Consider the following 89,858-nt stretch of genomic DNA (forward strand, 5'->3'; position numbering starts at 1 on the left):
GCTCACAGCAGATAAAAGTCTTCCGCCAGTGGATGCTGCAGAAGCTGCAGGAAAGCAGAACCCTTGAGCATGATATGGCTCTCGCGATCGATAACCATGAATTCGTTGTTTATTACCAGCCTATTGTCGATTCATTCAGCAATGAAATTTACGGCTATGAAGCGCTTATTCGCTGGATACACCCGGTGAAGGGGATATTGTCACCTGATTACTTTATTTCTGTTGCTGAAAAAACCGGCATGATCAATGAGATCGGCAAAAATGTGCTTGAACTTGCCTGCCGGGAAGCGGTGTCCTGGGCGGTGCCGGCCAGAATCTCGGTGAACGTCTCACCCGTTCAGTTAGGCACAAAATCGTTTACGACGATGGTTCAGTCCATCCTGAAAGAGACAGGCCTGCCGGCCAGCCGACTTGAGTTAGAGGTAACAGAGTCTTCGCTCTTCAGTGACAGCAACATGCCGATCACTATTCTCAAAAAACTCCGAGCACTGGGTGTCAAAATTTCCATCGATGATTTCGGAACGGGATATTCATCGCTCTCGCGACTGAGTGAACTGAATTTTGATAAAATTAAGATAGATAAATCCTTTGTGAATCCGATATCCACGCAGGATGATGCCCTTAATATCGTTAAACTGATTACCAGCATGGCAAAGAGCCTGAATATGCGGGTTATTGCAGAAGGTGTGGAAACCGAAGCGCAGCTTGAACGCCTTCAGGCGCTGGGCTGCGATCTCGTGCAGGGCTATCTTTTCGGCAAGCCGCAGGCTGAAATCGACAGAAAAATAAAAAACGGTACCGTGTGATCCTACCGGGATCACACTTTTCAGCTCTGGGTATTCACATACAATAACCCGGTGTTACCATTCACCCCGTAAATACCTTTCTACTCAACCCGAGGCTTTGATGCTGGAGAATGTCATCATCCGATAATCAGTTTCCCCGACCTTTTCAGGCCGGACTGATTATCACTGCGCCGAAATCGAATGCGGACACCGCTGTGTGTTTGCACGTTTTGCACATGATGATGAAACAGGTTTTCCAGTATGAATTTATCCCGTCAGGAACAGCGTACCTTACACGTTCTCGCCAAAGGTGGCCGTATTGTGCACGTCCGCGATACGTCCGGCCGCGTCACCGCCGTTGAATGCTACAGCCGCGAAGGTCTGCTGCTCAGCGACTGCACGCTCGCCGTCTTCAAAAAACTCAAAACCAAAAAGCTGATCAAATCCGTTAACGGTCAGCCCTACCGCATCAATACCACCGGGCTGAATAACGTCCGTGCCCAGCCTGATAATCGTTAAGGAGAGGATGATGGATATCCCACGTATTTTTACCATTAGCGAAAGCGAACATCGCATTCATAACCCCTTCACGCCAGATAAGTACGCCACGCTGGGGCGCGTGTTACGCATGAAGCCAGGCGCACGCATTCTCGATCTCGGCAGCGGCTCAGGAGAGATGCTGTGCACCTGGGCACGTGATTACGGGATTACTGGTATCGGCATCGACATGAGCCCGCTCTTTACCGCGCAGGCAACGCGGCGCGCAGAGGTGCTAGGCGTCAGCGAACGCGTCCATTTTGTGCATAACGACGCGGCAGGCTACGTGGCTGATGAACAATGCGACGTGGCAGCCTGCGTTGGCGCCACGTGGATTGCTGGCGGCGTTGCCGGGACGATGGACCTGCTGGCACAAAGCCTTAAGCCTGGGGGAACCATGCTCATCGGCGAACCTTACTGGCGACAGGTTCCCGCAACGGAGGAGACGGCTCGGGCTTGCGGCGTCTCGTCCACCGCAGACTTTCTCACCCTGCCCGATCTCGTCGCGTCTTTCGATCAGCAGGGTTATGACCTGGTCGAAATGGTGCTGGCAGACCAGGAGGGCTGGGACAGATACGAAGCCGCGAAATGGATGACAATGTGCCGCTGGCTGGAGCAAAACCCCGACGATGATTTTGCACAGGAGGTGCGCGCGGAGCTGACGGTAGCGCCCAAGCGCCACGTGGCTTACACAAGGGAATATGTTGGCTGGGGCGTGTTTGCGTTAATTGCACGATAGGAGGGAACGAGTGGTATAGCCTTTTGGGGCTATACCGCCTTAGGCAGGAAGCGCTTAGCATTGTGAACGCTGCGCTACGTCCGAAGGGTAAAAACCTTTAATCATTGCCTTTCCGATGTCCGCAATCACAGACGCTTTCTTAACATCCCTTTTTTCTCTATTACTGGACGAATGGTATTCCAGACCATTTACTAATGAGAGAAAACGATGGAGATAATATATTGCACGTAAAACAACCAGACACATTTGTGAAGGTAGCATTATGGATATTTCGCTGCATGAGGCTATTCTGGTGCGGAGCCTTTCGGCGGTTCTACTTCTGCTTGTTCTCAGCCATCCTCAAGCAGATGTATGGAAACAATGGTCACAATGGAATATCAATGTACTGGTAAATTGAAAAAGTAATATTTGGGGGCAGAATGCCCCCCTTATTCTTTGGAATAAGAAAATTCAGCAGTGACTAAATGCGACTCTGATTTATCAGATTGGACTTCATACGCGAAGTTATACCTCTCTCCAGATGTAAATTTAAATCCGAACACAGGAAGACAATCACCCTTTGGGACATAAAGAGGCTTATCATCAAAAATCTTGTGGAGAGAGTCGCTATTATCGCTGTTTATTTGGACAGCAGTGATCCGTTCCTGTGGTTCCAGTGGTGACACCACACAAACTTGATTATCTTTGATAAATACCGTTGTAGATTCACGATCGACCATTCGATCACCAGGCCCAGGGCATCCCGTTAAGAGAAATACAGCACCCAGCAACATTTTGTTCTTCATGTTTAACGCCCCTTCCCTGTTACGATTTTCTGGTAAAGCGAAGGGATATCCTGCAACAAATCTACGCCCCTGTACATCCCCATGCGCCCCGGTCTCTGATAGTAAGACCACTTACTTATCCCATAAACCAGCAATAACCAGTAATCAGCTAAAATAGAGGCTTGCTGTTCAAGAGAGTAATCAGTGAGCTTTTCTTTATCCAGCCTGTAGGTATATTCAGCAGCCCAGCTAAAAGCTCCCCGCATTCTCACCCATTGCCCGTGCTGGTGTTGCCACACATGTCCAAGCTCATGGATGAAAACATATTTATCTTCGATGAAAACCGAGTTTGAGGAAAAATCTCCCTTGTACATTGGTTTTCTGTACCACAACTCCCCGTTGGGGGTCATCGCGTAGTTTTGTTTCTGTAGTCCGAACGGTAAATAGCTGTCGCAATGAATCCAGACACGGCTATAAACTATCGAATCACCGAACACCCTGCGAGCCATTGCAATCTCGCCTGGCGTCATCCGGCGTAATGTTCCTTCCTCTGCCTGTGCGCTCATAAATTGCCCTCCTTGTATGGATTATCACAGGTTATCCAGGGTGCATAAAATGCGCAACTAACAGATTTTGGAAAAGAAAAGCCATTTAGCGACTAGATCGGTAAGTTAAAAACATGTTGTTATCTGTCCGATAACGTCAAACAGCGCTATCACCAGTGTATGAACATCGAATGCTCGGCCACGTTCCACACGCTTGAATCCATCGAAGGGATTATTCGTTCACCGGCGACAGTGCCGCTCATCCCTGTACCCGCACCGGCGGCCACCGTTAACCGTGCCGGTGCGTGAGCACAGCCAGACATCAGGAGAGACATACGTGACCACACTGACGCTACAGAAAGCCTTTGAGGCCTGTCAGGTAAATAAATCCGCCTGGATGCAACGCCGGGATGAACTGAAGCAGGCCGAACAGGCGTACCGTGAACAGCTTGCCGGTAACGGCCACAGCGGCCGGAGCCTGCAAACCCTGCGCGAAATTATCGATGAGAAAAAGTGGGAAATAAATCAGGCTGCCGGGCGTTATATCCACTCGCATGAGGAGGTGCAGCGAATCAGCATCCGTAACCGTCTGAATGATTTTATGCAGGCGCACGGCGCGGAGCTGGCCGCCGCCCTTGCCCCGGAGCTGGTGAATTATTCCGGGCAGCATTCCGCCATTCAGCGCTGCGCCATGCAGCACTCACTCGACTATTTGCGTGAGGCGCTGCAGGTCTGGCTGGCCGCTGGTGAAAAAATTAATTATTCGGCGCAGGGTAATGACATTTTAACGGCCATCGGATTTAGGCCTGACACGGCTTCACGGGATGATAATCGTGAAAAATTCACGCCTGCACAGAACCTGAATTACACCCCCCGCCGTGCAGAACTGGCTGCGCAGTAGTACTTTCGAAAATCCCCGAAAATACCGCCATTTTTACGTAAAAAAGCCATGCATGCATAAGGTGCATGGTTTTGCATGCGTTTTACCGACACTGAATCCCCGCCAGCGCCAGCACTGCCGCGCTATGAGGCTGGTCATGCACCTGCATTAAATGCGTTCCCTTAAGCGGGCAGGCGGGGAGGGGAGAGCATTGCGCACAAGGGACTCAAACAGATACATTTTAGATGTCCCTATTAGTTATAGTAGAGAGGATCATACTTATTTGTATGGTAATAAAACATGAAGTTAACCATATTTAAATAATTAAAAACCTATCAATAGCTTAGTAATATTGATAGGTTCATGTTTAAAAGTTATTTAACAAGCTTCTAATGCTATTGAGAATGGTGCTTTTTTTAAGAGCATCATTTTCATTTAAATATCTACTCATAAGATCTGTTAGATCTGCCTCACTGACATATTCTTCATCTATATCAAACTCATGAAAAAACCTATTCAGCTTACATACATGGATCGTATAACTACCTTTCTTAGTACGATCAACATATATTTTATTGAATTTTTTAATATGCCTATCCCATTTATCATAATGAGGATGATATATTAAGAATCTATCGGACGAACTTGGATATTTAACTGCTTTCCCTTTAACAACTTTAGGTAAATCGCCTAGAATTTCCTGAGCCCTCTTTATTTCATTACAATCAGCACAAAGAACGCAAAGGTTTTTTGGCTCAAACATGAAGTTTTCATTTCCAGATTTATGAATTAAATGTTCGATATCACAATTCCTAGCTGATTGTAAGGAAAGAGGTTCCTTACAGAAGGCGCATATTCCCTTTTGCACCTTACGGTAGTGTTGCCTAATATTTTTACGCAAATTTAAAAGTTCATCACAAGACCAAATATTATGATCAAAATCAGGACGTTTTTTCAATTCACCTAGAAAAGCTAACTCTTCCTTTGAGAATTGATATGGCATAGTAATATCAGGAATAGAAGTCATACATCTCCTCCAATGAGGCTATCAACTCATACACCGGATCTTCTTTCACTACAAATTTCTTAAATTCTTTAAGTTTATGTATAGTATAAACATCATCATCATCAAACATTTTCTTTGATTTAACTTTCGCAAAAACATTTAAAGCAATTCGAGTCACATACTCATTCTTATACCCAGGACTATCAAACAATTCAGCAAGTAAAAAATCAGAGGATTTTTTTACAAAATGATCCGCATTAAATAACTTATTGAGGTGTAAGGACAATACATAACTGTGCTTTGATTTTAAACGAGAAATAATTTGAGGAGAATGAGACGCTATTATAAAATGACAACCTTTATAATGAGAAAAAACCTCAGAAACAATTTCTATATATTTTTCTTGCCATTCTGGATGTAGACTAATCTCAGGTTCATCAATTACCACTAAAGAGTGGTCTTTTATGCTTCCTGCAATTGAAAATAACGTTGAAAAAATGCATTGCTCACCAGAACTTGCCCTCTTTAAAGATACGCTGCCTATTTCTTTTTTTAATATATTAACATCAAAAACTGATATGATATTGAAGTTAATAAGCTTAAGAAGTTGCATTACAATGAACTCCTGCACTTCAACTCCATCTTTTATACATAGCTTCTTAGAATTTGAAAAATCTAATATCCATCTAATATCACTTTGCTTATCGTAGATTCTTTCAAATGAAAAATATCTAGCTACCTCCTCCAGAACAAGAATCATTTCTTTTGCTTCATTCTTTGACCAAGCAAGATCGGATACACTTCCAAATCTAATAGGATCATCATTATCATCATCATTTAATCTATCAATTATATGTTTAATCCGATGATGATGAATTCTGAATGCTAAGCTAAACTCATCTTTGAATTCTAGGAAATCAAATATTCTTGCTGTGTTTCCTCGGTCAATGTCGACACTGTTTAAGAAATTATTAATTAGCGCTCCCCCAACGTTATTAATAAGCCTCATCACACCACTACCGAATTGACTTCTCACACCATTATAGACATAGAAATAGTTTGGCACAGAACCTGATGAACGAGGTCTATTAAACAAAGGGAAACGGTCAAACACGCTAGTGGAAACTGCAATTATTTTTGTTGGGAAAACTAATTTAGTCTGTTTGTCATATTGAATTAAATAAGTATTGATAACATCGTTTAGCAATCTAGATTTACCAACACCATTCTTACCAACGATGATAGTAAACACATTATCATTAACTTTTTCATCACCCATTAAAAATTGGTATTCTTTATTCAAAGAATTCGAATAAAAACTTTTAATCATTTTTAACCTCAAAAATAACATTGCTGTAAAACTGCATCATTTCCCTACGACTATCAATATATGTTGCATGATTATACGTCCCACGGATACTGTTTTTATCAACATGCGCCAGTTGCATTTCTATCCATGAACTCTCATATCCCTGCTCATGTAGAATTGTTGATAACGTATGTCTAAAACCATGTCCAGTAGTTCGTCCGCTATAGCCAATACGTTTTATGACCTGATTTATGCTTGCCTCACTCATAGACTTATTCGGATCATTCCGCCCCGGAAAAACATCACGATAGTTCCCTGTCATGATTTTGAGTTCACGGAGTAAATCTAACGCTTGAGACGACAATGGCACAAGATGTGACCTGCGCATTTTCATCCTTTCAGCGGGAATTTCCCAAATAGCGTTATCCAGATCAAATTCTTGCCATAATGCCGCGCGTAATTCGATGGTTCTCACGCCCGTAATCATCAGTAAGTGGCTATCTGAACAAGCTTACTCCCGGTGTAACACTCTAAGGCGTGTAGAATATCAGGTATCTCATTACCTTTTAAGAACGGGAAATGATTGGATTGATGTACTTCGAGAGCGCTGGAAAGATCCGCCGCAGGATTATACTCCGCCCTGCCAGTTGCAATTGCGTAGCGAAACACTTCGGAGCAACGCTGTCGCACTTTCGCATTTTCTCCAACGCACCACCTTTCTCAATTTTACACAGAACGTTCAGCAGCTCTAGCGGTTTAATCTCCCCCACTGGCCTTGTTCCGACATAAGGGAAAATGTCGTTCTTAAACGCTTCCATGATGTCTGATGCATATCCCGCTGACCATTTAGCAGATTTAAGCTGATGCCACTCTCTGGCTATTTTTTCGAAGGCGTTCTCTGACTCTGTTTGCAGAGCTAGCTTTTGCTCTTTTCGAACCTCACTTGGGTTCTTTACTTCTGCCACAAGTTTTCAAGCTTCATCGCGATGGGAACGAGCATCGGCAGGGTGATCGTTGGGTAAACCCCAAGCGAGATCATTTTGGGTTTCCCGGCATAGCGATAGAGGAACCGCAAGCTCTTGCTTCCATTAGGTTCTATAAGCAATGACAAGCCTTGACCATCCCCAAGCGTATAGGGTTTAACTTCAGGCTTAGCGCGTCGAATTTGCATATCGTTTAAAGGCATGTGTATAGGAATCCAAGACCGAACAGGAACATATACACAATCCGATATACATTTAGTACCGGATTCTACTGGATGGTTATGGACGTTTGAGGAAGTTGGGGTGGTGCCGATAATAGGAGTCGAACCTACGACCTTCGCATTACGAATGCGCTGCTCTACCAACTGAGCTATATCGGCCCTGAGAGGCCGGTTACGAGTGTAACCACGGGGCAAAAGGTTAGATCTATCCGGGTGATGCGTCAATGCCCTTTTGAATCAAACGGCTATTTTTGCATCACCCGTGATTATTTACGCACGAATCGTATCGTCACCGAAGCCGATCCACTTGTAGGTGGTCAGCGCTTCCAGTCCCATCGGACCGCGCGCGTGCAGTTTCTGCGTGCTGACCGCCACTTCTGCGCCCAACCCAAACTGTCCACCGTCGGTGAAGCGGGTGGAGGCATTCACATACACAGCGGATGAGTCCACTTCGTTCACGAAGCGATCGGCATTGCGCAGCGTGCGCGTCAGAATGGCGTCCGAGTGCTGGGTGCCGTGTTCACGGATGTGCGCAATGGCGTCGTCGAGATCCGCCACCAACTTCACGTTCAGATCCAGTGACAGGAACTCGTCATCGTACTGCTCCGCTTTTACGGGAACCACGTTAGACGGGCCATTCTGAAGCAGTGCGAGCGCGTTGGCGTCAGCATGCAGCGTCACGCCGCTCTCCGCCATCTGCTTGCTCAGGGCCGGCAGGAAGGTGTTTGCGATATCCTGGTGCACCAGCAGCGTTTCCACCGTATTACAGGTGCTAGGACGCTGGGTTTTCGCGTTCACGATAATCTTCAGCGCCGGTTCAATTTCAGCGCTGTCGTCGACCACGATATGGCATACGCCGATGCCGCCGGTGATCACCGGAATGGTCGATTGCTCGCGGCACAGCTTGTGCAGGCCCGCGCCACCGCGTGGGATCAGCATGTCGATGTATTTGTCCATGCGCAGCATCTCGTTGACCAGCGCGCGGTCAGGACTTTCTATCGCCTGCACGGCACCCGCCGGCAAGCCGCACTCTTCCAGCGCCTGCTGGATGACCTTTACCGTCGCGGCATTGGTGCGCCAGGTCTCTTTCCCGCCGCGCAGAATGGCGGCGTTACCGGTTTTCAGGCACAGGGAAGCGACGTCAACCGTCACGTTTGGACGGGCTTCATAAATCACGCCGATGACGCCGAGCGGCACGCGGCGGCGTTCCAGACGTAAACCGCTGTCGAGCAGCCCACCGTCAATCACCTGCCCAACCGGGTCAGCCAGATTGCAGACCTGACGCACATCGTCGGCGATGCCCTTCAGGCGCGCCGGGGTCAGCGCCAGGCGGTCGAGCATCGCTTCGCTCAGACCGTTGCGACGCGCTTCCAGTAAATCCTGCTCGTTGGCGAGCAAAATTTCCTGGGACTGTGATTCCAGATAATCAGCGATTTTTTCCAGCACGCGGTTTTTCTCACGGCTGGAAAGGAGCGCCAGTTTGTAAGAGGCGGCCTTCGCGGCTGCGCCCATTTGTTCCAGCATGTTCTGGCTCCTTAACGAATAATCATGTCATCGCGATGCACGGCAACCGGACCATATTCATAGCCCAGAATGGCGTCGATCTGCTGCGAGTGGTGGCCCGCAATGCGGCGCAGGGCATCGCTGTTATAGCGGCTTACGCCGTGCGCAATGTCGCGACCTTCAAGGTTACGGATGCGGATCACTTCACCACGGGAGAAGTTGCCTGTCACGCTTTTAATTCCTTTAGGAAGCAATGAACTCCCTCGTTCCAGAATCGCGGCGGTTGCCCCTTCATCGACGACGAGCTCGCCAGCGGGAGGCGCACCAAATATCCAGCGCTTGCGGTTTTCCAGCGGGGATTCCTGGGCATGGAAGCGGGTGCCGACGGAAATGCCTTCCATCACATCGCCAATCACGCCAGGGCGGCTGCCCGCAGCAATAATAGTGTCGATACCGGCACGACAGGCCACGTCAGCGGCCTGCAGCTTAGTGCCCATGCCACCCGTACCCAGGCCTGAAACGCTGTCACCGGCAATGGCGCGCAGGGCATCGTCGATGCCGTGAACGTCGGCGATCAGTTCAGCATCCGGGTTGGAGCGCGGGTCGGCGGTAAATAGCCCCTGCTGATCGGTCAGCAGCAGCAATTTATCGGCACCGGCCAGAATGGCGGCCAGCGCAGAGAGGTTATCGTTATCGCCCACTTTAATTTCAGCGGTGGCAACGGCATCATTTTCGTTGATAACGGGAACAATGTTGTTGTCCAGCAGCGCGCGCAGCGTATCGCGTGCGTTAAGGAAACGCTCCCGGTCTTCCATATCCGCACGCGTCAGCAGCATCTGCCCGACGTGAATACCGTAGATAGAGAACAGCTGTTCCCAGAGTTGAATGAGTCGGCTTTGTCCCACGGCGGCCAGCAACTGCTTAGAGGCGATCGTCGCGGGGAGTTCGGGGTAACCCAGGTGTTCACGCCCGGCGGCAATCGCCCCGGAGGTCACAATCACAATACGGTGCCCTGCGGCATGCAGCTGAGCGCACTGACGTACAAGCTCAACAATGTGGGCGCGATTTAGGCGGCGCGATCCGCCTGTTAACACACTGGTACCGAGTTTTACCACCAGCGTCTGGCTGTCACTCATGATTCTCTGCCGTTCAACGATAAGGGAAAGTAATGTCGAACGAACGTTTTAACAGGAGTCAGCCCGGTTGCCAACTGCCTTAGTGCATCACCAGGCACTTTGTTGCGCGGGATCAGGAAGCGTAGCGGCAGAATTTGACAAATTTATTACCGTAATAATAAATCACAGTTTTTTAAAATTATTCTTAGTTTGTCATAAAAGTTTCATTCCAGAACGATAAAACCCTTCCTGTTTTTTCACGGGACTTAAGCATGAGCTTATCGTCCAGCGAATTTTCTAAGCGCGTTTATAAGACAGGATCGAAAATGAAAAAGAGCACTCTGGCATTAGTGGTTATGGGCGTGGTGGCTTCCGCATCTGTTCACGCAGCAGAAGTTTATAATAAAAACGGTAATAAACTGGACGTGTACGGCAAAGTGAAAGCTATGCACTATATCAGTGATGATGACACCAAAGATGGTGACCAGACGTACGTTCGTTTCGGTTTTAAAGGCGAAACCCAGATTAACGATCAACTGACGGGCTATGGCCGCTGGGAAGCAGAATTTGCCGGTAATAAAGCGGAAAGCGACTCCTCGCAGAAAACACGCCTGGCGTTTGCTGGTCTGAAAGTGAAAGACTTTGGCTCACTGGACTACGGTCGTAACCTGGGTGCCCTGTACGACGTCGAAGCGTGGACCGATATGTTCCCGGAGTTTGGCGGCGACTCTTCCGCGCAGACCGACAACTTTATGACCAAGCGTGCGTCCGGTCTTGCCACCTACCGTAACACGGATTTCTTCGGTGCGATTGACGGCCTGGACATGACGCTTCAGTACCAGGGTAAAAACGAAAACCGTGACGCCAAGAAACAGAACGGTGACGGTTTCGGTACGTCTCTGACCTATGACTTCGGCGGCAGCGATTTCGCGGTCAGCGGCGCGTACACCAACTCTGACCGCACCAACGCGCAGAACCTGCTGGCGCGTGGCCAGGGGCAGAAAGCAGAGGCCTGGGCTACCGGTCTGAAATACGACGCGAACGATATTTATCTGGCAGCGATGTATTCTGAAACCCGCAATATGACGCCAATTTCAGGCGGCTTTGCAAATAAAGCACAACACTTTGAAGTTGTTGCGCAATATCAGTTCGATTTTGGTCTGCGCCCGTCGCTGGGTTATGTCCAGTCTAAAGGCAAAGATATCGAAGGTATTGGTGATGAAGATCTGGTGAAATACATTGATGTTGGCGCGACCTATTACTTCAACAAGAATATGTCCGCGTTTGTTGATTATAAAATCAACCAGATTGACGACGATAATAAACTGGGCGTAAGCAGCGATGATATCGTTGCGCTGGGCGTGACGTACCAGTTCTAAGATTATCCAAATAAGATAATCCCGGCATATAAGCCGGGATTTTTTTGCCCGAGATAAATGCGGTCTGATGCCCTCACCCCGGCCCTCTTCCACAGGGAGAGGGAGAAAACCATTACGCGGTCAGCTTCACCGCTTCGCCGGAAAAGTCATCCGCTGGCTCGAACTTAAGGTCCAGGGTGGCCAGCAGTGCGCTCGCTTTGTCGTGGAACTCTTTCAGGGTATATTCCAGGCGATCGATCACTTCCTGATCTTTAATGGTGGTCGCCTGCCAGTTGCCGTCTTTATTAAACAGGCCAAACTGGTAGCTATACGTAAAACGTTTCTCCTCTGCTTCCATTTCCATCCACCAGCCCCAGAATTCACGTTTTTCGGGCGCAGGCTTCACGTTGACGCAAACAGCCAGGCAGTCGAAAAAAAAGCGATTCTCTTCACACTGCTCTTCTCGAATATACGGGCCGAGAGCCATAAATTTCTTAATCAGCCTACTTTTCGGGTGTCCACTCGGTAACGTCATTGCGATCTCCTTTTGTGAAGCCACTGTTTTACCAAACCAGCGAAATTTAGCAATCTATTAACACACTCTCTGGGCGATCCAGCGCGTGATCTCTTTCAAGGCTTTGTCAAAATTCTGATACACCGGGCTGAACGGCACCTCAAGCAATTTGCCATCCGCAGATGACGAAGTGATTAAGCGTGACTCTTCCTCAGGGCTGAACGGATCGTTTTTCCAGAAACCGGAAAGCATCGGCGTCGGGCAGCGGCGGCCCAGCAGCCCCTGCGTTTTTAACGAGTAACGATTAAGTTCGACACGCAGCGCTTCGTCTGATGCATCATGCATGCCAAGGCGACTGGCCAGCACGTCAAGGTACATCTCCGGCACGCTGCCCTGACGGGCAGGATCGCTGAGCAGGGCGTGAACCACCGGGCCCAGGCAGGCGACGGCCTTCAGCCGCGAAGATTCAAGATAAGCCAGACGCACCGCGACGTTGGCCCCAAAACGGAAGCCGAATGCCGCCACGCGGGTGTGGTCAACCCACGGAACATTTTCCAGCGCTTTAAGCGCATGCTGGTGCAGCAGGCTGGAATCCTGCGTTAACTTCCACTTCGACGAGAAGCCAATGGATGGCATATCGAGCGTCAGCATCGCGATCCCTTTTGGTGCGAAGTAGCGCTCATACAGGCTGTAATAGTCAATTTGCAGGGAGTCCAGACCGCCGCACATCAGCACGGTCGGGAACGGGCCATCGCCTTCAGGCATGTGCAGGAACCCGGTGACGGGCGCACCGCCCGGAACGGCGAACTCAAGCTCGCGCATCTGACCCGGCAGGCGTTGAGCCGCCTCCTCATAGGCACGATTCGCCAGCGCCTGAGCCTGCTCGGCCAGCTCATCCCCTTTCAAATGCGGATAGGCGGCGATGGCGTAGAGATTGGCTGCATGCAGCCAGTGCTTGCCGCTGCGCGTGGCATCTTCTTCCTGACTGGCTTTTTGCTGCCAGAGCATCGCCTGTTTAGACCATTCGTAGATCCAGTTTCCGCCCCGGTAGCCCACCACCGTATCGTAAAGCTTGCTGTCGGTACGCTCCGACTCGCTCATCACGATACGCGCCTGCACGTCGAGGATTTCACGGGGGTCTATACCGCGCCAGATCCACATCAGGCGGTTAATCATGCGGTACCAGTGGGGCACGTTTTTACCGTCTAACGCAGACTGGACGGCAGGCATGGTACCCGGATTAAACCGACGGACCAGCGTCGACGTTTCAGGGTGTTTGAAACGGGGTTTGAAAAGAGTCTCGGTGAGATTCGCCTGCGTCATTGCGTTGCCTCCATGGATACGTCATATAGTGCCCATTGTAACGCGTGGCGGGATAAAAAGAACAACGCCCGGCATAGCCGGGCGTGTAAAGTTACGTACTGAAATTAACGGCCTGAAATAGGCGGTACGAAGACCACGCCCATATCCCACGGCTGTTCAATCCAGGTATCCTGCGGGATATCAATTACGTAATCGTCAACCAGCGGACGGCCCGCCGGCTTAGCAAAGATCGTCACGAAGTGCGCTTTTGGATACATTTCGCGGATAGCCACCGCGGTACCGCCGGTGTCCACCAGATCGTCGATAACGATGAAGCCTTCACCGTCGCCTTCAGCGCGTTTCAGCACTTTCAGCTCACGCTGGTTATCATGGTCATAGCTGGAGATGCAGACGGTATCGACATGACGAATACCCAGCTCACGTGCCAGCAGCGCCCCCGGTACCAGACCGCCACGGCTGACGGCAATAATGCCTTTCCACTGTTCGGAAGGCATCAGACGCGCAGCCAGTTTGCGTGCGTGAATCTGCAACATGTCCCAGGTGACGACGTATTTTTCGCTCATGTGAAGTGTCCCAGCCTGTTTTTATACGGCTTAAAAAGTGTTCGAGGGGGAAATAGGTTGCGCGAGATTATAGAGATCTGACGCACTAAAAACCAGTGTTTAGCGCCCTCTGCCTGAGTTTTTACATGCTTTATGCTACCCGCCAGCAGAGAAAGTGGTATTCTCAGTTGCATCTCGCAAGCCTGTCTTGTGGTAACTATTAACCTGCTAACCCTGTGGCCTGCAACCCTGTTTGCAGTGCCTCGACAAGGAGACTTATCGTGTCTGAACTGTCTCAATTATCTCCGCAGCCACTGTGGGATATTTTTGCCAAAATTTGCTCCATTCCACACCCTTCCTACCATGAAGAACAGCTTGCCGAACATATTATGGGTTGGGCGAAGGAAAAAGGCCTGCACGCTGAGCGCGACCAGGTTGGCAACATTCTGATCCGCAAACCTGCCACCGCAGGTATGGAAAACCGTAAACCGGTTGTGCTGCAGGCGCATCTGGACATGGTGCCGCAGAAAAACAACGACACCGTTCACGACTTCACTAAAGACCCAATCCAGCCGTACATCGACGGCGACTGGGTGAAAGCGCGTGGCACCACGCTGGGCGCGGATAACGGTATCGGTATGGCCTCTGCGCTGGCGGTGCTGGCCGACGACCGCGTTGAGCATGGTCCGCTGGAAGTGCTGCTGACCATGACAGAAGAAGCGGGCATGGACGGCGCGTTCGGTCTGCAGGCGAACTGGCTGCAGGCAGACATCCTGATCAACACCGACTCCGAAGAAGAAGGTGAGATCTACATGGGCTGCGCGGGCGGGATTGATTTCATCTCTACTCTGCCTCTGTCTCGCGAAGCGATTCCTGCGGGCTTCCAAACCTTCAAGCTGACACTGAAAGGGCTGAAAGGCGGTCACTCGGGCGGTGATATTCACCTGGGACTGGGTAATGCCAACAAGCTGCTGGCGCGCTTCCTGGCAGGCCACGCGGCCGAGCTGGATCTTCGTCTGGTGGACTTCAACGGCGGTACCCTGCGCAACGCAATCCCACGCGAAGCCTTTGCCACCGTGGCGGTGCCAGCGGCGAAAGCGGACGAGCTGAAAAAACTCTCCAGCGTCTACCTGGATATCCTGAAAAACGAACTGTCGGCGAAAGAGAAGAACCTGACCGTGGTGCTGGAATCCGTTTCTACGGATAAAGCCGCGCTGACCGCGCAGTCTCGTGACACTTTCGTTCAGTTGCTGAATGCGACGCCAAACGGCGTTATTCGCAACTCTGACGTGGCGAAAGGCGTGGTGGAAACCTCCCTTAACGTGGGCGTGGTGACCATGAGCGATGACAGCGCGGAAATCATCTGCCTGATCCGCTCCCTGATCGATAGTGGTAAAGAGTACGTGGTGAGCATGCTGGAATCTCTGGGTACGCTGGCAGGCGCGAAAACGTCTGCAAAAGGCAGCTACCCGGGCTGGCAGCCGGATGCAAGTTCTCCGGTAATGGCGCTGGTGCGTGAAACCTATCAGCGTCTGTTCAACAGCACCCCGAACATCCAGGTGATCCACGCGGGTCTGGAGTGTGGCCTGTTTAAGAAACCGTATCCGGATATGGACATGGTTTCCATCGGGCCGACCATCACCGGTCCGCACTCTCCTGATGAGCAGGTTCATATCGAAAGCGTCGGCCATTACTGGACGCTGCTGACGGAACTGCTGAAGGCGATTCCTGCGAAGTAATCCCCTCACCCCAGCCCTCTCCCTCAAGGGAGAGGGTGAACAACCTCGTGCCACGGGGCTATTACAATCCCAAAACCAACTGACGTTCTAACTGCGGGTCCAGTAATGTGACATGCAGTCCCACCAGCCTCACCCCTCGTCCGCCTCGTCGTTCTTCCCACGCCTTTTTCGCCGTTGCGATAAGATCCTCCTTGTTCAGGCGCGGCCAGACGTGCTCCTGCGTTGTCTGTTGAAAGTCGTTAAATTTCAGTTTGATGCCCTGTCGGGCAATCAGTAAATCAGGCTTTACTTTGCTCAGGCGTCGTTCCAGCTCCGGATAGAGCTGTTCCGTAATAATGGTTTCGCATTCCGACCAGTCATGGATGTCTTCGCTCAGCGTGCGTTCAACCCCGACCGATTTACGTAACCGTTCGCTGCTTACGCTACGCTCATCGATGCCCTGACTGCGCTCCCACAGCACGCGACCAAACTTCCCAAAGCGCTTGAGCAGCATCGCCAGGTCGCTTCGCTGCACATCTTCGCAGGTGCGTAACCCCATACTTTCCAGCTTAGCGGCGGAGACTTTGCCTACGCCGGGGATTTTGCCAAGCGGCAGCGTTTTTAAAAACGCCGGGACCTCTTCAGGGGTGATGACGTACTGGCCGTTGGGTTTATTTAAATCGGAGGCGATTTTAGCGAGAAATTTTACCGGCGCGACGCCTGCCGATGCGGTGAGATTCAGCTCGTTGAAAATGGTCTGTCGGATCTCCTGCGCCATCAGGGTAGCGGAGCCGTGACAGTGCAGGCTATCGGTGACGTCCAGATAGGCTTCGTCCAGCGATAGCGGTTCAATCAGTGAGGTGTAGCGGGAGAAAATTTCCCGAATATGGTTTGAGGCTTCTTTATAGGCGTCAAAGCGACCGGGCAAAAGGGTGAGGTGCGGACACAGTTTCAGCGCCATCGCCGTCGGCATGGCGCTGCGCACGCCAAATTTGCGCGCAGGATAGTTGGCGGTGCTTATCACACCGCGCTGAACGCGGCTGCCGCCAATGGCGATGGGAATATCCCGCAGCGCCGGGTTGTCACGCATCTCCACTGCGGCAAAAAAGCAGTCCATATCAACATGGATTATTTTGCGCATCGGTCATACCACACATGTATTTATATACAGTATAACAAAAGGCAAAAAATGCGTCAGCAATTTTCCTTACTCACAGTTGTCATAAAAACGTGTTACAAATCCTCAGAACAAATCCTTTATTTACATACACTTATATAATTAATGAAGGGTAATCATTCATGAAGAAAATATTATCGGTTTCGCTACTGTTTCTGGCGAGTGCCGCATCAGCAAATCCAGAAATCGTCGCCCACCGGGGCGGTACCGCGGATGCACCTGAAAACACCCTGCCAGCCATAAAGCTCGCGCTCGAAAACAAAGCAGATATCGTCTGGATAACCGTGCAGTTAAGCCGGGATGACGTACCGGTTCTCTTTCGACCTGCCGACCTGAAGGCGTTAACCAATCTGCAGGGAAAGGTGTCACAGTATACCGCTGAAGAACTGGCAAAGGCGGATGCCAGCGTGAAGTGGAAAGATAAAGGCCTGCCGGAAAACCTGCTTAATACTCCGATACCGACGCTGAAGTCGGTACTGACCGCCTGGCCAGATACGCGATTTTTCATTGACATCAAATCGCCGGATGCAGATCCAGCGACCATGGGCAATACGCTGCTTAACGTATTGAAAGAGACCAACAGCCTGAACCGCGTTCGCGTCTATTCAACCGAAGATCGCTATATGGAAGCATTGCCTGCCGAAATCCCCCGCTTTGTCACACGCAGCGAGACTCGCACGCGTCTGGCCACGATTTCGTTGAGCCACGAATGTCTGCCTCCTTCACAAAAAATGGACGATTACTGGTATGGGCTTGAGTTAAACCGAAAAGTAGAGGTAGTCGAGAAATTCACCTTAGGCGAAGGTGTCTCTCCTGCAACATTAACGTGGGACAAAGAGGCCGTTGACTGCTTCCGCTCTCAGGGCAATGCCCATCTGATTTTTATCGGCGTGAACTCTGAAGAGGACTACCAGAAGGCGAAAACACTGGGTGCCGAAGGAGTTCTTGTGGACTCGCCAGCCAAAGCCAAAAGCTGGAAATAAATGAAAAAGGCCGCACGAAGCGGCCTTTTTCTAGATGATCCTCTGCTGGTCCCGAGCCATCCGTTTTTTACGCGCATCGCACGGTTCCGGGCAGTCGCACACCTTTTCCATCCCGATGGAAGAGATGCCTCCACAGCTGCCCTGAATACTTTTACGCTTGATGATCCAGCCCAACGACATCCCGAAGATCACCAGCACAAACACCGCGAAGGTTGCCAGAAAGGTCAACACGATCAGCCTCCAAAATCATCAAGGAGGATGTTCTCATCTTCCACGCCGAGATCTTTTAGCATCTTGATCACCGCGGCGTTCATCATTGGCGGGCCACACATATAGAACTCGCAGTCTTCCGGTGCCGGATGCTGTTTGAGGTAGTTTTCATACAGCACGTTGTGGATGAAGCCCGTATAGCCCGTCCAGTTATCTTCCGGCTGCGGATCGGAAAGCGCCACGTGGAAGGTAAAGTTAGGGTTCTCACGCGCCAACTGCTCGAACTCATCGTCGTAGAACATTTCGCGCAGCGAACGCGCACCGTACCAGAAGCTGATTTTACGCTTGCTGCTAAGACGTTTGAGCTGGTCGAAGATGTGCGAGCGCATCGGGGCCATACCGGCACCGCCGCCGATAAAGACCATTTCCGCGTCGGTATCTTTGGCAAAGAACTCGCCGAACGGACCGGAGATCGTCACCTTGTCACCCGGCTTGAGGGACCAGATATATGACGACATGACGCCCGGCGGCGCATCAGGCACATTCGGTGGCGGCGTGGCGATACGCACGTTGAGCATAATAATGCCCTTCTCTTCCGGGTAGTTAGCCATGGAATAGGCGCGAAGCGCGGGCTCTTTTACCTCGGAAACGAAGCGGAAGAGGTTAAATTTATCCCAGTCGGCGCGGTATTCATCGGGCACGTCGAAGTCAGCATACGCCACGGTGTGCGCCGGACAATCAATCTGAATATAGCCCCCCGCGCGGAACGGGACGCTCTCCCCTTCAGGGACACGCAGCTTAAGCTCTTTAATGAAAGTCGCTTTGTTATCGTTCGAGATAACCTCGCACTCCCATTTTTTCACGCCGAAGATCTCTTCCGGCAGCTCAATCTTCATGTTCTGGCGCACCGCAACCTGGCATGCCAGGCGGCAACCCTCTTTCGCTTCACGCTTCGTGATATGCGACAGTTCAGTTGGCAGAATATCCCCGCCTCCCTCTTTCACCGTCACACGGCACTGCCCACATGAACCACCGCCACCGCAGGCTGACGAGACAAAAATCCCGTTCCCCGAGAGCGTATTAAGCAGCTTATCCCCTGCCGGGGTGCGGATCTGGTTCTGCGGATCGTCATTGATATCAATGATCACATCCCCGGAATTGACCAGCTTTGCGCGCGCCGCCAGAATCAGCCCTGACAGCACCAGTACTATCAGCGTGAACATCACCACGCCAAGAATAATTTCCATCTGTTAGCCCTTATAGCTGCACACCGGAGAAGGACATAAAGCCCAACGCCATCAGGCCGGTGGTGATAAAGGTGATCCCTAAGCCGCGCAGCCCAGCGGGCACGTTGGCATATTTCATTTTTTCACGGATCCCCGCCATGGTGACAATCGCCAGCATCCAGCCGATACCGGAACCGAAGCCGTACACCACCGATTCACTGAAGTTGTAATCACGCTGCACCATAAACGAGACGCCGCCAAAGATGGCGCAGTTCACCGCGATCAGCGGCAGGAAGATCCCCAGCGCGTTGTACAACGACGGGAAATACTTATCGAGGATCATCTCCAGGATTTGCACCAGCGCCGCAATCACCCCAATAAAGGTGATGAAGTTCAGGAAGCTAAGATCAACCCCCTCCACCAGCGCGCTGTCCCGCAGCACGAAGTTGAACACCAGGTTGTTAATCGGAACCGAAAGCCCCAGCACAACGGTGACCGCCACGCCCAGGCCAAATGCCGTCGAAACCTTTTTAGAAACGGCAAGGAACGTACACATGCCCAGGAAGAAGGCGAGCGCCATGTTTTCAACAAACACCGCGCGCACAAATAAACTCAGGTAATGAGCCATTGTCGGTTACTCCTTTTCCTGCTGTTCAGGCTTCAACGTACGAATCAGCCAGATCAGCAAACCGATAATGAAAAATGCGCTTGGGGCCAGCAGGAACAGGCCGTTCGGCAGATACCAGCCGCCGTTCTGTACCGTATCCAGCACCTGAACGCCAAACAGCTTGCCGCTGCCAATAAGCTCGCGCAGGAAACCGACCGTCAGCAGGATTACGCCGTAACCCAGGCCGTTGCCAATACCGTCCATAAAGCTCGCCAGCGGCGGCATTTTCATGGCGTAGGCTTCAGCGCGCCCCATCACGATGCAGTTGGTGATAATCAGGCCGACAAACACCGAAAGCTGCTTCGAGGTTTCGTAGGCGAAAGCGCGCAGTAGCTGATCGACCACGATCACCAGCGAGGCGATGATCGCCATCTGCACGATGATCCTCACGCTGTTGGGGATGTGGTGGCGAATCATCGAGATAAACATGCTGGAGAACGCCGTAACCAGCGTTACCGCCAGCGTCATCACCACCGCCGTTTCCAGTTTGGTGGTCACCGCCAGGGCTGAACAGACGCCCAGCACCTGCAGAGTTATCGGGTTATTGGCTAAAAGTGGGCCAATCAGCACTTTTTTAACTTCTTTCAGTTCACCCGTATCAGCCATTGTTCAGCGCTCCTTCACGTACATTTTTCAGGAAGGGACCAAAGCCCAGTTCACCCATCCAGAAATCAAAACTGTGCTGTACCCCGTTAGAGGTGAGCGTGGCGCCGGAAAGGCCGTCAACGGCGAATTCATCACCGGGACGCGCGCCTCCTTTCACCACCTTCAGCGCAGGCTGGCCGCTGTCGTCGAGCACTTTTTTACCGACAAACTGCGCACGCCAGTTAGGGTTCTCAACTTCCCCCCCCAACCCCGGCGTTTCGCCCTGATCGTAATAGGTGATGCCTTTGACCGTGCGGCCATCGGTATCCAGTGCCACAAAGGCGTACATCATTGACCACAGCCCGTTACCGTAGATCGGCAAAACCACTTCCTGTATGCGTTTTTGCTCGTCACGCACCAGGTAAATCTCCGCGATGTTGCTGCGGCGCTTAATACCTGCCGGATCCTGCGAGGCGTCAAGCGCGGTGCTCATCTGCGGATCTTTCAGCGCCAGCGCCTGGTTGTATTTCGCCGGGTCTTTATCCATCAGCTCGCCGGTTTTTAAATCCACCAGCCGTGCGGTAATACGTTCAGCAAACACGGCCGCGACGTCGTCCTTCGTCATGCCTTCCTGCATCAGTCCGGCTACGGCCAGGATGTTGCGCTGTTTATCCAGCGCGCGTTGCTCCTGCTGCAGCGGTTTCAACCCTACGGCAGAACCGGCAACCACGATGGAACAAACCAGACACAGTACCAAAACCACCAGCAGCGTTTTGCTGATGCTGTCGTTATTTTTAACCTCAGCCACGCGCCTTCCTCCGCTTAATGTTGGCGCGCACGACCAGGTAGTCGAACAGCGGCGCAAACAGGTTGGCAAACAGAATGGCCAACATCATCCCTTCCGGATAGGCCGGGTTGACCACGCGAATCAGTACACACATCACGCCAATGAGCGCGCCGTAACACCATTTACCTCTGTCGGTAAAGGAGGCCGAGACGGGATCGGTGGCCATGAACATCATGCCAAACGCAAAGCCTCCCAGCACGAGGTGCCAGTACCACGGCATGGAGAACATTGGGTTCGTGTTTGAACCAATGAGATTGAACAGCGTGGCGGTAAGCACCATGCCGAGCATGACGCCCGCGACGATGCGCCAGGACGCCACGCGGCCAAAGAGGATGATGGCCCCGCCGATCAAAATCATCAGGGTAGACACTTCACCAATGGAGCCCGGAATGTTGCCAATAAACGCGTCGAACCAGGTCACAGGCTGGCCGGTAGCATTGTTGACCAGCGTTTCACCGCCGCCTGCCGCCCACTGAGAAAGCGGCGTCGCGCCGGAGAAACCGTCCGCCGCCGTCCATACCAGGTCGCCCGAAATCTGCGCCGGGTAAGCAAAGAACAAGAACGCACGCCCCGCCAGCGCCGGGTTGAGGAAGTTGCGTCCGGTGCCGCCGAAAATCTCTTTGGCAATCACCACGCCAAAGCTGATCCCCATCGCCGCCTGCCAGAGCGGCAGCGTAGGCGGAACAATCAGCGCAAACAGAATGGAGGTAACGAAGAAGCCCTCGTTGATCTCGTGTTTACGGATGATGGCGAACAGCACTTCCCAGAAGCCGCCCACGATAAAGACAGTCATGTAGATCGGCAGGAAGAAGACCGCGCCCAGCGTCATCATACTCAGCCAGCCCGCGTCTGCAGCAAAGCTTACCCCCAGCGACTGGGCCAGACGATAGTGCCAGTCGGACTGGATCACCTGCGCCAGCTGCTGGGCGTCGTACATATGGTGCAGCGCCGGAATGGTCTGCAGGCCGACGTTGTACATGCCCCAGAACATGGCCGGGAAGACCGCAAACCACACCAGGATCATCATGCGTTTCAGATCGATGGCATCGCGAACGTGCGCTGCCCCTTTCGTTACCAGACCCGGGGTGTAGAAAATGGTCGTCGTTGCTTCATACAGCGGGTAGTACTTTTTGAGCTTCCCTTCGGTAAAGTGCGGCTCAATTTTTTCGAAGAGGTGTTTTAATCCCATGGTTATCCTTCCTGCTCAATGCGGGTTAACACCTCGCGCAATACGGGTCCATATTCGTATTTACCTGGACACACATAGGTACAGAGCGCCAGATCTTCTTCATCCAGTTCAAGACAACCGAGCGCCTGCGCGCCGTCGGTGTCGCCGGCCAGGAGATCGCGCAGCAGCACGGTGGGCAGAATATCCAGCGGCATTACACGTTCGTAGTTGCCAATCGGGACCATCGCGCGCTCGCCGCCGTTCGTGCTGGTAGAGAAGTTAAACAGCTTGTGCCGCAGGAAGTGGCCCAGCGTGGTGCGGGTGACGGAGTATTTTTCTGCACCTGGCAGAACCCAGCCGAACAGCTCTTTCTCGCGCCCTTCCATAACTACGCTCACCTGAAGATGGAAACGTCCCAGGTACGCGTACGCATTTACAGCGCGGCGGCCGCTGAGTACCGAACCGGAGATCAGGCGGTTTTCACCCTCTTTCGTTTCCCCCGCAAGCAGTTCATTAATGTCTGCTCCCAGAAGCGTTTTAACCAGACGCGGGTTGGCGGCCTGAGGCCCGCCGATAGCGACGATCCGTTCAGCGCAGAGTTCACCCGTGGTAAAGAGCTTACCGATGGCAATGACGTCCTGATAATTAAGGTGCCAGACCTGTTTCTTCAGGCTCACCGGCTCAAGGAAGTGGATATGGGTCCCGACCAGCCCCGCCGGATGCGGACCGGAAAATTCATTAAACGTGACCTGCCCCTGAGGATGGCCGCCAAGCTTGCCGCCCCCGGCCTGGCAAACGTGCACTTTTCCGGGCGTCAGGCGAGTCAGAACGGTCAGCCCGGCATCAAAGGCTTTACGCTGCGCCAGAATAATGGGCAGCGGATCCGCGCTGAGCGGGTTGGTGTCGATGGCCGTAACGAAAATAGCGGCCGGGGCGGTATCAGGAACGGGCGATTTGCTGAAAGGACGCGTACGCAGCGCCGTCCACAGGCCGGACGCGAGCAGCTGAGCCTGCACATCTTCGCGGCTAAGCGTCGCGAGGTCTGCCGCATCATAACGAGCAAACTCACGCTGTTCATCGCCTTCGATGCGGATAACCACCGACTGCAACACGCGACGCTCGCCGCGGTTGATCGCCACAACGGTGCCGCTGGCGGGGGCCGTGAACATGACGCCGGGATTTTTTTTGTCCTCAAAGAGTGCCTGCCCTTTGAGCACGCGATCGCCCTCCTGCACCAGCATTGAAGGACGCATTCCCAGATAATCGTCACCTAAAATTGCGACATGACGGACGCTTGCGCCAGACGAGACGTGCTGCTCAGGCACGCCTGCAATCGGCAGATTAAGTCCTTTTTTTATTTTAAACATGTGGTTAGCAGGTTTCCATAAACAACAATCCAGTGGGCGCGAAGTGTAACATTTTCCCCTTCTGACGGGCAGGTAATCCGCCGTCGGGCGCGCCAAAATGCGAGCTATTACGCAAAGTTCCTGGAGCCAGCGGGTATTTGATGGTTTATAAAGTAAAACTAATTTGTAAACTCACCGCCCGGCTCTTGCGAAAATCTATAGCGGTGCTAATGTGAGCGCTCCTAACAGAATAATCTGATTTCGGGTCTCTTTTGCCGTCCTGGCAAGTTGGTCATGGTTTTATCAAGGAACTAGTAGTATGCGTAAAATCGCATTGTTCATTGCGATGCTTCTGATTCCGTGCATGTCGTTTGCCGGGCTGCTCAGCAGCAACAGCTCCACGACGCCGATCAGCAAAGAATATAAACAGCAGTTAATGGGATCCCCGGTTTATATTCAAATCTTCAAGGAAGAGCGCACGCTCGATCTGTTTGTAAAAATGGGCGAGACGTATCAGCTGCTTGATAGCTACAAGATTTGTAACTATTCCGGCGGGCTGGGCCCGAAACAGCGTCAGGGCGATTTCAAGAGTCCGGAAGGGTTTTACAACGTTCAGCGCAACCAGTTAAAGCCGGATAGCCGCTTCTATAAAGCGATCAACATCGGTTTCCCGAACGCCTATGACCGTGCTCACGGTTATGAAGGGAAATACCTGATGATCCACGGTGCCTGCGTGTCTGTCGGCTGCTACGCGATGACCGATTCCGGCATTGATGAGATTTTCCAGTTCGTGACCGGCGCACTGGTCTTTGGACAGCCTAACGTTCAGGTCAGCATCTACCCGTTCCGCATGACGGATGCCAACATGGCGCGCCATAAGTACTCTTACTATGCCGATTTCTGGAAACAGTTGAAGCCAGGTTATGACTACTTTGAGCAGACCCACAAACCACCAGTGGTCTCTATCGTCGATGGCCGTTACGTGGTCAGCAAACCGCTGAGCCACGAAGTTGTCCATCCACAGCTGGCGTCAAATTACACGGTCCCCGAGACAAAATAGCACCCACTCGCCTGGCATAATCTTTTGCCAGGTTTCGTTGCCCGTCAGCGGCTGCGTTGCAATGACTGTGACCACATCGTTGGGTGTGGTCTCTTTCTGAAAATCTATCTCCACATCCTGATCGAGCAGTGTAGCGACGCCAAACGGCGCGCGGCGCGTAATCCAGAAGAGATTCGTCGAGCAGAACGCCATCACGTAGCGCCCGTCAGACAGCAGCATGTTAAACACGCCTTTTTCTCGCAGTTCAGCGGCCAGCGTCGCGATGTATTTGAATACGGCGGCCATGTTGCCGGGCGTACGCGGATAACGTTCCGTCAGCTTATGCAGCAGCCAGCAGAAGGCCTTTTCACTGTCCGTTTCGCCAACCGGTCGGAAGTTCCCCGTCTCCAGCGACTTATAGCCCGTAAGCTGCCCGTTGTGCGCGTAGGTCCAGTTACGGCCCCACAGCTCACGGGTAAAGGGATGGGTATTTTCCAGTGCCACTTCGCCGCGGTTTGCCTGACGAATATGCGCGATCACCGAACAGGATTTAATGGGGTAATCTTGCACCAGTTTGGCAATCGGTGAGTTAAAGCTGGGCTGCGGATCTTTGAACGTGCGACACCCTTTGCCTTCGTAGAAGGTGATGCCCCAGCCGTCTTTGTGCGGCCCGGTTCCTCCACCGCGCTGCACCAGCCCGGTGAAACTAAAGCAGATATCGGTTGGCACATTGGCGCTCATCCCGAGCAGTTCGCACATACAGCACCTCCACAAAACGCCTTAACGCGGGAAGGCGTAATTGTTGCAGCCAGTTTGGATTCGGACAGCGCGCAGAAACCGGAGCGTACACGTAGTACGTGAGGATTTCGAGCACTGCCCGGATTCAAAATGGCAAATAAAATAGCCTTCTTACTTAACCATCTCTTTTTCGATCAGTTGAATCAGGATGTGGATCACTTTGATGTGAATCTCCTGAACGCGGTCTGCATAGCCGAAGTGCGGAACGCGAATTTCGATATCCGCCGTACCGTCCATCTTACCGCCATCTTTACCGGTAAGGGTGATGACCTTCATCCCTTTTTCACGCGCGGCGGCGATCGCTTTGATCACGTTCGCGGAGTTACCGGAGGTAGAGATACCCAGCAGCACGTCGCCTTCACGGCCTACTGCCTCAACGTAGCGGGAAAAGATGTGGTCGTAACCGAAGTCGTTGCCTACGCAGGAGATGTGGCTCACGTCAGAAATCGCAATCGCCGGGTAGCCCGGACGGTTTTCGCGATAGCGTCCGGTCAGCTCTTCGGCGAAGTGCATGGCGTCACAGTGGGAACCGCCGTTACCGCAGGAGAGTACTTTGCCACCGGCTTTGAAGCTGTCGGCCAGCAGGACCGCTGCGCGCTGAATAGCGTGAATATTGGCATCATCTTTCAGAAAGTTCGCCAGCGTTTCCGCCGCTTCGTTCAGTTCGTTACGAATAAGATCCTGGTACATGAGGATAATCCTTCAGTATTGATGAAATAACACAGTGGAGTGTACCGGATAGCGGGAAAAGCGAGAAGCTAAAGCCATGCGAATCGTCCGGCGTTTTGATTTTTTGTGCCGGCGAAAACACGAACAATGTGAACCAGGTTGTAATTATTTTGTAAACACATTGCTAAAGGAATTCACATCAACTACAACCATATCATCACAAGTGGTCAGACCTCCTACAAGCAAGGGAGCTTTTCTTTATGATGATTTTGAGCATTCTCGCAACCGTTGTACTGCTCGGTGTGTTGTTCTATCACCGCGTCAGTTTATTCCTGAGCAGCCTGATTCTTCTGGCCTGGACGGCTGCGCTTGGCGTCGCAGGCCTCTGGAATATCTGGATTTTAGTCCCTCTTGCCATCATTCTTCTGCCGTTTAACCTGGCCCCGATGCGCAAGTCGATGATCTCCGCGCCGGTGTTCAAGGGCTTCCGTAAAGTGATGCCGCCGATGTCGCGCACGGAGAAAGAAGCGATTGACGCCGGTACCACCTGGTGGGAAGGCGATCTGTTCCAGGGCAACCCGGACTGGAAAAAGCTGCACAACTATCCACAGCCGCGTCTGACCGCCGAAGAGCAGGCCTTTATCGACGGCCCGGTGGAAGAAGCGTGCCGCATGGCAAACGACTTCGCTATCACCCACGAGATGGCCGACCTGCCGCCGGAGCTGTGGGCGTACCTGAAAGAGCATCGCTTCTTCGCGATGATCATTAAGAAAGAGTACGGCGGTCTGGAATTCTCCGCTTACGCTCAAGCTCGCGTCCTGCAAAAGCTGGCGGGCGTCTCCGGGATCCTGGCGATTACCGTTGGCGTGCCGAACTCCTTAGGGCCGGGCGAGCTGCTGCAGCACTACGGTACGGAAGAGCAGAAAGATCACTACCTGCCGCGCCTGGCGCGCGGTCAGGAAATCCCTTGCTTCGCGCTGACCAGCCCGGAAGCGGGCTCCGATGCAGGCGCAATCCCGGATACCGGCGTAGTGTGCATGGGCGAATGGCAGGGCCAGCAGGTACTGGGCATGCGCCTGACCTGGAACAAACGTTATATCACCCTGGCGCCTATCGCCACGGTGCTCGGCCTGGCGTTTAAGCTCTCCGACCCGGAAAAACTGCTGGGCGGAGAAGAAGATCTGGGCATTACCTGTGCGCTGATCCCAACCTCTACTCCGGGCGTTGAAATTGGTCGTCGTCACTTCCCGCTGAACGTGCCGTTCCAGAACGGTCCGACCCGCGGTCAGGATATCTTCGTGCCGATTGACTACATCATCGGCGGCCCGAAAATGGCCGGTCAGGGCTGGCGCATGCTGGTTGAATGTCTGTCGGTGGGCCGCGGGATCACCCTGCCGTCGAATTCAACCGGCGGTCTGAAGTCGGTGGCAATGGGGATTGGCGCGTACGCCCATATCCGCCGTCAGTTCAAAATCTCCATCGGCAAGATGGAAGGTATCGAAGAGCCGCTGGCGCGTATCGCGGGCAACGCCTACGTGATGGACGCCGCAGCATCCCTGATTACCTACGGCATTATGCTGGGCGAAAAACCGGCCGTGCTGTCCGCGATTGTGAAGTACCACTGTACCCACCGCGCGCAGCAGTCGATCATTGACGCGATGGATATCGCGGGTGGTAAAGGCATTATGCTCGGCGAAGGCAACTTCCTGGCGCGCGGCTATCAGGGCGCACCGATTGCCATCACCGTGGAAGGGGCAAACATCCTGACCCGCAGCATGATGATCTTCGGCCAGGGGGCGATTCGCTGCCATCCATACGTGCTGGAAGAGATGGCCGCCGCGCAGAACAACGACGTGGATGCCTTCGACAAGCTGCTGTTCAAACATATCGGTCACGTGGGCAGCAACAAGGTGCGCAGCTTCTGGCTCGGCCTGACGCGCGGCCTGACCAGCGCAACGCCAACCGGCGATGCGACCAAACGTTACTACCAGCATCTGAACCGTCTGAGCGCCAACCTGGCTCTGCTGTCTGACGTCTCTATGGCGGTGCTGGGCGGTAGCCTGAAGCGTCGCGAACGTATCTCTGCCCGTCTGGGTGATGTGCTGAGCCAGATCTTCCTGGCCTCTGCGGTCCTGAAGCGCTACGACGACGAAGGCCGTCAGGAAGCGGATCTGCCGCTGGTGCATTGGGGCGTACAAGATGCAATGTATCAGGCGGAACAGGCGATTGACGACCTGCTGGCCAACTTCCCGAACCGCTTCGTGGCGGGCGCCCTGCGCGCGGTGATCTTCCCGACCGGTCGCCATCATCTGGCGCCGTCGGACAAACTGGACCACAAGGTGGCGAAGATCCTGCAGGTTCCGAGCGCAACCCGCTCCCGTATCGGCCGCGGTCAGTATCTGGCGCCAACGCCGCATAACCCGGTGGGCCTGCTGGAAGAGGCGCTGCTGGACGTGATGGCCGCCGATCCGATTCACCAGAAAATTTGTAAACAGCTGGGTAAAAACCTGCCGTTTACCCGTCTGGACGAACTGGCGAAACAGGCGCTGGCCGGTGGCATTATCAATAACGACGAAGCTGCGCTGCTGGTGAAAGCCGAAGAGAGCCGTCTGCGCAGTATTAACGTGGATGATTTCGAACCGGAAGAGCTGGCGACGCAGCCGGTAAAGCTGCCGGAGAAGCACCGCAAACCTGAAGCGGCATAACCCGCTTCGCTCTGACAAACCCCGCCCGGTGCGGGGTTTTTTATTGCCACATTTTCTCGTAATGACGTGCTACAGTGTCAAAAAGGGGTCGTTTGAGGAGTCTGTATCGTGCCTGGTTTGAAGATTTCGATTTTGCAGCAGCCTTTAGTGTGGATGGATGGCCCTGCCAACCTGCGCCACTTTGATCGTCAACTGGAAGAAATTACCGGGCGAGATGTGATTGTCCTGCCGGAGATGTTTACCACCGGCTTCGCGATGGAAGCGGCTAAACAGTCGATGCCCCAGGAAGAGGTGGTCGCCTGGATGCATGCCAAAGCGCAGCAGACCAACGCGCTGATCGCCGGTAGCGCCGCCCTGCAGACGGAGCGCGGACCGGTGAACCGCTTCCTGCTGGTGGAGCCGGAAGGAAAAGTGCATTTTTACGATAAACGCCACCTGTTCCGCATGGCCGATGAACATCATCACTATGAAGCCGGTAACGAACGCGTGGTGTTCGAGTGGCGCGGCTGGCGCATCCTGCCGCTGGTCTGCTACGACCTGCGCTTCCCGGTGTGGTCGCGCAACCGCAACGATTACGACCTGGCGCTGTACGTCGCCAACTGGCCCGCGCCGCGCTCGCTGCACTGGCAGGCGCTGCTGGTGGCCCGCGCGATTGAGAACCAGGCGTACGTGGTGGGCTGTAACCGCGTGGGAACGGACGGCAACGGGCATCACTACCGCGGCGACAGCCGGGTGGTGAATCCGCAGGGCGAGATTATTGCCACCGCCGAGCCGCATCAGGCGACGCGCATTGATGCCGAGCTGTCGTTAACGGCGCTGAAGGAGTATCGGGAGAAGTTTCCGGCGTGGCAGGATGCGGATCCGTTTAGCATTGGGTGAAATTTTCCCCTCACCCTGACCCTCTCCCCAAAGGGGAGAGGGGATTGTTCGCTGCTCGCATTAGGGGGATAAAACATTAACTCACTAACGCCTGCCCGTCTTTGCGGCTTTCCGTCGCGGCCACGTAGTGCCCTTCCGGCATGCGGTAAATCACCTGCGCTCCGCCGAAGTTGTAATCCTGGAGCGGATCTTCTACCACGATCTGATGCCCGCGCTCGCGCAGCGCCGCAATCGTATTGCGATCGAACGTCGATTCGACGATCACCTCCCTGCCCTGCACCACGCGCCAGCGCGGCGCGTCGATGGCCGCCTGCGGGTTTTGCCCGTGCAGCATAATGCGCAGCGCCATCTGCATGTGCCCCTGCGCCTGCATCGGGCCGCCCATCACGCCGAAGGACATCAGCGGCTTGCCGCTGCCGTCCATCGCAAAGCCCGGAATGATGGTGTGGAACGGACGCTTGCTGCCCGCCAGCGCGTTCGGATGATTCGGATCCAGCACAAATCCACAGCCCCGGTTTTGCAGGCTGATCCCGGTGTCCGGCACCACGATGCCTGATCCAAATCCCATAAAGTTGGACTGAATAAACGAGACCATCATCCCGCTGTCGTCGGCGGTGCTGATGTAGACCGTGCCGCTCTGCGTCGGGGAGCCGTAGACAAAATCAGAGGCTTTATCGTGGTCGATAAGCGCCGCGCGCGACTTCAGATAATGGTCGCTCAGCAGCTCTTTTGCGGCGAACTCCATGTGTTCTTCATCCGCCACGTAGCGGTCGAGATCCGCCAGCGCCAGCTTCATCGCCTCGATGGACAGGTGAAGGGACTGCACGGAGTCCGGATGATGCTTCTCAATTCCGCACTGCTCCAGAATACCGAGCGCAATCAGCGTGGCGATCCCCTGGCCGTTTGGCGGCAGCTCCTGCACCGAGCCGCCCGCGAAGTCGCGCGACAGCAGCTCTACCCAGTCCACGCGGTGGTTTGCCAGATCTTCAGCCGTCAGGTGCGCGCCGTGCTCCCGGGCGAAGTCGGCAATTTTCTGCGCCAGCTCGCCGCGGTAAAACGCGTCGCCGTTGGTTTCGGCAATCAGCTCCAGCGAATTAGCCTGCGCCGGGTTACGGAAGATCTCTCCCACGCGCGGAGCGCGGCCTTCCGGCGCAAAGCAGGCGCTAAAGCCCGGCTGATCTTTCAGCTTGTTATAGCCGCGCTGCCAGAGATGACCAATCAGCGGTGAGACCGGGAAACCGTTGCGCGCGTAGTCAATCGCAGGCTGCGCCAGCGTGGTCAGCGGCAGCGTGCCAAAACGTTCCGCCAGGGCAACCCAGCCGGACACAGCTCCGGGCACCGTCACCGCGTCCCAGCCGATTTCCGGTACCGCCGTTTTGCCGGCAAACAGATCCGCATGCCAGCTGGCCGGCGAGCGCCCGGATGCGTTCAGGCCGTGCAGCTTTTCACCATCCCAGACGATGGCAAAGGCGTCGCTGCCGATCCCGTTGCCGGTCGGCTCAACCACCGTCAGTGCCATCGCGGTAGCAATGGCCGCATCGACGGCGTTGCCACCCAGCTGCAGCATTTTCATTCCCGCCTGCGCCGCCAGCGGCTGCGACGTGGCAACGGCATTATGGCCCATCATCGGTGGGCGTCGTGAATCGTAACCGGACGTAAAATCAAGCGCTTTGGTCATCATGACTCCTTAGTCATGGCGCGGATCGAGCGCATCGCGCAGCCCGTCGCCAAGTAAATTAAAGCCCTGCACGGCAAGAAAAATCGCCACGCCGGGGAAAACGGACATCCACGGTGCCTGCTCAAGAAACCCTTTCGCGGTGTTGAGCATGGAGCCCCAGGACGGATTGGGCGGCTGCTGCCCTAGCCCTAAAAACGACAGGCTGGCTTCGGCGATAATCGCCGAGGCGATGGCCAGCGTGGCCTGCACCAGGATCGGCGACATCACGTTTGGCAAAACGTATTTAATGATGATCCAGCGATCCGGCAGGCCAATCGCCCGCGCGCCGTCGATGTACTCTTCGTTGCGGATGGCGATCACCTGCCCGCGCGTCAGGCGGGCAAAGATCGGCATTGCCGAAAGACCGATGGCGATCATGGCATTGGTGAGGCTCGGGCCTAAAAACGCCCCCAGCGCGATCGCCATGATCAGGAACGGACAGGCCAGCAGCGCCTCGATAAAGCGCGATATCACGCCGTCCCACATCTTCTGGAAGTAGCCCGCCACCAGCCCCAGCGGCACGCCGATGACCACGGCGATAACCACCGACATACAGCCCGCCATCAGCGAGGTGCGAGCCCCCCAGATAATGCGGGACAAAATGTCGCGTCCCAGCTCGTCGGTGCCGAACCAGTACATCGCCGACGGCGCTTTACGCACCGCCAGGAAGTTGGCTTTGACCGGATCGAACGGGGCAATCCACGGAGCCAGCAGCGCCACCAGCACAAAGAAGCCCACCACAAGCGCGCCAATCACCGCGCTTTTGTTGGCGAGGAATTTCTTCAGCACCCGGTTTTCCGCGCGCGGCAGCGCGGGCGCAACGGTTTGCGTCGTCAGTTCCGCCATCGTTAACCTCGCATTTTCGGGTTGATAAGGACGTAAAGCACGTCGGCCAGCAGGTTGAGCAGCAGAAAGCCGATCGCCACGATCAGCACCACGCCCTGCACCACCGCGTAGTCACGGTTGAACACCGAATCGACGATCATCTTGCCAAAGCCCGGAATGGTGAAGACCTGCTCGGTCAGTACCGCGCCGCCCAGCAGCTCGCCGAACAGCAGCGTGGTGAGGGTGATCACCGGTACCAGCGCGTTGCGAAACGCGTGCTTCAGGATCACCGCTTTCGGCAGCAGCCCCTTAGCCCGGGCGGTGCGGATATAGTCAGCCTTCAGCACCGCAATCATCGACGCGCGGGTGTGGCGCATCAGCGTCGCCGCGAGGCCGGTTCCGAGCACGGACGCGGGCAACAGCAGCGTGCGCAGGTTCTGGAGCGGATCTTCACTGAACGGCACGTAGCCGGACGCGGGCAGCCACTGCAGGTTCACCGAGAAGACCAGAATCAGCAGGATCCCCAGCCAGAAGTGGGGTATCGAGATCCCCGAGATCGCCACGAAGTTCGCCCCGTGATCGACCCAGCTGTTTTTATTCACCGCCGCGAGGATCCCCATGCTAATGCCAAACACCAGCGCGATAATCATCGCCAGCAGGGACAGCTCCAGCGTAACCGGCAGCTTGCTGGCGATAAGCTCAGTCACCGGTTCGTGCGTGCGTAAGGAGACGCCCAGATCGCCCTGCAGCGCCCGCGTCAGCCAGTGGAAATACTGCACAGGGATCGGCGCATCCAGGTTCAGCTCCGCGCGCAGCTGGGCGATCACCGCCGGATCGCGCTCTTCCCCGGCCATGGCGATCAGCGGATCGCCGGGCAGCAGCTTTTGCAGGCCGAACACCATCATGCTCACAAGCAACAGCGTCGGGACGGCCAGCAGCAGACGTTTGCAAATCAGTTCCAGCATGGGTTCTCCTCAGGACCTTTATTTCGCCAGCGTCAAACCGGCCAGACGCACGATGCCGTCCGGGTACGGCTTAAAACCCTGCACGCTTTTGTTCAGGCCAAAAATGCGCGGCTCGAAGTAGAGGTAGGCAATCGGCATGTCGGTTTGCAGCTGCTTCACCACCTTGTCATACAGCGGCTGGCGCGCGGCCTGGTCGGTGCTCTGGCGCGCCTGGGTCAGCCACTCGTCGACCTGAGCGTTGCTGTAGCGGCCGTCGTTCAGGGTACCTTTGCTGTGGATAAAGCCGTAGATGCTGCCGTCCGGGTCCGGGCGTCCCGACCAGCCGGAGAAGCTCAGCTGATAGTCACCGCTCTGCTGGCGATCCAGCAGCGTGGCGAATTCGGTCATCTGCAGGTTCAGCGTGAAGCCCGCCTCAGCAACCATCGCCTGCAGCACCTGTCCCACCTGCTGCGAGGTTGGGTTGTTCGGCACCAGCAGGTTGACGGTCAGCGGCGCGGTGACGCCTGCGGCTTTGAGCAGCGCTTTGGCCTTCTCGACGTCACGAGGTGGCACCGGCAGGTTGACGTGATACGGGCTCACCGTAGAAAACGCCTGGTTTGCCGGGGTGTAGAGGCCTTCAAAGACCACCTGATTTAACGCCTCACGGTCGATAGCCTGAGAAAACGCCTCGCGCACGCGGGCATCCCTGAACGGATCGTTCGCCGGGACCTTGCCATTGTTGATGTTGAAGGTGATGCCCTGATAGCCCAGACCGGTTATCTTCGCCAGCGCCAGCTTGCTGTCGGCTTCGACGGTTTTAACGTCGCTGGCGGCGATGCCTTCGGTCAGATCGAGATCGCCCGCGCGCAGGTTCGCGAGGCGCACTGAGGCGTCCGGGATCGGCAGATAGATAATTTTGTCGAAGTGGTAGGCGTCTTTATTCCAGTAATTGTCGAAGCGGGTCAGAACAATGCGGTCCTGCGACACGCGGCTGTCGAACTTATACGGGCCGGAACAGACCGGATGGGCGGCAAAGTCAGGCTTCTTCGCGGCTTCGGGTGCCATCATCGCGCCCGCACGGTCGGTAAGCTGCATCAGCAGCGCGGCATCAGGGGTTTTCAGGTGCAGTGCAATCTGCATCGGGCCGGTGACCTCTACCGACTCCACGGAAGAGATCTCGCTTTTACGCAGGGAGCCTTTGAGGGTCAGGGCGCGGTCGAGGTTGTATTTCGCGGCGGCGGCATCGAATTTTTCACCGTCGTGGAAGGTCACGCCTTCACGCAGATCCATGGTCAGGGTTTTTCCGTCTTCGCTCCAGGCCCAGGATTTCGCCAGACCCGGCACCACCTTCAGGTGCTCGTCGACGTCCACCAGCCTGTCGCACAGGGAGGCAAAGACGAAGCGGCCATAGTAGGTACGCGCCAGATGCGGGTCGAGCATGTCCGGGTCTGCCCCCAGACCGATCCGCAGCACGCTTTCAGAATGGGCGGGCAGCGCCGCGCCAAGCAACATAACACTTCCCAGTACGGTCAAAAGAGAATTACGCATTGTCATTATCATGAGTTCCTTGAAGGAAGGGAGGAGTGAGTAGCCGCGTGTTCAAACAGCGCGCGGCGGCGCAGAAAGGCTGCGGATGGCGGTGCGATCTGGATAACGCTGCGATCGCGATTAATGTCCTGCCAGCGGTGGCAGGCAACCTGACGCCCGCCGTCGAGCACCTGATTAATCGGCTCGACCTGCCGGCATTCATCGGTGACGTACGGGCAGCGGGTGTGGAAGCGACAGCCGGACGGCGGGTTAGCCGGGTTCGGCAGATCCCCCTGCAGCAGCGGCGCGTCGCGTTCCACGCCGGGCTGCATCTGGGGAGCCGAGGCGATCAGCGCCTGCGTGTAAGGGTGCAGCGGTGCGTCAAAGATCTCGTCGACGGTAGCAAGCTCAACGATTTGCCCAAGATACATGACCGCCACGCGGTCGCTCATGTGGCGGATCACCGCCAGACCGTGGGCGACAATCACCATCGTCAGCCCCAGCTGGTGCTTCAGGCTCTCCAGCAGGTTGACCACCTGCGCCTGCACCGACACATCCAGCGCGGAAACCGGCTCGTCGCCCAGCAGCAGCTTTGGCCCCGAGGCCAGCGCGCGCGCAATGCCGATACGCTGGCGCTGCCCGCCGGAAAACTCGTGCGGATAGCGCCCGGCCCAGGCGGCAGGCAGGCCAACGGTCTTGAGGAGCTCCGCGACGCGATACTGACGATCCGCTTTCTTCATGTTCTGGTGCAGCCACAGCGGCTCGCCGACGATCTGCTCCACCGTCATGCGCGGGTTCAGCGAGGCAAAAGGGTCCTGGAAGATAATCTGCAGCTCGCGCCGGAGCTGGTTCAGACGGGCGCCGGAGGCGTCGGTGATATCCTCCCCCTGATAAAACACGCGCCCTTCGCTGGCGGCCAGCAGGCGCAGCAGCAGACGACCGAGGGTGGATTTCCCGGAGCCGGACTCGCCGACAATCGCCAGCGTTTCGCCCGGCATCACGGCAAGCGAAACGCGATCGACCGCCGTGACAAACCGGGCCGGAGAAAAGAGTTTTTTCGGGCCGGGGAAAAGCTTGCTGAGGTCCCGGGCTTCAAGAATGGGCGTGATCATGCGGTCTCTCCCAGGGCAATGTGGTGTTCGAGCGGCACGCGGAAGCAGGCAACCTGATGGCCCGCGCCGAGCGTGGTGAGCTGCGGTTTTTCATCATGGCAGCGCGACTGCGCAAACGGGCAGCGTGTCGCGAAACGACAGCCTTTCGGCATGGACTCCGGGAGCGGAACCGATCCGGGAATGGTGGAGAGCTGGCCTTTGCGTGCCCCCAGGGAGGGGATCGAGCCCATCAGGCCGATGGTGTACGGGTGCTGCGGGTCGGCAAAGATGGCCTCCACGCTTCCCTGCTCCACCACCTGCCCGGCGTACATCACCGCCACCTGCTGCGCCACTTCTGCCACCACGCCCAAATCGTGGGTGATCATCAGCACCGCCGTGCCGGTTTCTTCTTTAAGGGTGTTCAGCAGGGTCAGGATTTGCGCCTGAATGGTGACGTCCAGCGCGGTGGTCGGTTCATCGGCAATCAGCAGTTTAGGATGGTTGATCAGCGCCATCGCAATCATCACGCGCTGGCGCATGCCGCCGGAAAGCTGGTGCGGATACGCCTTGAGGCGCATCTCCGCCGCCGGGATCTGTACCTTCTCGAGGATCTGCAGCGCGACCTTCATCGCCTCGGCGCGCGAAACGTTCTGGTGCCGCATCACCGCTTCGCTCAGCTGATCCCCCAGGGTAAACGCCGGATTGAGTGAGGTCATCGGCTCCTGGAATATCATCGCCAGCTCGCTGCCGCGCAGGTCGGCATACTCCCGCGGCGAGAGCTTGCGCAGGTCGTGGCGGCGAAACTGCATCTCGCCGCTGACGATCTGCGCGCTGGCGGGCAGTAGCCCCATCAGCGCCAGTGAGGTGATACTTTTTCCGCAGCCGGACTCGCCCACCAGCGCCAGCGTTTCGCCCGCTTTGACCGTCAGGGAAATGCCGTCCAGGACGCTGACCGGCGAGCCGGAAAATTTAACGTTGAGATTATTCAGCCGGAGTACAGGCGCGGAGTCCTTAAACGGGATCGTCGTCATAGCGTGAAGTCGTCCTCAAGATGGATCGCCTGAATCAGGGCGGTTTGCAGGCTGAGCAGGTGTTCGCGCATGGCGGCCGCTGCTTCATTAGGCTGGCGATGGATAATCGCGGACATGATCTTGTGATGGTGGTCGTTGTAGCTGTCGACACGTTCGGGCGTGCGGGCCAATTCACGCAGATGCTGCCAGCCGGGTTCGCGCCGCACGGCATCAATGGCATCAAACAGACCGAGCATCAGGCGATTACCCGCCGCCTCGGCAATGGCGCGGTGAAAGGCGCTATCCCACAGTTCGTTGAGATCGCGGTCATCCGGGCTGACCTTGTCGATGCGTTCCAGCATGCGCTGCATAAGCGCGAGGTTTTCCCTGGTGGCACGCAGTGCCGCAAGCCGGGCTAAGCCGGGTTCGATCTGTATACGAGCTTCCATCACTTCCAGCAGATTGGTCTGCTGAACCAATCCCTGAAGGGCCAGCGGTTCAACCGGGGCAGCCGGACCAATAAAGGTGCCTTTCCCCTGTTTACGCCAGATCCGCCCCTCTTCTTCCAGCACGTCCAGCGCGCGACGCACTTCGCGTCGTCCTACGCCGAGTGTTTCCGACAGCTCACGTTCCGTGGGCAGCGGAATGCCTGGTGTTGACTCATGCTGGTTGATTAGCCCGCGCAGCTGCTCAAGCGCGGTGCTGGAATTGGCCAGAAACCGTGACGGTTTTTCCATATTGGTTCGCTCACTATCATCATTATTTTCTTGTTATGAACGATAAGTTATTGATATGAGGTGCTACTTATCGTGCTAATGATTAAGCAATAAACGAACCAATTTTGTATTGGTTCAAAATGGATTTTGAAAAACGACAGTAAATGAAGGGGTTACAGCAACGTAGTGTTACAGATGCAGGCGGGTTCCGAAGACGGCAGAGACCAGAAAAGAACACAAAACGCACAAAAACAGTGCAATTATTGCACCAAAACAGCGCTTATGTTAATTTATTGCACTATAAATGATAACAATTAGTTAACAAAAAGTAATTGGTAAGTCGCGCTCACGCCTGAAAAAGGCCCCCTTGCGAGGGCCGCGAAAGATTAAGGTACAGGCTGCCAAAGCGTCGCAACCGCTGAAGGAGTCCAGTCGGACTGAGACGTATGACCCTGCACGCAGCGATACTGTGTGCCGTTATAGGTAACGATTTCTCCGGTCTTATAGCTCGTACCGACTTTCCACTCGCCTTCCGGCTCAGGCGTCACTGAACCCTCTTTCGTCGTGGCTTTAAGCGGCGCACTCGCAAGAGACTGATGACCTTTGGCATTTTCGGCGATTACCTGGTAGCTGTAAGTCGTTCCCGCGCGCAGGCCGCTGTCGGAAATCTGCGTTTCGCTCACGGTAAGCAACTCCGCACCATCGCGCAGTACGCGATATTTCACCGCCTTATCTACCGCATTCCATTTCACCGTCAGGCTGTTTTCCGTCGAAGAAACCAGGGTCAGACCGGTTGGCGCGCCCGGGCGTCCCTCTTCGACCTGGACGGTTTCAACCTCAACCACGTTGCTGCTTTCGGAAATATTGTTCGCTGCATCATGTGCTTTCACGCTGTAGCGGTACACCACACCACCGGTTTCAACCGCACTATCGGTCCACTGGGTGTCCGTTGAAGTTCCGACTTTTTTGTCATTACGGTAGATGTCATATCCCACCACGCCATGGTCATCGGTGGAGGGCTGCCAGGCAAGGGTGATCGTCAAGCCATTGTTCAGCACCTTCAGTCCTGTTGGTGCAGTTGGCGCGACGGTGTCTTGCGGGCGTTCGGGCGACATCAGGTCCGCGCGCTCTTTCATTTCATTGAAGTAGTCAACCTGCTGCGACATGGAAAGCTGCTGATCGTTTGAACCCAATGTCCAGATAAAGAAACCGCCATAGCCGTTCTGCGCCTGCCATCCCGCACGGTTTACGTTGTTCTGCCGGCTCTCAACAAAGCGGCCTTCTGGCCCCCACTGGGAGTTGATAGTCTGGCCGAGAACAATTTTACTCTTATCCCCCACCGCCCGGGCGTAGTTGGCCATCGCCACGTCATACTTAAAGCGCGGGCCAGCGTCATAGGCCATGACGTTGAAGAAATCGAAAACGTTTTTCCCCTGCGTCAGCAGCGGCAGAACTTCGCCGTGGTGTGAAGAGCGAGCCGCCTCAACGAAGGAACAATTCTCGGTTACCGCACTGTTTGCGCAGTTCTCCGGGTCAGCACCAACGTGATAGGTGGTCAGGCTCAGCAGCTTTTTGCTGCCGGACGCATTGAGCTTGCTACGAACCCGTTCAGCCAGATCCAGCAGGTTTGCGTTTTCCTCTGGCGTGACGCGCTCGGGTTTTTCAAAGTCAAAATCGATGCCGTCAAGCTGAACGGTACCCGCCTTCTGGTAGTTCGCCATATTACATTTGCCTTGCCAGTCGGCGCTCAGGCATTCGCCGACCATCTCTTCCGGCTTCAGGTTCTTTTTATACACCGGGAAGTTGGTATTCAGCAGATTCACCAGATTCTGCGCCAGCGTTTCTCGCGTTTGCGCGTTATTCAGATAAGACCACATGGAGGAATAAGTCTCACCGCCGAGCGCCAGCATCATTTTTTTCTCCGGATGCGCCAGCTTCAACTGACTCCACACGACATAGGCTGGCGCATTAATGTACCAGGGATCATATTGTGGTACTGCAACAATATTATCTGAACTGGACAGCTTACCGCTTGCATCCCAGCCACCAAATGAAAGCAGGAACGTATCCGCTTTCACCTCTTTCATATCCTCAACGGACTCAACCGGAACCCCCCAGGAGGTCAGATAGGTGACCGCTCGCGGTGCCTGCGCCGCGAAAGCCGACTGCGCCATTAATGCGCTACCAATTAACAGAGATAATGTAAGTTTTTTCATCAAAGTTCCTTATTGCTTTGTGATGATAGTCCTGTGGATTACCTCTCAAATTGTCTTTTTTTTTAGCGCTGAGATCGTTGGGGATTAAAGAGTGGCGAATCAGGAATCCGTCCGCGTTAAATAAGAAATTTCTTTTGCCAAAAAAAATCGCGTTATTTATATTTATTTGCTCGATGTATATTGAACTCCATCAAAAACCTACGACTTCACTCAGAAATATCTCTCGTATTTATAATAAATACCTCAACGACAGCCGGGGAAAATTCTCGCATCCTGTAAGACGCTTCTTTATTTAGTTTTCCCATCTTCACTAATTAAAAAAGATGGCATACCTGTGTGCCCTCTCTTTTTTCAGGGAAAATTCAGAAATTAATCACAACTTATATCCAATAAGGACGCTCTCAATGAAATACGCAACAAACGTGATGCGAAAACAGGGTGGTTTCACCCTGCTTGAATTGCTGGTCGTACTGATGATTATTGCGCTGCTGGCAGGGTTCGTCGGACCTAAGGTCTTCTCCAATGTCGACTCGGCTAAAGAGAAAACCGCTGCCCGACAGATGCGCTCACTTGCGGAGGCGCTAGGGCAATATCGCCTCGACACCGGCAGTTATCCAAGTGAAACGCAAGGGCTGAAAGCACTGACCGAAAAACCGTCCAACGTACAAAACTGGAATGGCCCTTATCTCAGCCAGCATGTGCCGTTAGATCCCTGGGGCAATCCGTACCAGTGGCATAACCCCGCCCGGACAAAAGACGCTATTAATGAAGTTGAAATTACCTCCGGCGGTAAAGACGGTAAGCCTGTCACGTACGGGTTCTGAACATGCTGCGCCTGTCCTTATATTCGCTGTTTATCTTCAGCGTATTTTCATGCCGCGCCGATTGCTGGCAGCTGGCGGGAGAACGTTACGGTATTGAGCCAGAGCTATTACAGGCGATAGCGATAGTGGAATCCAACGGCAACACGCGGGCCATCAACAAAAACCGTGATGGCTCACTGGATGTCGGGCTGATGCAGATCAATAGCATTCACTTCGATGCGCTGCGTAAATTTCGTATTAGTCAAAAAGATCTGCTGACCGACCCTTGCCAAAGTGTCATGACCGGCGCCTGGATCCTGGCAGGTCAAATCCAGCGCTTTGGTTATACCTGGGACGCGGTGGGCGCATATAACGCCGGAACGGCAAATACGCCGCAGCGCCGCGCGCTTCGTCAACAATATATAAAAAAAGTGGCTCCGCATTATGCCCGCCTTAAAAGGCAGAGCCATACACTGTCGCCAAAATGAAACCATATATCGTCACCATCCTTCAGGGGGGGAAGCGCGTCAATCAAACCGTGCTTGCCGCGTCGCCTGATGATGCCAGCGCCCGCATTATTGCCGCCGGCGGCATCGTTTTGCAGGTACAGGAACGTCCTGCCCGCAAGGAGAAACGCTTTCCATTGAATCTGTTCTTGCAGGAGCTTATCGCCCTGCTGGAAGCCGGGCTGGTCGTGGTCGAGGCCGTCGAAGCGCTGCGCGAAAGCAGCCGCGACGGTGGTACCTCGCTGGTTCTGGATACGCTGGTTAAAAAGCTCTATGAAGGAGCACAGCTATCCCAGGCGATGATGGCGCTACCGGCGCTCTTTCCGCCTCTGCTGATTAATACCGTCGCCTCTTCTGAGCAAACCGGACACTTACCCGAAGCGCTAAAGCGTTTTCAGTTTTACGAATCAAGAATGGAAATTCTGCGCAAGCGGATTAAATCAACCCTGCTCTATCCGACGATTGTGATCGCCGCCGGCGGGATAATTCTGTTCTTTCTGCTCGGCTTTATTATTCCGCGTTTTTCCGTGGTGTTTGACGGGATGAAGAACCCGTCCGCCAGCGCACAGCTTATCCTCTGGTGGGGACGTCTGACGCAAACCCATGGTTCACTGCTGCTGGCCGGTTGTGCGGCAGCGGTTGCAGGCATCGTGATGGCGGTGCGTAGCCCGCGCCTGCGCCAGCGTGCGCTCGGTTTGTTGCTGCGCATTCCCGCCTTACGCCAGCAGCATCAGCTTTCTGTGCTGGTGCGTTTCTACCGCACACTGGGCCTGCTGCTGCAGGGCGGCCTCCCCGCGCCTGATGCGTTAATGCTGAGCCGGGAGATCCTGCCCGCCACGCATCGTCAGCAGGTTGAACAGGTTATCCGCGACGTCGCCGCCGGCGAGTCGCTCTCCCGCATGCTGGAAGCCCAGCAGATGACGACTCCTGTCGCCAGCCGTCTGCTGCAGGTCGGCGAGCGCAGCGGCGAACTGCCTGCCATGTGCGAGCGGATCGCCGCTTTTTATGATGAATCGCTGGAACGCGCGATTGAAACCTTTAGCAAAATTTTTGAACCGATTCTGATGATGGTCGTTGGCGGCATCGTTGGGCTCGTCGTGTTTTTACTGTACATGCCCATTTTTGAACTGGCAGGAGGATTGCAATAATGTCTCACTCACCGTCTGTAGACCCCCTTTTCGACCTGCCGGACGAGCAGCGCTGTCAGGCCCTGGCGGAACTGCTGGACAGTTTCCCCGGCGCGTTAGAAGAAGCCGCCGGTTCCCTGGGGCTCACGCCGCTCTCACCCACACAGCTCGCCGACAGCGAAGAGGATTTCGAAGCCGTACCGTTGACCGAATCACTCAGCCAGCGGGCATTGCCGCTGCGCGTGAACGGTCAGCTCCACGTTGCGCTGGGCGATCCGTTTTCGCTGGCGCTGCGCCAGTGGGCCTATAACGTGAATGCGTTACCCGCGCTGGCTCCGCTTTCTCAGCTTAATGCCCGGCTTGATGAGCTCGCCAAACAGCAGCGCACGCTCGATCAGCTGGAACAGCAGCAGAGTGAAGAGAATAAAGAGGCCCGGTGGCTGGAGATCACCCCTGCGGCCATTGCCAGTGAACCCCATGCCGTCATTAAGCTGGTTAACGCCACGCTGTTTGATGCCCTGCAAAGCCGGGCCAGCGATATTCACCTTTGCGCCGTAGCGGATGGATTGATGGTGAAGTACCGCATCGATGGCGTCCTGCACAGCATTCGCCACTGCGCCGGGCTTCAGCAGGCGGAACAGGTGATCTCCCGTCTCAAGGTATTGAGCTGTATGGACATTTCCGAAAGGCGCACGCCTCAGGACGGACGCTTTAAGGCGTTAATTCTCCAGCGTCCCGTCGATTTTCGCGTGTCCATTATGCCGGGCGTGTACGGCGAGGATGCCGTATTGCGCGTGCTGGATAAATCACACGATCAAAACCTGCGCCTGGAGACGCTCGGCTTTGATGAGCACACGCTGGGCGCCATTCGTCAGTTAACCCATCTGCCCCACGGTATGGTGCTCGTCACCGGACCTACTGGGAGCGGGAAGTCCACCACCCTCTATTCGGCACTCAGCGAACTCAACAGCGGTGAATGCAAAATCATCACCATTGAAGATCCCGTGGAGTACCAGCTCAACAGCGTGCTGCAAATTCCGGTCAACGATAAAAAAGGGCTCACCTTCGCCCGAGGCCTGCGCGCCATTTTGCGTCACGACCCGGACATCATTCTGGTGGGTGAGATCCGCGATGGCGAAACCGCCGGCATTGCCGTGCAGGCGGCGCTCACCGGCCACGTGGTGCTCTCCTCGGTTCACGCCAATGACGTCTTTAGCGTACTGGAACGTTTTTTATATATGCAGGTCGAGCCCGCCAGCCTGATCACCGCCCTTAACGGCGTCGTGGCGCAGCGGCTGGTTCGCCAGATTTGCCCGGACTGTATTGATGACACCACGCCCACGGATGACCTTCTCGCGGCGTGGCAATCCGGCCCGCTACAGCAGCTTACGCCCCGCTGGCGTCGAGGGCGGGGCTGCGATACCTGCCGCGACAGCGGCTTTCGCGGCAGGCTGGCGCTGGCGGAAGTGCTGCATTTCAGTGATGCGATGAAAGAAGCAATGCTGGCGCGCTCGCCCCGGCGCAAGTTAAAGGAGGTGGCGCTGAATGACGGTTTTGTTCCGCTCTCAACCATCGCGCTGCGCGCCGTGGTCGAAGGCAAAACCACCTGGGAGGAGGTGAACCGTGTTATCACTCACTAACACCTGGCAGTGCGACATCTGGCCTCATGCAGTGCGGTTGCGCCGCAACAATGTGGTACTTGCCACGCATGAACGCCAGCCCGATCAGCCTCTGGAGGCCGCGCTCGAAACGCTGCTGCGCCTGCGCCCCGCCGCCTTACCGTGGCGTGACGCGGTGGAATTTCACCTCGATACCGACGATCTGACGTTTTTAATCCAGCCCTGGCATGACGGCGTGACCACACCGCAGGAGCTGCTCCAACTCGCCCGACAACAGGCGGTTCATCGCGCGAGTCCGCCCGTCGACTGGCTGGTGCGCTTCGAGACCCTGAACTGGCAGCAGTCGGCGCTGGCCGCGTGCCTGAAGCAACCTTGCTGGCATCTGCTTGGCGCGCTGGCGCGTCGGGAGCGGCTGCGTTTTCGCGGGGTTGTCACGCCGTTTCAAAAGCTTTTAAGCCACTTCGCCCGCGCCCTGCCGGAAAACGGCCTGTTTGTGGCGATGAGTCCCCACCATAGCCGGATTGCCAGCCGTCAGCATCACAGCTGGCGTGACGTCTGGACACTGACTCTTCCACAGCAGGAGATGGACGCCCAGCTGCGGGTTATCGCCCGGCTAAGCGGAATGCAGGAATGTCCAGGCTACGTCATTCATACCGACGGCGAGCATCACCAGGAAGTCGCGCTACAGGAGAGTCTACATGGCACCGCTGTTTACGCGTAGCACCCCGTGGGCCGCACGCACGCTGCTGTTAACCGGATTCCTCTGTTTACCGCTCGCCAGCGCCGTAGTGTATGGCCTGTTTGAGCACCAGCGCATTGAGCTGGAGACGTCGAAGGTACAGCAGCAGCTCGCCCAACGGCAGCAGGCTCTGCGCCAGCTGCGTGAAGCAGAGCAGCGCCGGTTGCGCATGTCTCAGCAGCTACAGGCCGTCCCACCGGCTATCAAACTGCTGGACAACATCGGCAGCGTGCTAACTCCTGATATTGCGCTACTGAGCATTGACGTCATTGCCAGTAAAGGCGATGCGCGACTGACAGTGAATGCAAGCAATCTTGACGCCCTGCTCGCCTTTAGCGAGCGGCTACAGCAGTTGCCCGCGCATGTGGTGCTGGAGAACCATCGCCAGTCGGCGCAGGGCGATCCCGCCTGGCCGATTAACGCGGTACTCGACGTCAAGGTGACGACGGAGGAGCACCATGCGGCTTCAGAATAAATCCGCCGTGCTGCGCTGGCAGGCGGCGTTGTTTGCCGGACGCATCGGAACGCTTCCGCTCGTGCTCGCCGGGCTTCCCGCTGGGCTGCTGGTGTTATGGCTGGGCGGCGTGCGGCCGCACACCATTCATTTGCAGGAGAACCTTGCCCGGATCCAGACGCAGCTACAAACCGCGCTGCCGCTGGATAAACAGCAGCCGGAACTCCAGAACCGCATCAGCCTCGGAGAATATCAGCAGGTCAGGCTCATTTTTGAGCAGCTCAGGAGCCGGGGAATGAAGGTGGACGCCAGCCGCTACCAGCTGGAAAACGACGACGGTAAAACCGCGCTACGGCTGGATATTCCGCTGCGCGGTGAATATCTGCCGCTGGTGGACGCGCTGGAAACGCTGAGCCGCACCCTGCCGTTACGCATTGAGCAGCTAAGCCTGCGGCGCGCCGGGCCATCGGAAAGCCAGCTCAGCGCCACCGTGCAGCTTCGTCTGTTGAAGGAGTCGCCATGAAACTGCCGCGCTATTTACAGCTCGCACTGGTGCTGACAGCCGGTGCTGTGTTCTGGAGCCAGTTTGCCGATGAAGAGATATCGCAAGCGCCGCCTGAGGTGCAGCCGGTCTCACGCCCGCGCCCCGCGCCGGCAAAGCCTGAGACGGCTCACCCAACGCGCGTCGATCTCTTTTCAACCCCACACAGCAGGGCGCAAGACGCGGCAGAAGAGCAGCCGGACAGCGATCGGCCTGAAGAGGCGATACCGACCGCACCGCCGCTACCGTTCCAGCTTCTCGGCGCCTGGTGGGAAAACCGTCAGAGGATCGTTGTGCTGACGGATGGCAAAGAGACCTGGCCGGTCTGCGAGCGCTGCAAAGCGGACGGCAGGATCTGGATCGGTAGCTCGCCGGTCAACAACTGGATTTTAAAAGCGGTGGCGAACGACCACCTCCTGTTTGAATGGCAGCCCACCCATACCCAGCAGCGGCTGGAACTGGATGAACTGCAATCGGAACCGACACATTAATCATGAAAAAAACAATTGCTCTCACTTTTTTGTTGTCATGCGCGCTACTGAGCGGCTGTGCACAACGTGCGGCGCCTCCAGCCCGGGAATCGGTGACCGCCTCGCCACAGGTACTGGTAAAGCGGCTGAAGGAAATAGACCAACAGCGCATCGCCAGTCCGCAGGATATTGCGCTTCGCGCCGAGCAGGCTGATATCAGCAAAAAGCTGGTAAATGACTACCTGAAAAATGCCGATCTCGCGGTGCGTCAGAACAACTACACCCTGGCGACGCAAATGTGGCGCGATGCGCTTACCTATGAGCCCGGCAATCTGCGCGCCCTGCAGGGGCTACGTAAACTCGATGCCCGTCGAGCGCTGGACGCGTTGTATAAGGAGGCGGTGGCTAACAGCACCCGCGACCCGGCACGCGCGCTGCACAAAATCCAGCAGGTGCTGGAAGAGGACCCTAACTGGCCACAGGCGCGCGCCCTGCGCGATCATCTGATGCGTGAGGTTTCACGGATCAACCAGCCGGAGCAGCGTCTGAACCGGGAGCTGCAAAAAACGATTGCGCTTAATTTTCGCGAGCACAGCCTGATGGCCATCTTTAACACCATCAGCCAGATGACCGGGGTCAATATCATCTTCGATAAAGATATTTCCTCCAGCACCACCGGCAGCCTTATCGCCAAACGCACCACTGCGGAAGATGCCATCAACGTGCTGCTGTTGTCGAATAACCTGCGGAAAAAAGTGCTGAACAGCAATACGTTGCTGATCTACCCCGCTACCGCGCAAAAAGAGAAGATCTATCGTGACGTGGTCGTCAAAACCATCTTCCTGGGCTACGCGAAAGCGAAAGATGTCAATGTCGCCCTGCGCAACATGGTCAAGCTGAAGGATGTGCACGTTGATGAGCGAACCAACTCCGTCACCCTGCGCGGGCCAAAAGAGAGCGTGGAAAAAGCGGAGCGCCTGTTAGTGACGCTCGACCGGCCTGAAGCGGAGGTCACGCTGGCCGTTGAGGTGCTGGAGGTGAATACCAACGATCTTGAAGCGCTTGGCGTGAAGCTGCCGCAAACCATCAGCGCGGGTTTTGCCAAAAGTAAAGACGGTGATTTAAAGGGAAGTGGGATCCCGCTGGGCGACCTGAGCGCCAAAAATATCATGGTCGATGTCGACAATATGACCATTGACATGAAAAAGGTGTTGAGCAACGCCAGAGTGCTGGCAAACCCGCGGATCCGGGTGAAAAACAATAAAAAAGCATTGGTCGATATTGGTCAAACTATCCCGGTACTGACCACAACCGTCAACGACGGTATTTCGCAACAGAAAGTGGATTATCAGGATGTCGGCCTGAAGCTGGAAGTCACTCCGGAAGTCAGTATGGATGACAATATCTCAATGGAGGTGAAGTTCACGCTCAGTGCCCTGGGTGCCGAGGAACCCGGTGAGAACGGCGCAAAGTATTACCGCACCACGAAACGCGAAGCCAATACCACGCTCAGCAGTATGAACGGCGAGACCCAGATGCTGGCAGGGCTGATCAAGCAGGATGAAACCACGACCCAAAAAGGAACGCCATTATTAAGTGACATCCCAGGGCTGGGCCGCCTGTTTAGCAGCAATTCCGACAATAAAGAGCGCACGGAGGTCGTGCTGTTAATTACGCCGACCATCGAACGCAACCTCGATTTACCGGGAAGCCACGTCAGTACCATTGAGATGGGCAGCGACGATTTAACGGGCGACAGCATCCAGCTGCGCGACCTGCAGCGCGACGAGCCTGGCAGCGGGTTTACCGCACCGGCGCTTGCGCCGCCGGCTCATTTCCCTGACCGCGCGGCAACCCTGCCGCCACCGATCCTCGATGAGTCTGAAACGGAAAACGGAGCATCGTAATGCAGCGCCAGCGCGGTTTTACCTTGATTGAGATGATCGTCACGCTGGCGCTACTCGCCACGCTTGCCGCTGCCGCAGCGCCGCTGATGCGTAACTACCACCAGCGGCAGCAGGAGACGCAGCTACGCGAGTCGCTGCGCACGCTGCGCGATGCCATTGACCGTTATCACCAGGCAAGCGTGGACGGCATCATTGAGAAAAAAACCAGCGAATCCGGATACCCTCCGTCGCTAAAAAGCCTGGTGGAAGGCGTGCGGGATAAGACGTCGCCCACTGGCGCGATGATCTACTTTCTGCGCCATATTCCGCGCGATCCGATGTGCGATTGCGAGGGAAAAAATGATGAAGAGACCTGGCGGTTACGCGCATCCACACAGCCACCCGGCGATTTCAGCGGCGGAGGGAAAGACGTGTTTGATGTCAGCAGCACCAGTACGGCCAGCGGTTTGAATGGAGTGCCCTATGCGCAATGGTGAAAAAGGTTTTACGCTCATCGAGCTGCTGGTGGTGATGGCAATCATCGCGACATTGATGACCCTTGTCGCCCCACGATTTTTCCAGCACGCGGACAGAGCCAAAGAGGTGGTGCGCGAGCATAACCTGCATGCGCTGCGCAGCGCGATCGATCACTACCGCCGCGATCGCCTGGCGGGGCCATACAGCCTGGAGGATCTGATCGAGGCCGGTTACCTGCGCCAGATGCCGCTGGATCCGATCACCAACCGCCGCGATATCTGGGAAGCGAAGACCGATGACGAAGGGCAAATTATTGACGTCGAGACGCCACCTAAACCCGGGCAGGATCATCCCGATGCGTTCGATTAAACAACAGGGAGGCTTTACCTATCTTTTGCTGCTGATTGCGCTCTCCACGCTGGCGTTGTCGCTGCTGAAAAGCCGCGACGAGGTGCAGATGCGTTATCAGGCGCAGCAGGAGGCTGAGCTTTTATTTCGCGGCGATCAAATCCGCGCAGCAATACAAGCCTACCGCGGCAACGGTGATGGCTGTTTTCCCGTGCGTTTTGAACAGCTACTTATTGATAAACGCGGGCGAAAACCGCTTTATCACCTGCGCCAGCACTACGCCGACCCGCTAACCGGGAGTAAAAACTGGGGAATGATCCTCGACCCTCAGGGGCGATGGATTGGCGTGCGCAGTCTCGGAAAAGGTACACCACGGAAAAAAACCGGCTTTCGTCACGATCCAAAACAGTTTGCCAAAGCCAAAACGTATTACGACTGGAAATTTCAGGTAGAGAGCGATCCGCAGGCCCCGCTGCCTGCGGCCTGTGGTCGCTAATGGAATAATACGGTGTTAGACACAATATCATAAAAATATATCTTTTTCTTACCAGCGGGGCCATGGCGGGCATGTTATTGATCGTCACTCTGGACGTGCGGAAATACACAAACTGGAGAGTGCGTATATGCCAAAAAAACGACTGGCTTACCTTCTTATTTCACTGGCCGTGGGATCTCAAAGCATCCTTCCTGTATTTGCAGGCAAGCAGGCAATAACGGTAAATAATCATGTAACGAATACCCCACTGGAGGTCGCTGATAATTATCTTAATCAAAATAAAACGCAGGAGACGGTTGTTATAGAAGATGCGGCGCTGCTTGATGTCCATATCTCGTATGCTAACCTGCCCGCCGATGCGATAGTGGAAATTGCAGGTAAAAATAACAACGAAGTTTACCGTTATGCGGCTGAGAAAATTCTGAGCGGCTCAGATGAGCACCATGTCAGTTTCGATGCATTATCCATCTTTGGTGATAGCGTAACGGTACGGTTGTTAGCTGCCGATGGTTCTGCACTTCCCTCTTCCCGACAGGCCGAAATTGCCTTCCAGGTCAGGGGCGAGCCAGCGCTTCAGGATATGTCATTGTTTAATATCATTCCGGGTGACAAAAACCCGCTCCCGCACTCCTGCTTTAAAGACTCACCTTTTATCTATAACTATACAAAACCCGTCGCGGTGATCCGCGATACCTATGACCGAGAAAAACCGCATTACAATACCGGATGGCGCATCGGCGAAAAAGGGGTTGATGGTGACCTGCTGGTATTAAGCAGTTTCCCGTTAAAAGAAGATAAAAAGGTGAGAACCACAGAGGTCTGGTTTGTTCAGGAGGTTGAGGTCAATCCAAATGATTGTACCAGTTATCAGATAAAGAAAACGGCCAAAGTGAAAGCGTTTGGCAAGTCATCCAGCAGAGACGGTAAATATCGTTTATTGTCGTTAGATTTTGCGGGCGATAAAGCGCAGGAAGATTTTGTCAAATCACTGGGTTATTTAGGAATTGATCCAAGAGATGAGACGAAGGCTAACGACATTGCCACCCAAAAAACCGAATTTTATCTGCCGCAGGCGCAGTTTAAAAAAGATAATGCGCGTTTGTATGCTGCAGTGAATAAGTCAGATGGCACCCACTGTGCTATTGAGCTATACGACCGCGAAGCGGGTCAGTTCCGGCATCGTTGTAGCACATACAACAACGATATGGGTAATAAGAACAACCCTATGAAGCCGGGCGTAGGTGCGCCGCTGATCGATAACTACACGCAGCGCGTTCTGGCACTCAGTACCAGCGGTGAGCTGGTGAATGGTTATAACCAGGCAATGCCGATTGCCCGGATCTGGCCGCAGATTAAAGCATTCTTTCCTGATGGCGCGATTCCCGATACGTCTTTTATCATCAATGACCAGGTGGCTGCCGCTCAGAAATCATTGAAAGGTTATGCGAGCGTCAATGTGGCGCAGGTCATTCCGGATCCGGGCTCCATACCCGATGTTTCCCAGTTTGCCTGCAAATGGTGGCTACCCGCAGGGGTTAAAGCATCCGAACCCAACCCGGAGAGCAGTACAATGTTACTCTATGAAAAAACTGGCGCTGTTACCGACCCGCTAATGGCCTGGTGTGGTATCAAAGGTGGGGAGCAAAAATATCGACCACAATGGGTGATGACCGCCATTCCATAAGACTATGACGCGTCAGGCAACATGCTCTTTGAGATGTTGCCTGACGGCTTGTTAGCTTTTCGCTAACCTATTTCGGTTTTTACTGCGCGATGGGAATGGTCCCTTTGATAACCACTAATGTGATCGTCGCCTTTGCATCCCCTGCTTTCAGCGGGATTTTATATTCATCCGGCTGGGTAAAGAGGGCCTTGAATTTATCATCTGGCATATCAATGATGACATCATCGTCTGCGGCGGTGGCTTCGATCCGTTGCAGCAGCTCTGCTTTGGTCAGAGGTTTGTTCCATCCGGCAACAATACGATCGTTTTTAATGTGAATCTCATTACTCTCAAGGACGCAGAGCGCATTTTGCTCACCGCCCTGAAGGCGATAAAGTCGGTTTTCCGTTAAGGTATCAAGAGACGGGCAGACGACCTCTTTTTGCGAACCCGACTCTGCCAGCGTGTAGCTAAACTTCACTTTCAGGTTATCCCCGTGGCGAACGCCCTGTTTTTTCCAGTCGCCACTGTCCCCGGTGAACATGCGGATCCCGTTGGGGATGATCGCGCTGGCGGCAGCAAAAAAATCATTCCCGTTAACGGAAAAATAGGGGCGAAGCGTTAAAGATGAATCATTAATAATGGTGATCACCGGAGAGTTAATGGAACGGTAACTCTTTTTCTTATAACGACAGTTTTTCCCGTTTGCCTGTAAGTTGACGCCGTTGTCTTTACTGACAATCATGGCATAGTTGCAGTTAAGGCCGTTTTCAATAGATTCGTTCAGCACCGCACCATTATCGACAATGATATTCATCACGCCGTTATCTTCGTTACCAAACCAGACATGAGGAATAAAATCGCTATCGTAACCCTCTTCATAAATAGCATTCTGAACCCTGATTTTCAGATGGTCAGGGTTTTCAATATTGATCATTCGCGCGTAGTCACTGGCAAGTACTGATGCCGTTGAAAAAGCGCTAAGCATGGCTAATGCTACGACGGTCTTTGTCATGAAAATGTCCTCTTTGAGAAATATAAAAAAGTACAAATTTGCTCAACAGTGACCATACCTTAATGTATCAGGCAGTAAAACATGACTCTGAATAAAATCATCATTTATTTGTTTTTAACTCACGGATGCAGAGACAATTCTTATTAATCGCAAGACTCATTCCGCCTTATTTTATTCTGAGGAATGAATATACTGCCTTGCCAGTATTCAGACTGGAAGAGTAGGCTTGAAAGCCATCTCATACTTTGTGCCATAATAAGCGAGACAAAAGATGGATCAATCAATTAAACAGACTCCTGAAAAAATTCGGGTTTGTGTGCGGACGAACTCTTTTTTATTCGAAAAGGGCCTTGCGGAACTAGCACGCTATTACTTTATCGCCCGAGACAAAATGCTCTGCATTGTTGATGCAGACACATTTGGTACGAAGACGCATCTGGTGAAGTATCTGGAGTTCATCAGGAGAATAAAACCCGACATGCTTGTTTTGATCACCGGCCATCTCCCCCGGAGCGAGCAGCATGCATGGTATGTAAAAGCAAATGAATCCCTGGCGGGCTGGCGGGACACCATTGATGCCATGAACTTTATGCTCCCCAATCTCGACAATATTATTGAACATTATAAAAGGAGGAAGGCAGGTGAAATTAAGTTTTTGTATCAGGACGAATATTATGGCAAAGATGGCCGACGTGAGTGAGGCTGAATTAGTTTATGCGCTGATGACAACGGGAAAGCTGTTCGGCGTTAAAATACCGGCACCGTTACCCGGCAGGCATAACGCCAGAACGCGTAGTTTTGATTATAAAGAAGCTCTGGATTTTGCTGAACAAGTGAAAATTGCCCGAGGCAACAAAAGGCAGGACTGATAATGCAATAACACGCCATGCTTTTAAGCGACAGGTTTATCGCGACACGCCTCATCGTTATAACAGAACCGTTCGGCTGGCCTGGCGTTTTCCTTCAACATTGCAAGTGCAATACCAATCACCTCAGCATACAAGCAATCATCAATACGCCTGGCATACTCAAGTTTTTTACTCAGGTAATGACTGAGCGAAACATGATCAATATTAATACCCTGCAAGGATAAATGCGTGGCTGCATCACCGATGAGTAGTGATGCTTGCTTTTCAGGATAAACATTATTCATTAATTTTATCCCTGTACTCCGTAAACAAATATTCGACAGGTAGGATTCAGGGGGGCTTATGCCCCCCTGTTTACAAAAGTACCTCAGAAAGAATTAACCTACTTACCAATCACAGGTACTTGAGCCCGTGTTTTTAAACGTTTTTGATTCCGTCTTACCTCTGATACCGTCTTTATTTACTGGCGTCACATACAGTGTGACCTCACCCCAATAGCCTAAAGTAACGCCTTGTACGTTGGAAACGACGGTGCTTCCCCATTTCCACTGAAATATAGTGTTGCCTTCAGATGCTCCGCCATTAGCATTATAAGTGTAGGTTGCCGTTATTCTGTTACAGGCCCCGGTTTTGCCGCTGTATCCCAAATTTGTAACGAAAGGTACGGGCTTAGATCTTATGGTGACAGCATTACTAAAGACCTCATTGCCGGACTCAGGCTGCCCTGAACCTTTAGGCTTTACGGCTACCCGCACGTCATAGCCCGCATAGCTGTCCGGCAGCGTAAACGTTTTTGCCGTGCCGCCTGCAACATTTCTCCACGTCTGACCATCCCTCCACTGCCACTGCCTGGTGGAGGCATCCGAACCCGATCCGTTTGCCGTGAAGGTATATTCCGCGCTCAGCGTCTGCCCCACCTCCGGCGTGCCGGAGATCCTCAGCCCCACCACAGACGGCACGCCATATACCGCTACCGCCGGGCTATTCTGTACCGTTCCGGGCAGCAACGGCTGGCCAGCGCCCTTCGGCGTTACGACGACCCGCACGCTGTAACCCGCATAGCTGTCCGGCAGCGTGAACGTGCTTGCCGTGCCGCCTGCGGCGTTCTTCCATGTTGCCCCGTCCTGCCACTGCCACTGGAAGCCGGAGGCGTCCGTACCGGCCCCGTTTTCCTTGAAGGTGTATTCCGCCCTCAGGGTCTGCCCCACCTTCGGCGTGCCGGAAATACGTAGCCCCGTCACTACTGGCGCACCATAGGCTGCCATCGGCGGACTTTCCTGTGCCACACCGGTCAGCAACGGGTGACTGCTTCCCTTCGGCGTTACCACCACGCGCACGCTATAGCCCGCATAGCTGTCCGGCAGCGTGAACGTACTTGCCGTGCCGCCTGCGGCATTTTTCCATGCAGCACCGTCCTGCCATTGCCACTGGAAGGTGGACGCATCCGTCCCGGCCCCATTTGCCTTGAAGGTGTATTCTGCCCTCAGGGTCTGCCCCACCTTCGGCGTCCCGGAGATGTGCAGATCAGTTACCGAAGGCGCACCATAAACGTCTACCGCCGGGCTGTTCTGCACCGCGCCGGGCAGCGACGGCTGAGTACTGCCTCCCGGTACTACCGTCACTTTAATGCTGTGCCCAGCATCCCCGGCCTGAAGGGTATATTCCCGATCCGTTGCCCCCTCAATCGGCATCCAGCTGGTTTTCTCGTATCTCCCCCAGATGTAGGTAGACGCATCTGCACCGGTACCGTTCGCCGTAAAGGTGTAATCCGCTCTCAGGGTCTGCCCCACCTCCGGCGTACCGGAAATACTCAGGTTCGTCACCGTCGGCGCGCCATACGCATCTACCGCCGGGCTATGTTGTGTCTCGCCCTGCAGCTGTGGCTGACTGCTGCCCTGCGGTATTACCGTCACTTTAATGCTGTAACCTGCATCTCCGGCCCGCAGAGTATATTCCCGGCTAGTTGCCCCCTCAATCGGCATCCAGCTGGTTTTCTCGTACCTCCCCCAGATATAGGTAGAGTTATCCGTACCGCTTCCGTTTGCCGTATAGGTGTATTCAGCCCTGAGGACCTTACCCACCTCCGGCGCGCCGGAAACCCTCAGATTCGTCACCGAAGGCGCCCCAAAAGCGTTCACCTCCGGGCTGCTCTGTACCGTCCCGGTCAGCGTCGGCTGGCTGCTGCCCTTCGGTATTACCGTCACTTTAATGCTGTAACCCGCATCTTCGGCCCGAAGGGTGTATTCCCGATCGGTGGCCCCCTCAATCGGCATCCAGCTGGTTTTCTCGTACCTCGCCCAGATATAGGTTGAGGCATCCGCACCGGTTCCGTTCGCTATGAAGGTGTATTCTGCCCTTAAGGCCTGACCCACCTCCGGCGTGCCCGAGAGACGCAGATCTGTCACCGAGGGCGCGCCATAAACATCCACTGCGGGGCCTGGCTGGGCCGCGCCGGCCAGCGTCGGCTGGCTGCTGCCCTTCGGTATTACCGTCACTTTAATGCTGTAACCCGCATCTTCGGCCCGGAGGGTATATTCCCGATCGGTGGCCCCCTCGATCGGCATCCAGCTGGTTTTCTCGTACCTCGCCCAGATATAGGTTGAGGCATCCGCACCGGTTCCGTTCGCCATAAAGGTATAATCAGCTCTCAGGTTCTGCCCCACCTCCGGCGTGCCGGAGATACGCAGGCCCTCCACCGCTGGGGCGCCGTACGCCGCCACCGCCTGGCTCTCCTGTACCGTCCCGGTCAGCGACGGGTGACTGCTGCCCTTCGGCGTCACCACCACCCGCACGCTGTAACCCGCATAGCTGTCCGGTAGCGTGAAGGTTTTTGCCGTTCCGTCTTTAGCATTTTTCCATGCTTCCCCCTCCTTCCACTGCCACTGCCAGGTGGAGGCATCCGTACCGGCCCCGTTTGCCGTGAAGGTGTATTCCGCCCTCAGGGTCTGCCCCACCTCCGGTGTGCCGGAGATATGCAGGTCTGTCACCCACGGTGTGCCATAAACCTCAACGTCGGACTCACCTTTTTTCCCGTTAACCGTGGCGCTCACGGTGACGGTTCCACCGGTCTTTTTCGTGGTGACGGTCATCGTTCCCGCGCCTTCCGCGCCGGTAGCAGCGCTGGCCTCTCCCCGGCTTACCAGCTCCGGTTTGTCGATATCCCAGACAATCGCCTCGCCGACTACCGCACGGCCAAAGCGGTCCTTCGCCGTGGCGGTGTAGGTAATGGTGTTCAGCCCGTTCGCCTCCACGCTGTCCGCGCTGGCGCTCACCGTCACGGTCGATGCCTTCCCGACCACCGGCTCCGTTTTCGACGACGCCTTATACCCCTCATTTTTGGCCGCGTTGGTGGCGGTTACCGCCACAAAGAGGGTTGCCCCCGCGTCCTGCTCCGTCAGGTGATAACTGCCCGACGTGGCACCGTCGATCGCGCCACCGTCACGATGCCACTGATAGCTCAGCGTCACCTCGCCGCCGCCGTTTTGCTCCACGTCCACCTTTTCCACGCTTACCGTGTCGCCGACCTTCAGCCCGGCGGTTTTGTTCAGGGTGATGCTTTTAATTGTTGGAATCCCTTTCAGCACCGCGCCGGACTCGCCTTTTTTACCATTGACCGTGGCGCTCACCGTGACGGTTCCGCCGGTCTTTTTCGTGGTGACGGTCATCGTTCCCGTGCCTTCCGGATCGGTAACAGCGCTGGCTTCTCCCCGGCTCACCAGCTCCGGCTTGTCGATATCCCAGGTAATCGCCTCGCCCACGACCGCACGGCCGAAGGTGTCCTTCGCCGTGGTGGTGTAGGTGATGGTGTTAAGCCCGTTCGCGTCCACGCTGTCCGCGCTGGCGCTCACCGTCACGGTCGATGCCTTCCCGACCACCGGCTCCGTTTTCGACGACACCTTATACCCTTCATTTTTGGCCGCGTTGGTGGCAGTTACCGCCACAAAGAGGGTCGCCCCCGTGTCCTGCTCCGTAAGGGGATAACTGTCCGACGTGGCGGCATCGATCGCGCCACCGTCACGATGCCACTGGTAGCTCAGCGTCACCTCGCCGCCGCCGTTCTGCTCCACATCCACCTTTTCCACGCTTACCGTGTCGCCGACCTTCAGCCCGGCGGTTTTATTCAGCGTGATGCTGCGGATAATCGGGTAACCGTTGAGCGTCAACTGCGTCGTTTGTTTTTTGCCGTCGATGTCGATCTCAATTAGCGCATTGCCCCCCGCTGATGCGGTCGTAAACGTGGCCGTCGCTTTGCCGTCCGCATCCGTTTTTTCAATCGTTTTACTCAGCGCGCCAAACTGCTGCGTGATGAGGGTCCACTTCACGGGAACCTCCGACACGCTATTGTTGTGCTCATCCAGCGCGATGGCGGTTAGAGTAGAGGTACTGCTGCCATTGGCATTCAGCGTATCTGGCGTGCCTTTCAGCTCGACATGATCCACCTTCCCGACATTCACATTGATAATCTTATGCTCATTACCGGCGTAGACTTTCACTTGCGATGGCGCTTTTTCAGGCACCACGACGGTTGCACTGACAATACCGCGCTCATCGCTGTCTCCGGTGGGCGCTTCCCGGAACTGGCTCCCTTCAATCCGCCAGGCGATAGCCTGTTTACGGCTGATAACCGCGTTATCAAACCGGTCATACAGTTGCGCGCTGACGGTTTGATCCGCGCTGCCAGCAACCGCGTTTTCCGGGACTTCCAGCACCACTTTTGCCACCGGCCCCGGTTCAAGGCTTACGGGATCGGACGGGCTACTCACGGTATCCACCGTGGCATTCACCACCCACTTATCTGCTGTTTTTTGCGGCGCGGTGAGCGCGATGGATGCTCTTCCCTCGCTATCCGTTTTGCCGCTCAGGGTTTCACCGTTGCTGCTCCACGTAACGTTTTTTTCAACCGTCAGAGGCTTACCATCCTGATCGGTAACTTCAATAGTGAACGTATTTTCCGTGGCAACCTCTGCACGCTCGGGAGACGCCACGAAGCGGATGGCAAGCGGGTGGGCAAAATCGACAACCAGCGCCATCTTCTCCTGCTGAACACTGTTATCGCTGGCTTTGCTCTGGATCCCGGCAGGCGGGATCAACGAGGCCGTGATTTCATCCTCGCCATCCGCCATGATGTTTTCTATTTTTACCAGCGCCTGGCCGTGCTCATCGGTGCGTACACTGTTTTGTGACAACGAGCCAAGCGAGTTCCTGCTCTGCCAGTACACCATCTGATCGGTCAGCGGAGAGCCCTGACTGTCTTTTACCTCGGCTAATAGCAGCAACGCACCGTGACTTTCTTCGAAGAACTTCACGCTGCCGTCACGACGGATCTCGCCCGGTGAAAGCAGATGATCGATACGCAGGGCGGTTATCGTTGCGCTACCGGTAACTTTCGCCGCCCCACTCTCCCCCGCGATCCCTTTTTTGTTGACTGGCGTGACTTCGAAGATCACTGTGCGGGCCATATCACGCGTTTGCACCTCATAGGTGGTACTCCCTTCCTTGAGCACTACGCCTGAATCTGCGTCATACCAGCGCAGCCGGGTTTGCTCGGGATCTTCATCTTCCCCTTCATTGGATTTATAGAGGTAACTTCCCTCCAGGATCTTGCCGGGTGACATGTCCCCTTTAATGGCAACGCCTTCAACGGAAGGGGCAAAATCCCCCGGCGTTACGGTCAGGTGATAGCTGGCGGAACTCAACACGTGCTCCGGATCGACAGGTGACGTTTCCGTTGCGGTGATGGTGACATCGCCCCGATGCGTTGGGTTCACCAGACCGCTGCCCGGCTCCACGGTCGCGATCGTCGTGTTGGAGGAGATGTAGCGAATGACGCCCCCCTGCCCACCTTTCACCACATGAAGCAGCGGCACGCCAGCCTGCGTGGTTTTTTCCGTAGGGGTGAAATAGAGGCGTCTGTCTTTTTCTTCCTGCTTATAGGCAAGAACGATGTTGTTATTACGGGTAACGAACTCTGTGCGGGACTGCATCAGCGATGGTAAAGCCGCCGCATTTTCACTTGCCAGCATTTCGGAGAGTTTGCGGCCAAACTCCCAGTGGAAATTGAGTCCCACAGAGAAGTTATCCCGCTGCCCGCTAATCATGCTCTGCTCCGCGCTGACCCCTACCAGCGGCACAGGTTGCCACTTAAGCCCGAGGTTAAGCCCGTGAGGATTGCGGCTGGCCTCGCTGCGGCTGCCGTTAACGTCTACTTTGTCGCCATACCACTGGAACCAGCCCATTTTGAGCGCGACGTGCTGTGAAAGCGCCGTCTCAAGATTGAGATCCCAGCCGCGGGCGGCACGTTCATACAGTTCATAGCGGTCGGGATCGTCATTAAACATGCTGTCGTCAGAATGACGCCAGCCGCTCAGGGGCAGGTAGTAGTTCGCTGACGCACGAATCCCATCGCTCCACAGCTCGGCGCCCGCCCCCATTCGGTTATGGTGGCGCGTGACATCCTGATCGAAAAAGAGGTTTCCACCCGCCATCAAATGCGGGTTAAAGGTATGTCGCCAGCCCAGGCCGACGTTAAGGATATCGCGCTCGTTCCAGCGGTGTGCACTCATCTGAGTGAACAGAATGTCGTGTTGCCAGATTTTAACCGGCCACAGATAGTCCAGCCCAAAATCGCGACTATCGCTCCCGCCAATACCGACATCTGCCGTAACGCGGGCTTTCCCGCCGGTATGGTTTAACCACGCTTCCACCTCCTGCGTTAATGCGGCATTTACCTCGCTGTTTGCCGCGCCGCGCAAGGCATCACCCGCGCCGTTTTGTTGGGCGCTTCCCCATATGCCGGCCATTTTATCCCGCAGGGGTTGATTGCTTTCGCTTTCAACTGTCGCACGGGTTTCATTTTGCGCCCGCGCGACGGGGGGGACCGTAAGCAAAAAGATGGAAAATAAATAATGTAAGAGGATTACCCACACGGATAATTTTTGACGTAAAGAACAATATGAAACACCGGGCATTGTGACGCATCCCTTATTAATTAAACTCCCTGGTTAGTGATATTAAGTTCCAGATAATTCTTAAACTCCATACAGCACTCAGGAGATGTTCATGAGATTTTCCGTTCCTCATTAAATTCAATACTTATGCATTGATGATTAACAGTTTTTTCAGCCCACCTCATAAATTCATCAGCCAAATTTCAGCCTTATATTTTCCTGAGCAGGAAATTCTCTACACGGGCCAGACATCTCGCAATTTCATCGCTGACCTTCTTCTTAAGGGGAATTTCCCCGCATGGCAGGATGGTTCCCGCAATACTCTGGATGGCATTTTATAAGGACGATCGTTGACATGAATAAAACTGGACTGGCCCTGCTAATTTGTGCACTACTGAGTGCCCCCTCTTTTGCGCAGAACTCCGTCACGCATGAGCAAGCCTGGGAAGGCACTTCGTATCTCTCCGTTATCGTGAAATTAAAACCCGGGACGACGCTCAATAAGTCATCGCCCTTTTCATTACGCGACAGCACCCTGTCTGTGAGTCCGTTATTTACGGCAAATAATTTGCGCAGCAGTGAATTAAGCGAGATGGATGCGCTTAATGAACGCTATGGCTTTAATCGTTACTTACGTATAGCGCTGCCAGCCAATAAGCAACATGACACGGCATATATCAATAACGTAATTAATGAACTGGCGACGCGACAAGATATTGAGCTGGCTTACCCGGAATCCATGCCGGTGTCGCTGGAGAAGGGTGCCAACATTCCTGACGTGCCGCCCTATTCCGGACTAAGCTATGCCCTGAATAGTCCCAACCGGACCACCGTCCCGGATTTTCGTGGACTGCAGGATTACACCAAATCACCAGATGAAAAACGGCCCGGCTATTACATGGGTGGCGTAAATCGCGACAGCGTGAGCCAGTATTCAGGACACGATGGAAGCGGCATTTCGCTGGTCTCAATGGAAAACAATGCGTGGAATACCAGCCATGTGAATTTGCCGCCGATCGATTTCCATGAAGGTGATACGCGCTATACGCCGGGCGAAGATCACGACACCAGCTCCGTCGGGATTATGGCGGCGAAAGATATCAATGCGGGCATCAAAGGCCTGACGTGGAACGCTCGTATGGGATACGTCAAATGGCAGGCCAATCACCTCTACAACATGATCCCCAGACTCCAGGCAGGAGATGTGGTGCAAATTGGCATGCAGACCGGCGGAGGGGATGTGACAGGCTGTACCTCCTCTTGCTATGTCCCCCAGGAAAACGCCCCTGCCTATTATGACGTGATTAAAGCGCTGACGGACAAAGGCGTGCACGTTATCGAGGCGGCAGGCAATGGCAATATCAACCTCGATCATGCTGGATTTAACGGAAAATTTGACGTTAAAAAACGGGATTCCGGTGCGATCATCGCGGGTGCATTCTGCGCTGACAATGGCAAAAAAGCCTCTTTCAGTACCTATGGTTCACGCGTGACCAGCGCCAGCTGGGGATGCTGGGATGTGGTTACTACGGGTTATGGCGGTTTGCATAGCATAAAAAACGCGGAATACACCTCAAGTTTCTCCGGCACCTCCTCCGCGAACCCGATTATCGCAGGCGTGGTCGCCAGCCTGTCGGCCATTGCAAAAGCTCACAACATCACCGTCACGCCTCAACAGATGCGTACCATCCTGCAGGAAACCGGTACATCTTTAGCGGCAGGCGATTCAGCGAAAGTGGGTACTCACCCAAATATGGCGAAAGCGGTGGCGAGGATTCTGGAACTTAAAGAGGAAGATAAGGAGGAAGTAAAGGCTGTGCCTGGAGAAAGCTTTACCGTTACCGGCACGACCGATTCCTCCCGGGCGTATCAGTTAGACGGCAGCGCCAGCAAGAATGCTGTCTCCTGGAAATGGACCATCGACAAAAACAGTACAGGCAAATTCTGGCTACAGGAGAAACAGGCCGGAGGCTGGGTACGTGAATTTTCAGGCCCTACCGTCCGGGCACTCATTCCCGCTAATACTGACGGGGAAGCGACCTACTGGTTAACCGTCACGGGCAAAGACGGAAGCGTGAGCGCTGAGAAGATCACCGTAACGGTGAAAAAACCGCAATTACCTGATATTCCTGACGACAACGCAGAAGCGTATAACCCACGCATAGCCTACCCGGTGAAATGTACCCGCGTATCGCATAACGGCAAAATCTGGCTGAATCAGTGGTATGTCAATGCCGGACAAGAGGAGCCGGGACGCGGCGGTGAGTGGGGGGCATGGCGAGCGTCGGATGCAGCCAATAATAGCTGCCCTTAAATACCTGTTTGGTTAACATAATTGTAAAGCCTGGATGTAAGCCAGGCTTTATTTTATTAACTCAACACGCAGGAAATTCGTAAAAAAGACATTTAAAAAAACGATATACGCTCATATTTGAATATAAAGAGTAAAGGATTGATATTGGCCATTTCACCCCATATCGCTCTCCAGCCTCTTAACAGCATGACCGGCCGCTCTTCTCTGCCGAAACTCCCCGACTCTTAATGGCCCAGAGAAGTCTCTTATTCAAGCCAGTTGTCTCCTCCCGGTACTATTTGTCCCTGTTATCACACGGTAATAACGCCATTTTTTACCTGCTCTGCAGGTGAGATTTACCTTTCGTTATTGTTCAGTCATTAATAAGGGAACTTATGAAATTAACAGGATCTGCTTTTGTCCTTGCCTCATTACTGGCAGGGGCGGGCGTCAGCGTTTCAGCCAACGCCGCCACGACCTCGCCAGCGGCAAACTGCGAACAGGGTCACCAGAACTGCATGAAAGAACTTGGTTCACTGGAACGTGCCGTCAACGGTGCGAAAGTGAAGGTCGTTGAAGGGCAAACGATTCGCGCGCGCTTCTTTAACGACGCAACCGAACTGCCTGACCTGGAGACCCGCGTCACCATTCTTGCTGGCGAAGAGGCACACTGGTCCTACGCTCTTGCCCAGGCCATCAACCAGCAGCATCCCGATCTGCGTGCCGGTTTCCAGCACAGCAACGGCGAGATTACGCCCGATGAGTCTCAGCCGAATAAGGTGTATGCCAAAGGGAACAATCCCCTCACTCACGTAGAAGTGTCCTTCAATTAATTCAGGGAAGATTATTTTGAAACTACTCAAGATGAATAATATTACGTCGGCGTTAGCCGTGGCATTGATTGGCATGTATTCCACGAGCGCGCTGGCACATGGCTATGTTTTTGAACCAAAATCCCGTTCGGTGATTCATTTCCCGCCGATGAATGATAAAGGTGAACATAGTAACGTCTGGCCTGCTGACGCCGTGGAAGCGCCAAAGCTCCCGGCTGGCAACGATATGAGCCCAACCCCGATCGCTAACGAACAGCTGTTCCAGTTCCCGCAGGATGGAAAACTCGCAAGCGGTGGCTCAACGGCTACTCCTGCCTTCAGCAAGCTGGATGACGAAAAGCAGAATACCTATAACAACCCGATGTCTGCGGGCCCGCACCAGTTTAAATGGCATTTACCGGCTAAGCACCGTACCACCTATTTTACCTATTACATTACGAAGCCGGACTGGCACTCTATGCCGGGAGCGGATTCGCGCCTGACCAGAGCGATGTTTGAAGATAAACCTTTCTGCCACAAGGTTTATACCTACGCACCAGGCAACCCTTCTGCCGATATTTCGATCCCGACAGGCTTCGAAACCCACACCTGCGATGTACCGGAGCGTGAAGGTAAACAGAAAATTTATGCCGTCTGGCGCGTGCGTGATACCGATAACGCATTTTATCAGATGATCGACGTTGATTTCGGCGGTGAAGTCATTAGCAAACCGGTGGCCAACGTCACGCCATCCAGCCATAACCTGTCAACCAGCGCGCTGTCGCTGGACGGTAGCGCCTCTACAGGGAAAGAGCTGAAGTACAGCTGGGCCGTCACCAGCAATGCCGACAAGGTCATTCTGGAGAACAGCACCAGTGCTAAGGCCAGCATTCGCCTGAAGGCTAAACCTGAGAACGATTTTAGCGTCAACGTTAAGCTGACCGTCACCAACGCCAAAAACGAGAGTGATTCAAAAACCGTGACCCTGAATGCCAAAGCAGACGCGGGTAACACGGCACCGGAGGCGAAGGCAGGCAGTGACTTCACCGTGACCAGCAACAGTGATTCTCGTGGTTATGACCTCAACGGTTCCGCAAGCGTCAATGCTGAAAAATATCAATGGACTATCGTCTCTGGTCAGGACATTGGTGCGTTGCAGGTCGCTAACGGTGGCGAATGGGTTTCAACCGTCCACGCGGCAAAAGCCCGTGCGCTGATTAAGCCCGGCAAAATCGGTAAAGTGACCTATCGCCTGACGGTTACGGCCAAAAATGGCAAAGCCCACTCCGACGATATCACGGTGACCGTGAAGGAAGCGCAGCAGGCTTCTGATGTGCAGATCAATACGGGCAACAACCAGGACACCATCGTTGGCAGTGACGTTATTGCTGCCGCCGTCGTGTCCAAAAATAATGACTCGTTAAAGGGGGCAAAAATTGAATGGTCCGCACTGAATCACGCCGATAAGATTCAGATCTCGTCACCGAATAACTTCAGCACCAACCTCATGGGTAAACATCCGTATACCGACAATGTGGACGTGACGCTGCAGGTGAAAGTGACGGCGCCTGATAACGGTAAAGTCTCCACGGCAACGAAGGTGATTAAACTGCGCCCGGCGCAAACCGATGTAAAAGCCTGGGACCACAGCAAGACTTACAAGACACCTTGTGAAAAAGTGAGCTATGAAGGCAACATCTGGCTGAACAGCTGGGAAACCCGAGGCGTTAAGCCTGGCTCCGATGGCGAATGGGGCGTCTGGAAGAAAGAAGGTGCTGCCAACATGCCTAAAGAGTGCAAATAATACTGTAAGTTAACTCTGGCCGGGTCTTCACTGACCCGTGCCTCACATTATCATTCCCTGCCTACACTTTCGTTATCATTTTGCGCCGGAAATCGCCCCTTCCTTCCGGCGCTTTTTTATCGGTATAACACCACCCACCCTATCGCGGCGATAATCGGATACGGGCCGAAGGGAAACGGTTGACCGGGCTTGATCCGCAACAGAATCAGCGCCGTGACCAGCGCCAGCAGCGTAGAGGCAACAAAAACATCCAGCAGCGCCAGCGGGCCAAGCCACGCCCCGAGCGCCGCCAGCAGTTTCATATCCCCCATCCCCATACCTTCATGACCGCGCAACAAACGGAACAGTAAAGAGAGCGTCCAGGGCACACCAAAGCCCAGCAGAGCGGCGATTAATGCCTGCATTGGCTCAACCCGGCTATAGCCGCTGGCGGCAAACGCCAACGACAACGCCAGCAGCGGGAGTGTCAGACGATCGGGCAGGAGCATGGTGCGCAGGTCGATAAACAGCAGCGGCAGCAAAAACGTCACCGCCAGCACGTCGAACAGGCTTTGCGGCGTGACGCCCTGCTGCCAGATAATCACCCCGTACAGCAGCGCCATAAGCGCTTCAACCAGCGGATAGCGCCACGATATTGCCTGACCACAGCTGGCGCAGCGTCCGCGCAGCAGTAGCCAGCCAATCAGAGGTACATTGTGACGAAATTTAATGGGTTTTTTACAGCGGGGGCAATGGGAAGCAGGCCACGATAAAGAAAGTGCTTCACCGTGGAGAATCAAGGGGAGCCGATAAATAATGACGTTGCAAAAGCTGCCGATAACGGCACCCAGTAAAACACTAAAAACGAGTATTACACTCTCTATCATGGTTCAACACTCTGAGGAACATGCAATATCCGATAATAGCAGAGCCTACTCGTTGTATTTAGGCATCCTGTTTGCACGTAAAGCACAAAATTCACCGCGCAGGTTTGCCCACTCGATATTCAGATGCACTTTTGCATATTGCGCCGCCTCTTTCCACAATAATGCCGCGATATGCCACTGCTTTCCCTGCTCATGCTCTGCCGCACGGGAAGAAAGTGAAAACCAAACGGTAGCAGGATCGTGTTTGTCGCTTTGCCAGTCCATTGTTAATTCCTTTTGAAAAAATCCCAGCGTATCAATAGCGACGATAAAATAATTGAGATTAAAATGATAAATACCTGATTAACGCTGAACGCCTCAGTGGGAGAACAACGCTGGTTACCAATATCATCCGCTGGCTGGCCTTTTCGGGTCTCTATATCCTGCTGGCATTCCTGAGCTTTCACACGCGGGATAGCTGGAGCCTCTCCACCACGCTCTGGTTCCCGGCGCCGTTGCTCTTCGCCGCGTTATGGCTAACAGCCCCGCGCGAGTGGCCGCTGTGGCTGGCTACCGCTGGCCTGCTGCATGTGTTTGTTGGGGTCTGGATAGGCCGTCCGCTCGCACTGGCGTGCCTGTTCGCCCTTTTCGACGTTGCGATTTTTCCGCTTTGCGTCGCCGTCTTTCGTCTGAATGCGCAGCTGCCTGCGCTGCGTTTTGCGCGCAGGCCGATTATTGGTGAGCTGGTCTATCCCCTGCAGTTAATACTCAGCATTTTTTGCGGCAGCCTGCTGCTTAATCTGGCACTGCTGCTGTCAGGGTATCCAATTGCGCCACTGCATTTTTTTTCCTGGGTGCTGGCGGCGTTAACCGGCATTCTCGCCATTCTGCCGCTGTTGCGGGAGAACAAGATGCCGTCGCGCCAGCACGTTAACGGGCGGGAAGCTCTGATCCTTGCCGCGAATACGCTTGCGCTGATTACGGGCTACTTTCTCCTGCCCCCGCTCTGGCAAGGGCTAAACTTGCTGCTGGTGCAAACAACGGTGGTTTTACTGAGCGTGTTTGCGCTTTCCGGACGCGGTGTCGGCGCTCTGCTGCTTATCCAGTACCTGATTGTGGTGCTGGCGACCCAGCAGCGAGAAGGGATTTTTTACACGCTAACGCCCGATCTCATCCCGGCAATCTGGCAGGCGCAGTGGTATCTGGTATTTTCGGCGATTTTTGCCAACTGCTTATATCAGTATCGCCGCTGGATCCAACAGCAGCAGGCGCTCGCGACCAGCGCCAGTGCCATCATGATCCGCCTGTCGCAAACGGGTTCATGCGTCGTGTTTCGCCTTTCGATGCCGGAGGAGGAGATCCACTGGCAAGGCAGCACGGAAGCGCTCTTCCCGGATGAGGAAAAGACGCTAAGCACCCTGACGCTTCTGGACGCACACTGCGATACGTCGTTCCTGCCCGATTTTCGCGCCTGGTACTCAAGACAGGGTGAAAACAGCTTTGCCCGGGAAGTTGTCCTGCAAACGCTGCAGGGAAGGCAGATGCGCGGGATGGTGATGTTTCAAAGGATCGATAACACCGCGCATCTGATGGGGGGAGTGAGCCTCTTTCTCACAGCATCCGCTGCAGGATCTCCCGCTGCCCGCTAAAGGTGTATTTCAACACCGCCGCGACATGCCCAAGCAGAATTAAGCCCAGCAGAATGCAGCTATAGCGATGCACCTGGAAGAAAAACGCATTCACTTCGGCGATGGCAATCGGGCGGGAAACCGGCACCAGACCAAACAGGTTGTAATCTTTTTGCAGCATCAGAAAACCGCTAACCAGCACCACCATTATGGTCAGATAAAACAGCTCATGAATAAATACGACCAGCTGTTTTTTACGTCCGGCCACCGTGGCCGGATAGGGCACCGAAGGGCGGAAGAAGCGCCAGACGAAACGCACCATCATGATGGGCGTGGCGATGGTACCAAGCGACATATTCAGCACGGAAAAGAAGGTAAACCAGCGGGTTCCTTCCAGCGCGTGCAGAATATAGCCCATGCACATCGCGTAGATAATGACGGCTGCGACCACCCAGTGCAGAAGGCGAGAAAACCGATCGTAACGTTTGGCAATAACCAGAGAAGTTTGCATAGTCGTTGTCCTGTAAAACATAACAGCACGGCTCCCTGAGAAGCCATGCTGTTTATAAAAGAGGTTATTCAGCTACCCACAAGTTGCGGGCCCGATCCGGCGACCAATGGCTGGCACCTGTATGGCCAATCTGACAGCGGTAAACCTTGCCCTCATAGAGCACTTTATCCCCCACCGCATAGACGGTTCCCGGTGTGAACGCTGTGGCGTTGCCACCCTGACCGCCCTCTTCGCCAGTGCCTTCGTCACCTTCAGGCACGGTAACGGTCACCGCCTGGCTCGGGGCGGCGTAGTTATCGGCGGCGTCATAGGCGATAACCGTGTAGCGGTAGGTCACACCCGGCGTGGTTTGGCTGTCGGTAAAGTTGAGTTCACGGGTATCACCGATCTTTTCCAGACCGCGCCAGATGGCATACCCCGCCACGCCAGTATTATCCTTAGCCGGCAGCCAGCTGAGCGAAACATCCTGCCCCTTCAGCGTGGCCTGCACGCCCTGCACCTGTGTTGGCGCCTGAGTATCTGTTTCGTCGCCCCCATCCGGCAGACTGCCGTCAAGGATGCTCTGGTAGCGGTTCAGGAATTCATAGCCGTAATGTTGACCATTTTTAGTGTTGCCATTGTCCCAGTTCACTGACCAGGTCATGAGCCCTTTTACCGCTTCATTTTTCGCTTCCAGTCGCGAAAGTGCGTTAAAGACACTCTGCGCGTCTCGCACATAGCCGGTTCCTGCCGCATCCGGGTTGGCCGGAAGACCAATCACCAGCTTGTTCGCCGGGATCTTCACATACCCGCGCGTCCCGTTTGCCAGGCTGTCGGTGAGATAGTAAAGGAAAAGCTCTTTTTGACGGTCGCTATAGCCCTTCCCCCATTCCTGCGGCAGCCACCATTCACCGACTTCGTCCTTCTCCTCCTGCGTCATCATATTCACGCCGTCGCCCGCCTGGTTGTAATACTGTGGAGCGATAAAGTCATACACGCCCTCAAGATTTTGCAGGTAGGCTTTGTAGTTCACCCCGCGATCGGACTGAAGATAAGGGAACTCTGGCGCCATGCTGATGATGAAGTGTTTGCCCTGCTGCTGATAATGGTCGCGCACCATTTTCAGCGCCGCCGGGATCACCGTACTGTTGTCAGCCGCGGTAATGGCCGTCTGCTCCAGGTCGATATCAAGACCATCAAAACCATAGCGATCGGTCAGGCGAATAATCTCCGCCGCAAGCGCTTCAGTCTGGTCTTTGTTCAGTGCAATGTGCGCGTCAGCGCCGCCCAGTGAAATCAACACCGCGCGCCCCTGCTCGTTCAGCTCTGCAACCTGAGCGCGGAACTCCTCATCGCTCGCGTTGTAGGGTTTGAAGGTGGGGATATTCCCGCTCTGCCCATCCATGACTTTCATGAAGGAGACGTTGACGACGTTGTAGCCTCTCGGCACCTCACGCAGCGACATATCAGAAGGTAAGCCTCCCTGATAGCCGCGCGCTTTGTCTATCTCTTCCGGGTTAATTCCCCAGTTGTGCCAATAACCGACGAGAATTTTTTTCTGACTGATATCCGGCATCTGTGAGGCGGCGTCGGTTGCGGCCGCATGGCTAAACGTGCTGACCAGCATTCCGCTTAACGCCAGGCCTGCGGCAATAGCGCTCAGAGATATTTTATTTTTCTTTAACATGGGAGATATCCTGCTCCAGGTTTAATAATGAAATCCTGTCCCGCAAGATAGGATATTCATCTCCCTGAAAACAGGAGAACAGCTAACTGCAGCAGCAGATTTAAAACTCGCCAGCCTGGATATGTCTTATAATAAGATTCACGTGAGATTACTTATACTCACACATTGCTACCCAGTTATCGTTAATTTTCATTAGCCAGCTATTTTTATTAATCGGCTTGAATAACAGATTAATATACTGATCATCTTCACTTATCAGAAAGGTCTTCTGCGGAAGTTGATCGCCAACGGCAATTTTTAATTCTGCCACCCGACCATTGATGACGTTTCCTTTCTGTGTCACCGATTTTAACTGCAGGGTTCGGTTGAATACCCGATTTCCGGCCTCATCGGTTTTTACACCAAATAACGTTAGCCTGTGCAGTTTAGGCCACCAGGTGATCACACCATTAAACTGGTAATGTTCCAGGCTTTCATCGATAAACTTGCCGTTACGAATGACGCTGCTGCAGGGCTCGACGGGCACCATTCTGCTCTCCAGGTAGCCGCTGGTCAGGTAAGCCAGCACGCCCCCCAGTGAAACGCTGATGCAAACGCTCAATATGACGAATAGTATTCGTAACCGCATTTTCCCTCCTTAGATAGTTCGCCTTCACATTGCGCAACAAACACTTTCGGACCGTTCGACGCGATGTAAACATTATTGATACCCGCCGGCAGGTCATGCCGCTTTCGCGCCAGCGCCTGCCGATCGACACTGCGCAGCGAAGAGAGATGAAACATGACGCCATCCACGTAGATATTTTCCTGAAAGGCCTTCGGCGTGTCCGCCGTGCAGACCACCACCAGCGTGGGAAGGATAATCAACAAGCTGCACAACACCGTCAGCAAAGCCCCGTATTGACGTGACGGCGTTTTCATTGGCTCCGCCGTGATAGCAGGCAACGACGGGCAATCAACGGGAGTGGGAGAAGGCGCGTTATCAGGCACTTCTGGCGGGCAAGCTGCCTCACTGCCCTGCGTTTCGCAGGGTGCCAGTACCACACCATAACGGGGAATGGTTTTAATGATCGAGCCCGGCAAGCCGGCATTTTGCAGCTTGCGGCGCAGCATTTTTATAAGCTGGTGATAACTGGATTCGCTAACGATCATGCCCTGGTTGAGCCAGATCTCTTCAAATATGGTCTCTTTTTTACATTTGCCGCTGAGTATCAACTCCAGCAAACGACGCTCGTTGGGCGTCAGGTGTATATCACCATGCTCCACGGTTGCCAGAGATGATTTTTCCGGTACGAACGTTACTGACGCTGAAAGAGATATTTCTTCGTTATTCACGGGTAGGTCCTGGATAATAAAATTACAGCGTTTACATTGTTATGACGAAAAAGCGCAGGTATTAACAGTTACATGTCTGTTATCTAATTCAGGCACAAATTAACAACATATCCCTATAAATGATAGTACCTTCGCCATTTGCGCTTTTTCCCGTCCTGATTTTTTCGCGGCCCATTCATGATTTCAGAAAGTTTATTCTGAGTAACGCCTGAGCAATACCTGATATTCAGCCTGAACAATAAGGAATTCCTTTCCGTACCTGAGAAATATCGCCCTCCATGCCGCTATTTCGTGATAAATAACAAACCATTCAGCTGCTCAGAAAAAAATCTATTTCGTAGACTGTGAAAGCTTCGTTACTTTACCTTTCGGTTTTCCATCAGGATCGGCTGATGCCCACCAGCAGCTATACAGCCCCCCACTTTTTAGCTACTCTTTTTCACCTTACTCTGCTCTACACTGTAAGAGTGATGCTAAAGCGCCATTCGCTAAGATGTGCGGTGAACACCTGTCTTTTCCTAACCGGATCGGATGTCATGCAAAAAACCGTTCTGATTGCCGACGACCACCCTGTCTATTTATTAGGCTTGCGCACATTGCTGCAGACGCGCCCGGACCTTTATCGGGTCGTTCATGAAGCGCTCAGTGCTGATGAACTTATGAGTAAACTGGCGCGCGAGCCTGTCGATATCATCATCACCGACCTGAGTATGCCCGGCACGCGAAGCCCGGACGGGCTCATCATGATCCGCTCGCTGATTCGCCATTATCCTCAGAGCATGATTGTGGTGGTCACCATGATCACCAATCCTGAGCTTCTGGACTCGCTGCGTCGCAGCGGGGTACATGCCGTTCTCAACAAAGCCAGCTTGTCCAACAATCTGCTACAGACACTGCGCAGCACTCTACAGGGGCATGTTGAACCGGTGAAACCCCATGCACAATTGACCGAACGGGAAACTGAAGTGCTGCGCCTGCTGGTCCGTGGTTTCACCGTGAACGAGATCAGTGCCCAGCTTAACCGGACAAAGCAGACCATTAGTACGCAAAAAAAGAGTGCCATGAGCAAACTCAACGCAAGAAATGATTTCGAGCTGCTCCAGTGCGCGCAAAGTCTGGGGCTGGTTAGCTGAGCATGCGCAGAGGCTGGCTGGCAACATTATTTATCCTCTTGCTGATAAGCGGGCACGCGGCGGGTAGCGTGCTGCGTGTAGGCCTGCTGAGCGCCGCGCCGCCTTTTCTCGTCATCGACCGGCCGCCGGGGATTCTGGATGATGAGCTCAGCATATTGTTTAGCAATACGCCGCTGCCGGACGTTCAGCGCTTTAGCGACCCGGCATCGGCGCTGGATGCGTTGAAGCGAAAGCGCATCGATGTGTTAATTGCCGCCCAACGTCCTGCTGCCGATCTGGTCGCCAGCGAGCCAATGCTCGCTTTCCCGCTGGCCTCTCTGAGCATAAAAGAGGGTCAAGGCGGAACGCTGTGCTTTCCAGAATTACCGCCAGAGGTCGCGACCCGCTGCTCTGCGACAGGTTCAGCTTCACCGGGTGAAAGCGTCAGGCAGCTGGCAGCAGGGAAAGCGCGGGAATTCATTGCCCCGGAATTTGTTTTGCGTAACTGGCTGACCCACTCTCCCGCCACCACGCTGACCCTGACGCCGCTGGGCGACGCTCCGCCGCTGCATTTTCGCGCATGGGCTCTGCCTGAGCAGGCAAACACGCTGGAAATATTCAACGAGCGTATTCACACCGTTAACCCGGAAGACGCTGAATGGCTGGAACAAAAGTGGCTTCTGCCGGACGGTAGCGTCTTTGACGCTCGCCATTCCCCCGTGAAGGAAAATGCGCCCAAAATCACGCTGCACGTTTTGCTTCCCGCCATTTCACCGCCAATGGTCACGATCACGTCTGACGGGCATATCCAGGGCGTATGGCGCGATCTGCTGCTCAACCTGTTTCCGTCCAACCTGTATAGCCTGACCTTCAACCTTGATGCGCCTCCGCTTCAGTATGCGGAGAACACGTTGCGCATTGTCGCCAGCGCGACGCCACCGTCAAAGAGTGCCATCACGTTTGACTCACTGAGCTGGGCCCTGCTCAGTGAGGACAGCAACCCGCTTTCCGGCGCCTTGTCCGCATTACGGCATAAGCGGATTGCCGTCATGCGCATCTCACCTCTCGTCACGTTACTGCGTCAGGTGTTACCGGCAGATAACCTGGTGCTGGTTAACTCACTCGATCAGGGGTTTGAGTTGCTCAAAGCCGGAGGCGCGGACGGGCTTGCGGGCGACGCGTTTATACTCCATCACCTGCTGCGCCAGCATAACGCCAGTAACCTGTCGCTGACGCCGCTGGCGCTGCCGGAAGTACCGCTATGGTTTGTACCGAATATGTCTGACCCGGCGGATGCCAAAAGGGTGAATGCGGTCATGGCATCCGTCACGCAGGCTGATATCTACGCGAGCCTTAACCTGTCGCAGCCCGCACAGACGACAGCCGCTGCCCCGGCGCAATCGTTATGGCTGGTCATGCTCGCCGTAGTGGCGATTTGTGCGGCATTAGTCGCCCTGCTGACCTTTAGCGCTGCGCAGAGCCAGCGGCGCCAGCGCGAGCGGGACACGGCTGAATTGCACAACGCGCTCTCCCTCTGGCAAACCCTGATGAACAACGTCCCGGTGCCGCTGTTCGTCTGCGATCCGGCCGGGCGGCTGACGCGCTATAACGACTCCTTTATTCACTCACCGTTACTCACGGCATTGCCCGAAGAGGGCACCCCCTTTTCCAGCCTGCCTCTGGGCGAGCTTGCCCAACAGTTTACGTTGCCGCATCGCCTCTCGCTGCTCCATGCCGCGACGCCGTTAACGGGGGAAACCACCCAGAACAACACCACCCTCTACTGGTGGCTTTGCCGCTATACCGATACGCGGGGGCGGCCTCAGGGCGTGGTCGGGGGCTGGATCGACATCACTGAAAAAGCCGCGCTGACCGCTGCGCTCAACCGGGCACTGGCACAGGCGGAGCAGGCCAGCACTGAAAAATCGAACTTCCTCGCCCGCATGAGCCATGACATTCGTACCCCGCTCAACGCCATGCTGGGCCTGCTGGAGATGGAGCGCGACAAAAGCGAATCTCTCAACATCGCCTGGCAGGCAGCAGGGTCATTGCGCGACGTGATTGGCGGCGTACTGGATTTGTCGCGCATTGAAGCAGGCGAGTTAAGGCTGGAGCCACAGGCCTGGCCCCTGTGGCAGACGCTCAACGCCAGCGCGGAGATTTTTGCCAGCAGCGCAAACGCTAAAGGGCTCCACTGGCGCAGCGAGTTGAACGTGCCGCGCGACGGCTGGTTCCTGTTCGATAAAGCCCGGCTGAATCAGGTCATCGCCAATCTGTTGGGCAACGCCATTAAATATACGCCGCAGGGAGAAATTGACTTCCACGCCCGGCTCCACGGTGAACATTTGCAGCTGTTGATTCGTGACACAGGCATTGGTATCCCGGCCGATGCCCTTCCACACCTCGGCCAGCCATGGTTTCAGACTGACAGCAGCACGCCGCAAAGCAGCGGACTCGGCCTGGCGATCTGTTATCAGCTAGTCGAACTGATGGGAGGGAAGCTGACGATAGCCAGCGAAGCGGGAAGCGGTACGCAGGTGACGGTCAGAATACCGCTTCATGCTACCAGCGCTGCGACAACGGTCGATGAGACACTCGTTATTACCCCGCTGCCACAGCATCGCATTATGATTGTTGACGATTTTCCGGCTAACCTGACGGTGTTAGCACTTCAGCTGCAGGAGTTGGGCCAGGAGGTTATTCCTTGCGCTTGCGCAAGCGAAGCGCTTGCGCGCCTTGAAAACGAGCCGGTTGATATCCTGATAACCGACTGCCAGATGGCCCTCTTGGACGGCTATCAGCTCACCTCGTTGATACTTTTGCGCGATATTGCCGGCAGTATCACCGCACCGCCCGCTATCCTCGGCTACACCGCCAGCGCACTGCAGAGTGAGGACGATCGGGCAAAACATGCCGGGATGGACGCGCTATTGCGAAAACCGCTCTCCCTCAACGCCCTGCACCAGGCGCTGGCGCAGCATCACAGCCTGCGCAATCAGGTTCCTGACCTCAGCGAACTCCGGCGTCTGGCCAATGGTCAACCGGAGATCATGACCCTGATGCGCCAGCAAATGCGCGATGCCATTACTCTTGATATTCGTCATTTAGAGGAAAACACCCCGTCACCGCAAACGCTAAGCCAGCTCGCGCATCGTCTGAAGGCCTCGTGGAGCCTCTTTGCCATGCACGACGCTACCCGCACCTGTCAGGCGATGGAAGTGTTGCCGGAGATGCTGGCGGCAGGGATGATAGAGCCTGAAGCCCTGCCTGCGCTGACATCGCGATTCTGCGCGCGCATGGAAGCCAATCTGCAGCAACTCGATACCGCACTGAAGGAATTATCTGACAAGTACTAAAGAATGCTCTGCATAGGATCTGTATCTTTCTGGTCATCCGGCGGCGTTATCCCTGGCGTCGCCCACATTTTCGAAGGAGAAACCATGAAAGTTCGTATCGCTATTGCCGATGAGCACACCATTATTCGTCGTGGCGTCTTATCCATGATCACCAATATGCCGTCTCTTTTCAGCGACGGTTCCCCCCGCCCGGAGTTTTGCATTCAGGGCGATACGGCGTCGCCATCTGAACTGCTTTCACTGCTGTCCCAACATCCTGTCGACATTCTGTTTCTTGGCTTTTCTCTGGCCACCAGCCAAACCGTTAACCCGCTCAACGGAATGGACGGCGTATTACTGATTAAATGGCTCAGCCGTAAATATCCGCAACTTAAGATCATTGTGCTTTCGCCCTACAAAAACACGCAGCTTATCCGCATGTCGCTGGAGGCAGGCGCCAAAGCCTATATTAGCCGGGATACCTGTGAGAAAACCCTGAGCAGAACGCTGACGTCAGTGATCAATGGAGAAGTCTATATTGAGCGCGAGCTGATGCATTCCCTTTTCCAGACCGGTGCGCAAACGGAGCAAGAGCTCTCGCCCCGTGAAATTGATGTGTTGCGGATGCTCTGCAAAGGGATGAGTCTGACAGAGATCGCCAGACAGCTACATTTGAGTAATAAAACCGTCAGCGCCCATAAGCTGCGCGCGATGGAAAAACTGGGGGTAAACAGCGACTGTCAGCTCTATTGCCTGCTTGCTAAAACGCAGATGTTCGATATTGCTATCTGAAATAAAAAAACCGCCTGTAAACAGGCGGTAGAGGCAAACAAACGCCTCAACGGTCGCTCTCAGCAATGACACTCAGGGTCAGAAATGGTATGTCGCAGCCAGCCACCAGACGCGCCCCGGCTCAGGGATTTGCTGATCTGAGGCGTATCCAAACTGGCTGGCCCCCGCCAGATTGAGGTGCTCGCTGTAGTATTTATTGAACAGATTCTCAATACCCACGCGGGACTCGAAATGGTCGTTAAATGTGTAGCCCGCGCTCCACGAAAGCACGCCAAACCCCGCGCTCGGGCCAAGATCCTGGCCGGTGACGTTACCTTTGTTCTGCGCCACGCGATGCTGCGGCGCCACCACACGCCACTGTAATCCGGTACGCCATTTTTGCCCGGTATAGTCCAGCGCCAGCCGTCCTTCGAGCGGGGGCATCTGCGGCAGCGGCTGTTTATCGCTACGATTCTCGCCCCAGGCGTAGCTCAGGCTCCCCGTCACTGCCCAGTTGGGCGTCAGGCTCCAGCTTGCGCCCGTCTCCGCGCCCATTACGGCGGCATTGATATTGCTGGCCTGCGACGGCGTGCGGCTATAATCAAACAAAATGTAATCGGCAGTCCGACCGACATAGGCCGATGCCCAGGCGCTGACCTTGTCGCCGTGAAACTGTACGCCGCTATCCCATTGCAGGGTCTTTTCTGTTTTCAGCTGACGAAAGCTTTGTTCTCCGGCCTTACCGGAAAAAAGCTCCCAGTAATCAGGAAAACGTTCGGTGTAGCCGATACCGCTATAAAGCATGACGGGTGCGTCCGGCACGCGATACTCATAGCGGGTGAACACCCCAGGCAGAAGATCGCGCCGGGAGGTATTTTGCGCGCTGCGCCGATCGTCCGCGCGGAGGCTGTCCAGCCTCGCGCCCATGATGACCGTGTCGTCCGCCGTGACGGACTGGCGCCATTCGCTAAACAAACCCATCTGGGTAAAACGGGCGTCGTCACGCCACGTTCCGGCGTTTTTTTTACGGTGGCTTTTGCGCATTAAGTCTGCGCCAGCGGTAAGCGTGGTGGCTTCATCTTCCCACACGCCGGTAAGGCGACTGCCCATTACCACGCCGCCCACTTCAGACTTACGCTTCGGTCCAACGGGCTGACGCAGGCTGTAGTTATCCATGATGTGATCGGTATCATTGGCATAGAGCTGCCAGCTAAGTTTGCTGACGTGCTCGCTCAGGTGATACTTCTCCAGTTTTAGCGCTGCGCTTTTGCGGGTAAAGCGGCTACCATCCATCATCCGACCAGCATAGCGGGCTTTACCGTCGCTGGCCCCCACGCTTAGTTCCGCCAGCGTGTCCTCATCAGGCGTGAGCCCTACCGTGACGCCGCTGTTCCATCTGCGCCACAGGCCCGGCACGCGGTTGCCGTGACCATCCCGGTAGTCATCCGCCACCGAATGATTACCGTCAAGGCGGACATAGCCGCGCGGGTCGCCAAACGCAAGATTAAGGTTTTGATCCGCGCGTCCGTTAGCGCCCTGCAGCAGCTCAGCGCTGCCTTCCAGCTCTGGTGCGCTGAAATAGTCCGGCTGACGTTCAAAGAGCAGCGTTCCGGCGGAGCCCATTGGCCCCCACAGTACGCTCTGGGGGCCTTTAATGACGGTTATCGTGTCGTAGCTTTGCGGGGTGATATAGGCGGTTGGGGTATCCATGCGCGAACCGCAGCCCCCCTGAGTGCTGACGCCATCCGCAAGCAACGTCAGACGGGAGCCGAACATCCCGCGCAGCACCGGATCGCCGTTACTGCCGCCGCTGCGCAGCACGGAAAAACCCGGTATGTTTTTTAGCGCGCCCGCACCGTCGCTGGCTGGCAATTGTTGTGCTGGAGTATGAGCCGGAGCGATAAATGACGCGGGATCGCGATAGTGCCCCTCAACGGTCATCGACTCTTCAGCATATGCCGGCAAAGCGGCCGCACAGCTGAGGGCCAATAATAGTGGACGGGAGGCGATCAGGGAGCGAATACCGCTCGCGGTGATACCAGACATAACACAATTCCGTTTCGGTAAAGAAAATAAGCAAGGCGCTTATTGTCTTCATCCCCTGTAACGGAATACACGACCTGTGGGCAAGAAGGCCCTCAGGGAAATCAGGAAATATCTGGCGTCTAACGGAAATCTCAGGGGCTCTGTTCAGAGCTCTTCGCCCAGGCGGGCCGTTTGCTGTCGTAAAAAATCCATCAACCGCAAGCAGGCCGGAGAGAGCGGCTGCCCGGCGTTTTTGACGATCCCCACATCCATATAGGTAATACAGTCATCAATGGTTCGCCGGATCACGCGCTGGCCGCTGAGCGCCCACGGGCGATAGACCAGATCGGATAAAATCGTAACGCCCTTACCCTGTGCAACCAGGCTTCGAATCGCCTCAAAGGAGTTGGTGCGAAAATGAATATCAGGATGGCAGCCCCGGCTTTGCCAGTAGTCGGATATTACATCGGGATAGTCGTCCGTCACCAGCAACAAGAATGGCACCTTTTCCACCTCTTTTAACCGAAGCTCCGGCACGCTGAGGAGAGGATGACCGATGGCGGTCCATAGACGGCGCGGCGAACGGATCCACGTTTCTACCTCAAGCGTACTATCGTGGCTGATATTAGAGGTCAGCAAAAGACAAAAATCGAGCTCTCCCTGACGCAAACCCTGAAGCAGCTGTGATGCGGGCGCCTCATGGAACGCCGTCTCCAGCAGCGGAAAACGCTGCGCGATATCGCCCCAGAGATTGGGCAGCAGATAAGCGGAAAGGGTTTCGGCAATACCAATGCGCACGACGCCGTTGATCGCCTCTGGCTGCTGATGGAGATCCTCCACCGCCGCGCGGCTATCGTGGAGGATCTTGCGGGCATGGTTAAGAAATCGCTCGCCCACGGGCGTCAACTGGATCCCTTTTGCATGGCGGATAAAAAGGGGGGCATTTACCGCCTCCTCCAGGTTACGCATTGAGACCGTCATGGAAGATTGCGATATATGGCAACGGCTGGCCGCTTTGGAAATTTGTAGTGTTTCCGCTAACGCAATGTAGAACTCAAGTTGCCTGAGAGTAAACTTCATAGTTTCAGCCAATACCGGAACATGAAAATATTATATTAGCATTTAATTCTGCACCGGCAGTACTCTTAAGGCAGACAAAATGTTTATTTTCAGGAGCCTCTATGCCCTATTTTTTACTCAGTCTCGCGGCCTGTTTTTGGGGGGGGAATTATGTCGTCGGTCATTTACTGGTGGCGCATGCAGACCCGATTATATTATCCGCCGCACGCTGGATACTGACGGCTCTTTTCTTATCTATGCTTTACATCAGACAGATTCGCGCCCAGTGGCCAATGATGAAAAAGGCGAGAGGTACGATTATATTTCTTGCGCTGTGCGGACAGGTTATGTTCCCACTCACGCTGTATATCGGCCTGCAATATACTTCATCTCTTAATGCAGCTATTTATTTATCCACAACGCCAGCCCTGGTTTTATTGATAAATAAGCTGGTATTTAAAGAGAAAATATCAGTGCAGAATATTGCAGGCGTTGTTCTCAGTTCATTGGGCGTCGTCTGGCTGGTCATGCAGGGCGATCTGCTGCATCTGGATACGCTTAAAAATCTTAATCGCGGCGATATCTGGACCATGGGTTCTGCCGCCAGCTGGGCCGTTTATTGTGCCTTCTTGCGGATGAAGCCGCATAACGTCGGTGGGAATGCCTTTGTGGCCGTGAGCGCGATCTTCGGTGCACTGGTGTTGTTACCGGTACTGGCGATATCGTTGATAAAGACAGGCTTACCAGACTGGACGGCCTATACTGCGCCTGGCTTTTTAAGCGGACTGCTGTACCTGGTGGTCTTTCCTTCCTGGCTCTCTTACCTGCTGTGGAATAAAGGCATTGCGGCTATCGGTGCAACCCGCGGGGAAATTTATTCACACCTCATTCCACTGAGCGGCGGTCTGTTCAGCGTGATGTTCCTGCACGTTACGTTGCATTCGTATCATCTGGTCAGCACGGTACTGATTCTGTGTGGTATAGCACTCTGCTCTCGCGCCTCGCAAAGGAAAGTCGTGAAGATTGAACGCGCAGACGAAAACGTACAGATATGAAAAAGGCCCACGTTATAAATAACGTGGGCCTGAATAGTGGCGGAACGGACGGGACTCGAACCCGCGACCCCCTGCGTGACAGGCAGGTATTCTAACCGACTGAACTACCGCTCCACTGTTCCCGCTTGGGGAACGAGGCGCATATTACGGTGTGCCTCCGATCTCGTCAACGCTTTTTCTCACGTTTTGAATCGTTTGCTGCAAAATTCACCCAACCGATGATTTTACAGGCATTATGGCGTTTTTTCAGGCGCGCCACATGCAGCTTCCGCCCTTCTTTTGCACCAGGTCGAGACGGGATTCATGATTAAGCAGTTCTTCATCACTGGCTAAAACCACCCGCAAGCGGCTTGCCTGGCGGACAACGCGCTGAATGCCCGCTTCACCCTGCGTCTGCTGTGACTCATTTTCCATGCTGAACTTCATCGACGTTTGACCGCCGGTCATCGCCAGATAGACATCGGCCAGGATCTGGGCATCGAGCAATGCCCCGTGCAGCGTTCGCTTGGTGTTATCTATTTCGTAACGTGAACAGAGTGCATCGAGACTGTTACGCTTGCCGGGAAACATCTTCCTCGCCAGCGCCAGGCTATCGGTTACTTTGCAAAAGGTGTTTGTTTTCGGAATATCGCGATGGAGCTTACTAAACTCATAGTCCATAAAGCCGATATCGAACGAGGCGTTATGGATGATGAGCTCGGCGCCTCTGATGTATTCCAGAAACTCGTCTGCCACCTCACCAAAGGTCGGTTTATCCAGCAAGAACTCATCGGCAATACCGTGAACGCCGAACGCTTCTGGATCCACCAGCCGATCGGGTTTGAGGTACACGTGGAAGTTGTTCCCCGTGAGACGACGGTTCACCACTTCAACGGCGCCGATCTCAATGATCTTGTGCCCTTCGTAGTGCGCGCCGATCTGGTTCATACCGGTGGTTTCGGTATCGAGGACAATCTGGCGAGTAATTGCAGTGCTCATAGCGGTCATTTATGTCAGACTTATCGTTTAACTGAACGTTTCAAATACAGGAAGTCTACCAGAGATGCGTAAACAGGTAGAAATTTTCACCGATGGATCTTGTCTCGGCAACCCAGGGCCCGGCGGCTACGGCGCGATTATGCGCTATCGCCAGCATGAAAAAACTTTTAGCGAAGGCTATTTCCTGACCACCAACAACCGTATGGAGTTGATGGCGGCCATTGTGGCGCTGGAAGCCCTGAAAGAGCACTGCGACGTGGTGCTCAGTACCGACAGCCAGTACGTTCGCCAGGGCATTACCCAGTGGATCCATAACTGGAAAAAACGCGGCTGGAAAACAGCAGATAAAAAACCGGTTAAAAATGTCGACCTCTGGAAGCGTCTGGATGCGGCATTAGGTCAGCACCAAATCAAATGGGAATGGGTAAAAGGACATGCAGGCCACCCGGAAAACGAACGCTGCGACGAACTGGCGCGCGCGGCGGCTTTGAACCCGGCCCATGAGGATGCAGGCTACCAGCCTGAATCCTGATCAGGGTTTTCTGTACTGTCGCGTTGCGCCAACGGTCTGCCGGATAGGCGTTTTCGACTTGCTCTGCTTCATTGGGTTAAGCGTAAGGGGGATGGTTCGCTTACGCGCGACGATAAACTGCATGCAGCCTAAGGCGGGCAAATGCGTGCTCAACAAGACTCCCCCCTGCCGCGCCCACGGCAGTACCTGAAAACCGCCGTAGCAGAGCACTTCAAAGTTCAGCAGCGAAAGCCAGTCGAGCTGGCGCATCATGGTGAACATCCGGCTGTTATAGGGTGGCGTTCGGCGCAGCACCGGCACCAGCTTGCGCAGCCCCATCAGGCTCAGCGGATTGAATCCGCTGAGGATCAGCCAGCCGTCGTCAATCAGCACGCGATCGGCTTCACGCAGCATACGGTGAGGATCGCTGCACCAGGGCAACGCATGTGCAAGAAGGCACGCATCCACGGATTTCTCAGCAAACGGCAGATGCAACGGGTCTGCCTTCACCTGAACCGGCGATCCGCCGAGCGAGACATTAACCTGATGTGAGATAGCGCAGCTCTCGGTATTGATTTCCGCGCTGAGATTGCCAATCTTAAGCAGGTGAAAGCCATACATTTTCGCGAGCCAGGGCTTCAGCTGTTGCTCCAGTGCCTCGCGATAGTATTCACCCCAGGGCAATTCGGCCCAACGTTCCGGTGCTGCGACAGTCTGAGGTATCCTTGCCGGTTTCATCAAAACACCCGCCACGCTATAAGAGGTAATGTATGAATCTTATCAGTATTCCCGCTTTTGAGGACAATTACATCTGGGTTTTAGTCGACGACGCTCGCCGATGCGTCATTGTCGATCCCGGCGAATCCGCCCCTGTACTGCGCGCTATAAATGAGAACGACTGGCTGCCTGAAGCCATTCTGTTGACGCATCACCATAACGATCATACCGGCGGCGTGCAGGAACTCTGCGCCCATTTCCCGCATCTTGTGGTTTACGGACCGGCTGAGACACAAAATAAAGGAACGACGCAAGTAGTCGAAGAGGGCGAAAATATCCTCATCCGCGAGTGGGAGTTTTCCGTATTTGCTACACCGGGTCACACTTTGGGACATCTGTGTTTCTACAGCAAACCTTATCTTTTTTGTGGCGACACCTTGTTCTCTGGCGGCTGCGGAAGACTGTTTGAAGGCACGCCAGAACAAATGTACCAGTCTTTACAAAAAATTAGCGCATTACCCGACGATACTCTTATTTGTTGCGCCCATGAGTATACATTAGGGAATATGAAGTTTGCTGTGAGCCTCTTACCCGAGGATCGAGCGATTCAGGATTATTATCACAAAGTGAAGGAGTTACGTGCAAAAAACCAAAATACACTGCCCGTAATTCTGAAAAATGAGCGCCAGATTAATTTATTTTTACGAACAGATGATATTGATTTAATTAATAAAATTAACCAAGAAACAAATTTGCAACAACCAGAACAACGATTTGCATGGTTAAGGTCAAAGAAAGATAACTTCAGATAAATGCGGGTTGCCTTTTCAAAATTTCGCCGTTATCATCGCTCGTCTTTTAAGCAACTATTGACACACACATGAAGGCAAAAGCGATATTACTCGCCTCTGTCCTGCTTGTAGGTTGCCAGTCGCAGAACGGCAGCAACGTACAACAGCACGCACAGAGCCTTTCTGCAGCTGGTCAAGGGGAAGCAGGGAAGTTTACAAGTTCGGCGCGCTGGATGGACGATGGGACATCTTTCGCGCAGGAGCAAGACTTGTGGACCTCTATTGGCGACGAGCTAAAGATGGGAATTCCGGAAAACAGCCGGATTCGCGAACAGAAACAGAAGTATTTAAGAAATAAGAGCTATCTCCACGATGTAACGTTACGGGCAGAGCCGTATATGTACTGGATAGCCGGGCAAGTTAAAAAACGTAACATGCCTATGGAGCTGGTACTCCTACCCATAGTGGAGAGCGCTTTTGACCCACACGCGACGTCTGGCGCCAATGCCGCAGGTATTTGGCAGATCATTCCGAGCACCGGGCGAAACTATGGTCTGAAACAGACCCGCAACTATGATGCGCGTCGCGATGTTGTCGCTTCAACGACAGCCGCTCTCGACATGATGCAACGTCTGAACAAGATGTTTGACGGCGACTGGCTGTTAACGGTCGCAGCGTATAACAGTGGCGAAGGTCGTGTACTGAAGGCAATGAAAGCGAATAAAGCACGGGGTAAATCCACCGATTTTTGGTCGCTCTCACTGCCACAGGAAACGAAGATTTACGTACCGAAGATGCTGGCCTTGAGCGATATTCTCAAGAACAGCAAGCGTTACGGTGTACAACTGCCAACACCAGACGAAAGTCGTGCACTGGCGCGCGTTCGCCTCAGCAATCCGGTTGATATCCAACAGGTTGCTGATATGACGGGTATGTCGGTAAGTAAATTGAAAACCTTTAATGCAGGCGTTAAAGGCTCGACGCTGGGGGCAAGCGGCCCGCAGTATGTAATGGTTCCGCAGAAACATGCTGCGCAGTTACGTGAGTCTTTAGCATCGGGTGAGATTGCCGCCGTTCAGTCAACGCTGATCGCCGATGCCTCATCCGTTAGCAGCCGCAGCTATAAGGTGCGTTCAGGTGATACGCTTTCAGGCATTGCTTCACGTCTTGGCGTGACGGCGAAAGATCTGCAGCAGTGGAATAATCTGCGTAGTTCAGGGCTGAAAGTGGGTCAGACTTTGACCGTGGGTGCAGGTAGCAGCGCACAGCGTCTCGCCAGCAACAGCGATAGCATTACCTATCGCGTGCGCAAAGGCGATTCACTGTCCAGTATCGCAAAACGACACGGCGTGAACATCAAAGATGTGATGCGCTGGAATAATGATACTGACAATCTGAAACCGGGCGACCAGCTGACGCTGTTTGTGAAGAACAGCGCCACGCCAGACTCCTGATAGCACGTTCGAAAGATAAAAAGGCACCGATTCCCCTCGGTGCCTTTTTGCTTATCCCGCTTTTTGCGCTTCAGCCATGATGGTATCGCTGGTAAACGAGCCATCGTCCTGCAGTTCAAAGTATGCCTTTACCTCTGCGGACGCACTCTCCTGATACAGCCTGATCGCCTGGCTTAACGCTTCCGGGGTACGCATACGCGCGATCCACGAGCTGAACTCCAGCGGTAAACGGTCTGTTATTAACGAGCGCGCAATCAGCCCGGCTTCAGTGATAAACGATAACCACTCCCCGCTGGCGTAGTTTTGCACGTGGGAGGTATCGCGCAGCGCTTCGACCGTCTGCAGCCAGATATTGCGCACCGGATGTCCAGGGGACATCACATCCATAATAATGAAGATGCCACCCGGCTTAAGAACACGTTTGACTTCGCGTAATGCCAGGCCGACATCATGCCAGTGGTGCGCGGAGTAACGGCTGATAACCACCTCAAACGATGCATCATCAAAAGGTAAGGACTCGGCATAGCCCTGGCGCGTATCAATATTGTCCAGCCCCTTCGCTTTCGCCGCCTCGGCAACAACGTCCAGCATCTGGCTGGATAAATCATACGCGGTAACGCGGGCCACCTGCTGCGCAGCCGTGAAGCTGGCGTGCCCTGCCCCACAACCCAAATCCAGCACGTGGGCCTGAGGGAACGCCGACAGGCGTTCACCGAGACGCACCAGATCGCGTCCTGAGGCATGCACGGCGCTGCTCAGATAGGCACTTGCCTGAGAACCAAACTGTTTTTCTACGTTGTCATGATGGGAGCGTGTTGTTGTCATCGTACTGTCCTTTGTTGGTTAAAAATAAAAGGGCAGCACCCGCGCAGGCCTGCCCCACGGCAGACCTGACACACCGTTATTTATCAGGTTTGCCGGGACTGAATTCAACTAGTAGAGGGTTGTGATCCGAAGCGCGCGTCACCAGAACAGAGGCGTCGTGCACGTTCAAACCGCGATAGAAGACAAAGTCGAGAGGACGACCGAACGCTTTTTTGCGCTGATCGTCGCTAAAACGAACTTCACGCAGCGACATTTCGCGCGCAAAGCGATACAGCGCATTCATGCGCGGACGGCTCCAGGCGTTAAAATCGCCTGCCATAATGATGGGGCCGCTGTGATGGGCAATTTGATCGCCGATCGGAAGTAACTGCTTACTGTAGACATCCACGCCCAGGCTAAAGTTTACCGCGTGGATATTCACGACCATCAGCATACGGGTATCCGGCAGCGGGTAGACCGTCACCAGGGCTGATTTTGCCAGACGCAGGATAGGTTCGCGCTCGCGGAGCGGGCAACAGTAGACCGGATGTGCAGCAGAAAGCGTCATTACGCCAGAGGGATGCTGCGGCAGGACAAATGCCGGCACCTGATCGGCGGCAAGGTAGTTAGTGGTGGCAAACCGTACCAGTTCAGGGGTAGTTTGCGCCTCCTGGAGCAAAACCAGATGGGCATCTTTTCCAAAATTTTTGAGTACCGATAACCACTCAGCACGCTGCTGCTTGAAGATATTCCAGACCAGCACCCGGATTTTATCATCGCTGCTTAACGGTGTGCCGGCGGGTAATGCCTGGCTTATGCTCGCAAACGACCCCGGAGGCAAGATCCTCTCCGCGGGCATTCCGGCAACATAACGCATGGCATAGGTATTTTTTCGCACTTTTGGAAACAGCCCCTGTAACATGAACCAGCCCTGAAAACGGACTGGTTCTAATGTTATAGGGACTTTAGGTCACACTTTCAACGCAATTTCTGAGAAACCGCTTTCCAGTTTTGTAAGCAAGCACTTACTGATGTTATCCCAGCGCGACGCGGGCTGGCTTATCAAGGCGCCCACTCAGGCCAATCAGCAGGAAGGCCACCAGGACAATCACCGCGCCAATCCATGGGGTCTGGGTTAATCCGAAGTGTTCGACGGTTTGTCCGCCGATAATGGAGCCCAGCGCGATACCGATATTGAAAGCGGCAATATTCAGACCCGATGCAACATCCACCGCATTTGGCGTATAGAGTTCGGCTTTCTGGACAACGTAAACCTGAAGCCCGGGCACATTACCGAAGGCGAAGATCCCCATGACCAGTACGGTGATCAGCGCGGCGTATTGCATTGAAGCCGTGAACTGGAAAATCATCAGCAGAACGACCAGGGCGGCGAAGATAAACTTCAGCGCCGGTACCGCACCATGCTTATCCGCAAGCTTGCCGCCCCAGATATTGCCAATGGCCACAGAAATGCCGTATCCCAGCAAAATCCAGCTCACGGCATTGGGGGAGAAGCCCGCCAGGTCCTGCATCATTGGTGCCAGGAAGGTGAAGGCGGTGAATACGCCACCATAGCCCAGAGCCGTGACCGCGTAGATGATCAGCAAACGCGGATGGGTAAGCACCTTCAACTGATCGCTCAGGCTTGCGCTTGCCCGGCCCGGGATATTCGACGGTACCAGCAGCAGGCTAGCCACGAGGGCAATAACACCCAGTAAGGAGACGGCCAGGAACGTTTCACGCCAACCGAAATGCTGTCCGATAAACGTTCCCAACGGTACGCCCGTGACCAGTGCGACGGTCAACCCACCGAACATGATTGCGATAGCCGAGGCCGCTTTCTCTTTGGGAACCAGGCTGGTTGCAATGGTGGAGCCAATCGAGAAGAACACACCGTGTGCCAGGCCGGTCAGCAGACGGGCAATCACCAGCGTAGTGTAGTCCGGCGCCTGCCAGGCCAGAATGTTGCCGGCGGTAAACAGCACCATCAGCGCAACTAACAGCTGCTTACGCGGAAAACGTCCAGTCAGGGCCGTCAGCACCGGCGCGCCGACGGCAACACCAAGGGCGTAGATAGACACCAGTAACCCGGCTGAGGGTAGCGAGATCACAAGCTGGTTAGCGATGGTGGGAACCAGTCCCACGATAACAAATTCGGTCGTGCCAATTGCAAAGGCACTGATCGTCAGGGCAAGTAGCGCCAGTGGCATAAAATACTCCGTATCATCAGGATTAAGATGACAGGCAGTATGCGCCAGTGTTTAAATAACAAAAATGGTCAAAATATCAATAGAATTTTGCGGATGGTGCAACAATGAAAGCAACGTCGGAAGAGCTGACAATCTTTGTCGCCGTCGTCGAAAGCGGCAGCTTTAGCCGCGCAGCCGAGCAACTGGGACAGGCTAACTCGGCCATTAGCCGTTCAGTGAAAAAACTGGAGATGAAGCTTGGCGTGAGTCTGCTCAACCGAACGACGCGGCAGCTGAGCCTGACGGAAGAAGGAGAACGTTATTTCCGCCGCGTGCAGTCGGTGCTGCAGGAGATGGCCGCAGCGGAGACGGAGATTATGGAAACCCGCAGCACGCCGCGTGGATTGCTGCGCATTGATGCGGCCACGCCGGTTGTGCTTCATTTCCTGATGCCGCTAATCAAACCTTTCCGTGAACGCTATCCGGAGATGACGCTTTCTCTGGTCTCGTCCGAGACGTTTATTAACCTCATCGAGCGAAAAGTGGATGTAGCTATTCGCGCAGGAACGCTAACGGATTCCAGCCTGCGGGCCCGTCCGCTATTTGCCAGCTACCGCAAAATTATCGCGTCGCCACAGTATATTGCTGAACATGGTAAACCGGAGACCGTTGAAGAACTGAAGCAGCACCTGTGCCTGGGCTTTACGGAGCCGGTGTCGCTGAACACCTGGCCTGTTGCCTGTCACGATGGTCAGCTTCATGAAATTACCTGCGGATTATCGTCTAACAGCGGAGAAACGCTGAAGCAGCTTTGCCTGGAAGGAAATGGGATCGCCTGCCTGTCAGACTATATGATTGATAAGGAGATAGCGCGGGGTGAACTGGTAGAGCTGATGGCCGATAAACGTCTGCCGGTAGAGATGCCTTTTAGCGCAGTGTATTACAGCGACAGAGCGGTGAGTACGCGCATTCGTGCCTTTATTGATTTTCTGAGCGAGCATATAAAAACAGCTCCCGGAGGAGCTGTGTGAGGGTTCAGGTGACAGAGGGTGGGCCAAACTTAATCCCAGTCAGGAGCTAAACCTTCCGGACTGACCAGGCGATCGTTGCACTCCAAAGCTGCGATCGCTTTTTTGTCATCGTCATCCAGATGAAGATCGAGCGCTAGCAGGTTGCTGGCCAGGTTTTCACGCTTAGTTGATGATGGGATCACGGCATAACCTTCACTCATTGCCCATGCCAGAATCACCTGCGCAGCAGTGGCGTTATGTTTCTCTGCGATACGCGTAATCACTTCATCTTTCAGTGCCTTACCGTAGGCCAGCGTCATGTATGAGGTGATGTGGATCCCATGCTGTTTTGCCCAGTCAACGACTTTGCGGTTTTGCAGGTATGGAGACAGCTCAATCTGGTTGGTCGCAATATTCTCAGCGCCAACAGCGGCAATCGCCTTTTCCATCAGCGGAATGGTGAAGTTCGAGATCCCAATTTCGCGGGTTAAGCCCTGCTTTTTCGCTTCCAGCAGCGCCTGCATGAACTCCTCCACTGAAACGGCATCGTTCGGCGATGGCCAGTGAATTAACGTCAGATCGACATAATCGGTGCGCAGTTTCTTCAGGCTCTCTATCAGGCTTGGGATGAGCTTGTCTTTGCTGAGATTTTCTATCCAGATTTTGGTGGTGATGAACAGCTCATTGCGCGGTACACCGCTCTCTTCGAGAGCTTGTCCAACAGCAGCTTCGTTTTCATAGATCTGTGCCGTATCAATTGCGCGATAGCCAAGTTCAAGAGCGGTTTTAACTGATGCGATAACAACGTCGTCTTTCAGGCGGAAGGTGCCCAGACCAAATGCAGGGAGAGTCATACTATTCCTCAATCATTATGTTCGTAAAGTGAGGAAGATTATCGCTGGCGCTGTTATGGAGAAAAAGATCGCAAAATGCAGAGGATTTTTGCTAATTTAGCAATAATTAAACGATAGATAAGAAAAAAGCCCTGAGCGTTAGCTCAGGGCTT

General features: G+C 54.4%; 82 protein-coding genes, 2 tRNA genes and 2 pseudogenes (1 of these 86 running past the window's edge). 39 read left to right on the forward strand and 47 right to left on the reverse strand.

All coding sequences use genetic code 11. The features are described from left to right. The 4 genes and pseudogenes from AB8818_RS09570 to yecR all read left to right on the forward strand — a co-directional run. Positions 1 to 806, forward strand: the end of a protein-coding gene (locus tag AB8818_RS09570) for a bifunctional diguanylate cyclase/phosphodiesterase (protein WP_163330392.1). It extends 1,132 nt beyond the left edge of the window; the window shows 806 of its 1,938 coding nt (coding positions 1,133-1,938); the start codon falls outside the window, past its left edge; the stop codon is at positions 804 to 806. Between the two features lie 240 nt (positions 807 to 1,046). Then, on the forward strand, positions 1,047 to 1,304 hold the full coding sequence (locus tag AB8818_RS09575) for a YjhX family toxin (RefSeq protein ID WP_028012097.1): 258 nt from the start codon (positions 1,047 to 1,049) through the stop codon (positions 1,302 to 1,304). A gap of 10 nt (positions 1,305 to 1,314) precedes the next feature. Next, positions 1,315 to 2,061, forward strand: a complete 747-nt coding sequence (locus tag AB8818_RS09580; protein ID WP_192983520.1) for a cyclopropane-fatty-acyl-phospholipid synthase family protein — start codon at positions 1,315 to 1,317, stop codon at positions 2,059 to 2,061. Positions 2,062 to 2,355: 294 nt separating this feature from the next. Beyond that, positions 2,356 to 2,466 (forward strand): annotated as a pseudogene (gene yecR, locus AB8818_RS09585) (YecR family lipoprotein); the annotation flags it as partial. A gap of 23 nt (positions 2,467 to 2,489) precedes the next feature. Here the strand turns inward: yecR and AB8818_RS09590 are convergent. After that, positions 2,490 to 2,846 carry a putative T6SS immunity periplasmic lipoprotein gene (locus AB8818_RS09590; protein ID WP_192983509.1) on the reverse strand — a complete coding sequence of 119 codons (357 nt, stop codon included), beginning with the start codon at positions 2,844 to 2,846 and terminating at the stop codon, positions 2,490 to 2,492. Positions 2,847 to 2,848: 2 nt separating this feature from the next. Then, a complete protein-coding gene (locus tag AB8818_RS09595) occupies positions 2,849 to 3,391 on the reverse strand; it encodes a type IV secretion protein Rhs (RefSeq protein ID WP_192983512.1) in 543 nt (180 codons plus the stop codon). Positions 3,392 to 3,487: 96 nt separating this feature from the next. On the opposite strand from AB8818_RS09595, the gene AB8818_RS09600 reads away from it, so the two are divergent. Both AB8818_RS09600 and AB8818_RS09605 read left to right on the forward strand, forming a co-directional pair. Then, a complete protein-coding gene (locus tag AB8818_RS09600; RefSeq protein WP_192983523.1) occupies positions 3,488 to 3,679 on the forward strand; it encodes an ogr/Delta-like zinc finger family protein in 192 nt (63 codons plus the stop codon). A 28-nt stretch (positions 3,680 to 3,707) separates the two neighbouring features. Further along, the gene (locus tag AB8818_RS09605) at positions 3,708 to 4,271 is read left to right on the forward strand and encodes a phage polarity suppression protein (protein WP_192983514.1); all 564 of its coding nucleotides are present in this window, start codon (positions 3,708 to 3,710) and stop codon (positions 4,269 to 4,271) included. A 346-nt stretch (positions 4,272 to 4,617) separates the two neighbouring features. Here the strand turns inward: AB8818_RS09605 and AB8818_RS09610 are convergent, their stop codons facing one another. The 6 genes and pseudogenes from AB8818_RS09610 to proB form a co-directional block, all read right to left on the reverse strand. Then, on the reverse strand, positions 4,618 to 5,277 hold the full coding sequence (locus tag AB8818_RS09610) for an HNH endonuclease (protein WP_192983517.1): 660 nt from the start codon (positions 5,275 to 5,277) through the stop codon (positions 4,618 to 4,620). Next, positions 5,261 to 6,586 (reverse strand): ATP-binding protein, encoded by a 1,326-nt coding sequence (locus AB8818_RS09615; RefSeq protein ID WP_316387354.1) that lies wholly within the window; start codon positions 6,584 to 6,586, stop codon positions 5,261 to 5,263. Before AB8818_RS09615 ends, AB8818_RS09610 begins: the two co-directional genes overlap by 17 nt. Next, positions 6,579 to 7,751 (reverse strand): annotated as a pseudogene (locus AB8818_RS09620) (tyrosine-type recombinase/integrase). Before AB8818_RS09620 ends, AB8818_RS09615 begins: the two are co-directional and overlap by 8 nt. Positions 7,752 to 7,852: 101 nt before the next feature. Continuing rightward, positions 7,853 to 7,928 (reverse strand) — tRNA-Thr (locus AB8818_RS09625). 111 nt (positions 7,929 to 8,039) lie between these two features. Then, on the reverse strand, positions 8,040 to 9,293 hold the full coding sequence (gene proA / locus AB8818_RS09630; RefSeq protein WP_192984631.1) for a glutamate-5-semialdehyde dehydrogenase: 1,254 nt from the start codon (positions 9,291 to 9,293) through the stop codon (positions 8,040 to 8,042). A gap of 11 nt (positions 9,294 to 9,304) precedes the next feature. Continuing rightward, positions 9,305 to 10,408 (reverse strand): glutamate 5-kinase, encoded by a 1,104-nt coding sequence (gene proB, locus AB8818_RS09635; protein WP_116341711.1) that lies wholly within the window; start codon positions 10,406 to 10,408, stop codon positions 9,305 to 9,307. A gap of 305 nt (positions 10,409 to 10,713) precedes the next feature. Between proB and phoE the strand changes: the two genes are divergently transcribed. Next, the gene (gene phoE, locus AB8818_RS09640) at positions 10,714 to 11,766 is read left to right on the forward strand and encodes a phosphoporin PhoE (RefSeq protein ID WP_116341713.1); all 1,053 of its coding nucleotides are present in this window, start codon (positions 10,714 to 10,716) and stop codon (positions 11,764 to 11,766) included. 112 nt (positions 11,767 to 11,878) lie between these two features. Here phoE and crl read toward each other — a convergent pair whose 3' ends face one another. From crl to gpt, 3 genes are all read right to left on the reverse strand, one after another. Beyond that, complete coding sequence (gene crl / locus AB8818_RS09645) at positions 11,879 to 12,280, reverse strand: sigma factor-binding protein Crl (protein WP_192984634.1); 402 nt, start codon at positions 12,278 to 12,280, stop codon at positions 11,879 to 11,881. A 57-nt stretch (positions 12,281 to 12,337) separates the two neighbouring features. Further along, on the reverse strand, positions 12,338 to 13,582 hold the full coding sequence (gene frsA, locus AB8818_RS09650; protein WP_192984637.1) for an esterase FrsA: 1,245 nt from the start codon (positions 13,580 to 13,582) through the stop codon (positions 12,338 to 12,340). 104 nt (positions 13,583 to 13,686) lie between these two features. Then, complete coding sequence (gene gpt, locus AB8818_RS09655; protein ID WP_003863205.1) at positions 13,687 to 14,145, reverse strand: xanthine phosphoribosyltransferase; 459 nt, start codon at positions 14,143 to 14,145, stop codon at positions 13,687 to 13,689. Between the two features lie 260 nt (positions 14,146 to 14,405). Between gpt and pepD the strand changes: the two genes are divergently transcribed. Further along, entirely contained in the window at positions 14,406 to 15,863 is a 1,458-nt protein-coding gene (pepD, locus tag AB8818_RS09660) for a cytosol nonspecific dipeptidase (protein ID WP_116341717.1), read from the forward strand. Between the two features lie 61 nt (positions 15,864 to 15,924). Here the strand turns inward: pepD and dinB are convergent, their stop codons facing one another. Then, the gene (gene dinB, locus AB8818_RS09665; RefSeq protein WP_116341719.1) at positions 15,925 to 16,983 is read right to left on the reverse strand and encodes a DNA polymerase IV; all 1,059 of its coding nucleotides are present in this window, start codon (positions 16,981 to 16,983) and stop codon (positions 15,925 to 15,927) included. A 158-nt stretch (positions 16,984 to 17,141) separates the two neighbouring features. On the opposite strand from dinB, the gene AB8818_RS09670 reads away from it, so the two are divergent. After that, the gene (locus AB8818_RS09670; RefSeq protein ID WP_192984640.1) at positions 17,142 to 18,002 is read left to right on the forward strand and encodes a glycerophosphodiester phosphodiesterase family protein; all 861 of its coding nucleotides are present in this window, start codon (positions 17,142 to 17,144) and stop codon (positions 18,000 to 18,002) included. Between the two features lie 30 nt (positions 18,003 to 18,032). Here the strand turns inward: AB8818_RS09670 and nqrM are convergent, their stop codons facing one another. From nqrM to AB8818_RS09705, 7 genes are read right to left on the reverse strand one after another with little or no spacing between them, the layout of a single operon-like run. Continuing rightward, positions 18,033 to 18,182 carry a (Na+)-NQR maturation NqrM gene (gene nqrM / locus AB8818_RS09675; RefSeq protein WP_192845943.1) on the reverse strand — a complete coding sequence of 50 codons (150 nt, stop codon included), beginning with the start codon at positions 18,180 to 18,182 and terminating at the stop codon, positions 18,033 to 18,035. Between the two features lie 53 nt (positions 18,183 to 18,235). Beyond that, positions 18,236 to 19,459, reverse strand: coding sequence for an NADH:ubiquinone reductase (Na(+)-transporting) subunit F (gene nqrF / locus AB8818_RS09680; RefSeq protein ID WP_116341725.1), 1,224 nt, complete (start codon positions 19,457 to 19,459; stop codon positions 18,236 to 18,238). 10 nt (positions 19,460 to 19,469) lie between these two features. After that, positions 19,470 to 20,066: an NADH:ubiquinone reductase (Na(+)-transporting) subunit E gene (gene nqrE, locus AB8818_RS09685; RefSeq protein WP_061099102.1), complete on the reverse strand. Its 597-nt coding sequence runs from the start codon at positions 20,064 to 20,066 to the stop codon at positions 19,470 to 19,472. A gap of 6 nt (positions 20,067 to 20,072) precedes the next feature. After that, positions 20,073 to 20,711 carry an NADH:ubiquinone reductase (Na(+)-transporting) subunit D gene (locus AB8818_RS09690; protein ID WP_028012078.1) on the reverse strand — a complete coding sequence of 213 codons (639 nt, stop codon included), beginning with the start codon at positions 20,709 to 20,711 and terminating at the stop codon, positions 20,073 to 20,075. Continuing rightward, positions 20,704 to 21,498 carry a Na(+)-translocating NADH-quinone reductase subunit C gene (locus tag AB8818_RS09695; protein WP_163330384.1) on the reverse strand — a complete coding sequence of 265 codons (795 nt, stop codon included), beginning with the start codon at positions 21,496 to 21,498 and terminating at the stop codon, positions 20,704 to 20,706. The genes AB8818_RS09690 and AB8818_RS09695 overlap by 8 nt, the downstream gene beginning before the upstream one ends. Then, on the reverse strand, positions 21,491 to 22,726 hold the full coding sequence (locus AB8818_RS09700; RefSeq protein WP_116341729.1) for an NADH:ubiquinone reductase (Na(+)-transporting) subunit B: 1,236 nt from the start codon (positions 22,724 to 22,726) through the stop codon (positions 21,491 to 21,493). Before AB8818_RS09700 ends, AB8818_RS09695 begins: the two co-directional genes overlap by 8 nt. A 2-nt stretch (positions 22,727 to 22,728) precedes the next feature. Next, positions 22,729 to 24,072 (reverse strand): Na(+)-translocating NADH-quinone reductase subunit A, encoded by a 1,344-nt coding sequence (locus AB8818_RS09705; RefSeq protein ID WP_192984645.1) that lies wholly within the window; start codon positions 24,070 to 24,072, stop codon positions 22,729 to 22,731. A 298-nt stretch (positions 24,073 to 24,370) separates the two neighbouring features. On the opposite strand from AB8818_RS09705, the gene dpaA reads away from it, so the two are divergent. Next, positions 24,371 to 25,111: a peptidoglycan meso-diaminopimelic acid protein amidase gene (dpaA, locus tag AB8818_RS09710; RefSeq protein ID WP_041911140.1), complete on the forward strand. Its 741-nt coding sequence runs from the start codon at positions 24,371 to 24,373 to the stop codon at positions 25,109 to 25,111. Here dpaA and AB8818_RS09715 read toward each other — a convergent pair. Beyond that, entirely contained in the window at positions 25,082 to 25,849 is a 768-nt protein-coding gene (locus tag AB8818_RS09715) for a class II glutamine amidotransferase (RefSeq protein WP_028012073.1), read from the reverse strand. The genes dpaA and AB8818_RS09715 overlap by 30 nt on opposite strands. 150 nt (positions 25,850 to 25,999) lie before the next feature. Beyond that, positions 26,000 to 26,578: a D-sedoheptulose 7-phosphate isomerase gene (gene lpcA, locus AB8818_RS09720; protein ID WP_003863232.1), complete on the reverse strand. Its 579-nt coding sequence runs from the start codon at positions 26,576 to 26,578 to the stop codon at positions 26,000 to 26,002. Between the two features lie 239 nt (positions 26,579 to 26,817). On the opposite strand from lpcA, the gene fadE reads away from it, so the two are divergent. Beyond that, entirely contained in the window at positions 26,818 to 29,262 is a 2,445-nt protein-coding gene (gene fadE / locus AB8818_RS09725) for an acyl-CoA dehydrogenase FadE (RefSeq protein WP_048957586.1), read from the forward strand. Between the two features lie 108 nt (positions 29,263 to 29,370). Next, positions 29,371 to 30,141: an amidohydrolase gene (locus tag AB8818_RS09730; RefSeq protein WP_041911141.1), complete on the forward strand. Its 771-nt coding sequence runs from the start codon at positions 29,371 to 29,373 to the stop codon at positions 30,139 to 30,141. A gap of 76 nt (positions 30,142 to 30,217) precedes the next feature. On the opposite strand, the gene AB8818_RS09735 is transcribed toward AB8818_RS09730, so the two are convergent. From AB8818_RS09735 to AB8818_RS09770, 8 genes are all read right to left on the reverse strand, one after another. Next, positions 30,218 to 31,819 (reverse strand): gamma-glutamyltransferase family protein, encoded by a 1,602-nt coding sequence (locus tag AB8818_RS09735; protein WP_192984685.1) that lies wholly within the window; start codon positions 31,817 to 31,819, stop codon positions 30,218 to 30,220. A 9-nt stretch (positions 31,820 to 31,828) separates the two neighbouring features. Further along, the gene (locus AB8818_RS09740; RefSeq protein ID WP_116341735.1) at positions 31,829 to 32,704 is read right to left on the reverse strand and encodes an ABC transporter permease; all 876 of its coding nucleotides are present in this window, start codon (positions 32,702 to 32,704) and stop codon (positions 31,829 to 31,831) included. A gap of 2 nt (positions 32,705 to 32,706) precedes the next feature. Further along, positions 32,707 to 33,648: an ABC transporter permease gene (locus tag AB8818_RS09745; RefSeq protein WP_028012068.1), complete on the reverse strand. Its 942-nt coding sequence runs from the start codon at positions 33,646 to 33,648 to the stop codon at positions 32,707 to 32,709. Positions 33,649 to 33,666: 18 nt separating this feature from the next. Continuing rightward, positions 33,667 to 35,181 carry an ABC transporter substrate-binding protein gene (locus AB8818_RS09750; protein ID WP_192984647.1) on the reverse strand — a complete coding sequence of 505 codons (1,515 nt, stop codon included), beginning with the start codon at positions 35,179 to 35,181 and terminating at the stop codon, positions 33,667 to 33,669. Between the two features lie 2 nt (positions 35,182 to 35,183). Further along, positions 35,184 to 36,266, reverse strand: a complete 1,083-nt coding sequence (locus AB8818_RS09755) for an ABC transporter ATP-binding protein (protein ID WP_192984649.1) — start codon at positions 36,264 to 36,266, stop codon at positions 35,184 to 35,186. Further along, positions 36,263 to 37,276 carry an ABC transporter ATP-binding protein gene (locus tag AB8818_RS09760; RefSeq protein WP_116341739.1) on the reverse strand — a complete coding sequence of 338 codons (1,014 nt, stop codon included), beginning with the start codon at positions 37,274 to 37,276 and terminating at the stop codon, positions 36,263 to 36,265. The genes AB8818_RS09755 and AB8818_RS09760 overlap by 4 nt, the downstream gene beginning before the upstream one ends. Next, positions 37,273 to 37,992: a FadR/GntR family transcriptional regulator gene (locus tag AB8818_RS09765; RefSeq protein ID WP_116341741.1), complete on the reverse strand. Its 720-nt coding sequence runs from the start codon at positions 37,990 to 37,992 to the stop codon at positions 37,273 to 37,275. The genes AB8818_RS09760 and AB8818_RS09765 overlap by 4 nt, the downstream gene beginning before the upstream one ends. Positions 37,993 to 38,357: 365 nt before the next feature. Further along, positions 38,358 to 40,187: a glycosyl hydrolase family 18 protein gene (locus AB8818_RS09770; RefSeq protein ID WP_116341743.1), complete on the reverse strand. Its 1,830-nt coding sequence runs from the start codon at positions 40,185 to 40,187 to the stop codon at positions 38,358 to 38,360. Positions 40,188 to 40,591: 404 nt separating this feature from the next. Between AB8818_RS09770 and gspG the strand changes: the two genes are divergently transcribed. The 13 genes from gspG (at position 40,592) to AB8818_RS09835 (ending at position 51,337) form a co-directional block, all read left to right on the forward strand. Next, a complete protein-coding gene (gene gspG, locus AB8818_RS09775; protein WP_116341745.1) occupies positions 40,592 to 41,011 on the forward strand; it encodes a type II secretion system major pseudopilin GspG in 420 nt (139 codons plus the stop codon). A gap of 2 nt (positions 41,012 to 41,013) precedes the next feature. Beyond that, complete coding sequence (locus AB8818_RS09780) at positions 41,014 to 41,478, forward strand: lytic transglycosylase domain-containing protein (protein ID WP_166710209.1); 465 nt, start codon at positions 41,014 to 41,016, stop codon at positions 41,476 to 41,478. Continuing rightward, entirely contained in the window at positions 41,475 to 42,644 is a 1,170-nt protein-coding gene (locus AB8818_RS09785) for a type II secretion system F family protein (protein WP_116341749.1), read from the forward strand. Before AB8818_RS09780 ends, AB8818_RS09785 begins: the two co-directional genes overlap by 4 nt. After that, complete coding sequence (locus AB8818_RS09790) at positions 42,644 to 44,263, forward strand: GspE/PulE family protein (protein WP_116341751.1); 1,620 nt, start codon at positions 42,644 to 42,646, stop codon at positions 44,261 to 44,263. Before AB8818_RS09785 ends, AB8818_RS09790 begins: the two co-directional genes overlap by 1 nt. Next, the gene (locus AB8818_RS09795) at positions 44,247 to 44,963 is read left to right on the forward strand and encodes a hypothetical protein (RefSeq protein WP_116341753.1); all 717 of its coding nucleotides are present in this window, start codon (positions 44,247 to 44,249) and stop codon (positions 44,961 to 44,963) included. The genes AB8818_RS09790 and AB8818_RS09795 overlap by 17 nt, the downstream gene beginning before the upstream one ends. Continuing rightward, positions 44,941 to 45,456, forward strand: a complete 516-nt coding sequence (locus AB8818_RS09800) for a hypothetical protein (protein ID WP_192984651.1) — start codon at positions 44,941 to 44,943, stop codon at positions 45,454 to 45,456. The genes AB8818_RS09795 and AB8818_RS09800 overlap by 23 nt, the downstream gene beginning before the upstream one ends. After that, the gene (locus AB8818_RS09805; RefSeq protein WP_163330377.1) at positions 45,440 to 45,958 is read left to right on the forward strand and encodes a hypothetical protein; all 519 of its coding nucleotides are present in this window, start codon (positions 45,440 to 45,442) and stop codon (positions 45,956 to 45,958) included. Before AB8818_RS09800 ends, AB8818_RS09805 begins: the two co-directional genes overlap by 17 nt. Continuing rightward, on the forward strand, positions 45,955 to 46,467 hold the full coding sequence (locus AB8818_RS09810) for a hypothetical protein (RefSeq protein WP_163330376.1): 513 nt from the start codon (positions 45,955 to 45,957) through the stop codon (positions 46,465 to 46,467). Before AB8818_RS09805 ends, AB8818_RS09810 begins: the two co-directional genes overlap by 4 nt. 92 nt (positions 46,468 to 46,559) lie before the next feature. Next, complete coding sequence (locus AB8818_RS09815; RefSeq protein WP_370552286.1) at positions 46,560 to 48,353, forward strand: secretin N-terminal domain-containing protein; 1,794 nt, start codon at positions 46,560 to 46,562, stop codon at positions 48,351 to 48,353. Continuing rightward, a complete protein-coding gene (locus AB8818_RS09820; protein WP_061099126.1) occupies positions 48,353 to 48,829 on the forward strand; it encodes a type II secretion system protein in 477 nt (158 codons plus the stop codon). Before AB8818_RS09815 ends, AB8818_RS09820 begins: the two co-directional genes overlap by 1 nt. Further along, positions 48,816 to 49,178 (forward strand): type II secretion system protein, encoded by a 363-nt coding sequence (locus AB8818_RS09825; protein WP_080442026.1) that lies wholly within the window; start codon positions 48,816 to 48,818, stop codon positions 49,176 to 49,178. Before AB8818_RS09820 ends, AB8818_RS09825 begins: the two co-directional genes overlap by 14 nt. Continuing rightward, positions 49,165 to 49,653: a type II secretion system protein gene (locus AB8818_RS09830; protein ID WP_163330374.1), complete on the forward strand. Its 489-nt coding sequence runs from the start codon at positions 49,165 to 49,167 to the stop codon at positions 49,651 to 49,653. The genes AB8818_RS09825 and AB8818_RS09830 overlap by 14 nt, the downstream gene beginning before the upstream one ends. A 127-nt stretch (positions 49,654 to 49,780) precedes the next feature. Then, a complete protein-coding gene (locus tag AB8818_RS09835; protein ID WP_192984655.1) occupies positions 49,781 to 51,337 on the forward strand; it encodes a hypothetical protein in 1,557 nt (518 codons plus the stop codon). A 79-nt stretch (positions 51,338 to 51,416) separates the two neighbouring features. On the opposite strand, the gene AB8818_RS09840 is transcribed toward AB8818_RS09835, so the two are convergent. Beyond that, entirely contained in the window at positions 51,417 to 52,331 is a 915-nt protein-coding gene (locus tag AB8818_RS09840) for a hypothetical protein (protein ID WP_163330372.1), read from the reverse strand. A 271-nt stretch (positions 52,332 to 52,602) separates the two neighbouring features. Between AB8818_RS09840 and AB8818_RS09845 the strand changes: the two genes are divergently transcribed. Both AB8818_RS09845 and AB8818_RS09850 read left to right on the forward strand, forming a co-directional pair. Continuing rightward, positions 52,603 to 53,031: a hypothetical protein gene (locus AB8818_RS09845; RefSeq protein ID WP_116341769.1), complete on the forward strand. Its 429-nt coding sequence runs from the start codon at positions 52,603 to 52,605 to the stop codon at positions 53,029 to 53,031. Continuing rightward, positions 53,006 to 53,200: a hypothetical protein gene (locus AB8818_RS09850; RefSeq protein WP_116341771.1), complete on the forward strand. Its 195-nt coding sequence runs from the start codon at positions 53,006 to 53,008 to the stop codon at positions 53,198 to 53,200. Before AB8818_RS09845 ends, AB8818_RS09850 begins: the two co-directional genes overlap by 26 nt. Positions 53,201 to 53,223: 23 nt before the next feature. Here the strand turns inward: AB8818_RS09850 and AB8818_RS09855 are convergent, their stop codons facing one another. Beyond that, positions 53,224 to 53,484: a hypothetical protein gene (locus tag AB8818_RS09855; RefSeq protein ID WP_163330371.1), complete on the reverse strand. Its 261-nt coding sequence runs from the start codon at positions 53,482 to 53,484 to the stop codon at positions 53,224 to 53,226. A gap of 102 nt (positions 53,485 to 53,586) precedes the next feature. Continuing rightward, a complete protein-coding gene (locus AB8818_RS09860; protein ID WP_371199866.1) occupies positions 53,587 to 60,000 on the reverse strand; it encodes an inverse autotransporter beta domain-containing protein in 6,414 nt (2,137 codons plus the stop codon). A 688-nt stretch (positions 60,001 to 60,688) separates the two neighbouring features. Between AB8818_RS09860 and AB8818_RS09865 the strand changes: the two genes are divergently transcribed. From AB8818_RS09865 to AB8818_RS09875, 3 genes are all read left to right on the forward strand, one after another. Beyond that, the gene (locus tag AB8818_RS09865) at positions 60,689 to 62,461 is read left to right on the forward strand and encodes a S8 family serine peptidase (RefSeq protein ID WP_316387374.1); all 1,773 of its coding nucleotides are present in this window, start codon (positions 60,689 to 60,691) and stop codon (positions 62,459 to 62,461) included. Positions 62,462 to 62,835: 374 nt separating this feature from the next. Further along, positions 62,836 to 63,273 (forward strand): hypothetical protein, encoded by a 438-nt coding sequence (locus AB8818_RS09870; RefSeq protein WP_192984663.1) that lies wholly within the window; start codon positions 62,836 to 62,838, stop codon positions 63,271 to 63,273. 16 nt (positions 63,274 to 63,289) lie between these two features. Beyond that, positions 63,290 to 65,056, forward strand: coding sequence for a lytic polysaccharide monooxygenase (locus AB8818_RS09875; protein WP_192984664.1), 1,767 nt, complete (start codon positions 63,290 to 63,292; stop codon positions 65,054 to 65,056). A gap of 116 nt (positions 65,057 to 65,172) precedes the next feature. Here AB8818_RS09875 and AB8818_RS09880 read toward each other — a convergent pair whose 3' ends face one another. Then, positions 65,173 to 65,922, reverse strand: a complete 750-nt coding sequence (locus AB8818_RS09880; protein WP_192984666.1) for an A24 family peptidase — start codon at positions 65,920 to 65,922, stop codon at positions 65,173 to 65,175. Between the two features lie 45 nt (positions 65,923 to 65,967). After that, entirely contained in the window at positions 65,968 to 66,186 is a 219-nt protein-coding gene (locus AB8818_RS09885; RefSeq protein ID WP_116344043.1) for an ANR family transcriptional regulator, read from the reverse strand. A gap of 230 nt (positions 66,187 to 66,416) precedes the next feature. On the opposite strand from AB8818_RS09885, the gene AB8818_RS09890 reads away from it, so the two are divergent. Beyond that, entirely contained in the window at positions 66,417 to 67,550 is a 1,134-nt protein-coding gene (locus AB8818_RS09890) for a hypothetical protein (RefSeq protein WP_192984668.1), read from the forward strand. Here the strand turns inward: AB8818_RS09890 and AB8818_RS09895 are convergent. The 4 genes from AB8818_RS09895 to AB8818_RS09910 form a co-directional block, all read right to left on the reverse strand. After that, on the reverse strand, positions 67,513 to 68,040 hold the full coding sequence (locus AB8818_RS09895; protein ID WP_163331086.1) for a cytochrome b: 528 nt from the start codon (positions 68,038 to 68,040) through the stop codon (positions 67,513 to 67,515). The genes AB8818_RS09890 and AB8818_RS09895 overlap by 38 nt on opposite strands. A 64-nt stretch (positions 68,041 to 68,104) precedes the next feature. Continuing rightward, a complete protein-coding gene (locus AB8818_RS09900; protein ID WP_269837462.1) occupies positions 68,105 to 69,706 on the reverse strand; it encodes a glycosyl hydrolase family 18 protein in 1,602 nt (533 codons plus the stop codon). Between the two features lie 148 nt (positions 69,707 to 69,854). Further along, on the reverse strand, positions 69,855 to 70,274 hold the full coding sequence (locus tag AB8818_RS09905) for a hypothetical protein (RefSeq protein ID WP_371199867.1): 420 nt from the start codon (positions 70,272 to 70,274) through the stop codon (positions 69,855 to 69,857). A gap of 29 nt (positions 70,275 to 70,303) precedes the next feature. Beyond that, complete coding sequence (locus AB8818_RS09910) at positions 70,304 to 71,041, reverse strand: transcriptional regulator (RefSeq protein ID WP_192984670.1); 738 nt, start codon at positions 71,039 to 71,041, stop codon at positions 70,304 to 70,306. Positions 71,042 to 71,577: 536 nt separating this feature from the next. Here AB8818_RS09910 and AB8818_RS09915 point away from each other — a divergent pair. From AB8818_RS09915 to AB8818_RS09925, 3 genes are all read left to right on the forward strand, one after another. Then, complete coding sequence (locus tag AB8818_RS09915) at positions 71,578 to 72,174, forward strand: response regulator transcription factor (RefSeq protein WP_116344039.1); 597 nt, start codon at positions 71,578 to 71,580, stop codon at positions 72,172 to 72,174. Between the two features lie 2 nt (positions 72,175 to 72,176). After that, a complete protein-coding gene (locus AB8818_RS09920; protein ID WP_192984672.1) occupies positions 72,177 to 75,509 on the forward strand; it encodes an ATP-binding protein in 3,333 nt (1,110 codons plus the stop codon). An 84-nt stretch (positions 75,510 to 75,593) separates the two neighbouring features. After that, positions 75,594 to 76,280 carry a response regulator transcription factor gene (locus AB8818_RS09925; RefSeq protein ID WP_163331089.1) on the forward strand — a complete coding sequence of 229 codons (687 nt, stop codon included), beginning with the start codon at positions 75,594 to 75,596 and terminating at the stop codon, positions 76,278 to 76,280. A gap of 78 nt (positions 76,281 to 76,358) precedes the next feature. On the opposite strand, the gene AB8818_RS09930 is transcribed toward AB8818_RS09925, so the two are convergent. Then, on the reverse strand, positions 76,359 to 78,305 hold the full coding sequence (locus tag AB8818_RS09930) for a TonB-dependent copper receptor (protein ID WP_192984674.1): 1,947 nt from the start codon (positions 78,303 to 78,305) through the stop codon (positions 76,359 to 76,361). A 144-nt stretch (positions 78,306 to 78,449) separates the two neighbouring features. After that, on the reverse strand, positions 78,450 to 79,364 hold the full coding sequence (locus AB8818_RS09935) for a LysR family transcriptional regulator (RefSeq protein ID WP_116344035.1): 915 nt from the start codon (positions 79,362 to 79,364) through the stop codon (positions 78,450 to 78,452). Between the two features lie 101 nt (positions 79,365 to 79,465). Here AB8818_RS09935 and AB8818_RS09940 point away from each other — a divergent pair, with 101 nt between their 5' ends. Then, positions 79,466 to 80,398, forward strand: a complete 933-nt coding sequence (locus AB8818_RS09940; protein ID WP_192984676.1) for a DMT family transporter — start codon at positions 79,466 to 79,468, stop codon at positions 80,396 to 80,398. Between the two features lie 37 nt (positions 80,399 to 80,435). Here the strand turns inward: AB8818_RS09940 and AB8818_RS09945 are convergent. Further along, positions 80,436 to 80,512 (reverse strand) — tRNA-Asp (locus AB8818_RS09945). 132 nt (positions 80,513 to 80,644) lie between these two features. After that, positions 80,645 to 81,376 (reverse strand): DNA polymerase III subunit epsilon, encoded by a 732-nt coding sequence (gene dnaQ / locus AB8818_RS09950; RefSeq protein ID WP_204320751.1) that lies wholly within the window; start codon positions 81,374 to 81,376, stop codon positions 80,645 to 80,647. A 64-nt stretch (positions 81,377 to 81,440) separates the two neighbouring features. Here dnaQ and rnhA point away from each other — a divergent pair, with 64 nt between their 5' ends. Then, positions 81,441 to 81,908 (forward strand): ribonuclease HI, encoded by a 468-nt coding sequence (rnhA, locus tag AB8818_RS09955; protein WP_028015610.1) that lies wholly within the window; start codon positions 81,441 to 81,443, stop codon positions 81,906 to 81,908. Here rnhA and AB8818_RS09960 read toward each other — a convergent pair whose 3' ends face one another. Beyond that, positions 81,909 to 82,625 (reverse strand): class I SAM-dependent methyltransferase, encoded by a 717-nt coding sequence (locus AB8818_RS09960; RefSeq protein WP_050863228.1) that lies wholly within the window; start codon positions 82,623 to 82,625, stop codon positions 81,909 to 81,911. Between the two features lie 32 nt (positions 82,626 to 82,657). Between AB8818_RS09960 and gloB the strand changes: the two genes are divergently transcribed. After that, the gene (gene gloB / locus AB8818_RS09965) at positions 82,658 to 83,416 is read left to right on the forward strand and encodes a hydroxyacylglutathione hydrolase (RefSeq protein WP_166710175.1); all 759 of its coding nucleotides are present in this window, start codon (positions 82,658 to 82,660) and stop codon (positions 83,414 to 83,416) included. Positions 83,417 to 83,484: 68 nt separating this feature from the next. Next, positions 83,485 to 84,849, forward strand: coding sequence for a murein transglycosylase D (gene mltD, locus AB8818_RS09970; protein WP_028015607.1), 1,365 nt, complete (start codon positions 83,485 to 83,487; stop codon positions 84,847 to 84,849). Positions 84,850 to 84,900: 51 nt separating this feature from the next. Here mltD and AB8818_RS09975 read toward each other — a convergent pair whose 3' ends face one another. The 3 genes from AB8818_RS09975 to AB8818_RS09985 form a co-directional block, all read right to left on the reverse strand. Continuing rightward, on the reverse strand, positions 84,901 to 85,674 hold the full coding sequence (locus tag AB8818_RS09975) for a class I SAM-dependent methyltransferase (protein ID WP_192984678.1): 774 nt from the start codon (positions 85,672 to 85,674) through the stop codon (positions 84,901 to 84,903). A gap of 76 nt (positions 85,675 to 85,750) precedes the next feature. Further along, entirely contained in the window at positions 85,751 to 86,551 is an 801-nt protein-coding gene (locus tag AB8818_RS09980) for an endonuclease/exonuclease/phosphatase family protein (RefSeq protein ID WP_061099701.1), read from the reverse strand. A 136-nt stretch (positions 86,552 to 86,687) separates the two neighbouring features. Continuing rightward, complete coding sequence (locus tag AB8818_RS09985; RefSeq protein ID WP_192984681.1) at positions 86,688 to 87,863, reverse strand: MFS transporter; 1,176 nt, start codon at positions 87,861 to 87,863, stop codon at positions 86,688 to 86,690. A 104-nt stretch (positions 87,864 to 87,967) separates the two neighbouring features. Here AB8818_RS09985 and yafC point away from each other — a divergent pair, with 104 nt between their 5' ends. Next, positions 87,968 to 88,873: a DNA-binding transcriptional regulator YafC gene (gene yafC, locus AB8818_RS09990; RefSeq protein WP_028015603.1), complete on the forward strand. Its 906-nt coding sequence runs from the start codon at positions 87,968 to 87,970 to the stop codon at positions 88,871 to 88,873. 29 nt (positions 88,874 to 88,902) lie between these two features. On the opposite strand, the gene dkgB is transcribed toward yafC, so the two are convergent. Continuing rightward, positions 88,903 to 89,706 (reverse strand): 2,5-didehydrogluconate reductase DkgB, encoded by an 804-nt coding sequence (dkgB, locus tag AB8818_RS09995; RefSeq protein ID WP_116344029.1) that lies wholly within the window; start codon positions 89,704 to 89,706, stop codon positions 88,903 to 88,905. Positions 89,707 to 89,858 lie beyond the last annotated feature (152 nt).

This window comes from Enterobacter sp. KB-280D8 (assembly GCF_041399405.1).
Lineage (GTDB): Bacteria > Pseudomonadota > Gammaproteobacteria > Enterobacterales > Enterobacteriaceae > Enterobacter > Enterobacter cloacae_N.

What these genes read in the sequence shown, in the direction of transcription:
- AB8818_RS09575 (WP_028012097.1), top strand. Translation starts at nt 1,047, where the DNA reads ATGAATTTATCCCGTCAGGAACAGCGTACCTTACACGTTCTCGCCAAA.
- AB8818_RS09580 (WP_192983520.1), top strand. Translation starts at nt 1,315, where the DNA reads ATGGATATCCCACGTATTTTTACCATTAGCGAAAGCGAACATCGCATT.
- AB8818_RS09590 (WP_192983509.1), bottom strand. Translation starts at nt 2,846, where the DNA reads ATGAAGAACAAAATGTTGCTGGGTGCTGTATTTCTCTTAACGGGATGC.
- AB8818_RS09595 (WP_192983512.1), bottom strand. Translation starts at nt 3,391, where the DNA reads ATGAGCGCACAGGCAGAGGAAGGAACATTACGCCGGATGACGCCAGGC.
- AB8818_RS09610 (WP_192983517.1), bottom strand. Translation starts at nt 5,277, where the DNA reads ATGACTTCTATTCCTGATATTACTATGCCATATCAATTCTCAAAGGAA.
- AB8818_RS09615 (WP_316387354.1), bottom strand. Translation starts at nt 6,586, where the DNA reads ATGATTAAAAGTTTTTATTCGAATTCTTTGAATAAAGAATACCAATTT.
- proA (WP_192984631.1), bottom strand. Translation starts at nt 9,293, where the DNA reads ATGCTGGAACAAATGGGCGCAGCCGCGAAGGCCGCCTCTTACAAACTG.
- proB (WP_116341711.1), bottom strand. Translation starts at nt 10,408, where the DNA reads ATGAGTGACAGCCAGACGCTGGTGGTAAAACTCGGTACCAGTGTGTTA.
- phoE (WP_116341713.1), top strand. Translation starts at nt 10,714, where the DNA reads ATGAAAAAGAGCACTCTGGCATTAGTGGTTATGGGCGTGGTGGCTTCC.
- crl (WP_192984634.1), bottom strand. Translation starts at nt 12,280, where the DNA reads ATGACGTTACCGAGTGGACACCCGAAAAGTAGGCTGATTAAGAAATTT.
- frsA (WP_192984637.1), bottom strand. Translation starts at nt 13,582, where the DNA reads ATGACGCAGGCGAATCTCACCGAGACTCTTTTCAAACCCCGTTTCAAA.
- gpt (WP_003863205.1), bottom strand. Translation starts at nt 14,145, where the DNA reads ATGAGCGAAAAATACGTCGTCACCTGGGACATGTTGCAGATTCACGCA.
- dinB (WP_116341719.1), bottom strand. Translation starts at nt 16,983, where the DNA reads ATGCGCAAAATAATCCATGTTGATATGGACTGCTTTTTTGCCGCAGTG.
- AB8818_RS09670 (WP_192984640.1), top strand. Translation starts at nt 17,142, where the DNA reads ATGAAGAAAATATTATCGGTTTCGCTACTGTTTCTGGCGAGTGCCGCA.
- nqrM (WP_192845943.1), bottom strand. Translation starts at nt 18,182, where the DNA reads ATGTCGTTGGGCTGGATCATCAAGCGTAAAAGTATTCAGGGCAGCTGT.
- nqrF (WP_116341725.1), bottom strand. Translation starts at nt 19,459, where the DNA reads ATGGAAATTATTCTTGGCGTGGTGATGTTCACGCTGATAGTACTGGTG.
- nqrE (WP_061099102.1), bottom strand. Translation starts at nt 20,066, where the DNA reads ATGGCTCATTACCTGAGTTTATTTGTGCGCGCGGTGTTTGTTGAAAAC.
- AB8818_RS09690 (WP_028012078.1), bottom strand. Translation starts at nt 20,711, where the DNA reads ATGGCTGATACGGGTGAACTGAAAGAAGTTAAAAAAGTGCTGATTGGC.
- AB8818_RS09700 (WP_116341729.1), bottom strand. Translation starts at nt 22,726, where the DNA reads ATGGGATTAAAACACCTCTTCGAAAAAATTGAGCCGCACTTTACCGAA.
- AB8818_RS09705 (WP_192984645.1), bottom strand. Translation starts at nt 24,072, where the DNA reads ATGTTTAAAATAAAAAAAGGACTTAATCTGCCGATTGCAGGCGTGCCT.
- dpaA (WP_041911140.1), top strand. Translation starts at nt 24,371, where the DNA reads ATGCGTAAAATCGCATTGTTCATTGCGATGCTTCTGATTCCGTGCATG.
- AB8818_RS09715 (WP_028012073.1), bottom strand. Translation starts at nt 25,849, where the DNA reads ATGTGCGAACTGCTCGGGATGAGCGCCAATGTGCCAACCGATATCTGC.
- lpcA (WP_003863232.1), bottom strand. Translation starts at nt 26,578, where the DNA reads ATGTACCAGGATCTTATTCGTAACGAACTGAACGAAGCGGCGGAAACG.
- fadE (WP_048957586.1), top strand. Translation starts at nt 26,818, where the DNA reads ATGATGATTTTGAGCATTCTCGCAACCGTTGTACTGCTCGGTGTGTTG.
- AB8818_RS09735 (WP_192984685.1), bottom strand. Translation starts at nt 31,819, where the DNA reads ATGACCAAAGCGCTTGATTTTACGTCCGGTTACGATTCACGACGCCCA.
- AB8818_RS09740 (WP_116341735.1), bottom strand. Translation starts at nt 32,704, where the DNA reads ATGGCGGAACTGACGACGCAAACCGTTGCGCCCGCGCTGCCGCGCGCG.
- AB8818_RS09745 (WP_028012068.1), bottom strand. Translation starts at nt 33,648, where the DNA reads ATGCTGGAACTGATTTGCAAACGTCTGCTGCTGGCCGTCCCGACGCTG.
- AB8818_RS09750 (WP_192984647.1), bottom strand. Translation starts at nt 35,181, where the DNA reads ATGACAATGCGTAATTCTCTTTTGACCGTACTGGGAAGTGTTATGTTG.
- AB8818_RS09755 (WP_192984649.1), bottom strand. Translation starts at nt 36,266, where the DNA reads ATGATCACGCCCATTCTTGAAGCCCGGGACCTCAGCAAGCTTTTCCCC.
- AB8818_RS09760 (WP_116341739.1), bottom strand. Translation starts at nt 37,276, where the DNA reads ATGACGACGATCCCGTTTAAGGACTCCGCGCCTGTACTCCGGCTGAAT.
- AB8818_RS09765 (WP_116341741.1), bottom strand. Translation starts at nt 37,992, where the DNA reads ATGGAAAAACCGTCACGGTTTCTGGCCAATTCCAGCACCGCGCTTGAG.
- AB8818_RS09770 (WP_116341743.1), bottom strand. Translation starts at nt 40,187, where the DNA reads ATGAAAAAACTTACATTATCTCTGTTAATTGGTAGCGCATTAATGGCG.
- gspG (WP_116341745.1), top strand. Translation starts at nt 40,592, where the DNA reads ATGAAATACGCAACAAACGTGATGCGAAAACAGGGTGGTTTCACCCTG.
- AB8818_RS09780 (WP_166710209.1), top strand. Translation starts at nt 41,014, where the DNA reads ATGCTGCGCCTGTCCTTATATTCGCTGTTTATCTTCAGCGTATTTTCA.
- AB8818_RS09785 (WP_116341749.1), top strand. Translation starts at nt 41,475, where the DNA reads ATGAAACCATATATCGTCACCATCCTTCAGGGGGGGAAGCGCGTCAAT.
- AB8818_RS09790 (WP_116341751.1), top strand. Translation starts at nt 42,644, where the DNA reads ATGTCTCACTCACCGTCTGTAGACCCCCTTTTCGACCTGCCGGACGAG.
- AB8818_RS09800 (WP_192984651.1), top strand. Translation starts at nt 44,941, where the DNA reads ATGGCACCGCTGTTTACGCGTAGCACCCCGTGGGCCGCACGCACGCTG.
- AB8818_RS09805 (WP_163330377.1), top strand. Translation starts at nt 45,440, where the DNA reads ATGCGGCTTCAGAATAAATCCGCCGTGCTGCGCTGGCAGGCGGCGTTG.
- AB8818_RS09810 (WP_163330376.1), top strand. Translation starts at nt 45,955, where the DNA reads ATGAAACTGCCGCGCTATTTACAGCTCGCACTGGTGCTGACAGCCGGT.
- AB8818_RS09820 (WP_061099126.1), top strand. Translation starts at nt 48,353, where the DNA reads ATGCAGCGCCAGCGCGGTTTTACCTTGATTGAGATGATCGTCACGCTG.
- AB8818_RS09825 (WP_080442026.1), top strand. Translation starts at nt 48,816, where the DNA reads ATGCGCAATGGTGAAAAAGGTTTTACGCTCATCGAGCTGCTGGTGGTG.
- AB8818_RS09830 (WP_163330374.1), top strand. Translation starts at nt 49,165, where the DNA reads ATGCGTTCGATTAAACAACAGGGAGGCTTTACCTATCTTTTGCTGCTG.
- AB8818_RS09835 (WP_192984655.1), top strand. Translation starts at nt 49,781, where the DNA reads ATGCCAAAAAAACGACTGGCTTACCTTCTTATTTCACTGGCCGTGGGA.
- AB8818_RS09840 (WP_163330372.1), bottom strand. Translation starts at nt 52,331, where the DNA reads ATGACAAAGACCGTCGTAGCATTAGCCATGCTTAGCGCTTTTTCAACG.
- AB8818_RS09845 (WP_116341769.1), top strand. Translation starts at nt 52,603, where the DNA reads ATGGATCAATCAATTAAACAGACTCCTGAAAAAATTCGGGTTTGTGTG.
- AB8818_RS09850 (WP_116341771.1), top strand. Translation starts at nt 53,006, where the DNA reads ATGGCAAAGATGGCCGACGTGAGTGAGGCTGAATTAGTTTATGCGCTG.
- AB8818_RS09855 (WP_163330371.1), bottom strand. Translation starts at nt 53,484, where the DNA reads ATGAATAATGTTTATCCTGAAAAGCAAGCATCACTACTCATCGGTGAT.
- AB8818_RS09860 (WP_371199866.1), bottom strand. Translation starts at nt 60,000, where the DNA reads ATGGCCGGCATATGGGGAAGCGCCCAACAAAACGGCGCGGGTGATGCC.
- AB8818_RS09870 (WP_192984663.1), top strand. Translation starts at nt 62,836, where the DNA reads ATGAAATTAACAGGATCTGCTTTTGTCCTTGCCTCATTACTGGCAGGG.
- AB8818_RS09880 (WP_192984666.1), bottom strand. Translation starts at nt 65,922, where the DNA reads ATGATAGAGAGTGTAATACTCGTTTTTAGTGTTTTACTGGGTGCCGTT.
- AB8818_RS09885 (WP_116344043.1), bottom strand. Translation starts at nt 66,186, where the DNA reads ATGGACTGGCAAAGCGACAAACACGATCCTGCTACCGTTTGGTTTTCA.
- AB8818_RS09895 (WP_163331086.1), bottom strand. Translation starts at nt 68,040, where the DNA reads ATGCAAACTTCTCTGGTTATTGCCAAACGTTACGATCGGTTTTCTCGC.
- AB8818_RS09900 (WP_269837462.1), bottom strand. Translation starts at nt 69,706, where the DNA reads ATGTTAAAGAAAAATAAAATATCTCTGAGCGCTATTGCCGCAGGCCTG.
- AB8818_RS09915 (WP_116344039.1), top strand. Translation starts at nt 71,578, where the DNA reads ATGCAAAAAACCGTTCTGATTGCCGACGACCACCCTGTCTATTTATTA.
- AB8818_RS09920 (WP_192984672.1), top strand. Translation starts at nt 72,177, where the DNA reads ATGCGCAGAGGCTGGCTGGCAACATTATTTATCCTCTTGCTGATAAGC.
- AB8818_RS09925 (WP_163331089.1), top strand. Translation starts at nt 75,594, where the DNA reads ATGAAAGTTCGTATCGCTATTGCCGATGAGCACACCATTATTCGTCGT.
- AB8818_RS09930 (WP_192984674.1), bottom strand. Translation starts at nt 78,305, where the DNA reads ATGTCTGGTATCACCGCGAGCGGTATTCGCTCCCTGATCGCCTCCCGT.
- AB8818_RS09935 (WP_116344035.1), bottom strand. Translation starts at nt 79,364, where the DNA reads ATGAAGTTTACTCTCAGGCAACTTGAGTTCTACATTGCGTTAGCGGAA.
- AB8818_RS09940 (WP_192984676.1), top strand. Translation starts at nt 79,466, where the DNA reads ATGCCCTATTTTTTACTCAGTCTCGCGGCCTGTTTTTGGGGGGGGAAT.
- dnaQ (WP_204320751.1), bottom strand. Translation starts at nt 81,376, where the DNA reads ATGAGCACTGCAATTACTCGCCAGATTGTCCTCGATACCGAAACCACC.
- rnhA (WP_028015610.1), top strand. Translation starts at nt 81,441, where the DNA reads ATGCGTAAACAGGTAGAAATTTTCACCGATGGATCTTGTCTCGGCAAC.
- AB8818_RS09960 (WP_050863228.1), bottom strand. Translation starts at nt 82,625, where the DNA reads ATGAAACCGGCAAGGATACCTCAGACTGTCGCAGCACCGGAACGTTGG.
- gloB (WP_166710175.1), top strand. Translation starts at nt 82,658, where the DNA reads ATGAATCTTATCAGTATTCCCGCTTTTGAGGACAATTACATCTGGGTT.
- mltD (WP_028015607.1), top strand. Translation starts at nt 83,485, where the DNA reads ATGAAGGCAAAAGCGATATTACTCGCCTCTGTCCTGCTTGTAGGTTGC.
- AB8818_RS09975 (WP_192984678.1), bottom strand. Translation starts at nt 85,674, where the DNA reads ATGACAACAACACGCTCCCATCATGACAACGTAGAAAAACAGTTTGGT.
- AB8818_RS09985 (WP_192984681.1), bottom strand. Translation starts at nt 87,863, where the DNA reads ATGCCACTGGCGCTACTTGCCCTGACGATCAGTGCCTTTGCAATTGGC.
- yafC (WP_028015603.1), top strand. Translation starts at nt 87,968, where the DNA reads ATGAAAGCAACGTCGGAAGAGCTGACAATCTTTGTCGCCGTCGTCGAA.
- dkgB (WP_116344029.1), bottom strand. Translation starts at nt 89,706, where the DNA reads ATGACTCTCCCTGCATTTGGTCTGGGCACCTTCCGCCTGAAAGACGAC.